General features: G+C 46.7%; 126 protein-coding genes and 1 tRNA gene (1 of these 127 only partly in view). 68 read left to right on the forward strand and 59 right to left on the reverse strand.

Annotation, left to right across the window (positions count from 1 at the left end; genetic code table 11):
• Nucleotides 1-2,056 (forward strand): PGF-pre-PGF domain-containing protein (locus JW727_02040; GenBank protein MBN2094802.1); only part of this gene is annotated, 2,056 nt, incomplete at its 5' end.
• A gap of 78 nt (nucleotides 2,057-2,134) precedes the next feature.
• Nucleotides 2,135-4,588 (forward strand): chromosome segregation protein SMC, encoded by a 2,454-nt coding sequence (locus tag JW727_02045; GenBank protein ID MBN2094803.1) that lies wholly within the window; start codon nucleotides 2,135-2,137, stop codon nucleotides 4,586-4,588.
• Between the two features lie 9 nt (nucleotides 4,589-4,597).
• Here JW727_02045 and JW727_02050 read toward each other — a convergent pair whose 3' ends face one another.
• Complete coding sequence (locus JW727_02050) at nucleotides 4,598-5,458, reverse strand: TGS domain-containing protein (protein MBN2094804.1); 861 nt, start codon at nucleotides 5,456-5,458, stop codon at nucleotides 4,598-4,600.
• 45 nt (nucleotides 5,459-5,503) lie between these two features.
• Here JW727_02050 and JW727_02055 point away from each other — a divergent pair, with 45 nt between their 5' ends.
• Nucleotides 5,504-5,725, forward strand: coding sequence for a hypothetical protein (locus JW727_02055; GenBank protein MBN2094805.1), 222 nt, complete (start codon nucleotides 5,504-5,506; stop codon nucleotides 5,723-5,725).
• A gap of 113 nt (nucleotides 5,726-5,838) precedes the next feature.
• Here the strand turns inward: JW727_02055 and JW727_02060 are convergent, their stop codons facing one another.
• Nucleotides 5,839-6,579, reverse strand: coding sequence for a hypothetical protein (locus JW727_02060; protein MBN2094806.1), 741 nt, complete (start codon nucleotides 6,577-6,579; stop codon nucleotides 5,839-5,841).
• 26 nt (nucleotides 6,580-6,605) lie between these two features.
• Here JW727_02060 and JW727_02065 point away from each other — a divergent pair, with 26 nt between their 5' ends.
• From JW727_02065 to JW727_02080, 4 genes are all read left to right on the forward strand, one after another.
• Nucleotides 6,606-7,142, forward strand: a complete 537-nt coding sequence (locus tag JW727_02065; protein MBN2094807.1) for a hypothetical protein — start codon at nucleotides 6,606-6,608, stop codon at nucleotides 7,140-7,142.
• A gap of 99 nt (nucleotides 7,143-7,241) precedes the next feature.
• On the forward strand, nucleotides 7,242-10,547 hold the full coding sequence (locus tag JW727_02070; protein ID MBN2094808.1) for a hypothetical protein: 3,306 nt from the start codon (nucleotides 7,242-7,244) through the stop codon (nucleotides 10,545-10,547).
• Between the two features lie 104 nt (nucleotides 10,548-10,651).
• Nucleotides 10,652-11,587, forward strand: a complete 936-nt coding sequence (locus JW727_02075; GenBank protein ID MBN2094809.1) for a manganese-dependent inorganic pyrophosphatase — start codon at nucleotides 10,652-10,654, stop codon at nucleotides 11,585-11,587.
• Nucleotides 11,588-11,618: 31 nt separating this feature from the next.
• Nucleotides 11,619-12,113, forward strand: a complete 495-nt coding sequence (locus JW727_02080; protein MBN2094810.1) for a cysteine hydrolase — start codon at nucleotides 11,619-11,621, stop codon at nucleotides 12,111-12,113.
• A gap of 67 nt (nucleotides 12,114-12,180) precedes the next feature.
• Here the strand turns inward: JW727_02080 and JW727_02085 are convergent, their stop codons facing one another.
• The 4 genes from JW727_02085 to JW727_02100 all read right to left on the reverse strand — a co-directional run bounded on the left by JW727_02085 (nucleotide 12,181) and on the right by JW727_02100 (nucleotide 14,682).
• Nucleotides 12,181-12,774, reverse strand: a complete 594-nt coding sequence (locus JW727_02085; GenBank protein MBN2094811.1) for a DNA-directed RNA polymerase — start codon at nucleotides 12,772-12,774, stop codon at nucleotides 12,181-12,183.
• A gap of 75 nt (nucleotides 12,775-12,849) precedes the next feature.
• Entirely contained in the window at nucleotides 12,850-13,251 is a 402-nt protein-coding gene (locus tag JW727_02090; GenBank protein MBN2094812.1) for a hypothetical protein, read from the reverse strand.
• Nucleotides 13,248-14,063 (reverse strand): 50S ribosomal protein L10, encoded by an 816-nt coding sequence (rplJ, locus tag JW727_02095; GenBank protein ID MBN2094813.1) that lies wholly within the window; start codon nucleotides 14,061-14,063, stop codon nucleotides 13,248-13,250. The genes JW727_02090 and rplJ overlap by 4 nt, the downstream gene beginning before the upstream one ends.
• 1 nt (nucleotide 14,064) lies before the next feature.
• Complete coding sequence (locus JW727_02100) at nucleotides 14,065-14,682, reverse strand: hypothetical protein (GenBank protein ID MBN2094814.1); 618 nt, start codon at nucleotides 14,680-14,682, stop codon at nucleotides 14,065-14,067.
• Between the two features lie 82 nt (nucleotides 14,683-14,764).
• Between JW727_02100 and JW727_02105 the strand changes: the two genes are divergently transcribed.
• From JW727_02105 to JW727_02135, 7 genes are all read left to right on the forward strand, one after another.
• The gene (locus JW727_02105; GenBank protein ID MBN2094815.1) at nucleotides 14,765-15,562 is read left to right on the forward strand and encodes a hypothetical protein; all 798 of its coding nucleotides are present in this window, start codon (nucleotides 14,765-14,767) and stop codon (nucleotides 15,560-15,562) included.
• A gap of 18 nt (nucleotides 15,563-15,580) precedes the next feature.
• Nucleotides 15,581-16,333 (forward strand): hypothetical protein, encoded by a 753-nt coding sequence (locus tag JW727_02110; protein MBN2094816.1) that lies wholly within the window; start codon nucleotides 15,581-15,583, stop codon nucleotides 16,331-16,333.
• 31 nt (nucleotides 16,334-16,364) lie between these two features.
• Complete coding sequence (locus tag JW727_02115; protein MBN2094817.1) at nucleotides 16,365-16,736, forward strand: uL30 family ribosomal protein; 372 nt, start codon at nucleotides 16,365-16,367, stop codon at nucleotides 16,734-16,736.
• Between the two features lie 91 nt (nucleotides 16,737-16,827).
• Nucleotides 16,828-17,307: a hypothetical protein gene (locus JW727_02120; protein MBN2094818.1), complete on the forward strand. Its 480-nt coding sequence runs from the start codon at nucleotides 16,828-16,830 to the stop codon at nucleotides 17,305-17,307.
• A gap of 52 nt (nucleotides 17,308-17,359) precedes the next feature.
• Nucleotides 17,360-17,644: a hypothetical protein gene (locus JW727_02125; protein ID MBN2094819.1), complete on the forward strand. Its 285-nt coding sequence runs from the start codon at nucleotides 17,360-17,362 to the stop codon at nucleotides 17,642-17,644.
• A 61-nt stretch (nucleotides 17,645-17,705) separates the two neighbouring features.
• Nucleotides 17,706-19,961: a beta-propeller domain-containing protein gene (locus tag JW727_02130; protein ID MBN2094820.1), complete on the forward strand. Its 2,256-nt coding sequence runs from the start codon at nucleotides 17,706-17,708 to the stop codon at nucleotides 19,959-19,961.
• 82 nt (nucleotides 19,962-20,043) lie between these two features.
• A complete protein-coding gene (locus JW727_02135) occupies nucleotides 20,044-21,237 on the forward strand; it encodes a hypothetical protein (GenBank protein MBN2094821.1) in 1,194 nt (397 codons plus the stop codon).
• 6 nt (nucleotides 21,238-21,243) lie between these two features.
• On the opposite strand, the gene JW727_02140 is transcribed toward JW727_02135, so the two are convergent.
• Nucleotides 21,244-22,014 (reverse strand): Nif3-like dinuclear metal center hexameric protein, encoded by a 771-nt coding sequence (locus JW727_02140; protein MBN2094822.1) that lies wholly within the window; start codon nucleotides 22,012-22,014, stop codon nucleotides 21,244-21,246.
• A 97-nt stretch (nucleotides 22,015-22,111) separates the two neighbouring features.
• On the opposite strand from JW727_02140, the gene JW727_02145 reads away from it, so the two are divergent.
• Nucleotides 22,112-22,669 carry an AAA family ATPase gene (locus tag JW727_02145; protein MBN2094823.1) on the forward strand — a complete coding sequence of 186 codons (558 nt, stop codon included), beginning with the start codon at nucleotides 22,112-22,114 and terminating at the stop codon, nucleotides 22,667-22,669.
• On the opposite strand, the gene JW727_02150 is transcribed toward JW727_02145, so the two are convergent.
• Complete coding sequence (locus JW727_02150; protein MBN2094824.1) at nucleotides 22,662-23,609, reverse strand: hypothetical protein; 948 nt, start codon at nucleotides 23,607-23,609, stop codon at nucleotides 22,662-22,664. The genes JW727_02145 and JW727_02150 overlap by 8 nt on opposite strands.
• Before the next feature lie 148 nt (nucleotides 23,610-23,757).
• On the opposite strand from JW727_02150, the gene JW727_02155 reads away from it, so the two are divergent.
• Nucleotides 23,758-24,444: an AAA family ATPase gene (locus JW727_02155; protein ID MBN2094825.1), complete on the forward strand. Its 687-nt coding sequence runs from the start codon at nucleotides 23,758-23,760 to the stop codon at nucleotides 24,442-24,444.
• 471 nt (nucleotides 24,445-24,915) lie between these two features.
• On the opposite strand, the gene JW727_02160 is transcribed toward JW727_02155, so the two are convergent.
• The 5 genes from JW727_02160 to JW727_02180 all read right to left on the reverse strand — a co-directional run bounded on the left by JW727_02160 (nucleotide 24,916) and on the right by JW727_02180 (nucleotide 27,334).
• On the reverse strand, nucleotides 24,916-25,086 hold the full coding sequence (locus tag JW727_02160; protein ID MBN2094826.1) for a DNA-directed RNA polymerase subunit K: 171 nt from the start codon (nucleotides 25,084-25,086) through the stop codon (nucleotides 24,916-24,918).
• A 30-nt stretch (nucleotides 25,087-25,116) separates the two neighbouring features.
• Nucleotides 25,117-25,887, reverse strand: a complete 771-nt coding sequence (locus tag JW727_02165) for a PAC2 family protein (GenBank protein ID MBN2094827.1) — start codon at nucleotides 25,885-25,887, stop codon at nucleotides 25,117-25,119.
• Nucleotides 25,888-25,943: 56 nt separating this feature from the next.
• Complete coding sequence (locus JW727_02170) at nucleotides 25,944-26,315, reverse strand: hypothetical protein (GenBank protein MBN2094828.1); 372 nt, start codon at nucleotides 26,313-26,315, stop codon at nucleotides 25,944-25,946.
• A gap of 150 nt (nucleotides 26,316-26,465) precedes the next feature.
• Entirely contained in the window at nucleotides 26,466-27,038 is a 573-nt protein-coding gene (locus tag JW727_02175) for a hypothetical protein (GenBank protein MBN2094829.1), read from the reverse strand.
• A gap of 44 nt (nucleotides 27,039-27,082) precedes the next feature.
• Nucleotides 27,083-27,334 carry a 50S ribosomal protein L31e gene (locus tag JW727_02180; GenBank protein ID MBN2094830.1) on the reverse strand — a complete coding sequence of 84 codons (252 nt, stop codon included), beginning with the start codon at nucleotides 27,332-27,334 and terminating at the stop codon, nucleotides 27,083-27,085.
• A gap of 29 nt (nucleotides 27,335-27,363) precedes the next feature.
• Here JW727_02180 and JW727_02185 point away from each other — a divergent pair, with 29 nt between their 5' ends.
• Nucleotides 27,364-27,933 carry a 30S ribosomal protein S2 gene (locus JW727_02185; GenBank protein MBN2094831.1) on the forward strand — a complete coding sequence of 190 codons (570 nt, stop codon included), beginning with the start codon at nucleotides 27,364-27,366 and terminating at the stop codon, nucleotides 27,931-27,933.
• Nucleotides 27,934-27,960: 27 nt separating this feature from the next.
• Here the strand turns inward: JW727_02185 and JW727_02190 are convergent, their stop codons facing one another.
• On the reverse strand, nucleotides 27,961-28,248 hold the full coding sequence (locus JW727_02190; GenBank protein ID MBN2094832.1) for a hypothetical protein: 288 nt from the start codon (nucleotides 28,246-28,248) through the stop codon (nucleotides 27,961-27,963).
• Nucleotides 28,249-28,427: 179 nt separating this feature from the next.
• Nucleotides 28,428-29,099: a di-trans,poly-cis-decaprenylcistransferase gene (uppS, locus tag JW727_02195; GenBank protein MBN2094833.1), complete on the reverse strand. Its 672-nt coding sequence runs from the start codon at nucleotides 29,097-29,099 to the stop codon at nucleotides 28,428-28,430.
• A gap of 16 nt (nucleotides 29,100-29,115) precedes the next feature.
• On the opposite strand from uppS, the gene JW727_02200 reads away from it, so the two are divergent.
• The 5 genes from JW727_02200 to JW727_02220 all read left to right on the forward strand — a co-directional run bounded on the left by JW727_02200 (nucleotide 29,116) and on the right by JW727_02220 (nucleotide 34,231).
• Nucleotides 29,116-29,901 (forward strand): hypothetical protein, encoded by a 786-nt coding sequence (locus JW727_02200; protein ID MBN2094834.1) that lies wholly within the window; start codon nucleotides 29,116-29,118, stop codon nucleotides 29,899-29,901.
• A gap of 24 nt (nucleotides 29,902-29,925) precedes the next feature.
• A complete protein-coding gene (locus tag JW727_02205) occupies nucleotides 29,926-30,861 on the forward strand; it encodes a hypothetical protein (protein ID MBN2094835.1) in 936 nt (311 codons plus the stop codon).
• An 85-nt stretch (nucleotides 30,862-30,946) separates the two neighbouring features.
• Nucleotides 30,947-32,470 carry a DNA topoisomerase VI subunit B gene (locus JW727_02210; protein MBN2094836.1) on the forward strand — a complete coding sequence of 508 codons (1,524 nt, stop codon included), beginning with the start codon at nucleotides 30,947-30,949 and terminating at the stop codon, nucleotides 32,468-32,470.
• 14 nt (nucleotides 32,471-32,484) lie between these two features.
• On the forward strand, nucleotides 32,485-33,591 hold the full coding sequence (locus JW727_02215; GenBank protein MBN2094837.1) for a DNA topoisomerase IV subunit A: 1,107 nt from the start codon (nucleotides 32,485-32,487) through the stop codon (nucleotides 33,589-33,591).
• A 28-nt stretch (nucleotides 33,592-33,619) separates the two neighbouring features.
• The gene (locus JW727_02220; GenBank protein MBN2094838.1) at nucleotides 33,620-34,231 is read left to right on the forward strand and encodes a hypothetical protein; all 612 of its coding nucleotides are present in this window, start codon (nucleotides 33,620-33,622) and stop codon (nucleotides 34,229-34,231) included.
• Nucleotides 34,232-34,304: 73 nt separating this feature from the next.
• Here the strand turns inward: JW727_02220 and JW727_02225 are convergent, their stop codons facing one another.
• Entirely contained in the window at nucleotides 34,305-34,853 is a 549-nt protein-coding gene (locus JW727_02225; protein ID MBN2094839.1) for a CBS domain-containing protein, read from the reverse strand.
• Nucleotides 34,854-34,899: 46 nt separating this feature from the next.
• Between JW727_02225 and JW727_02230 the strand changes: the two genes are divergently transcribed.
• From JW727_02230 to JW727_02255, 6 genes are all read left to right on the forward strand, one after another.
• A complete protein-coding gene (locus JW727_02230) occupies nucleotides 34,900-35,262 on the forward strand; it encodes a cupin domain-containing protein (GenBank protein MBN2094840.1) in 363 nt (120 codons plus the stop codon).
• Nucleotides 35,263-35,294: 32 nt separating this feature from the next.
• Nucleotides 35,295-38,108, forward strand: a complete 2,814-nt coding sequence (leuS, locus tag JW727_02235; protein ID MBN2094841.1) for a leucine--tRNA ligase — start codon at nucleotides 35,295-35,297, stop codon at nucleotides 38,106-38,108.
• Between the two features lie 13 nt (nucleotides 38,109-38,121).
• Nucleotides 38,122-39,354 carry an MFS transporter gene (locus tag JW727_02240; GenBank protein MBN2094842.1) on the forward strand — a complete coding sequence of 411 codons (1,233 nt, stop codon included), beginning with the start codon at nucleotides 38,122-38,124 and terminating at the stop codon, nucleotides 39,352-39,354.
• Nucleotides 39,355-39,398: 44 nt separating this feature from the next.
• A complete protein-coding gene (locus tag JW727_02245; protein ID MBN2094843.1) occupies nucleotides 39,399-40,622 on the forward strand; it encodes a hypothetical protein in 1,224 nt (407 codons plus the stop codon).
• An 86-nt stretch (nucleotides 40,623-40,708) separates the two neighbouring features.
• Nucleotides 40,709-42,586, forward strand: a complete 1,878-nt coding sequence (locus JW727_02250) for a hypothetical protein (GenBank protein MBN2094844.1) — start codon at nucleotides 40,709-40,711, stop codon at nucleotides 42,584-42,586.
• Between the two features lie 2 nt (nucleotides 42,587-42,588).
• On the forward strand, nucleotides 42,589-43,113 hold the full coding sequence (locus JW727_02255) for a hypothetical protein (GenBank protein ID MBN2094845.1): 525 nt from the start codon (nucleotides 42,589-42,591) through the stop codon (nucleotides 43,111-43,113).
• Here the strand turns inward: JW727_02255 and JW727_02260 are convergent, their stop codons facing one another.
• From JW727_02260 to JW727_02275, 4 genes are all read right to left on the reverse strand, one after another.
• Nucleotides 43,114-43,812: a hypothetical protein gene (locus JW727_02260; protein MBN2094846.1), complete on the reverse strand. Its 699-nt coding sequence runs from the start codon at nucleotides 43,810-43,812 to the stop codon at nucleotides 43,114-43,116. It abuts the gene before it with no gap.
• Between the two features lie 197 nt (nucleotides 43,813-44,009).
• The gene (gene rpl12p / locus JW727_02265; GenBank protein ID MBN2094847.1) at nucleotides 44,010-44,318 is read right to left on the reverse strand and encodes a 50S ribosomal protein P1; all 309 of its coding nucleotides are present in this window, start codon (nucleotides 44,316-44,318) and stop codon (nucleotides 44,010-44,012) included.
• 252 nt (nucleotides 44,319-44,570) lie between these two features.
• Complete coding sequence (locus JW727_02270) at nucleotides 44,571-44,993, reverse strand: 50S ribosomal protein L19e (GenBank protein ID MBN2094848.1); 423 nt, start codon at nucleotides 44,991-44,993, stop codon at nucleotides 44,571-44,573.
• A gap of 170 nt (nucleotides 44,994-45,163) precedes the next feature.
• Entirely contained in the window at nucleotides 45,164-46,309 is a 1,146-nt protein-coding gene (locus JW727_02275; protein ID MBN2094849.1) for a hypothetical protein, read from the reverse strand.
• A gap of 76 nt (nucleotides 46,310-46,385) precedes the next feature.
• On the opposite strand from JW727_02275, the gene JW727_02280 reads away from it, so the two are divergent.
• The 4 genes from JW727_02280 (at nucleotide 46,386) to JW727_02295 (ending at nucleotide 50,192) form a co-directional block, all read left to right on the forward strand.
• Entirely contained in the window at nucleotides 46,386-46,550 is a 165-nt protein-coding gene (locus JW727_02280; GenBank protein MBN2094850.1) for an RNA-binding protein, read from the forward strand.
• A gap of 388 nt (nucleotides 46,551-46,938) precedes the next feature.
• Nucleotides 46,939-47,742 (forward strand): ABC transporter ATP-binding protein, encoded by an 804-nt coding sequence (locus JW727_02285; GenBank protein ID MBN2094851.1) that lies wholly within the window; start codon nucleotides 46,939-46,941, stop codon nucleotides 47,740-47,742.
• A 57-nt stretch (nucleotides 47,743-47,799) separates the two neighbouring features.
• On the forward strand, nucleotides 47,800-48,975 hold the full coding sequence (locus JW727_02290) for a COG1361 S-layer family protein (GenBank protein MBN2094852.1): 1,176 nt from the start codon (nucleotides 47,800-47,802) through the stop codon (nucleotides 48,973-48,975).
• Nucleotides 48,972-50,192 (forward strand): ABC transporter permease, encoded by a 1,221-nt coding sequence (locus JW727_02295; GenBank protein MBN2094853.1) that lies wholly within the window; start codon nucleotides 48,972-48,974, stop codon nucleotides 50,190-50,192. Before JW727_02290 ends, JW727_02295 begins: the two co-directional genes overlap by 4 nt.
• Before the next feature lie 2 nt (nucleotides 50,193-50,194).
• Here the strand turns inward: JW727_02295 and JW727_02300 are convergent, their stop codons facing one another.
• Together JW727_02300 and JW727_02305 are read right to left on the reverse strand one after the other, a co-directional pair.
• Entirely contained in the window at nucleotides 50,195-51,442 is a 1,248-nt protein-coding gene (locus JW727_02300; GenBank protein ID MBN2094854.1) for a hypothetical protein, read from the reverse strand.
• Between the two features lie 350 nt (nucleotides 51,443-51,792).
• A complete protein-coding gene (locus tag JW727_02305) occupies nucleotides 51,793-52,404 on the reverse strand; it encodes a hypothetical protein (protein MBN2094855.1) in 612 nt (203 codons plus the stop codon).
• A gap of 172 nt (nucleotides 52,405-52,576) precedes the next feature.
• On the opposite strand from JW727_02305, the gene JW727_02310 reads away from it, so the two are divergent.
• From JW727_02310 to JW727_02325, 4 genes are all read left to right on the forward strand, one after another.
• Nucleotides 52,577-52,930 (forward strand): hypothetical protein, encoded by a 354-nt coding sequence (locus JW727_02310; GenBank protein MBN2094856.1) that lies wholly within the window; start codon nucleotides 52,577-52,579, stop codon nucleotides 52,928-52,930.
• Between the two features lie 62 nt (nucleotides 52,931-52,992).
• Entirely contained in the window at nucleotides 52,993-54,885 is a 1,893-nt protein-coding gene (locus JW727_02315; GenBank protein MBN2094857.1) for a hypothetical protein, read from the forward strand.
• A gap of 391 nt (nucleotides 54,886-55,276) precedes the next feature.
• On the forward strand, nucleotides 55,277-55,963 hold the full coding sequence (locus JW727_02320) for a hypothetical protein (protein ID MBN2094858.1): 687 nt from the start codon (nucleotides 55,277-55,279) through the stop codon (nucleotides 55,961-55,963).
• Nucleotides 55,960-56,715, forward strand: coding sequence for a nucleotidyl transferase AbiEii/AbiGii toxin family protein (locus JW727_02325; GenBank protein MBN2094859.1), 756 nt, complete (start codon nucleotides 55,960-55,962; stop codon nucleotides 56,713-56,715). The genes JW727_02320 and JW727_02325 overlap by 4 nt, the downstream gene beginning before the upstream one ends.
• Nucleotides 56,716-56,724: 9 nt before the next feature.
• Here JW727_02325 and JW727_02330 read toward each other — a convergent pair whose 3' ends face one another.
• Complete coding sequence (locus JW727_02330) at nucleotides 56,725-56,994, reverse strand: hypothetical protein (GenBank protein MBN2094860.1); 270 nt, start codon at nucleotides 56,992-56,994, stop codon at nucleotides 56,725-56,727.
• Between the two features lie 135 nt (nucleotides 56,995-57,129).
• Between JW727_02330 and JW727_02335 the strand changes: the two genes are divergently transcribed.
• Nucleotides 57,130-57,960 (forward strand): hypothetical protein, encoded by an 831-nt coding sequence (locus JW727_02335; GenBank protein ID MBN2094861.1) that lies wholly within the window; start codon nucleotides 57,130-57,132, stop codon nucleotides 57,958-57,960.
• A gap of 175 nt (nucleotides 57,961-58,135) precedes the next feature.
• Nucleotides 58,136-58,345: a hypothetical protein gene (locus JW727_02340; protein MBN2094862.1), complete on the forward strand. Its 210-nt coding sequence runs from the start codon at nucleotides 58,136-58,138 to the stop codon at nucleotides 58,343-58,345.
• Between the two features lie 45 nt (nucleotides 58,346-58,390).
• Here JW727_02340 and JW727_02345 read toward each other — a convergent pair whose 3' ends face one another.
• Together JW727_02345 and JW727_02350 are read right to left on the reverse strand one after the other, a co-directional pair.
• Nucleotides 58,391-59,650: a glycosyltransferase family 4 protein gene (locus JW727_02345; protein MBN2094863.1), complete on the reverse strand. Its 1,260-nt coding sequence runs from the start codon at nucleotides 59,648-59,650 to the stop codon at nucleotides 58,391-58,393.
• 73 nt (nucleotides 59,651-59,723) lie between these two features.
• Nucleotides 59,724-60,167, reverse strand: a complete 444-nt coding sequence (locus tag JW727_02350; GenBank protein ID MBN2094864.1) for a transcription elongation factor Spt5 — start codon at nucleotides 60,165-60,167, stop codon at nucleotides 59,724-59,726.
• 106 nt (nucleotides 60,168-60,273) lie between these two features.
• Here JW727_02350 and JW727_02355 point away from each other — a divergent pair, with 106 nt between their 5' ends.
• Both JW727_02355 and tsaD read left to right on the forward strand, forming a co-directional pair.
• A complete protein-coding gene (locus JW727_02355; protein ID MBN2094865.1) occupies nucleotides 60,274-61,848 on the forward strand; it encodes a hypothetical protein in 1,575 nt (524 codons plus the stop codon).
• Nucleotides 61,849-61,882: 34 nt separating this feature from the next.
• Nucleotides 61,883-62,848, forward strand: coding sequence for a tRNA (adenosine(37)-N6)-threonylcarbamoyltransferase complex transferase subunit TsaD (tsaD, locus tag JW727_02360; protein MBN2094866.1), 966 nt, complete (start codon nucleotides 61,883-61,885; stop codon nucleotides 62,846-62,848).
• Between the two features lie 6 nt (nucleotides 62,849-62,854).
• On the opposite strand, the gene JW727_02365 is transcribed toward tsaD, so the two are convergent.
• Entirely contained in the window at nucleotides 62,855-63,319 is a 465-nt protein-coding gene (locus JW727_02365; GenBank protein MBN2094867.1) for a nucleoside deaminase, read from the reverse strand.
• Nucleotides 63,320-63,395: 76 nt separating this feature from the next.
• On the opposite strand from JW727_02365, the gene JW727_02370 reads away from it, so the two are divergent.
• The 3 genes from JW727_02370 to JW727_02380 are packed head-to-tail and all read left to right on the forward strand — an operon-like array spanning nucleotide 63,396 to nucleotide 64,648.
• Nucleotides 63,396-63,683: a hypothetical protein gene (locus JW727_02370; protein ID MBN2094868.1), complete on the forward strand. Its 288-nt coding sequence runs from the start codon at nucleotides 63,396-63,398 to the stop codon at nucleotides 63,681-63,683.
• Nucleotides 63,684-63,727: 44 nt separating this feature from the next.
• Complete coding sequence (locus JW727_02375) at nucleotides 63,728-64,096, forward strand: translation initiation factor IF-5A (GenBank protein MBN2094869.1); 369 nt, start codon at nucleotides 63,728-63,730, stop codon at nucleotides 64,094-64,096.
• Nucleotides 64,097-64,102: 6 nt separating this feature from the next.
• Nucleotides 64,103-64,648, forward strand: a complete 546-nt coding sequence (locus JW727_02380) for a 2-oxoacid:acceptor oxidoreductase family protein (GenBank protein ID MBN2094870.1) — start codon at nucleotides 64,103-64,105, stop codon at nucleotides 64,646-64,648.
• Between the two features lie 53 nt (nucleotides 64,649-64,701).
• Here the strand turns inward: JW727_02380 and radB are convergent, their stop codons facing one another.
• On the reverse strand, nucleotides 64,702-65,373 hold the full coding sequence (gene radB / locus JW727_02385; protein MBN2094871.1) for a DNA repair and recombination protein RadB: 672 nt from the start codon (nucleotides 65,371-65,373) through the stop codon (nucleotides 64,702-64,704).
• 101 nt (nucleotides 65,374-65,474) lie between these two features.
• Here radB and JW727_02390 point away from each other — a divergent pair, with 101 nt between their 5' ends.
• Nucleotides 65,475-66,350 carry a hypothetical protein gene (locus tag JW727_02390; protein ID MBN2094872.1) on the forward strand — a complete coding sequence of 292 codons (876 nt, stop codon included), beginning with the start codon at nucleotides 65,475-65,477 and terminating at the stop codon, nucleotides 66,348-66,350.
• Between the two features lie 19 nt (nucleotides 66,351-66,369).
• Here JW727_02390 and JW727_02395 read toward each other — a convergent pair whose 3' ends face one another.
• The 4 genes from JW727_02395 to aspS all read right to left on the reverse strand — a co-directional run bounded on the left by JW727_02395 (nucleotide 66,370) and on the right by aspS (nucleotide 71,004).
• Nucleotides 66,370-67,146: a nucleotidyltransferase family protein gene (locus JW727_02395; protein ID MBN2094873.1), complete on the reverse strand. Its 777-nt coding sequence runs from the start codon at nucleotides 67,144-67,146 to the stop codon at nucleotides 66,370-66,372.
• Between the two features lie 423 nt (nucleotides 67,147-67,569).
• Entirely contained in the window at nucleotides 67,570-68,301 is a 732-nt protein-coding gene (locus JW727_02400) for a class I SAM-dependent methyltransferase (protein MBN2094874.1), read from the reverse strand.
• 23 nt (nucleotides 68,302-68,324) lie between these two features.
• Nucleotides 68,325-69,647, reverse strand: coding sequence for a nucleotidyltransferase domain-containing protein (locus JW727_02405; GenBank protein MBN2094875.1), 1,323 nt, complete (start codon nucleotides 69,645-69,647; stop codon nucleotides 68,325-68,327).
• Nucleotides 69,648-69,723: 76 nt separating this feature from the next.
• Nucleotides 69,724-71,004 (reverse strand): aspartate--tRNA(Asn) ligase, encoded by a 1,281-nt coding sequence (gene aspS / locus JW727_02410; GenBank protein MBN2094876.1) that lies wholly within the window; start codon nucleotides 71,002-71,004, stop codon nucleotides 69,724-69,726.
• A 159-nt stretch (nucleotides 71,005-71,163) separates the two neighbouring features.
• Here aspS and JW727_02415 point away from each other — a divergent pair, with 159 nt between their 5' ends.
• Genes JW727_02415 through JW727_02425 form a run of 3 tightly spaced genes read left to right on the forward strand, consistent with a single transcriptional unit; the run spans nucleotide 71,164 to nucleotide 72,480 of the window.
• Nucleotides 71,164-71,775, forward strand: coding sequence for a hypothetical protein (locus JW727_02415; GenBank protein ID MBN2094877.1), 612 nt, complete (start codon nucleotides 71,164-71,166; stop codon nucleotides 71,773-71,775).
• Nucleotides 71,776-71,819: 44 nt separating this feature from the next.
• Nucleotides 71,820-72,275 (forward strand): 30S ribosomal protein S15, encoded by a 456-nt coding sequence (locus tag JW727_02420; GenBank protein ID MBN2094878.1) that lies wholly within the window; start codon nucleotides 71,820-71,822, stop codon nucleotides 72,273-72,275.
• 13 nt (nucleotides 72,276-72,288) lie between these two features.
• Entirely contained in the window at nucleotides 72,289-72,480 is a 192-nt protein-coding gene (locus tag JW727_02425) for a hypothetical protein (GenBank protein MBN2094879.1), read from the forward strand.
• A gap of 106 nt (nucleotides 72,481-72,586) precedes the next feature.
• On the opposite strand, the gene JW727_02430 is transcribed toward JW727_02425, so the two are convergent.
• A complete protein-coding gene (locus JW727_02430) occupies nucleotides 72,587-73,858 on the reverse strand; it encodes a site-2 protease family protein (protein ID MBN2094880.1) in 1,272 nt (423 codons plus the stop codon).
• Between the two features lie 25 nt (nucleotides 73,859-73,883).
• Between JW727_02430 and JW727_02435 the strand changes: the two genes are divergently transcribed.
• On the forward strand, nucleotides 73,884-74,477 hold the full coding sequence (locus tag JW727_02435; protein ID MBN2094881.1) for a metalloprotease: 594 nt from the start codon (nucleotides 73,884-73,886) through the stop codon (nucleotides 74,475-74,477).
• A 30-nt stretch (nucleotides 74,478-74,507) separates the two neighbouring features.
• On the opposite strand, the gene JW727_02440 is transcribed toward JW727_02435, so the two are convergent.
• From JW727_02440 to JW727_02470, 7 genes are all read right to left on the reverse strand, one after another.
• The gene (locus JW727_02440; protein MBN2094882.1) at nucleotides 74,508-75,479 is read right to left on the reverse strand and encodes a flippase-like domain-containing protein; all 972 of its coding nucleotides are present in this window, start codon (nucleotides 75,477-75,479) and stop codon (nucleotides 74,508-74,510) included.
• Nucleotides 75,480-75,513: 34 nt separating this feature from the next.
• Nucleotides 75,514-76,212 (reverse strand): hypothetical protein, encoded by a 699-nt coding sequence (locus JW727_02445; GenBank protein ID MBN2094883.1) that lies wholly within the window; start codon nucleotides 76,210-76,212, stop codon nucleotides 75,514-75,516.
• 43 nt (nucleotides 76,213-76,255) lie between these two features.
• Nucleotides 76,256-77,011, reverse strand: a complete 756-nt coding sequence (locus JW727_02450) for a glycosyltransferase (GenBank protein MBN2094884.1) — start codon at nucleotides 77,009-77,011, stop codon at nucleotides 76,256-76,258.
• Between the two features lie 25 nt (nucleotides 77,012-77,036).
• On the reverse strand, nucleotides 77,037-78,134 hold the full coding sequence (locus JW727_02455) for a methyltransferase (GenBank protein ID MBN2094885.1): 1,098 nt from the start codon (nucleotides 78,132-78,134) through the stop codon (nucleotides 77,037-77,039).
• 13 nt (nucleotides 78,135-78,147) lie between these two features.
• A complete protein-coding gene (locus JW727_02460; GenBank protein ID MBN2094886.1) occupies nucleotides 78,148-78,360 on the reverse strand; it encodes a helix-turn-helix transcriptional regulator in 213 nt (70 codons plus the stop codon).
• Between the two features lie 5 nt (nucleotides 78,361-78,365).
• Nucleotides 78,366-78,758 (reverse strand): hypothetical protein, encoded by a 393-nt coding sequence (locus JW727_02465; GenBank protein MBN2094887.1) that lies wholly within the window; start codon nucleotides 78,756-78,758, stop codon nucleotides 78,366-78,368.
• A gap of 103 nt (nucleotides 78,759-78,861) precedes the next feature.
• On the reverse strand, nucleotides 78,862-80,457 hold the full coding sequence (locus JW727_02470) for a S8 family peptidase (protein MBN2094888.1): 1,596 nt from the start codon (nucleotides 80,455-80,457) through the stop codon (nucleotides 78,862-78,864).
• 64 nt (nucleotides 80,458-80,521) lie between these two features.
• Here JW727_02470 and JW727_02475 point away from each other — a divergent pair, with 64 nt between their 5' ends.
• Nucleotides 80,522-81,718 carry a tripartite tricarboxylate transporter permease gene (locus JW727_02475; GenBank protein ID MBN2094889.1) on the forward strand — a complete coding sequence of 399 codons (1,197 nt, stop codon included), beginning with the start codon at nucleotides 80,522-80,524 and terminating at the stop codon, nucleotides 81,716-81,718.
• A gap of 2 nt (nucleotides 81,719-81,720) precedes the next feature.
• Here the strand turns inward: JW727_02475 and JW727_02480 are convergent, their stop codons facing one another.
• Nucleotides 81,721-82,866 (reverse strand): hypothetical protein, encoded by a 1,146-nt coding sequence (locus tag JW727_02480; GenBank protein MBN2094890.1) that lies wholly within the window; start codon nucleotides 82,864-82,866, stop codon nucleotides 81,721-81,723.
• Between the two features lie 30 nt (nucleotides 82,867-82,896).
• On the opposite strand from JW727_02480, the gene JW727_02485 reads away from it, so the two are divergent.
• The 9 genes from JW727_02485 to JW727_02525 all read left to right on the forward strand — a co-directional run bounded on the left by JW727_02485 (nucleotide 82,897) and on the right by JW727_02525 (nucleotide 89,411).
• Entirely contained in the window at nucleotides 82,897-83,520 is a 624-nt protein-coding gene (locus tag JW727_02485) for a TIGR00296 family protein (protein MBN2094891.1), read from the forward strand.
• Nucleotides 83,521-83,661: 141 nt separating this feature from the next.
• Nucleotides 83,662-84,324: a cob(I)yrinic acid a,c-diamide adenosyltransferase gene (locus JW727_02490; GenBank protein MBN2094892.1), complete on the forward strand. Its 663-nt coding sequence runs from the start codon at nucleotides 83,662-83,664 to the stop codon at nucleotides 84,322-84,324.
• A 14-nt stretch (nucleotides 84,325-84,338) separates the two neighbouring features.
• Complete coding sequence (locus JW727_02495) at nucleotides 84,339-84,710, forward strand: hypothetical protein (GenBank protein MBN2094893.1); 372 nt, start codon at nucleotides 84,339-84,341, stop codon at nucleotides 84,708-84,710.
• 91 nt (nucleotides 84,711-84,801) lie between these two features.
• Complete coding sequence (locus JW727_02500) at nucleotides 84,802-85,365, forward strand: HD domain-containing protein (protein MBN2094894.1); 564 nt, start codon at nucleotides 84,802-84,804, stop codon at nucleotides 85,363-85,365.
• A 34-nt stretch (nucleotides 85,366-85,399) separates the two neighbouring features.
• Nucleotides 85,400-85,960 carry a LemA family protein gene (locus tag JW727_02505; protein ID MBN2094895.1) on the forward strand — a complete coding sequence of 187 codons (561 nt, stop codon included), beginning with the start codon at nucleotides 85,400-85,402 and terminating at the stop codon, nucleotides 85,958-85,960.
• A gap of 62 nt (nucleotides 85,961-86,022) precedes the next feature.
• Nucleotides 86,023-86,922, forward strand: coding sequence for a M48 family metallopeptidase (locus JW727_02510; GenBank protein ID MBN2094896.1), 900 nt, complete (start codon nucleotides 86,023-86,025; stop codon nucleotides 86,920-86,922).
• Between the two features lie 46 nt (nucleotides 86,923-86,968).
• Nucleotides 86,969-87,766 (forward strand): phosphotransferase, encoded by a 798-nt coding sequence (locus tag JW727_02515; GenBank protein MBN2094897.1) that lies wholly within the window; start codon nucleotides 86,969-86,971, stop codon nucleotides 87,764-87,766.
• Between the two features lie 380 nt (nucleotides 87,767-88,146).
• The gene (locus tag JW727_02520; GenBank protein MBN2094898.1) at nucleotides 88,147-88,458 is read left to right on the forward strand and encodes a hypothetical protein; all 312 of its coding nucleotides are present in this window, start codon (nucleotides 88,147-88,149) and stop codon (nucleotides 88,456-88,458) included.
• A gap of 74 nt (nucleotides 88,459-88,532) precedes the next feature.
• Nucleotides 88,533-89,411 carry a hypothetical protein gene (locus tag JW727_02525; protein ID MBN2094899.1) on the forward strand — a complete coding sequence of 293 codons (879 nt, stop codon included), beginning with the start codon at nucleotides 88,533-88,535 and terminating at the stop codon, nucleotides 89,409-89,411.
• Here JW727_02525 and JW727_02530 read toward each other — a convergent pair whose 3' ends face one another.
• Both JW727_02530 and JW727_02535 read right to left on the reverse strand, forming a co-directional pair.
• On the reverse strand, nucleotides 89,412-90,020 hold the full coding sequence (locus tag JW727_02530; protein MBN2094900.1) for a nucleoside monophosphate kinase: 609 nt from the start codon (nucleotides 90,018-90,020) through the stop codon (nucleotides 89,412-89,414).
• On the reverse strand, nucleotides 90,017-90,337 hold the full coding sequence (locus JW727_02535) for a nascent polypeptide-associated complex protein (protein ID MBN2094901.1): 321 nt from the start codon (nucleotides 90,335-90,337) through the stop codon (nucleotides 90,017-90,019). The genes JW727_02530 and JW727_02535 overlap by 4 nt, the downstream gene beginning before the upstream one ends.
• A gap of 122 nt (nucleotides 90,338-90,459) precedes the next feature.
• Here JW727_02535 and JW727_02540 point away from each other — a divergent pair, with 122 nt between their 5' ends.
• Nucleotides 90,460-90,759 (forward strand): hypothetical protein, encoded by a 300-nt coding sequence (locus tag JW727_02540; protein MBN2094902.1) that lies wholly within the window; start codon nucleotides 90,460-90,462, stop codon nucleotides 90,757-90,759.
• A 54-nt stretch (nucleotides 90,760-90,813) separates the two neighbouring features.
• Here the strand turns inward: JW727_02540 and JW727_02545 are convergent, their stop codons facing one another.
• The 7 genes from JW727_02545 to JW727_02575 form a co-directional block, all read right to left on the reverse strand.
• Nucleotides 90,814-91,512, reverse strand: coding sequence for an exosome complex exonuclease Rrp41 (locus JW727_02545; GenBank protein ID MBN2094903.1), 699 nt, complete (start codon nucleotides 91,510-91,512; stop codon nucleotides 90,814-90,816).
• Entirely contained in the window at nucleotides 91,499-92,176 is a 678-nt protein-coding gene (locus tag JW727_02550) for an RNA-binding protein (GenBank protein MBN2094904.1), read from the reverse strand. Before JW727_02550 ends, JW727_02545 begins: the two co-directional genes overlap by 14 nt.
• Before the next feature lie 73 nt (nucleotides 92,177-92,249).
• Nucleotides 92,250-92,930: a ribosome assembly factor SBDS gene (locus tag JW727_02555; protein ID MBN2094905.1), complete on the reverse strand. Its 681-nt coding sequence runs from the start codon at nucleotides 92,928-92,930 to the stop codon at nucleotides 92,250-92,252.
• A gap of 28 nt (nucleotides 92,931-92,958) precedes the next feature.
• On the reverse strand, nucleotides 92,959-93,627 hold the full coding sequence (locus JW727_02560) for an isochorismatase family protein (GenBank protein MBN2094906.1): 669 nt from the start codon (nucleotides 93,625-93,627) through the stop codon (nucleotides 92,959-92,961).
• Between the two features lie 66 nt (nucleotides 93,628-93,693).
• Entirely contained in the window at nucleotides 93,694-93,876 is a 183-nt protein-coding gene (locus JW727_02565; GenBank protein ID MBN2094907.1) for a DNA-directed RNA polymerase, subunit E'', read from the reverse strand.
• A 31-nt stretch (nucleotides 93,877-93,907) separates the two neighbouring features.
• The gene (locus JW727_02570) at nucleotides 93,908-94,585 is read right to left on the reverse strand and encodes a hypothetical protein (GenBank protein ID MBN2094908.1); all 678 of its coding nucleotides are present in this window, start codon (nucleotides 94,583-94,585) and stop codon (nucleotides 93,908-93,910) included.
• 21 nt (nucleotides 94,586-94,606) lie between these two features.
• Nucleotides 94,607-95,191 (reverse strand): Kae1-associated serine/threonine protein kinase, encoded by a 585-nt coding sequence (locus tag JW727_02575; protein MBN2094909.1) that lies wholly within the window; start codon nucleotides 95,189-95,191, stop codon nucleotides 94,607-94,609.
• A gap of 19 nt (nucleotides 95,192-95,210) precedes the next feature.
• Between JW727_02575 and JW727_02580 the strand changes: the two genes are divergently transcribed.
• Entirely contained in the window at nucleotides 95,211-96,059 is an 849-nt protein-coding gene (locus JW727_02580; protein ID MBN2094910.1) for an ROK family protein, read from the forward strand.
• 25 nt (nucleotides 96,060-96,084) lie between these two features.
• On the opposite strand, the gene JW727_02585 is transcribed toward JW727_02580, so the two are convergent.
• From JW727_02585 to JW727_02615, 7 genes are all read right to left on the reverse strand, one after another.
• Nucleotides 96,085-96,248 (reverse strand) — tRNA-Asp (locus JW727_02585).
• Nucleotides 96,249-96,289: 41 nt separating this feature from the next.
• Nucleotides 96,290-96,583 (reverse strand): translation initiation factor eIF-1A, encoded by a 294-nt coding sequence (locus JW727_02590; GenBank protein ID MBN2094911.1) that lies wholly within the window; start codon nucleotides 96,581-96,583, stop codon nucleotides 96,290-96,292.
• Nucleotides 96,584-96,612: 29 nt separating this feature from the next.
• Nucleotides 96,613-97,902: a hypothetical protein gene (locus JW727_02595; GenBank protein ID MBN2094912.1), complete on the reverse strand. Its 1,290-nt coding sequence runs from the start codon at nucleotides 97,900-97,902 to the stop codon at nucleotides 96,613-96,615.
• A complete protein-coding gene (locus tag JW727_02600; GenBank protein ID MBN2094913.1) occupies nucleotides 97,892-98,404 on the reverse strand; it encodes a hypothetical protein in 513 nt (170 codons plus the stop codon). Before JW727_02600 ends, JW727_02595 begins: the two co-directional genes overlap by 11 nt.
• Before the next feature lie 3 nt (nucleotides 98,405-98,407).
• Nucleotides 98,408-99,385, reverse strand: coding sequence for a type II secretion system F family protein (locus JW727_02605; GenBank protein ID MBN2094914.1), 978 nt, complete (start codon nucleotides 99,383-99,385; stop codon nucleotides 98,408-98,410).
• Nucleotides 99,382-100,239 carry a type II secretion system F family protein gene (locus JW727_02610; protein MBN2094915.1) on the reverse strand — a complete coding sequence of 286 codons (858 nt, stop codon included), beginning with the start codon at nucleotides 100,237-100,239 and terminating at the stop codon, nucleotides 99,382-99,384. Before JW727_02610 ends, JW727_02605 begins: the two co-directional genes overlap by 4 nt.
• Nucleotides 100,240-100,286: 47 nt before the next feature.
• Nucleotides 100,287-100,781 carry a 50S ribosomal protein L5 gene (locus tag JW727_02615; GenBank protein ID MBN2094916.1) on the reverse strand — a complete coding sequence of 165 codons (495 nt, stop codon included), beginning with the start codon at nucleotides 100,779-100,781 and terminating at the stop codon, nucleotides 100,287-100,289.
• Between the two features lie 163 nt (nucleotides 100,782-100,944).
• On the opposite strand from JW727_02615, the gene JW727_02620 reads away from it, so the two are divergent.
• Nucleotides 100,945-101,232 carry a hypothetical protein gene (locus tag JW727_02620; protein ID MBN2094917.1) on the forward strand — a complete coding sequence of 96 codons (288 nt, stop codon included), beginning with the start codon at nucleotides 100,945-100,947 and terminating at the stop codon, nucleotides 101,230-101,232.
• Nucleotides 101,233-101,273: 41 nt separating this feature from the next.
• On the opposite strand, the gene JW727_02625 is transcribed toward JW727_02620, so the two are convergent.
• Nucleotides 101,274-101,864 (reverse strand): hypothetical protein, encoded by a 591-nt coding sequence (locus tag JW727_02625; GenBank protein ID MBN2094918.1) that lies wholly within the window; start codon nucleotides 101,862-101,864, stop codon nucleotides 101,274-101,276.
• A gap of 63 nt (nucleotides 101,865-101,927) precedes the next feature.
• Between JW727_02625 and JW727_02630 the strand changes: the two genes are divergently transcribed.
• From JW727_02630 to JW727_02650, 5 genes are all read left to right on the forward strand, one after another.
• A complete protein-coding gene (locus JW727_02630; GenBank protein ID MBN2094919.1) occupies nucleotides 101,928-102,500 on the forward strand; it encodes a 30S ribosomal protein S7 in 573 nt (190 codons plus the stop codon).
• 100 nt (nucleotides 102,501-102,600) lie between these two features.
• Nucleotides 102,601-102,981: a hypothetical protein gene (locus JW727_02635; protein ID MBN2094920.1), complete on the forward strand. Its 381-nt coding sequence runs from the start codon at nucleotides 102,601-102,603 to the stop codon at nucleotides 102,979-102,981.
• A gap of 65 nt (nucleotides 102,982-103,046) precedes the next feature.
• Nucleotides 103,047-103,382 (forward strand): 50S ribosomal protein L7ae, encoded by a 336-nt coding sequence (locus JW727_02640; protein MBN2094921.1) that lies wholly within the window; start codon nucleotides 103,047-103,049, stop codon nucleotides 103,380-103,382.
• Nucleotides 103,383-103,419: 37 nt separating this feature from the next.
• Entirely contained in the window at nucleotides 103,420-104,241 is an 822-nt protein-coding gene (locus JW727_02645; protein MBN2094922.1) for a geranylgeranylglycerol-phosphate geranylgeranyltransferase, read from the forward strand.
• A gap of 33 nt (nucleotides 104,242-104,274) precedes the next feature.
• On the forward strand, nucleotides 104,275-105,210 hold the full coding sequence (locus tag JW727_02650; protein ID MBN2094923.1) for a hypothetical protein: 936 nt from the start codon (nucleotides 104,275-104,277) through the stop codon (nucleotides 105,208-105,210).
• Nucleotides 105,211-105,266: 56 nt separating this feature from the next.
• Here JW727_02650 and JW727_02655 read toward each other — a convergent pair whose 3' ends face one another.
• Nucleotides 105,267-106,346 carry a M20/M25/M40 family metallo-hydrolase gene (locus tag JW727_02655; GenBank protein MBN2094924.1) on the reverse strand — a complete coding sequence of 360 codons (1,080 nt, stop codon included), beginning with the start codon at nucleotides 106,344-106,346 and terminating at the stop codon, nucleotides 105,267-105,269.
• A gap of 21 nt (nucleotides 106,347-106,367) precedes the next feature.
• On the opposite strand from JW727_02655, the gene JW727_02660 reads away from it, so the two are divergent.
• Nucleotides 106,368-107,162 carry a hypothetical protein gene (locus JW727_02660; GenBank protein ID MBN2094925.1) on the forward strand — a complete coding sequence of 265 codons (795 nt, stop codon included), beginning with the start codon at nucleotides 106,368-106,370 and terminating at the stop codon, nucleotides 107,160-107,162.
• Between the two features lie 40 nt (nucleotides 107,163-107,202).
• Entirely contained in the window at nucleotides 107,203-107,742 is a 540-nt protein-coding gene (locus JW727_02665; GenBank protein MBN2094926.1) for a 50S ribosomal protein L6, read from the forward strand.
• A gap of 126 nt (nucleotides 107,743-107,868) precedes the next feature.
• Here the strand turns inward: JW727_02665 and JW727_02670 are convergent, their stop codons facing one another.
• A protein-coding gene (locus JW727_02670) for a heavy metal-binding domain-containing protein (GenBank protein ID MBN2094927.1) crosses the window boundary here: on the reverse strand, nucleotides 107,869-107,910 show its end. The gene runs 330 nt beyond the window's last position; 42 of the gene's 372 nt are visible here — the last part of the coding sequence; its start codon lies off the right edge, out of view — the gene reads right to left on this strand; its stop codon occupies nucleotides 107,869-107,871.

A 107,910-nucleotide genomic window follows, 5' to 3' on the forward strand; every position in this document is an offset into this window, starting at 1 on the left:
CCTTACGGACATAAACTGCACACTTAACTACACAGACAGCGAAGGGGACACAGGCACAATATACTTCGAGTGGTTCAAGAACGGAATTTCTTTGGCAACTGGCAATGAAACCGCAGTTTCAAATGGGTCTTTGGCTTCAGATGCCCTGAACTCGACCTACTTTGTCAAAGGGGACAATATCACCTGCCAGGTTTATTCCATAGACGGCTACGAACAGGAATCGGCTTTGGAGAATTCCACAGAGAAAGCAATTCTGAACACCGCCCCGGTTATCAACACTACTCCAGTGAATATAACCGTGAACGCCAATGGCAGTTACTGGGAGTATGATTATGATGCAATAGACCCCGACGTTTCAGATGGAATCGATGTGCTTTCCTGGACAGATAACACAACCCTTTTCGACATAAACTCCTCAACCGGAGTAATTTCAGACAACCCTTCAGAGTTTGAGGCGGGGTATTATGCAGTTTTGATTACTGTTTCGGACGGGGAGGACAACAATACGTATATGCTCAATTATACCATAACGGATATCGGTGCGCCTTCAGTAATAATCAATTCCCCTGCGGTTAACCATTATGGTCTATCTAACATAAGCATTTCCTTAAACATCAGCGACGGATTTGGCGTTGATTCTTGTTGGTATTCTCTGGACGACTGGGCTACAAACACAAGCTTTAACTGCAGCGTTATTTCTTTAAACCTTTCTGAGGGCAACTACACCCTATTGGTTGGAGCAAATGATACTTCGGGGGGAATCAATTCCTCGGAAAGCTTATTATTCTGGATTGACCTGGCTTCTCCAAGCATTTCCTTTTCCTGCAATTCTGACAGGGTTTATCTCAAAGAGACCCTTACCTGCACCTGCTTAGCCACGGACAATATTTCGCCTTCGGAGAATATAACCCTGAGCTATGAGCCAAATCCTTCTACCGACACCTTGGGAGATAAGATTGCGTCCTGTACTGCCACTGATCTTGCAGGGAACACAAACAGCTCTACCTATGCTTATCGCGTCCTGTATAAGGTTACTGGTGGTGGAGGCGGAGGCGGGTCAGTTTCCGGAGCGAACAAGCAGATTGTGTGGCAATCGGCTGACTCCCGTATATTTTTGGAAGTAAACCTGAACAAGTCTATTTCCGGTGCATCTATTATCTTTAATGAGTCCCAAGACCCCCCATATACTTCTTCCCCTGGCGTTGTTTATCAATACTTTTCTGTCAAAAAGGTGAAGTTTGAAAATGAGCAGATCGAAAATGCTACCCTGAGGTTCAGGGTTGAAAACCTGTGGCTGCGAAAAAACAATCTTTCCGGGGTTTACCTTGCACACTACTCTCAGGGCCAATGGGTGCCTCTGGAAACGGTAAAGGCCAATTCTTCACTGGAGTTTACTGAGTATCTGGCTTATCTGGACTCTTTTTCGGATTTTGCAATAGTGGGAGAGAAGCTGCCTTTATGCATAGAGTCAGATAAGCGGTGCGTGCCTGAGGGTATTGAAGTATGTAGAAATAGCTATTGGTTTTTTTTGGAAAAATGCGAAAATGGCTGTGATGCCGAGGCCAAGTCCTGCATAGAGCTTTTTGGAGAGGTAGAGGAAGTCTGCTCTGAAGGCCAGGAGAAATGCCTGGAGGGATGGGTTTATTCTTGCCAGCAAAATGGCTGGTTCGAGTCAATGTACTGCCCGCTTGGGTGCGATGAGGCGGGTATTGGATGCCGCCAGCCGGAAGTTGAAGGTGTTGTAGCAGAAAGAGAATTGCACCCATATGCCTATCTGGGCATCTTGGTCATCCTTATCCTGACTGCAGCGCTTTTCCTGAGATCAAAGCTGGTTTCAAAGGGAACCGCTGCTTTAAAGCCCAAGCATCTGGAGTACCGGGGCGGAGTTGATGTCGAAACATTGGTCAAGAATGAAGAGAATCTTTTTGATGAGGTTGAAGGCGAGATAAAATCCGTTGAAGGGGTTATCCAGGACGTGGAAAGCCAGATTTCAAAGCGGAAATCAAATACCAAGAAAAATCCCCGAGAACTGGAAAACAAGACTAGATATTTGTAGATATATTCCAGAGAATAGTTTTCTGCAGGAGACAGGGTTTGCAAGGATTTCCTAAATAAAAATTTGCTTTAATGAGTTATGGTTTCCTTAAGCAAGCTTACTGTCCATGGCTTCAAATCCTTTAAAAATAAGGTTTCACTTGATATTGGCCCGGGCATTACCTGTATAGCTGGCGCAAACGGCTCAGGAAAAAGCAATATTGTGGACGCTTTTTCATTTGTCCTGGGCAGAAGCTCTGCCAAGTTTATGCGGGCTGACAAGATGGAGGACGTAATATTCAAGAGCGACAGGGGCGCGGCAAGTTTTGCCAAGGTAGAGCTTGAATTTGACAATTCAGACCGGGTTATCAAGCTGGACTCCGATGTTGTCACGATTTTCCGCCAGATTAACTCCGATGGGCAGTCAACGTACCGGCTCAACGGGAAAATCGACACCCGGCAGAGGATTTTGGACCTCCTTAGGGAGGCAAGAATCACTCCCGAAGGGCTCAATATTGTTGCCCAGGGCGACGTTACGCGCGTCATAGAGATGACTCCCGGTGAGAGGAGAAAAGTCATAGATGACCTGGCAGGTTTGGCCGAGTTTGACGAGAAGAAAAAGAAAAGCGAGTCAGAACTTGAAAAAGTCAGCAGCATTCTCACCCAGCAAAGCCTGCTTCTGGCCGAAAAAGAGCGGCTTTTCTCGAACATTTCTGAAGAGAAGCGAAAAGTAGAGACCTATGAGGAGCTTAACGGCAAGGTTAAGCGCATGAAGTTTACGATTTCAAAGAAAAAGCTGGACGATGGTGTGGAGAAGAAAGACCAGATTTCCGGGAAGTGCAGCGAAATCGAGTCAAAGCTTTCCGAAGCTCTCAAGGAAGTCCAGGAGTTTGATGCAAAAATGGAGGAGATAGATAGCAACCTGAAAAATATGGCCAAAAACGTGCTTGGCGGAAGCAAAGAAGTGGCGGTAATCGAAAAGCAGGAGAAGGTCAAAAGCCAGCTTATGACTAAAGAGGCCAGGATAAAAAATAACGAGCGGGAAATCACCCGGCTCCGGCAGTTCATAGAGCGTCTGGATGAAGTGGACAAGCCAAAAGCCGTGAAGTTTTTGCTCGGAAAGCCCGGCGTGCTAGGCACTCCCGACCAGGTTATTGGATGCAGTCCTGAGAACCGCGAGGCGATAGATGCTGCACTGGGGGGCGCCAAGAACAATATAATTGTAGATTCAGTTTCTACTGCAGATTCCCTAATCCGCTATCTTAAGGAGAACAAGATAGGGACTGCCAAATTCCTGCCCCTGGACAAAATACGTGGAAATGTTGTATCCCGCCCCAGAGCAGAAGGGGTTGTGGATGTTGCGATAAACCTTGTCAAGTACGAGCCAAAATACAACAGCGTTGCAGAGTTCCTTTTGGGCTCAACCGTTGTAATGGGCAGTCTTGCAAGCGCAAAGGCGCTTATTAACCAGTACCGGCTTGTCACTCAGGACGGCTCTTTAATCGAAAAAAGCGGGGCTATTCTTGGCGGTTATAAGGACTCGCCAATGGATTCTTCAAGGTACCTGAGGGAGATTTCCGCACTTGAGCAGGAGAATAAAACCCTCTCAGAGGAACTAGAACTGCTCCGGGCGGAGCTTGAAAAAACAACGAAATCAAGAGATGAGGTAAAGGGAGAATACAGCGGGCTGAGCCAGAGGATGGAAGAGGGGGAAGCGGCAAGAAAGGAGCTTAGCGAGAAGAGGCGAAAGGTTTACGAGAGAAAACTGCGCCTTGAAAGCGACCTGTCAAGCGAGAGGGTAAAGCTTGCAAGAATTGAAACAGAGCTTAAGCTGTCTCAGGACGAACTTTCAGGGCTTGAACTTTTTGAGGAGCTTGAGAAGGGAAGCGTAAATGAACTAAAGGATAGAATAAGCCAGTACACGAGGGAGATGAGTGAGCTTGGGCCGCTCAACATGAAGTCAGTTGAGGACTTTGATACCTACAGGATGGAATACGAAAACTTAAAGGAGAAGGTGGAGAAGATTGTCGAGGAAAAGTACGCAATTGAAAAGGTAATCCTTGAGATTGAAACTCACAGGAAAGACGCGTTTATGGCTCTTTTCAATGAAGTTGATGTGCATTTCAGGGAGATTTATACGAAGCTTTCCGAAGGAGAGGGCTACCTGTCTCTTGAAGAGGAGGGAAATGTTTATTCCGGGCTTTTGATAAAGGCAAAGCCGAAAGGAAAGCGGCTCCTTGGCATAGACTCGCTTTCCGGCGGAGAGAAAACTGTTACTGCAATCGCGTTTCTTCTTTCAATACAAAGGTGCAAGCCAAGCTGCTTTTGCCTTCTTGATGAAATCGATGCGGCTCTCGACAAGGAGAATACCCGGAAGATTGTTGATTTGATACAGGAGTTTACCAGCGAGCAGCAATACCTCATAGTCACCCACAATGAAGTCACAATATCGAAGAGCAACCAGGTCTATGGGGTGATTTCCGAAGGAGGGGTTTCAACTGTTGTAGGAATAAAGCTTAACAGAAGAGAAGAGAATCTTACTGAGCATATATAACTCCAGATGCTATTTCGTGTGAATCTCTACAATATCGCCTTCCTTTAGCACGTACTTTAATCCGACCTTCCTGCCGCTGAATTTAGTCTTGTCAAAAATCCTTGCGAAAGCAAAGTTGCTGACAAAGTCTTTATGTATTTCCTTTGCAAAATGCTTTACCGTCGAGCCGCGCTTCAGGACCACGGGCACTTCTTCAACCTTGTTGTTTCTTTTTGTGTATGCGCGGATTAAGTTCAGGCTTTCCCAGAGTTCTGCTTTAAGGTCATCCAGCCCATAGCCAAGCTTTACGGAAATTTTCACCCTGCTTGGGGAACTTGAAGTGTCAAGCTTTGTCGCGGCAAAGAGGGTTTTTGTGCGGATGTTTCTTTTTTTTAGGAATTCCTCAAGCTTTTGCTTTTCTTCCCGGCTGGTGTGGAGCGCAAGTATGAGGTCACAGCTATAGAGGATTGAGAGCTGAGTGCTATCAAAGGTCGATGGGATTTCCACAAGCTGTATGTTTGCGCCGCCCAGGTTCATCATTGCAACCTCCGGCTCAATAGTGGTAAACTCCTTGTCGCTTATTGCAACTTCTTTTCCGGTAAGGGCCTTAAGAAGCGAACTCTTGCCTGAGTTTGTGAAGCCGATTATGCAGACCTGCGCGTCCCCGGTTTTTTCAACTCCCCTCGATTTTCCTCCCTTTTTAGACCCTTGCGAGTCCGAGCGGAGTTTGGCGAGCTTTCTTTTTAGCTGCGCGAGGGCATTTTCAGTTCCCTTGTGCTTAGGCATCTCCCTAATCATCTCCTCAAGGCAGGCGATTTTTTCCTCAGGGCTTGTTGCTTTCAGAAACCTCTCTTCGGCGGCATAGTACTTTGGGCCTGCGTTTATTGGCATGTTATCATAATTGAATCAATATTTGGAAAAATAGCCAATAATTTTATGAAAATCATTAACCGAAGCAAAATTAAGCCCCTGGAGAACGCCTGCGAGGTGTTGCAGGAGATGCACCCTTCAGCCAACCTGAGTATGTCTTATGCAACCATTACAAAAGGATCAAAGCCCCATAAGCACCTGCTGATGGAAGAGGTTTATTATATCGTTAAAGGCAAGGCGAAAATGAAAATTGGCTCTAAGATTTTTGAGATAAAGGCGGAGATATAATTCCAATACCGAAAGGGAAATACCACAATATTGAATCTGTTGATTCTGCAATTGAGCTTGTGGTTGTGACTCACCCAAGGTTTGACCCAAAGGATTTGTTTTACTAGAGAGGATTATTTCTTCTCAAAAAATCTCTGGAGGTACGCTTCAGCCAGGCCCCGCCACTTTCCCCAAAGCCTCCAGCTTTCCTCTTCAAAGTCTTTATTAATCCCGTACCTTTGGCGCATGATTTTCTCGGTCAGGCAGTCGATATAGAATGCGGAATAGTTCCTTTTCTGGAATATCTCATAAAGCTGGACCGAGTAGGGCCCGATGCCTCTGATTGCCTGCAGGTCTTTTTTTCCAAAGTCTTTTGCAAGCGTAGCCAAGAACGGAACTTTGTATCCCAGGCCCATTCCTTCAAGATTACTTTCGGTGAATTTTTTGGGGTCGAAGTTTAGCTTGAGGTAAACCTCCAGCATTTTCCTGCGGTAATTCTTATATGAATTGTTCTGAGATATTATTGCGCCGACAAGCGCCTCAAAGTCAGAAAATGCCGAAAAAATCCGGGTGGTTTCTATCCTATCGATATAGTCCTTGAGCACAGGGTCGTCTCGGCATATCTCGTGAAATTCCTTAAGGTTTTCATCAAGCCCCAGGCAGAACCTTATCCTTTCAAGAAGTCCTTTTTCATTGCTTAGGTCTCTGCTGCTCTCAATTTCAAGGCATTTTTCGTTTTCTCTGAAGCTAAGCTCTGCGGTCTTTCTGTCAAAAAGAACTTTTCTTCGGGGAGTTTCTTCATAGAAGAAATAAAAGAGCCCCGATTTGAAGGTCTTCATGAAGTCAATCCTTTTTGCATTCAGCTTAACTATCATTATATTTGTCAGCGGGTAGATATATTATGGCGGCAAAAGGCGTTGAGCTCCCCACCAATGCAATAATTGTATTGTCTTTGGGACTGATTGTCATGGTCCTGTTTGTGTTTTTCTCTGGCAAAAATGTCTCGAATGTGGATGCTATGCAGGCTAAAAATGCCTTTGAGCAGGGCTGCCAGCAGCTAAAAACATTATATCAGTGCGACTCGACCAAGCTGTCTCAGGTCAAGACCAGTTATACTGTGGATGGACAGCAAAAGAACCTTCTGGAGGTGTGCCACATAGCATTCAGTGACCCTTTTATGTCTGGCATAAAATGCAAGAATGCCTGCCTGGCATGCGGCAAGAAAGTTTATGATGGAAGCCCTTGTGAAGACGATTCTGATTGTCAGTCACCAACGACGCAGGGATGGAGTTGTGATGGGGCTAAGAAGTGCATTCCGGCAAGCGTTTCTGGCAGCCGAGTTTCAGTTCCTGACTGCAGACAATCTGTAAATTGCCCTTCTTCCTGCACAAAGGGATGCAAACTCGATGCTGCGAGAACTGGATGTGAATGCAACTAGGCCTGGTTGCTCGTTGTGTCATATCAACCCAGGTAGCTGTTAGCAGGTAATATCCGAAGCAGCACCAAGCTATATTAATAAGTCATCCTACAATACATTATGAGCTTAAGGCATGTTCTTGCAATTGCCCTTGTAGTATTAATGCCTCTCTGTTTTGCTGGCGATTCTGCAGCCACTCAGGATGCGATTCAGTTTGATATAGCAAATGCCTATTCCGAGCCGCTTACGGGAACCATTAAGGTTTTTCTCCAGGGGCCCATTTCCAAGACCACCATTACTTCTGAATGCCTTGCATTCAACGGGCTTTCTTCAGATACTCTGGTAGTTCCAAAAGGGGGCTATAAGATTCTTGTCCCCCTAGCTGAGCTCACCTTTGCTGAATCGGGAACGTACCAGGTATCATTTGAATACTCCTTTGTTGTCGGATCTGGAACTGAAACACGGAAAATTACTGGAGTGGTGCAGGTTGACCCCGAGTATGTTCAGTCAAAGATTTCAACCTGTGCAAGTCTGGGGGGTACTTGTCGGCTTGGTTGTGCCACCGGTGAGACCCCCCATTCTGAAAAACTTGATTGTAGTTCAATAAATAAGTGCTGCATTCCTTCTGGAGAGGATTCTGGCGATGATGACTTTTTGGACCTAGGCACCCATGTGGGTGAGCAGTTGCCTCTTGACGTGACGAACCCCGAAGAACTGGCGCGGCTTTGGGGAATAAAGGTAATTGTTAAAAACGAGGGTGGCGTTCCAATATCGGGCCACTTGGAGTGGTCAGTAAAGCCAAAGGGGCAGGATGCTTTCCAGGACGTGACCTCCAGGTGCTCTGTAACCAAAAGCGAGGGTGTGGTGGATATTGGTGAGTCTACTCTTGAAGACATTTCGGCAGCTGTTGATATTGCAAAAGGCGATTATGTGCAGCTTGGCTGTGGTTATCCGTTTATCCCAACCCCCCCACATACAGGTCCCCACACAGTCCGTGTCAAGTTTGTTGGCGAGCGTGCTGATGGCGTGAAATTGGAGAGCGAGGCAAAAATAATTGATTACGCTATTGACCGTATGGATGTTTCCTACGGCGAGCGAAAAGACTGCTCTGGGGATTTCCAGGGCACTTGCAGGCCATTTTACTTTGGCTGTAATCTGGCAGAGGAGGTTAGAAAAGAAGGGTACTTCTCAGACTGCAACAGAGTTACGGAGTACTGCTGTGTTTCAAAAGAAAGCTACGTCCCGACAGAGGATGCACGAACCGTCGTTCTTGTTGTAGGCCTGAAGTGGGAGATTTGCACGGACGGAATTGATAATGATGATGATGATGACACTGATTGCGCGGACAGCGACTGCTGGGGGCTTAAAGGCCCTGGGGGGGCAACCTGCTGCTCGAAGCTTGTCCACTGCACGTTTGCTGATGACCCTTGCCGGATTGAGAGTTGCGATAGCCCTGAGGACTTGTATGGTGCTGAGCGGTACAATTTGGTTTCTGATGGGGGTGCTTTCCCCCCGGCACCTGAGCCGACCTACACCTGCCAGGTTGGGCGCCTTGAGCCGTGCGACCCGGGTGAATGTGGCGTTTCCCAGATTTGCTATGGTGAGGTTAGGGTTTGCAAGTCCGCTGATGAAGATGAAGGGGTTTGCATGAGTTGCCATGAGTGCAACCCTCACTGGGACCCAATACATTACAATGGCGGGGCTGGGGACGGGTGCTGTGGGGACGATGCCTTCAATATAGATCCGGATGACGGGCTAATGCATCCCGAAAAAGACAACTGGTGCAATATTGGAAACGGCGCTTGCCTTGAAGGCGTCTGGCACGCTGACCACTGCACCGATGGAATAAGGGACTGCGACGAAACCGGCGTCGATTGCGGTGGAACTGGCTGCAACACCTGCCCGGAGGTATGCACGGATGGAATTGACAATGATGGCAACGGCTTGACTGATTGCCTGGATGCAGTTTGCTGTGGGGCAGATGGGCCTGAAGGGGGACGATGCTGCAATGCGGGTTGCCCCTGTACATTTACTACGGAAGCTTCTTCTTCGGACTGCTACGACCTCTCATGCAGCTCTAATAATGAATGCTCCGGCAGCGCATTCGACAAATGCGAGAAGGGAAAATGCACAGGAGAACTCTTCTGCGATGGCTTGGGTGGATTTTGCAGGAGTGCGGATGAAAGCAAAGCGGTTTGCGAGTGCGAAGGCGGCGTTTGGGATGAAAAGACTCAAGAGTGCTGCGGCGATGACGGGGCCGATGACAACTGGTGCCATACCTATGGCGGCTCCTGCATTGAGGGCGTCTGGCATGACGACCACTGCACCGATGGAATCAAGAACTGCGATGAAACATTGGTTGACCTGAGGGGGGCAAAATGCCCGAAGACCCGGTACGGCCTGCCCGAGAAATTGCTAGTGGTCTTTGCTATTGACTCTTCTGGATCCTTTGAAGATGAGCGGAAGTTACGTGTGGACCAGAGTATAATCCTGCCTCTTATAGCATTGCTAGAGGAGAATGGTGTGGTGGTTGACTATGAAACGAAGCTTCTGATAGAGCTTTGCAACAATGATGGGACCTGCATGATCTGCGAAGAGAATTTTTGGGCTTGCATGGATCATTGCAGTTTTTCCAGCGGGTGCTATGGCCCTGCATATGAGAACTGGGGCATCGGAGTATCTTACTGGTCAGAGAACTACCCGAAAAAAGGGGAGGGCAAGAAGATAATTATTTTCCTGTCCGATGAAGGGCCTTATGCAGGAGGCGATGAACCAGCGACATACACAGGATATGTAAACTGCCGCGCAAATGAGGGTGATTCACCGGAATATTGCTCTTTCCTTTACTATGATGATGATGCTGACAAGGCCTCGGTAGCCCAGGCAGCCAGCATGGCGGTTTCAAAGGGCATAACCGTTTATGGCCTTTGGGGTGACGGCGTTGAGGAGGAAAAGCCGGGGCTAACTGATCTGTTCTATGCTGCGACAAGGCCTACCGGGGGCGATGCATATGCATACATAGATTATGCCCAGATTATAGAGAGTCTGAAGAATATGGGGCCTGAGCTTGCAAGGTGCAACCTTGGCGGCTCCTGCGAGGCAAACGAGTTCTGCTACCTGGCTGACAAGGGCGCAACCACCAGGACTGATGAGGAGATAATGCGGCTTGTTTCCGAGGAGCTTTCCACCTCGCGGCTCCAGGCCGCTCTTGAGGGAACCGTCAACTTTGAGTCACAGGACTTTTGGAACTCTGTGAGGAAAGGATGCCTTCCAAATTCCCTGAAGGAAACTTACGAGGGGATGAGGGAGGGTACTCTCACTGATGAAGAGTTGACTCAAAATGCGGAGAGTAAGGGTATTGTGGGAGACTTTGTTGATGCAGTCGTGCATTTTTTCAGGAATATTTTCTCCTGGCTGGGCTTTTAAGGTTAATCCTGGCTGGGCTGCTTGGGGTAGACGCTCTCTTCAGTTCGATTTGACCTGACCGGGCGGTAGTTTCTGAAATCTATAAAAATCTTTTCAGGTATGTTATGGACGCAGGTGATAAACTTTATGTAATTGGGCACAAGAGCCCGGATACGGATTCAGTTGCCTCAGCAATAGCTTATGCCGCCCTTAAAAAAGCATTGGGCGTAAATGCCATTCCTGCCACGGCAGGCGAGATAAACAATGAGACAGAGTTTATTCTGGAGCAGTTTGGCATTTTAGCCCCGGAAGTCCTTAAAAACGCCTGCGGCAAAAGTCTTATTTTGGTTGACCACAATGAAACAGGGCAGGCGGTAGACGGATTAGGGGAGGCAGATCTCGTTGAGGTTGTTGACCACCACAAAATTGGTGGGCTCCAGACAGGAAAGCCCATTTTTTTCCATAACGAGCCCGTTGGGGCAACAGGAACTATAATTGCCTCTCTTTACGAACAAACTGGAGTTGAAATTCCAAAAGAAATAGCCGGTCTTATGATGTCTGCGATTCTTTCAGACACAGTTCTTTTCAAGTCACCGACCTGCACCCAAAAAGACAGGGACACAGTTGAAAAGCTTTCTAAAATCTGCTTGAAGGATCCGATGGCTTTTGGGCTGGAAATGCTCAAGGCAAAAAGTGACCTTGGAAGCAAATCTGCCAAGGACCTCCTCATGAACGACTTCAAGAAGTTTGATTTCAATGGGGTAAAGGCAGGGGTCGGACAGATAGAGGTGATGGATATAAAAGACCTTGAGCCAAAGCGTGAGGCGCTTCTTGCTGAGATGAACGCTTTGCTATCATCTGAAAACCTGGATATGGTCGTTATGATGCTGACCGATGTCATGACGGAAGCAAGCGACCTTTTGTTTGCCGGAAATGAGCGGGCAAGATTGGGCTTTGAAGAGGCGTTTTGCGGAAAAATCGAGAATAACTCGATCTATCGGGAGAAGGTTTTGTCGAGGAAAAAGCAGGTAATTCCTCCACTTGAAGGGGCTTTCAAGTAGTAAGGCAATAAGAAGCCCTCTTTTGGTAATTATGCCTAGTGCGCTTATTGTAATTGACGTGCAGGAGGCATTTATCAATAACGCGTCGAGACAGTTGCCTCCTAAAATAAAAGACCACCTTGCGGCTCAAAGTTATGATTTTGTGGTTTTTTCAAAGTTCATCAACAGGAAGGATTCAAATTTCGTAAAAAAGCTTGGCTGGGCCAAGTGCACTAAACCTCCCGAAACGGATATTGCTTTTGAGTTGAGAGATTTGGCTGAGAGCCATACTGTTTTTGAAAGGTCAACTTATTCGGTTTTTGGGTCTGAGGGCTTTCTGGAATTTCTTAAAGCCAAAAAGATAGACAAACTCCACTTTTGTGGCCTGTATCTGGAGGCGTGTGTTATGGCTTCAGTATTCGATGCTTTTGACCACGGATTTGATTACGAAATTATGTTTGACTTGTCTGAATGTTTCAATAAGGCCCAACTAGATTCCTGTACCAAAAAGCTTTTTTGGTATAACTTTGGAGCCCGTGCTGATTAATTGATGGACCTGGTTAGAAGTTGACTGATTAAATGAATCTATTGGTTAAAAGGTTGAGGCACTATTCCTATTTCCCTTTCTTCGCGGCTTTTGTTTCCTTTCCTTCGGCTTCGCCCTTTTCTGCCTTCTTTTTGGCCTTTTCCTTGCTTAGCCACTTTAGAAGCCCAAGCCCGTCTGCTCGCATAGTGAGGTTTACCCTCATCCTGTCCTTTGAGATGGAGGCGTTTGCAACACATGCAATGGCCATGTCACCGGCCTGGATTACGAGCTTGTTGTCCTTGCTTGCAATCACATCCTGCTGGGGGTTGTAAGTCATCTTCTCGGCGGTTATCTGTGAGATGTGGGCAAGTGCGTCAATAGGGCCTATTCTCACGAACGGGCCGAATTCCGCAACATCAACAACAGTTCCATAGAGGATCTCTCCAGGAACTGGCTGGAAGAATAGTGCTGTATATTCAACATTGAAGTATATCTCCGGCTTTTCGGGGAGAATATCTCCGCTTTCACCAACCTTTTTTATTTCTGTAACCCCCAAAAATATCCCGTTTTCCTCGCGGGTGTGGGTTGCTTCTAAGCTCTCTTCTATGCTTTCTCTGATATTTTCCTTAATTTTCTGGGCTTCGACGCCCACCTTTTCTTTCACATCTATGAGGTAGAACATGGTTTATATGCGTCTAAATGCGCATAAATATAGTTAGGGAAATAATATATTTTCGATTTTTTTGCCCTTTTTGGTTTACCTTACATAAACTTCGTCGCCGGTATTGCAGTCCCCGGAAATCTTCATCCTGCTTCCTACGGGAGGCGCCACGCTAAGAACCACGAGAATCCGGTCTCCGGGCTTGAGGGTGCCTTCCGGAACTATGGCCTCCAGGGGGGCATTATCGAGATAAACTGATATATGGGAGGCGTTTAGGTTGGTAGAGCCAAGGTTTTTGAGGGTAAGGTTCCTTTCGGAAATTTCCTCAATTACAAGGTTTGAGTTCCTTATGCATGCCAGGTCATCTCCCTGCTCCTCGGCGTTTTCCATTGCCTGCTTTGATGAAGAGTCATAGAATACATAGAACATTGACATCAGGCCGACGCTTATCGTTACCAGCATTATTTCTGCCAGTATGACGGATATTCCCTTATTCATTTTTCAAGCTTTTTAGCTCCAAGGTGGGCAGCTCTTACGAGGTCTTCCATGAGTTCCTTTGAAGGAATTCCAGCCCTTATCCCGATCTGCCTCGCCCCTCTCCAGCCCTTTACGAGAAGAAGCTCGGCATTCTGCTTTGTCGGGTAGCCGATTTTGTAAGTGACTTTTGTAATGTTGCCTGAAGCAGCCAGGACCTGGTTTCTGACAAACTCCGGGTCGATGTCGAATACCTCCCTAGTGTAGAACATGTTTTCGCTGTAGCCCACTTGAGGGGCGATAGACATCTCGATGGGGGTGACTCCAAGCATATTCAGAAGAGAAACAAGCTCAAAGGGGACTTTGTCCCCTTTCTTGCAGACGGTTTTGGGGTCCTTAATTGAGATTTTTCCGTCTTTAATCATAGTCTGTATCTGGAACGTCTTGAAGATGCTTATTGCAGGCCCTGCCTGTGCCGGAGTTGGCCCTGCAGGAAGAGTAATGTCTGCAGGCACTTCTTCGCCGGCCTTTGCTTTTCTGTTGGTTTTAACCTCCTTAAGCGCCTTTGTAACCTCGAAAATCCCTTTGTTTGAATACACAATTGCCGGCTGCTTTGCTTCATCAAGATTCAGGCTTATTCTGGCCTCTTCAATGGCCCTTTGAAGGACTCTCTTTTTGCCCACGACCGTGTAAATCTCCTTTGCCTTGAGAGCATTTCTCAGCTTGTGGAGCTGGCCTGAAGGAAGGTTTGCCAGGTCGAAAAGAATCACGGATTTGTGGCTCTTAAGGAGCTTTGCAATGTTTTCCCTGGACTTTATCTTCTTTGTGGCCACCATACTACATCACCTTCATGGGCTTTCCCATTGTAGTCTTGAGGTAAGCCGACTTGATCTGCCCTTTTTTCGATTCAAGCCGGGATTTTATCTTTTCAATAACGTAATTGTAATTTTCAAGGATTTGCTCTTCCTTGAGGTCAAGCTTTCCTATGGCAAGCTGTGCTGTGGGGCTTTTTGTGATATTGAGCTGGACTGTGTGGTTTAGGCCGTCAATGAAGCCCTTAAGGTCCTTGAGCCCTGGAGGAAGCGGCATCATCTGCTTGTTTCTTGGACCCAAGTATCGCCCAAGCGCTTTTGCTGCAGGAGCCATAAGTGGGGCTTCTATTGCGAAAATATCATGGTCCCGGGCAAGCTTTTTGGCTTCCCTGGGCTTAAGCTCAAACTCATTCTTGGAAAGGACAGTGTGCTTGGTTTTCTTTGCCTCACCATAGAGGGCTTCTACAATAAAGCAGATTTTCATGTCCTTTACCTTGTTAGGGAGCTTTATCGCTTCTCTTATCCTGTTTTCCGGCTTTTTGATATCAAGCCCAACGACACTTACTGCAAGGTCTACCGTTTCAGTAAACCCTCTCTTGCCTTCCTTTAATTTTTTTACGTCCTGCACTGTCAATTCCGCCATTATTTAATTGATTAAAATTTAAGAAACCCTTATTGCCCATTGCTACTATAGATATATAGTTTATAAGGAATTAGGATAAATTATGGCTAAGAAGAGGTCTGGAAAGGCGGCAAAACGGTCAAAAAAGCAGGCAAAGAGGGAAACAAGCGCGAGCAAGAAGCAGTTTAAGGAAATGTTTCCTGCTGAAGCCAAGCAGAAAAAAGCACCCGCAAAGCAGAAAGAAGAAAAGGCGGCTGAAGAGCCCGTAAAAGACGAAGAGGAGCAGAAACCTGAGGAAAAGCCCTGCACATCCTGCAATTATGGGCTGTACCTTGCCCTTGGCGCGGTTGCTGTAGTGGTAATTCTTGCAATTTATTCAACGATTAATGGCGGAATCGGTGGCAAGGGCTATGTCTTCCCGCAGCTTTCAGAGAATGTCCGAGTCTGCGAGGATAATTATCTGTGCTTTATGGATAACGGGACCTGGTACCGGCCGCAGTATAATGCGGGGACAAACCTCTCTTACGCAGTTAACTTTCCCACCTCAAATGGCACTGAAATCGCACGGTTCTTTGAAAATGACAGGATAAACCTTGTCTTTGGGGCCTCTGAAGAGACAGGGCCTGAAAATTCCGAGCTTATACTTTCAGTAACACCGTTTTCATATTACTTAAGCCACTATTACGCGGCTTATGAGGGCAAGAATAAGGGCTTTGACCCGTATTTCCTGAAGGACTACACGCTTGACGAACCGGCAATAATAATACTTGGCCCTGGAATGGGGGCAAACGAGACATCCCTAAGCTATGACGGCAAGAATGTTGTCGTGCAGGGGGAAACCTTTGAGGACCTGCGGCTTGTCCTCGGAAAGCTTTTGATAATCGCAATTAGAGGGGAGTAGTTTTGGGGTATCTTTAAAATGAAGTTAGACCAGCATTTTTTGGTTGATGAAGACGTTCTTATAAGGTCGCTTGAGCTTGCAGACCTTAAGGGTACTGAAACCGTGCTTGAAATTGGGGCCGGACAGGGAAACCTGACAGAAATGCTTGCAAAAAGCGCCAAAAAAGTCATCTCGATCGAATTGGACGAGTCTATGAGAAAGCCCTTAGGCATCATTTCAAGGGAAAACCCGAACCTGAAGGTTATTTTCGGCAATGCTCTCTCCCTGGAATGGCCTGAATTCGACAAAATGGTCTCAAACCTGCCCTATTCCATCTCTGAGCCGCTTTTGCAAAAGCTGGTCTTCTGCCGCTTCGAGAGGGCAGTTCTTCTGGTTTCCGGGCACTTTTCAAACCTTCTCCTTGGGGGAGAGAAGACAAAGCTTGGGCTTATTGCAGGCACATTTTTCCGGCTGGAGCCGGATATTGAGGTTTACCCCGACAGCTTTGACCCCCCTCCCCGGGTGAGCTCACGGCTTCTGGTACTCTGCCCAAAGGAGCCAAAAGCCGTAGCAGAGCGCATCTTCTGGGAGTTTTTGCGCCAGAAGGACAAAATCGCCAAAAACGCCCTGAGAGAGGCAATCGTAAGGGGCTTTGAAGTGGAAGGAAAAATTGTTTCCAAGAGGGAAGCAAGGGCAGATATCGGGGGGCTGGACCTTGAAAAGAGGGTTTCATGCCTTGGTTTGGATGAGCTTCTTAAGGTAAGGCAATCTATTCAAAAGCTCACCCATTAGCCCGACTATTAAAATTTTCCTAGTGTCATTTATGGCGAAAATAGCGGCACTCCGGATAAAGGGGCGGTTCACGCTTAGAGAGGATGTTCGGGATACCCTGAATATGCTGGGGCTTTCCAGGAAGAACCGGTGCGTGATTATAGAAGGAACCCCAAACAACCTGGGTATGATAAAGAAGGTAAAGGACTTTGTAACCTATGGAGAGGTAAGCGACAAGGTTGTTTCCGAGCTTAAGAAGAAAAAGCAGCCGGTTTCAGAGTCTAAGGCAAAAGTTGTTTTTGCCCTGCCTAACCCAAAAGATGGATTTAACGCCATAAAGAGGGGATTTAACGAAGGCGGTGACTTGGGCTACCGGGGAGAGAAGATTAACGAGCTTTTGGAAAGAGTAATACAGAATATTTAGTATTTCCTGGCACTGCAGGGTTTAACTGCTTCATTTGGGCTTTCGGTATGTATGGGAGAGGCACACCCGTCATTTTGAATCGCGTGTTATTATGAGGTATCTTGAAGGGGAAGAGAGAAAAGAGGCAGAAAGAATGCTTCATGAGGCCGAAAAGCTTGCTCTTCTGTCGACTTGCCTTCGCTCGAGGTGCGGCTCAGTTATTGTCCGGGACGGAAAAATAATCGGCTCTGGCTACAATTCTCCGCCGCTTGACAGAAAGCTGGAGTTTTGCATCAAGGACAAACTTCCAAAAGACTTCAAGTCAGACAAGACCTGCTGCATTCATGCTGAGCAGAGGGCGATAATGGATGCTCTCAGGAGGAACTCCGAAAAGCTTTCCGGCTCCCGGCTGTATTTTATCCGGCTGGACGAAAAAGGCAAAGGGGCGTTTGCGGGAAAGCCATATTGCACAATCTGCAGCAAGATGGCGCTTGATGCGGGAATTTCAGAGTTCGTCCTGTGGCACAAGGAGGGGATTTGCGTTTACGAAACAGAGGAATATAATAAGCTGTCATTTGAGTACAGGGAGTAAGGCAGATTGCGGAAGATTATGTAGTTTATTATATATTTTAGCAGATTCCATTATGGAAAAGAAGCACTTTAATGAAAAAGAGGCAAAGGCGATTGGAGAGCAGCTTGGAATAACCTGGGACAAGTTCGATGTAGACCAGTTCAGGCGCGGAATGGATGTTGAGCTTGAGCATGGCACGCGTGACCCTCACACGAATGTAACCGGTGACGACGCGCTTTTGACTGGAAAAATTGCCCTCGCGCACCTTAATGAATTCCCGGACTACTACGACCGGCTCGATAAAATGGAAAAAGAGGCCGAGGAATACTGGGAAAAAGAGGGCGAAGACGAGGAATAGTTTTTTGTTTTTCAAGATACTTTACTGGAAACCAGGTTATTAGCTATAGTATGCTATAATTATGGCATATAGCAGAAACAGACCATTGGACACAGACGCAAGCAAGATAATACTCGTGGCAATAGCGATAATTTCGGTGCTAATCCTTTCATACTTCCTGCTGACAGACCAGTTCCAGGACGAACTTCCTGGCCAGGACACAAACGGCGAGAAAACCGGCATTACTGCCGAAGGAAATGCTTCGCAGGAGCTGATGAAGTTTGAAAGCGTTCAGGAACTCAGGGAATTCTTGTCTCAGAGGGTTTCAGAAAGCAATGGCTACCGCTCGTACTCTACAGCGGAAATTCAGGATATGGCAGAGTCTGACTCTGCCATGAAGTCAACCTCTTCCCCCAGTGCAGGCGCAGCGGCTGCAAATGGCGCATCAGATTATTCCCAAACCAACGTTCAGGTGGAAGGTGTTGACGAGGCGGACTTCGTGAAAAACGATAACCGATACATCTACCTGATTGCCGACAACCAGCTCGTTATAGTGGACGCTTATGATGCAGAAAATGCAGAGATTGTCTCAAAGACGCGGCTGGAGGGCGCCCAGAGTAAGGAATCATACTATGACTACCCAAGAGCGCAGGAAATGTTTGTCCTTGGCGACCGGCTCGCACTGTTTGTCACAAAATACGAGAAGGCATACTACTTTGAAAGGTACGATGTGATGCCTCGCGAGACATACAAGCAGAGAACACAGGTCTACATCTATGACATTTCGGACAGGTCTAAGCCAAAAGTCATCAACACCTACAGCGTTTCAGGAAGCTATTACCAGTCCAGAATGAATGGTGGGGTAGTTTACCTTGTTACTCTCGACCCGGCAAATTACCAGTACCTGGATACGCCTATTGTCAGGGACCTCAAGGGCACGACCGTGACTCCCGAAGTCTACTACTTTGACAACCCGGATGAAAACTACCAGTTCAACACAATAACTTCCATAGACCTTCAGGCAGATGAGGTTGTTGACAGCAAGTCATTCCTTTTGGGGTACACAAACACGATGATGGTTTCCGAAAACAATATCTACATCGCCTACCAGAGGCACGCCAACTGGTGCTGGGGGTGGTGGAGGTGCTACGGCAGCCAGGGAAGGTACGACAGCGAAAGGTTTTACAAGGTGGTAGTCCCTCTTCTTGAGGGTGACCTGAAGACAGACATAAACAAGATAATCAGCGAGGACATAAGCGAGGAGGAAAAGTGGACAAAGATTTCACAGGCACTATCCGATTTCTTCGTGGCTGCCCAGAAAGACGAAAAGCTCCAGGACAAGTACGAGGACATGTTTTTAGATATACAGAAGGCACTGGCGGAGTATGACACGAAAAAAGCGCTTGAAGAGTCAAGAACAGTCATCCACAAGATTGGAATCGATAACGGGAAAATAGAGTACCTAAGCGAAGGCGAAGTTGACGGAAGTTTGCTAAACCAGTTCTCGCTTGATGAATTCGAGGGAAACCTTCGCGTTGCAACAACCGTGACGGTATGGCTTGACAAGAGAATACAGTACAATAATGTCTATGTTCTCGACGAGGGCATGAATACGATAGGAAAGCTTGAGGAGCTCGCGGAGGACGAGAGAATTTATTCTACAAGGTTCCTTGGAGACAAGCTGTATATGGTGACCTTCAGGCAGGTAGACCCTTTCTTTGTAATCGACCTGTCAGACCCAAAAAGGCCGGAAATGCTTGGTTACCTCAAGATTCCGGGCTACAGCGACTACCTTCACCCGTATGACGAAACGCACATAATCGGCGTAGGAAAGGAGACTAAGGAGAACGAATATGGAGGCGTTTCCCTGCAGGGCATAAAGATTGCCTTGTTTGACGTTTCCGACTTTGAGAACCCTAAGGAGGTGGACAGGGTTGTGATTGGCGAATCAGGCTCTGACAGCGCCGCCCTTCACGACCACAAGGCATTCCTTTTCAGCAAGACAAAGAACCTTCTTGTCCTTCCTGTAACCGAAGTGGTGTCAAGAGACAAGACCGGAATGTACGAGTACAACTACCGCATCTGGAACGGGGCATACGTGTTCAGCGTGAGCGAAGACGGCTTTGAAGAGGTAGGAAAAGTCAGGCATTCTTCGTCAGACTCGAGGTACTTTAACTGGTGGAATCAGGCAACTGTCCAGAGAGGAATTTACATGGACGACAACCTCTACACCATTTCAAGCAGGTACATAAAGATAAATGACCTTGCCGGAGACCTTGACGAGCTTAACACGATAGACCTTCCTTACACGGACGACCGAAGCATCTACTACGAGTAATTGTTTTTCATTTGTTTTTAAAATTAAGCTTTGCTTGTGTAGATTATCTATTCTTTTTTGGCCTATTTGGTAATGTTAATGTATGGCCAGCCAATGCCTTCTCTGCAAGGGGTCGAGGAAGCTCTGCGGGAGAGAAACCTGTCCTGTCTTAAAGAAACTTTATTTTCGCTCTGAGGTTCCTAAGGTGGGTGATTCTCTTTTTGGCCCATCTCCATCTTCCATATTTGTGGGCCACGAGGGATACCCAAGTGTTTTTGTCGGGCCCATGGTTTCGGTAACAAGGGAGAACCTAGGCGCTTCTGACACGCCCGAAAAAATGTACGGGCTTAGCGCGCCTGAAATAATCCGCCTGCGGTATTCGCTTGTCAGGACAAAGCTTCACAAAGACATCCTCTCAAGAGACCGGTATGTCCGGGACCTTCAGGATTTGACTTTGTCAAAAAAACCGACAGACCTTGAGGTGAATTTCATGAAGCGCCCGCGCTTTTCCTCTGAGTTTTCGCCGCTGCTCCAGCCGATGGGGCTTGCCGGAGAGATTAAAGCGGTGCGGCTTACAGAGAACCCCTCTATTGGAAGGCCGATATACTCTCTTGTCGAGGGCGGGCTTAAGGCAACTGACGCTGCGATTGGGCTTTACAATCAGAATCTGGACATGTCACAGATTTCGAAGATATTGAGCTCAGGTGTCTTGGGGCTTGAGAAAAACAAGAAACTTGTTCCCACGAGGTGGAGCATAACCGCAGTGGATGACCTTCTTGGAAAGCACATTATCTCCGAAATATCGGGCTTTATGCAGGTGAATTTTTTTGAACTTTATGAGAACACTTACCTTGACAATCACTTTCACATTCTTCTGATGCCTGGATTCTGGGAGTTTGAGCAGATAGAGTCCTGGTTTCCGCAGACCGTCTGGAACAATCGCGAAGGGGCTTTGCCCGAAGTTTCAGTCGAGGGCGAAAAATCCTGGGGAAGAAAAACCTATGCGGCGACACAAAGCGGGGGCTACTATGCTGCAAGGTTTGCGGTTGCTGAGGGCTTGAGGAATATGGGCCGACAGGCAAGAGCTTTGGTGATAAGGGAAGTTCATGAGGGGTACGATGTGCCTGTCGGCGTCTGGGAGGTCAGGGAGAATGTGAGAAACGCGCTTAGAAACCCGCCCCAGAGGTTTTCAAGCTTTCAGGAAATGATGAAAAACGTGAAGACACGCATGGATGTGGCGTTCTACCGCCAGAAAAGCAATCTCCTGAGGCAGAATCGGCTTACTGATTTTTTGTAACTTGGATTAGAGGTCTTCCAGCATAGGATTATCTTCGACAAATTCACAAGCAAGCCTCTGTTTTTTGAAATATTCTTTGAGTGCGATACACGCAAACTTTTCTGTAGAGTAGTGAGTTCCTCCCAAAAGACTTATCTTTTTTTGCTGAGCAAATTCATGAGCCGCCCTTGAAATTTCATTCTTAACAGTTATGCCAGTTAGCATAGTATTTACGTTTTCACTCAATAATTCTTCAAGAACCTCCACCATATTTCCGCCACCTGCAACAACAGCAACTTTTTTGTTTTTGATTTCTTCATCTCCATATTTGTAGAGGCTGACCTTATGCCCAACAGCTTTTTCGAATTTTTCTCTGAGGCCCTGAATCGAGGATTCCTCTGCCTTTCCAAACACCCCGCACAAAGCCCCGAAATATTTTCCAAAAGGCTTTTCTGGCTTTATTCCAAGAGCATTTGCAAAAGCCACGCTTGTGGAAAATTCCCCATAATTGTCCAGCGGCACATGCAGATTATAAATAGAGATATTCTGGTCCTTGAATTTCTGCAGCAGGGTTTTATCCATTTGGTAGAATGCCCCGGGTTTTGTTATGTCCCAGGCAGATGGATGGTGGACAAAAAGCATGGAATTTTGCGATTTTTTGCTCAAAACTTTTTGCATCACTTCTTTTGTTGGGAAAACTGCAGTGTAAACTTTATCGATTTTTTCGGTGAAATCGCAGACCAGCCCCATAGACCGCGTCTTGAATTCATCAGTTAAAAATTCTTCAATAGACACCATATGCCGCGCCCAGTCATCGCTTAGCCCTGGCTTTATGAAATCCTTTTCGAGTTTTTTTGTATAATAAGTCTGCTCTCATAATTTTCTAAGGTTATTTATGATAATAGGTCTCACCGGCACAAAAGCTTCTGGAAAAGGAATGGTTGCAAAGTATCTTGTTTCAATGGGATTTAACTATATTTCACTTTCAGACATTGTAAGGGAAGAGGCAAGGAAAAATTATGAAGAAGAGCCGGATGCCGAAGCCCTTTCAAAAACCGGAGACTGCTTGAGGGAAAAAGAGGGCTGGGGGGTCCTGGCAAAAATGGCTTCAGAAAGGATTGGGAGAGGGGACTATGCGGTGGATGGCATAAGACACCCTGCCGAAGTTGAAGCATTGAGGAAGCTTCCGGGTTTTTTTCTCATCTCAATTGATGCTGACAGGAAACTCAGATATGATAGGATAGCCAAGAGGGGAAGGCCGGACGACCCGAAAACATTTGAGGACTTCCTTGCTCTTGACGAGGAGGACAAGGGCGTAAACGAGCCGCCTGGAGGTCACAAGGTGCTTGACACGATGGCTCTTTCGGATTTTAAGATCGACAACAATTTTGGGCTTGACAAGCTTCATAAGCGGATCGATGAGATTCTTTCAAAAGTGAGCTCTGCTAAATAATTCTGAATTTTTCCATGTCCGTGCGTTCGGGCTTTTCGACAGAGATCTTGTTTTCGTAATTTTTTCCATATTTCACAGCAGCGCTTTCTTCGTCCGAATACATCAAAGTAAGCTTTGCGGCCATTTCTATTGCTTCCTTCGTTTTTGGCCCGCTGAGAATCGAGATGGGGCTTATGCCTTCGGCTTCGAAGAGAAAGTCTTCGGGGGCCTTCATTTTTTCAAGCTCGTGGTTTTCCTGTTCGTTTCGCCCGACGATAATTTTGTTTTTCCCAAACTGGAAGTGGCGCCCTTTTTTCAGGAGCTTCAGTTCTCCTACGCTTAGATTCTCCTTGTGCTCAAGGAGGTCTTTAAGCTTGTGCGAATACTCTTTTTCCGTGAGGAGGCACCCTCCAGCGGGAGTAAGATACTCAACAGCAAATTTTCTTGCGAGCCGGAACTGAATGTTTCTCTGCCTGCCGCTTATTCCATAAAGCCGGCTCCGGTCTACAATGCCCTCCTTTTCGGCTTCAGTTTCCGGGAGGAGCTTTGCCGAGAGGGGGCGAAGGATTTTTCCTTCCAGGCCAAGCTCCTTTTCGATAAGCTCGAAGTCCCCTGATTTTTGCGAGATTGGCCTTTGGCCAAGAACTTCCCCGGTGACTATAAAGCCGCCTTTAGCCATCTTGCTTAGCTCCTGCAGCATAATGATGTGGCAGTCTAGGCAAGGGTTCATGCATGAGCCATAGCCGTGTTTAGGAGACCTCAGCATTCTTATGTACTCCTCTCCCAGGTCGCGAACTTCCAGCTCGAACCCCTCCTCAAAGGCAACTTTTTTGCAAAACTCAGACCTGTCGAAGAAAGGGGTTGTGAAATGGACGGCCTTTAAAGGAATCTTTTGCTGCTGCATCAGCTTTATTGCAAGAATGGAGTCAAGCCCCCCGGAATAAAGAACATACGCCTTCATAAACCCTCTTTTAATTAAAAGTATTTCCCCCAACCGCAAAATGTTTCAGGCTCGCTGCAGAAGCAGCATCCTGTGCAGTGTCGATGAGGGGTACGCCTTTTTCAGCCATTTTTGCGTTTCGGTTATTAATCGCTTTTGCTACTTTATTATGGACTCTTCCGAGAAAGCAGCCCTGGAACACTTCCTGGAGATACTTGGAGTTGATTTAAAGAAGCTTACTGTTGGTGGCGGAAAGCTTATGCTTATCTCCGGCGGCTCATGTTCGGGCAAGTCCTCAATGGCGAGGCGCCTTGCAGATTATGCTCCCCAATTCAGGATGCTGAACACCGGGGATTTTTTCAGGGAGGAGGCAGGCAAAATGGGGCTTAGCGTCGGCGAGCTTACGAAAATCAAGAGCAAAGATTTGATGAATCTTGACATTGCCGTTGACAGGAGGGTGATAAAGCACCTTATTGAAACCGAAGAGTGCCTGGTTTTGACTTCTCGGTTTGTCTCTATCTGGCATCTAATGCTCGACGGAGTGGGTAAGCCAAACCTCAGCATAGCGCTTAGAGTCGAGCCGGAGGAAAAGATGAGGCGAATGGCCTTTAGGGAATTTGAAAAGCCCGTTTCAGACCTTTCAAGGGAAGAGCTTCTGAAGCTTAACGAGGAGTTGAGAAGAGACGACCGGGATACTGAGAGATATCTTGGGCTCTATGGGCTTGACCCAAGGTCATTTAGCAAGTACTCCAATACAATAGATACCACAAACATTGGTGAAGAGGAAGTGTGGGGCATGGTAAAGCGCCTTGCAGATAAATTCCTTTACGAAGGAATGAAATACGGCCCTGCTTGAAAGTCCAAAACTCTAAGCCAATTCTTTTTTAGAATAAAACCTTAAAGCGGCCTTACCTGCTCTTTCTCTTGACCCAGGAACCTTCCGACTTTTCGCTAGGCGGAGCGCCATACACCCTTCTAAGAAGTTCCTTAATATCTGGCTCGGGTTTTCTTTCGCCCATTAATAACTTCTATAAATTAATAAGATTTGATGGGTTCGCCGAGATTTTCAATCCCTTCGGAATATGCTTCCTTGGGGGTTATCAGGCCTTTCTTTTCAGGAAAGGTATGATTTTGAACTCGGGTCTGAGGCTATTTCTGACGCCCTCGCCGCAAGCGGCGATAAGCTAACACCCACTAGGCTAGGCTACGCACCCGTTAGGCAATCACCCTAAGCCCCGATGCTAGACCATTGTAGACCTTTTTCCGCATTTCTTGTGGTAAGAGGTTAGCTACACCACGAACCCATAATTTGATAATAAATTTTAAACTAGTTTGCCTGCTTTCTGAAAACCACTATTGGCAGAACTCCCTTGTCAAGCTCTGCTTCAGCCATTTCCATTGGGCTTGCCTTGGATTTTACAAGTGCAGGGGCGCCATATGAGAGCTGGAGAGCTCTTGCACCTATTATTCTTGCCCTTTCGAATCTTGTGAGTTCCATAATTAGGATTGGTAAAGCTTTTAACCTCCTTTAGCCAATGTAATCGGCATATTCCCTGGCGGTTTTCTGTGGGTGGCCTGTCAGGTGCTTTGTCTTGTCCTCAAGCTCCTTAAGGAAGCCCTCGAGCTGCTTTACGCTTTTGTCCATCGCCTTGAGGTCAACTTTTACCTTCAATAGGCTCATAAGGACCTTTACGACCTCTTCAGCCGCTTTAGGGTCGGTAAGTATAGGGTAGCCGATTGTTTCGCCCAAAAGCGCGCACCCTTCTATTCCTTCGTTTTTGGAAATGCCAAGCAAAAGGCCGGAAATTCCATATATTGAGCCGATTTTGCTCTTTTCCTCAAAAATAATGCCGTGCGGCTCGTACTTTTTGACAAGCTTCTTGTCTGTAACTGCCCCAAGGACACGCGGCTTTTCCATTTCTATCCCTGTGCCAAATCCGCCAACGGTGATGATTTCCTTTACCTTGTACTCCTTGCACATTTCAAGAATCTTCTCGCAAATCTGGAAATACCCATTGTTTTCAACTGGCTGGGAGTCGCCGTAGACGAAAATTATGTCCCTGCCGGCGGCTTTGTAGTAGAAGAATTCAAGCTTTAATGGGGTTATTTCGTGATCCTGGCTTATGAGGACAAGCGGGAAGAAATAGGAAGAGGTTATCTCGGCGAATTTCTTTGCCTTCAGCTTTTCGACAATGTAGCATAGAGCAATTCTTCCGACTCCGCCAACGCCGGGCAGGCCTTCGACAAGAACGGGATTTTTAAGTTTTGGCTTTTCTAAGAAGGTTAGCTTAACATCCATAATTGACTTAGATAAGTTTAAATTATACAAACAAAATTTTCAAATAAAATGCCCTTTTAGACCCGTTTAAGCTCACTTTGGAGCCGCTCGACATCTGCCTTTATCGCCTCTAAGTGCGCGTCAAGGCGCTTTTTTTCCTCTTCGATTATGTCCACAGCGTCAAATCTTCTTGTTATTCTCCAGATATCTTCAGCTGCCACATAGGCCCGGTCCGATTTTGCGATTTCTTCAGCAACCTTTTCGGCCATTTTGCCAAGCCATAGGTTGAGCTCTATTGCCGCCCTTTTCTTGATAAATACTCCTTCCTTTTGCTTGCTTTTAAGCAAGTCCTTTACCCTTGAATGGGGAAAAGGAAGCCCTGCTAATTCTGAATCTACCTGCTCTGCTGCTGGCTCATTTTGCTCGTTTTTTTGGTTTTCTTCGTCCATAACTATAGTAACTGAGATATAATTAAGGTTTTAGGGGCTGTTTTTGCCCTTTAGGGCCATTTTTGGCAATTACCCTCTGATTTTGCCGCCGGGAAGCTCTGAAATGTTTGCAAGTGCGGATCTCAATGGGCCATGATCTAAAAAGATCCCTTAAACATACCGGTCTCGTTTAGGCGGAATATTCAGTTTGAAAATTTGCTCTCTAACTTCGCTTAAATCCTTTATAGCCCCACCCACATATCCTTTTAGGTCCATTCCCTTTGGAGGAACGCCTCCAGGAGTTAAAGGCAACTCTAGGAAGATCATTGGGGTTTTTTCGTCAATCCTGATCGCATTTCTTTTTGCCCCATTATGCCGGGTGATTATGCCATCAAACAGGTCTCTTTCCTTTTTTCGGCTTTGCCCTGGCTGGGAAAGAGTCCAGGCTCTAAGCTGGTCCCTGTAATCTGGATTATAATCGGGGAGCCAGGGATATTGAGATCCGGTAGGCCTTTCAGCTGGAGTTGGAACCGAAGGATATTGCTCTCTTGGATAGGTAAGCCCAATTATTATTGAGCTTTCGCCTTGGGAAACGGTAAGTTTACTTCCGTATTTCTTTAGCAAGTAATCTGCTTTTTTTCCTATTAATTCGTCTAATTTTCTGGACTCTGACCCTGTGCCATATACCGGGTCATACCTATGGATTTTTGACTTGTCACTCGGGGGAGTTGGTTTTCGGCTCATAATTGTATGAAAATTATTTAAAAGTAATGATTATTTGCTTAAATCTAGGCAAGTTCTGCCCTTACAATCCCGTCTTTCCGGGTGGCTTTCACCTTGACCCTGGAAGGAATTGTGTGGATTCCCCTCTCCCAGACGGACTCGTTTATGTTGTTTTCAATCTTTACCTCTGTTGCCTTCATGTGCCTCATCAGGTATTCTCTGATTATCCGTACTGCTGCGTTGGCCCTCTTTATTCTGGGCTTTATCTTTGCCCTCCTAAGGGGTATTGTGTACACCCGTGTTAACTCTTCTGCCATAGTAGAATTTATCTTTTAAGTTTTAAATTATGGAGTTGCTCATACCAAGCGAGGATTACAAGAAGTTCAGGATGAACAAGGGAGAGTTATCGCGAAACAAGAAGCTTGACCGCTTTATGTCCTGGGAGACCCCTTCAGGCAGGAATATGTTCAGCATTCCTTCCATTGATGAGAGAATAAGGGTTGCGGCAAAGTTCCTTGCCCCAAAAAGGGAAATCGCTATTGTCTGCTCTGACCTGGACTATGAATCAGCAAAGGAATTTGCGGAGGCAACAGGCGCCAAACTGGTAGATAATTACAGGCAAAGCCTGTTTTCAAACCCAAAGAACGCAAGGTTTACGGAACCGGAAGTCGTCCTGGTCACAAATGCGGACGAAAGAAGGAACGTTGTCGCAGAGGCAAACCTTAACAGCATTCCTCTTGTCGCTTTCTGCAACACAAACTCTGACACGAGCGGAATAGACCTGATAGTTCCCCTAAATGTCACTAACAGGAAGTCCCTGGGGGTTGCCTTGTGGCTTTTGGCAAATGAAATCAGGAAGCTTAGAGGAGAAACCGAAATCCCTCTGGACAAGTTCAGCAGCGGGGACGAGGAATAAATTGAGTTTATGGGTTGTTTTGAATGCTTAAGGAATTATATCGTTAATCACTAGTTTCCCTCCATAAAACTCCTTGTAAGGGTACCTTAATCGCCGATTAATAAAATCAAGGTTGGTTTCTAGGGTAGGGTCTGAAGGGATAAGAGTCGCCTTTTGGTTTCTTAGGCACATTCTGTCGATAGTAGAGGGAAGAGCAGGCATACCACAGGGCTCAAAGTCCGAGCAGCCAATACGCCCCTCCATCACGTCTTTTTGTCCAGTTTCGGCGGATACCTCTATTTTTCTGGGCAGACCATCTTCAGTTCTATGATGCATGCAATAGAAGTTTGTTGGAGAACTACCTCGAGGAAATCCCAACTCACTACAATATCCACATATTTCATAACCATCCCAGAAAGATCTTCTGATAAGCATACTTTATCTGGAAGTTTTGGTTTTTATAGCAACAGTATCTGCAATCACAATTGTCTTTTTTTCGTGCGGTTTTCAATTACCTATTTCCCAAATCGCCTCTGCCTTTTGTTGTAGTCCTTTATTGCCGCCAGAAAATCTTTTTTTCCAAAGTCAGGAAAGTGCTTTTTGGAGAAGTGGAGTTCTGAATAAACCGATTGGAATGGCAGAAGGCCGCTTGTCCTCTGCTCACCTGAGGTCCTGATAATGAGGTCCGGCTCGTTGTCAAGCCACAGGTATTTTTTGAAGTCCTCTGCGGTGACGCTTTTTTTCTTTTCGGAAAGAAGTTTATTTACTGCCGTTATGATTTCTTCCCTTCCCCCGTAATTTATCAGTAGATTCAGCTTCAGGGCTTTATTCTTTTTTGTCTTTTCCTCGATTTGCCTCGAAAACTTCTGAAACCGTGCGGGGAACTTGGAAAGGTTTCCGGCGATATGCACCTGGACGCCTTCCTTTTCGAGAAGCTTTTCCTTAAGCGCCTGCTCCATTTTTCCATCAAAAAGCTCCTGAAGCGTGCCAATCTCGGCTTCGGACCTCTTCCAGTTTTCGCTTGAAAATCCCCAGATTGTCAGGATTTCAATTTTTTGCTCCTTGCACCAGGATACTAATTCCGGAAGCTTGTCGATGGATTTTTGGTAGGAGTCCTTCAGGGAAATTTTTTTCTTCTCGGCGTAGCGGCGGTTTCCGTCGGGGATAATCGCGACGTGCTTTAACATAATTATTCTTTACATTATGCTACTTACTTTCGTTTTTGCCCTTATACTCGCTGTTTTTGCGGGGCTTTACGACCTCAAGACATCAAATGTCCATGAGGAGGTTCCGGCGGTTCTTATTTCGGGCGGGCTTTTCTACTGGCTGGTTTACTCACTTGTGAATTCTGACCTGTCTTTTGCTGTCAGTTCCCTTCTGACGGGCATTGTTTTTCTCCTGTCCGGACTTTTGCTTTACCGGGCAAGGGTCTGGGGGGATGGAGACGCCTGGATTCTTGGCGGGCTTGGATTTTGCCTTCCGGCCATTTCAGCGGGATTTCTTTCACCTTTCACTGAAGTCCTGCCATATGCAGCTTATTTCATGTTCACCCTGTTTCTGGTGGGCGGGGTTTACTCGGTCTTTTACATCGTGCTTTACGGGATTTTGAACCGAAGCATTCTTTCCCGATACTGGGTTGAGCTTGGGCGGCGCAGGGCGATATATATCGGGGCCCTTTTTGCGGGAATCGCCACCTCCGTTTTTGTGCCTTACTTTTTTGTGATGGGCCTTTTGCCCTGGCTTTACACTTACGCAAAGGTTGTCGAGGCGGGGATGAAGAGGAAAATTCCCGTAAGCCAGCTCAAGGAAGATGATGTGCTGGCTGGAGGTGACATACGGGGGCTTAAAAGAGAGGAATTCGAGGAGTTAAGGCGCACAAGAAGCTTCGTGGATATACAGGAAGGGGTCAGGTTTACGATGGTATTTTCCCTGACTCTTGTTTTCCTTTATTTTGGGGGAGTTATGGGGCTTGCAGGAGTGATTTTTTAGTACTTTTAGATACCAATTTATATTATGTTTGGAGCAGATTCAGAAGTCAGAAAGCAGGAACTAGAAAAGCAGTTACCCGAACTTGTTCAGAGCGAGTATTTTGGACGACTGGCTAAATCGGGGTTATTTCCCGCCGAGCCAAGGCCTGAAATTGGATTTATCGTGGAAAGCCCTCTGCCAAGCTCAAAAGGGAGCTCTGAAGAGCCCTATGGGTTTTTCAGGGATGTTAGCCCCCGGAGAGGCCGGGCTAAAAATACTCCTGAAATTGAGGTGGTTATGGTTCCCCCAGAAGGCAGAAAAAATGGCCGCTGGAGGAATTTCCCGGTAGATTCCATTCTTGTTTGCGGCACTTCACCCCTTGATGAAGGAGAAGGGAAGATACCTTATCTAAAAGAATTTTACCTTCAGCAGCTTAAGGGCAGCAATCTTGGTCTTTGGAGGGGCAGTTATGATGATTTTGAAGGCACTACTTCATTGGGGCATGACTTCCCTTGCAGGAGTCTGAAGATTTCTGACTACAATAGAGGGGGTTCCGGGTACTGGCCATCTGATTTTTTGCTGGACTCCGCGAAAGCAGTCGCCGATGTCGCTTCTTTTGGAAGAAGTTTGGCTCGGGTTCAGGAATTTGGCAAAATTGACCTGGAACTTTTAAAATTCAATGACCCGCTATACCTGGAGGTTGAAGCTGAGCGGGATTATCACAAGGGTGCCATTCGTGGCCTGTTGGATAGAGGGCATCGGGCGGTTGATGATGCGGTTTCTGCTAGGATTACTGGAGGTTCAAATGAGGCGCTTAGAGCGCTCAGGAACTATCGGCCTGTAGGATTGGAGGAGGGAGTTTTTGCAGATAGTGCCTACCACCAGGAAATTTTAAAGGCGCTGGAGGGGCAATTGAAGCGCTTGGAGCAGCCGCTCGCCTTCAGGGCCTACGAAAACCTGTTTAATCATCCCGTCCGGTAGAAAAATTTGCTTATTTTGCCACCATTTGCCGATTTAAGCCAAAATAGGCCAAAACCCCTTTTAAAAGTTTAATCCAAGACTCTTTATGGCTGAGTATAAGGAAATTGCCATTTCCGAGTTTTTCGAGAAAAACAAGCACCTGCTGGGCTTTGACAATCCCACAAAAGCGCTTGTAACAATGATTAAGGAGGCAGTAGACAACAGTCTCGATGCCTGTGAGGAGGCAGGAATACACCCGGACATATTTGTTTCAATCGAGAACGTCGATGGCTCCAATTTCCGGGTTTCCGTCGAGGATAACGGGCCGGGAATTGCCCCAGAGCATGCCCCAAGAGTTCTTGGAAAGCTTCTTTGCGGCTCGAAATTCAAGTCGCTTGGCGAAGCCGGAATCCAGTCGAGGGGACAGCAGGGGATCGGTATTTCCGCCTGCGTGCTTTACGCCCAGCTTACGACTGGAAAGCCGACACACATAGAGACAAAGACCGAGGACAGCCGGATGTACTCTTTTGACATGGGGCTTGACACCTCCAGGAATACCCCGATCATCACAAACGAGAAGAATTCCGATGTGCCAAAGCCGCATGGGCTAAAAGTGGTTTTGGAGATGAAGGGAGTTTACCGTAAAGTCAAGGGTGTTGAGGATTTCCTGAAATACACTTCGATTGCAAACCCGCACGCAAGGATTGTGTTTGTTGACCCGGAAGGGACAAAGAAGATTTTTGAGAAGGTAACAAAAGAGCTTCCGAAAAAGCCCAAGCCAGTCCAGGCGCACCCTTATGGAGTCGAGCTTGGAACGCTTATGAAGATGCTTGCAAGAACCAACTCGAGGACGCTTTTTTCCTTCCTCATGAATGATTTTTCGAAAGTAGGCGGTCAGTCCGCAAAAGAAATTTGCCAGAAGGCAGGAATTGACGTTCAGGTGAGGCCGAATGCCATAAGCCGGGACCAGGCGGAAAAGCTCCTCGCTGCAATGCAGGCAGTAAAGCTGCAGAGGCCTTCCATTGACTGTTTATCCCCGATTGGGGAGGAGGAGCTTATGCGTGGGCTTAAAAGCGAGTACCCGGCAGAGTTTGTTGCGGCATGCACAAGGCCGGTTGCGGTTTACAGGGCCATTCCATTTCAGGTTGAAGTGGGTCTTGCATATCTAAAGGATGCTCCCCAGGATACCTCCTCAGAGCTTATAAGGTTTACCAATAAGGTCCCTCTTTTTTATCAGCAGTCCGAGTGCGCAATATTCAAGGCAGTCGTAAAGACCCCCTGGAAGAGGTATGGCGTCCCGCAGCCGAGCGGAAGCCTTCCAAGCGCACCACTTGTAATTGTTGTTCACATGGCCTCTGTCTGGGTTCCTTTTATTTCAGAAGGAAAGCAGGCGATTGCGTCTTACCCCGAAATCATAAAGGAAATAAAGCTTGCAGTAGGAGAGGTCGGGCGAAAGCTCCAGAGGCACATCTCTGCCGAGAAGAGAAAGTATGCGAGGGAAACACGCCTCAAAGTGTTTTCAAAATACGGCGAAGAAGTTGCAATTGCCCTGTCAAACCTCACTGACCGGAACCGTGAGGAAATTCTTGCGCTCATCAACAAGGAAATAGAAAAGAGAAGGGAACCCTAATTATGGAAAAGAAAATGAATAGGTCGGAGGAAGAAGCCCAGCTCGTAATCGAGAGGATAAGGCAGAAATTTGGAGAGGATGTGCTAAAGATGCTTCAGGAGGGAAAAGACCCCGCAATAGAAATTGCAGTAAGGACGCTTAGCAACGTGTTTTTCGATGAGGAGAAAAACATGGTTCTTTTGGGAGACAAGACACAGAAGAGGACATTTTTTGACCTTAAGGACGCAAGGAAATTCATGCAGACTCTCATTGTCGCAAATGCCTGCAAGGACCTTATCAAGTCAGGCAAGACCACGTCCATCAGGGACCTTTATTACAATACGAAACACACTATCGGCGGCACTAAGGAGAACACTTTCGATGATCAGATTGAGTCTGATCCGATTATTGAGGATATCGAGGTCAGCGCAAACGCGCTTCGTGAAGAGCTTCACCTGAGAGCACAGAGCAAGGGCAACATGGTCGGAAACCTTACGCTTGAGGACTTTGGAGACACGATAGACCTTCGAAAAATGGGCTCCGGCGGCTGGGGCGTTCCTTCTATCGTCGAGCCGGACATAATAAAATTCAGGCAGTGCGAGGCAAAGTATGTTTTGTTCATAGAAAAGGAGGCAGTCTGGTCCAGGTTCAACGAGGACAAGTTCTGGAAAAAGCACAACTGCATAATTCTTCATGGAGGAGGTCAGCCGCCAAGGGGTGTAAGGCGGCTTTTGAGGCGGCTTCACGACGAGCTTAAGCTTCCGGTTTTTGTCCTTGTGGACAACGACCCCTGGGGATTTTACATTTACTCTGTCGTCAGGCAGGGCTCTATAAACCTTGCGTACGAGTCCGTCAGGATGGCTGTTCCGCAGGCAAGGTTTCTGGGGCTTAGCTCTTTTGACCACGAAAAGTACAAGATTCCCGATGGGGTTGCAATTAAGCTTGACGATGGCGACAAGAAGAGAATCAGGGAAGTGATGAATTACCAGTGGTTCCAGAAGAAGGAGTGGAGGTCTGAGATGGAGCATATGCTAAAGAAAGGCCTCAAGTTCGAGCTTGAAGCCCTTAGCGCCAAGAAGTTTACCTTCATAACTGAGGATTATCTCCCAAGCAAGATGGAGAACAAGGACTGGCTGAGCTGATACTAATCCATTTTTAGCGAAGTCTATTATGCCAGAGGAAACCGTGGTTGGGAGAACAAAAGAGAAATATGGCCTTGGGGCATCGGTTATCCGGGCAGGAGAAAGATACCTGAGCAACCTTGCAGACCATGTAAAATACCACAGCAAGGCAGCAAGTGACAGCGTGCTCGATAATGAAACTCTTTCTGTTGGAGTCAACCAGACTTTTGCCAATGGAATTGGGTACGGGGCGGCTTTTGCAGTTGGCTCCGCGGCGGCTCTTGCCGCTTACATTGCAAGCGGAGGCGAGCTTGGAAGCTTTACCGATGACCTTAGCAGCTTTTTCAGTCTTGGCACGGTTGATATGGTAAGGGAAGGGGTTTTCGGCGAGGCGGAAAAGAAAATTTCGCATTCCATAATTGCAGGCGCAGTTGCAGGGTCGATTGCAAATGTTTACGCAAATGGAAAGGCGTCTCTTGCACTTGCCAAGATGGGCGTCGGATACAAAAAGCTCAAGGAGGCAGGAATTTACGAGAAGATTGCCCAGGAAAGTCCCTTGCGCGTCTCGAAGGAAGTTTACGAGAGCATTGCTTCTGTGAGCGAGGACGACAAAAAGAGAATCGACGAGATGATCCTGCGGGGGGTAATCAAGGTAAAATAGATTTCGCGACTTGCCCAATAATATGGGCTTCTCTGGATACAGCAAAAAATAACTTTCTAAAAATCAAATGGTCTTATTCGCACTCCGCACAAACCCACATTCCGTTCGAGAACTTCAGGTCTTTTGTGAATTTGCCGCAGACTTCGCAGATTCCCTTTACTTTCTTTGACTTTTTCTCGCTTCCAGGCCTTATCCTAAGCCACTCGATTTTGTCAAGAAGGAAGTTTGGCATTGCCCTCATTATGTCCTTTACGGTTATAATTCCGACAAGCTCCTTTCGTTTCATGTCCATTACAGGGAATCTTTTGATGTTGTCCATGAGCATCTTATCTACAACATGAAGCACCTGCTCCTCTTCTGAGACGAACTTTACGGGGGCGGTCATTATCTCCTTTACCTTTGTTTTAGGGGCCTTGCCTTCGGCCAAGCCCTTCTTGATTATATCTGTTGAAGTGATTATTCCCTTAAGGACTCCATTCTCGACTACGAGAAGGTTGTCTATCCTGTTTTCGCTCATCCTTTTTCCTGCTTCGATAAGGGTATCGTTTGGCTCTACAGTTATGATCCCTGTGGACATTACATCTCTTACCAGCAAACGCTTTTTGAAGAACGTTCCTATCATAACTTAAAACCTTTGTTTTTATATGCTTTACGGGCCTTATTTTATAATGCCTTTGGATTGCCCCGTAAAGGCGTTTCCAAAAGCCCCGACTTTTTCTCAAAAAGGTCTTGAGGGGTTCAGGTTTGGCCTTCAGGATAGGGAGCTTGAGATATATGTTGTGGACTCTAAAACAGGGCATGATAATTTTGTCTTAAACCGGAGAAGCGCCCACTTTTATTTTGTCCTTGAGGGAAGTGGCAAGTTCATAGTGGGCTTTAGAGATTATCTTGTCTCGAAAGGCGATTTGGTCGAGATACCACCCGGTACAGAATTTTCATATTCTGGCCGGATGAAGCTTTTGATGCTAATGAAGCCACCCTTTTCTGCAGAGGACGAGGAGGCAATACGCAAGAATCCCGAAGTTTCCTGAAAAAAAGCCTATTTTTTAGTTTTTCTTAAGTTATGGATTTAAAGGAAATTGAGGTCAAGTGGCAGAAGAAGTGGCAGGAGGCAGGTATTTTTGAGCCAAAGCCGGATGGCAGGGAAAAATTCATGGTCTGCTGCCCATACCCTTACGTCAATGGGATTGGACACATGGGCCATATGCTCACTTCCATGAGGGTTGAGGCGACGGCGCGCTTCAGGCGGATGCAGGGCTTTAATGTGCTTTACGCACAGGGATTTCACGCGACGGGCCAGCCGATAGTGGCTGCTGCAAAGCGGGTTGCTGAAGGGGAAAAGAAGCAGATTGAGATTTTAAAGAGCATGGGCGTTTCGGATGTTGGGCCTTTTTCCGACCCTGAGCACTGGATTGCTTTTTTCCCGGAGTTGTGGAAAGATGACTTTCAAAAGTTAGGTTACTCCATAGACTGGAGGAGAAGCTTTATCACGACCTCCCTGAACAAGCCCTACGACTCTTTTGTACGCTGGCAATTTCTGAAGCTCAAGGAAAAGGGGCTTGTCGAGAAGGGAACTCACCCCGTAATATTTTGCCCGAAGTGCGGCTTTCCGATAGGAGACCATGACAGGGCCGAAGGCGAAGGTGTAAACCCCGAAGAGGTCGTGCTTTTGAAGTTCGAGCTTGACGGCGCAAAGCTTCCTGCGATGACTTACCGGCCTGAAACGATGTATGGCGTTACAAACCTCTGGATAAACCCCGCCGGAAAATATGCCCGCGCCATGGTGAATGGGGAGCAGTGGATAGTTTCGGAAGAGATGGTTTCTGACCTGGAAGGCCAGGGCTTTGGCGTGCAGGTCGAGAAGAACTTGAGCGGAAAAGAGCTTATAGGAAAGTTTGTGGTGAATCCCTCAAACGGTGCAAGGGCAATAATTCTCCCTGCCGAATTTGTCGACACTTCCGTTGGAAGCGGCATTGTCATGAGCGTTCCGGCGCATGCTCCTTTCGACTATATTGCGGTAAGGGACCTGAGGCAAAACAAGGGCGTCTTGAAGGAGTATGGAATCAGGGAAGATGAAGTGGAGTTTGATTTTGTTTCAGTCATAAAGCTAGAGGGTTACGGGGAATTTCCTGCCGCAGAGATTGTTGAGCGCGAGAAAATCAGGTCGCAAAAGGATACCGAAAAGCTTGACAAGGCAACGGACGAGATTTACAAAAAAGAGTTCCATTCCGGAGTCCTGAAGATTTCAGGGCATGAGGGAAAGAAAGTTTTCGAGGCAAAGGAGGAGATTATTTCTTTTTTTGAAGGAAAAGGGATTGCATTAAGGTACTATATAATTCCGCAAAAAGTTGTCTGCCGGTGCCTTACAACCGCCACGATAAAACTCGTAAAGGACCAGTGGTTTTTGAGGTACAAGGACAAAACTTGGAAGAAGATTGCGCACGAGTGCGTGGACGAAATGAAGGCGTACCCTGATGACCTGAAGAAAAATTTCCATTACACGATTGACTGGCTTAACGACTGGGCATGCACTCGGGACAGGAGGACGTCACTAGGCACCACTCTTCCGTTTGACGAAACGCAGGTAATAGAGAGCCTGTCCGACAGCACGATTTACATGGCCTACTACACGATTTCACATATCCTGCAGGAAGGAAAGCTTCGCGCCGATAAGCCGTACACAGAAAGCTTCTTTGACCATGTTTTCTACGGCAGGGGGGATGCAGAAAAAATTGCTGCTGAAAACAAAGTTGACCCAAAGCTGGTTGAGGGCCTTAGAAAAGAGTTTTCCTACTGGTACAAAAACGGTTTCCAGCTTCGAAGCTCAGGAAAAGACCTTGTGCAAAATCACCTGACTTTTTGCATATTTAACCACACGGCAGTTTTCCCGAAAAGCAACTGGCCTGAAGGAATCGCAGTCAATGGATATGTAATGCTTAATGGCGAGAAAATGAGCAAGAGCAAGGGCAACACCGTTTACATGAAAGACGCAGTCAGGGATTACCCGGCAGACGTCCTGCGGTTTTTGGCTTCATACGCCGGTGACACGGGAATGGAAGACGCAAACATAGAACTTCGGGAAGCAAAGGCAATAGAGCTTAAGCTTTGGGGGTGGTATAACTTTGCCATTGAAAATTACGGAAAAGGCAATTCAAAAAGGTCGGCCATTGATGACTGGTTTGAAATGGAGATAGACAACTGTGCCCGGCTTGCTGAAAAGCATTATTCTGCCGGGAACACCAAGTCTGCTCTTCAGGCGGGGTTTTTTAATTTAGGAAACCTGTTCAAGTGGTACCGGAAACGTTCGGTTGAACTTAACAAGGAGGCAGTTGACAGGTACATAGAAACTCAGACAAAACTTCTTGCGCCTATCACCCCCCACATATGCGAGGAGATATGGTCTCTTATAGGCAAGCCGGGCTTTGTAACAAACGCTTCCTGGCCGGCAGCAAAGATTTCTTACAGCACAGAGCTTGAAAAATCCGAGAAGATTCTTTCCGGGCTTTTGGACGACATAAGGGCAGTGCTTGAGCTTAGCAGGCTCGAAAAGCCACAGAAGATTAAGATAGTTGTTCCTGAGGGCTGGAAGTACGGGCTTTCGGAAATGGTTTCGGAAAAATTGAAAGAGACAAGAAACCTTGGCGACCTTATAAAGGCCTCCATGGAAATCGAGGAGTCAAAAAGAAACGCAAAGTCTGTCCAGAAATACCTTCAGAGGGTTTTCAAGTCCGGCATGAACGATTTCCTTTTGGGCGAGAAAGAATATGTCCGGGAGTCAGGCCCGTTCCTTGAAAAGGAATTCGGCTGCCCTGTGGAGTTTACAGACGAGCAGATAAAGGACTCCTGGCCCGGAAAGTTTGGGATTGTTGTTGAGTGAGGCATTGTGATTAATGAAAAGAGGCCTGTCGATTGGGTCGGAGTTTAAGATGCTCTGGTTTTTCTATATTTTCGAGTTTCTTATCGGAATGTCCTGCTTTGTGGCGCCCTACTGGACGCTTTACTTTCTTGACGTTGGCATCAGCTATTCGCAGATTGGCCTGATAATTTCCCTGTCTGCTTTGGCAGGTCTTCTTTTTGAGGTTCCGACCGGAGCGATAGCGGATATTTTTGGAAGGAAGATTTCCGTGTTTCTTGCTTTTTTGATTGGCGCAATAACCGTTTTTCTTGTCCCGTTTAGCGATAACTGGGTTTGGATTGGGGCTTTGTTTTTTGCAATGTCCGCTGGCGCGACTTTTGCGTCCGGCGCTTACGAGGCCTGGCTTGTGGACTTTCTTAAGAAAAGTGGAAAGCAAAAATATGTGCATTCCGCCCTCTCAAGGACAACCAGCATCAACTACGCGGGGCAGGTTTTTGCTTATCTTGTTTCGGGTATAATTGTTGCTAAGCTTTCTATGGCTTGGCTGTGGTATCTTCAGGGGTGCTTGATGTTTCTTGGCGCGATTTTTATTGCATTTTTTGGCAGAGACCACTTTCCAAAAAAGCGGTTTAGTGGTTTTGGAAGAGCGCTTTCCGATACGCGTAAAATTTCTATGCGGTCTATGCGGGTTGTCTGGAGAAATTCCACCCTGAGGATTTTGATTCTGGCCGCGTTTTTGACTTCACTTGCGAGCATGACGGCAGTTGTCCTTCAGCCGTTTATGCTTGACATAGGCATTTCCCTTTATATGATTGGGCTGGTATTTGCAATCATCGGTGTTCTTGGTGCGGTCTTTTCGAATTTTAGCACGAACTTTCTTTCCTGCTTTGAAAACGAAAGGCGGGCGCTTGTGCTTTCAGAAATTCTTGTCTTCCTCCTGGTTTCCCTTATTGCATTTGTCGAATCTCCCGCCTTGTTTTTGGTCTTATGGATGGCTTTTTACACAGTGATGTTTTTGCGCTTTCCCATAAGAAGCGCGCTTTTTCAGAAAAGGGTTTCTTCAGGAGTTCGGGCTACGGCTGGCTCAGTAAAAGAAATGGTGGCCTCTATCGGGACGCTTATTGCTCCGTTGGCCGCAGGCCTGATTGCGGATGCTTATGGGGTGCGTGCAGTGCTGATTGCTTCTGCGCTTGTTTCACTTCCGATAATTTTTCTCTACAATTCCCTTGAAGATAAAGGCAAGCCCGGGAAAAAGGATGCGCCTTAGCTTTTGGAATATATATAGCGTGGCTGCTAATTAGATTATAGGGAATGGCCGGGGAAGAGGACTTTGGGAGAAAGGAAGATGTTTTTGGCAGGAAAGAAGAGGATATTTTTGGCGGAAAGTCTGCCTATAAAGACGATTTCGTAAAGCTGATAGTCGATGAGGGACAGCCAAAGCTTCTGTACCAAAACGGGGACTTTGCTGAGGGTGTTTTATACCAGGAAGGGCAAGACATAAAGCTGAGGCAGCTTTCCGAGGAAGGAAAGATTGTAACTTACCAGCTTAAGCCGGTTGGAATGGGAGACTACAAGCTAATAGAGGAAGCGCGAAATACTCCCGAGGAGCTTGGCATGACGTACCAGACAATGGAGCCTGCCCAGCAATACGGGAGTCTTCCACCTCAGGCAAAACGGCAGGATACTGCCCCTGAGGGTTTTTCTCAAGCCCCTTCCGAAAGGGCGAGGAGGCCCGCTCCGGAGGTTGAGGCGGAAATGGCGGCCCGAAGGTCTGCCGAAGCAGCACCCGAAAACCTAAGGATAGACATCACCAGCCAGAATGAAACCAAATCCGGGGATGTCGTGACTTATGAAGTAAAAACCTCAAGAGGGACTTTCGTAAAGAAGGAAAAAGTGAAAGAGGGCGCTGACGGAAAATTATATGCAAATCTCGAAGGGCCTCAATACGTTCGGCTCAGCAAGGATGATGACGGAAGCTACCAGCCGGAGGATATGGTGGTGGTCCCAGACGAGAAGTTTTTTTCAAAGCCAAAAGAAAAGAAGCCGGAAGTTTATGCTTCTGCCCCCGCCGCCCCAGTAGCTCCGCCTGAGCCAGCAGTGGAATGGAAGCCGCCGGAAAAGCCGGCGGAAAAGGAAAAGGCAGAGAAGCGGCCCGACATAACCCATGTTCGGATTTATCTGGAAAGGAGCGGGCCTTATGCCAAGTTCCAGGAGGTGGAAAAGAAAGGCAAAAATACAAAATATGTTACCCGCCCGGTTGAAGTGACCTATGACGGCGAAATTTTCGTGAAAAACGAAACCGACCCGCTGGACTCTACATACACCGAGCTTAAGGCAAGGCGTTGCCCTGACGGCCGGCTCAAGTTTTTTGCAGGAAAAAGGGACGTTGAAATAGATGACCCGTTTGGAGTGTTTTTCTCGCCCGAAGAAGCAAACAAAATCATAAAGGGCGGAAGCCCCAGCAAGGTTGTAGAAAGGGTTGGGAAAGACTACCGGAGGCGCGGAGGCAAAAGCCGCGTGATGTGGTCGTCCTGATTTTAATTTGTTGCCTTAATTAGCTTATCCAAGCCATCCAGCCCAATATATATAAAGCGCGGCTAATTTAATTATTGTGAGGACTTATGGCTGAGGAAGAGAAGAAGGCCGATCCGTGGAGGCAAGCATACTTGCTTTTTAGTGGTGGCGACCAATTTAGAGAATTGACTCCTACCAGAGATGGTTATGCTCTTGGAGACACCTATAGGGTAGATAGAGAGATTGCTCAAAAGTATAGCGATGCTTCTCCTATGAAGGATAAGGCCCGGTACGGATATGTAGTTAAAGATTCGGTTAATCCTAATTATCAGGAGGTTTATGAGATTGTCCAGGATCCAGTAAACGATTCCGTGTTTAGTATGAGGCGTGTAGGTATAGAGGAGAAGGGGGAATCTTCGGAATCTTCTGAAGGTCCACCTGGTGGCGCACCCGGGGCAGTGCCTCTAGGAGGAAGTATAGTAGAGAATACTTATAGTACTATGGGTGGCGGTGTTAGCTATGGCTCCCGGGGAACCGTTTCCGGGTCGGCAGGCAATTATACTGTAACCAAGGGTGAAGGAGGAAGAGTGGTTGTCGAGGACCCCAATAATCTATTTGAGTCGGAGGTGGTCAGGGGCAAGGATGGAAATAATTATGTCCGGGTGCAGGACAGGAATGGAAGGGAAACTGACACTTATCTTCGCGTAGAAAAGCATGGCGACTTATATGATGTCAAGGGCATGAAGAATGTCAAGAATCCTTCTTTCTTCACAGGAACCGGCACGGGCCGCAGAGGCGGCGGTAGTGGCGGCGGATGGGTTGGAGAATCAGCAAACGAATACAAAAATATCAAGGTTTCCGAGGATGGCACTCAGGTTACCTACGACTTTATATCCGGCGGTGGACGGAGAAAAAGAGGCACCAGCCAGCTTCTTCAGGATGCAGATGGCGAAAAGTATATCCAGCTTGACGGGGATGTTCACCTTCAGTTAAATGAGCGCGAAAACAAAGATGGAGACAAGATTTATTCTGCAAAGTCTCTGGTGGAGCTTATGTCCGGCTCGTTTGACCCTGTTTCTCCCGAGGATTCCGGCGGCTCGAAAAAAGGAAAGGTCGGCTATGACCTGAAAAAAGATATTCAGGAAATTGCTGCTTTTACAAATGGGTCAGCCCGCTATGTGGTGAGGGACAAGAAGGGGGTGGAAAATATTATCGATGGTGAGATACGCACAATGAATGGCGGCAAGGATTTTTATCTTCAGCTTTCTGATAAAGACGGCGAGCCAATAGAAGGAACTTATGCAAAGCTTAATTTTAACAAAGATAAGAGAAGATTTGAAGTCAAGGGCGAAACCAGAATCAGCGATGAAGGTATGTTTGATTCCTATAAAACCACCTCCAAGGAACTTCGCTCGCTCAATTCAAAAAGCTATAGCTCTTGGATGGGCTCAATCGTTTCTAAGGCGGCCGGGCGCGACAAAGTGGAGGAAGTTACAGGCGGCAATTATGGAGGTGAAGGCCCCGGAGGTGGCGGTGGTGGTAGAGTGGGAGCCAAAGTAGGAGAGACCACCATCTACCTTGGCGGTCCCAAGGCCGAAAAGCTCATGGGTTATGTTAAGAAAGCAGCTCCTGCTGCGGCAGTAGTTGGGGCTGGAGCATTGGCATTGGGTACAGTGGGAGTAGGAGCAGGAATTGCCAGTTTTACCCTCACTCCAGCAGCATCTGCCGCGGCACATACTTTGGCGAGTTACGCAGCAGGTCATTCGACGGCAGTTGCCGGTCTTGGCGGTTTGGCGGCACTTAAGATGATGGGCGGAGCCATAAAAAGTGCTTATCGGGGTACGGAGAGAAGGGTTTCTGGTTTTACCGGTAGACATATAATGGAAGAAGCTCCTCAGCAGGTTGGCGGCGCAGGAGGCGAATCTCCGGGCGCTGGCTCTGATCGAGATGCCTGGCTTCGTCAGGAATTTGGCGGTGGACAATAAATATGAAAAAAGCAAAAAAAGTTTCGGCAAAAGCGGTTAAAAAATCTGTGAAGAGGCAAGCAAAGACAGTTAAAACCTTCAGGGCAAAAGCTAAGCCAATTCAAAAGCCAAAAGCTCCCGCAAAAGGTAAAAACCTGAAGGTCAAAAAAATCTCAAAAGTGTCAGTAAAGACGCTCCGGCTCAAAAAGGGCGCACAGCAGGGTCCGACCTTTCTGGACTACTTCACGGAAGTCCAGACAAAATACAATGAAGAGGTAAAAGTCCTTTTGAGGGGAATCGACAAGGCAGAAGCTGAAGGAAACCTGCAGATGCTTGCAACCGCAAAGGTCGCTTCCGACGGCTATGGGAAGTTTTTCTTTGACCTTAAAGCTGACCTGAAAAAGGAAAAGCCGGCAGACCCGAAGGGAGCAAAGGTAGTAAATGAATACCTCGACGAGCAGATTGCGTTTTTTGCTTCCCTTTCAAGGGAAATCGAAAACCGGCTAAAGCAAAACCGCCTCTCAGACCTCAGAAAGGCCCTTGAGTAATCATTCCTTTTTTTCTTTAGAGTTTTCTGTGTCCTTTAGCTCCACAATCTCAATCGACTCTTCTTTTCCCTCGCAGGGCTTGTCCCATTCCTCGCCAGGAATATACGCCTTGCTGGGCGTTTCCTCGGCTTTTACTGCCTTTCCTTCTGGAGCGGCGGTTTCCTGTTTTGCAGGGGCCGCGCAGACCCTTGGAGGAGGGCATTCCTTAGGAACTTCAATAATCTCAACTATCTCCTGCGGCTTTTCGGCTTCTTTTTTTTCCATCTCCTTTGGCTTGCCGTTTGAGCCGTTTTCAAAGAAATTCTCCTTTATGTCTTTCCACAGGCTCTTTTCAGATACTTGTGGCCTTACAACCGGCGCAGGTTTTACTATCTGCCCGGCAGTTTCCGACTTTATGCCCAAGGTTTGCCGGATTTCGGACAGAATCTTCAGCTTTTCCTCGTTGTTTTTGGAATTGACGTACATATTCCAGAGCTCCTGCTTCATAAGCTCTGCTTCCTGGCGCACTTCCCGGACAACCTGGGCTTCCGACTTGAGGTTCTCTTCAAGTGCGGCGATTCCCATGCTTCGAAGGTCCTTTCGGACGTTTTTGGCAGGCAGGGCAAGCTTCTCCGATATTTTTTCGGGCACGTTTCCCATGAGGTAGAGCGCAACCACACTTCTTTTTCTTTCAAGCGCATCTTCTTTTCCGTTTGGCATATTTATCACCTAAATATAATTACTATTTATCTATAAATATCTTTATCTGCCTTTAAAGAGGGCAGTTTTTGCTTTTTTTAGAGAATTAACCCCCAAAAGGCCAAAATTACGAAAAACTAAAACCAGACTTCTTTTCGTTGCCTGCTTTGCTGGAATTGAATCTAGATAAACTTCTGAATTTTTATTTAGAGAAGTATTTATCCGAAAAGGCTGCTGAGACCTGCTGCTGCTTCTTCTTTCTTCTTTTCCTCGTCTTCTGGTTTCTTCTCTTCCTTGGTTTCTGCTCCAGCTGCCCCTGCGGTAGGTGCTGCCGCCACTGCTACAGGCGCTGCCATTGCAGTGTTCAGTACTTCTTCAATGTTTATGTCCTTGAGGTTTTCGACCGTTGCTTTTACCATCGCCTCATTTGCTTCAATTCCTGCCGCCTTGACAATTCCGGAAATTTCTTTCTCAGAGATTTCTTTCTTTGCCTCGTGCAACAATAATGCCGCGTAAATGTATTCCAGTCCCATATCTATCTATGCACGAAAACTTTAAAATAGTACTTAGGCAGGGGTTATTATTTGAGAGGCGGGCTCTTTGGGGCATAAGGGGGTTGTTTGCAAAGCCCTCTCCTGCGGTCTGGTCTTGCCTTTGAGGCACACACTGAATGGCTTTTCTAAAAACCGCCCCGAAGTGCTTCTAGGTTGAAGTATAGGCCCCAAGCCAATGGATTGGGCTATAGGAGTTAATAGAATTCACTCTTTTGGCCTAATTGCCTAATTTGCAGCGCTTTTCAAAAGCTCCTGCCTTTCAAGGTAGTTCTTGAGGTGGCTCTTGTCCCTGAAAAAGCCGCCCTTTGCCTTCCTGTAAAGGTCGTTATAAACCAGCTTTTCGATGAGACCTTCCTCCTTAAGGTACTTGAGCTCTGCCCGAAGGCCCCTTATCTTAATAATCCATTTCCTTTTTGAGGTTATCCTGGAGTGCTTTGCCCCTTTTCTCCTTCCCTGCTCTTTACGCTTGTTTTTGTTGATGGAGATGGTCTTTTTCTCTGGAAGCTTCTTGACAACGCCTTTTCGGACCAGCATCCTGATGTCCTGGGCGGTAATTGCTTCAGAAACCTCTTTTTTGTTTTCCGGGTTAAGCCACACTCTTGATTTCCCGATTTTGAGTATCCTCGAGGCAAGTCTTTTCTTGTCCATTAAATCAAATCTTTTAAAAAAATAAACGCTTGATGCTCCAATGGGGTTTTTTAGGTTTGGCCCGGAGATATATTTTGGAATATATTCTTTTTAGGCGGGCATGGATTAGAGGTATGCCTAACGAGCCAAAAAATAAAAACCTTAAAATCCAAACAAAACAAAAGCTGTTTCTAGCAGCTGCCGGTGCTTCCTGCTCCGTCGTAACCGTCTGAGTACATCGTGGCTGCCCTTGTCTTTGCAAGCTCAGTTGAGCAGAAAGCGGGCTTCGTGTTGAATCCGCAGCACAGAAGGTTCTTTGCTGCCTCAGCGCTTCTTCCGTCAGCTCCGTCTACAGCGAAATCAAACTCGCTTACCCTTTCCTGGTTCATTATCAGGGTTGGAGAGCCGGTAACCTGGTACTTGTCTGAAAGCTCGAAATCTTCCTTTGCATACTCTACGCCTTTGCTTGCGTCGCTCATGCACTCTTCAAGCTTGGCCTTGTCAACCTTTGCGCTTGTCAGGCAGTCCTCGCTCTTTCCTTCCTGCATGTAGCAGCCAACGTAGCCCCAGTATTTGTCACTCTGCTCTTCTCTGATGCATATCTGCCTGAGGTTTTCCTGGGCTTCGGCGTCTCCGTGCATGGAGGTAACCTTGCCGTTTGAAACTTCACCCATGTACCTGACTGTCAGGTATTGGGCAGCTTCAGGAGTGTTCTGGACGATTGCGTACATTATCCTCTGCATCTGAAGGCCGAATGGGCAGTTTGAGACCACGTATGCTTCCAAGACTGGCTTTTCGGCCTTTGCAAGCTGCGCGCAGACCTCTTCAGGGTCTTTTTGCTCTTCCTGCTGCTGCTCTTGCTCCTGTTCCTGCATCATTGCTTCGAATTCTGCGGTCAGGATTCCGGAAGGGCACAAAAGCTCCACATCCTTGGTTGCATATGAGTCGATTATCTGCGAGTACGGCCCGCTGGTGTAGTTCACCTTCACCTGGTAAATGCCCGTGTTTTCCACAGGGCTTACGTTAAGAAGGACTATGGTGTCTCCTTCACTTATAAGGTTTGCGGTGATGAAGTCAACTGCCTTGCTTCCAACAGCGTTTAGCTGAGCGGGGTCTGCTGTCGTGTTGGCCTCCTTTGAGCCCATTGCCGAGAACATAAGCCCTCCAATCGCCAAACCCACGATAAGCCCTGCTATAAACAGGGCTACGGTGTCAAAGGATTTTCCACATCCCTGCTTTGGTTCCGGGCTGCTTCTTTCCTCGTGCTTCTTTGATTCTTCACTGTGCTTTACTGGTGTTTCTTCTCTTTTAACAATGTTTTTGACTTTTTTTGCCATAATCTGATACGAAAATAAGCTTTTCTTTTTAATTTGCAGCCCTTTGGGGTGTCTTAATTTAAATTTTTCATATCTTATGGCAAAGGTCAAGTGCAGCGGATGCAATATCGGTCTTGTTGGAGAGAGTTTCGTCACTTTCGAGTGCCCCAACTGCTCAAAAACCCAGATTGTCCGGTGTGACACCTGCAGGAAAAATGGCAGAGCGTACACCTGCCCTGAATGCGGTTTTGTCGGGCCTTAATCCTGTATTAAGGGCTTGTTCTGGCTTTCTGTTTTGTGGCCTTAGGGCTTCTTGCGGTATTTTTGCGCTTTTTTTGCATTCGTTAACCCGCGTTTTTCCGGCTGGATGTATGGGTTTTTGATGGGCAAGGGTGGGTGTGATCTTTCAAAAAAACGGATACACGGGCTATTCACATATCGGGATTTGTAGTGACCCCCTTGTTTCACGTGGAAACCCAAATATATGCTTTATTCACGCGCCACAAAAGAGGTTTCCTGCCAATTATGGCTTATTTTGGGCTGTTCACGGCGGTTATCTGGGGAGGGTTGTTCATGCATCTTCAAATGTGAACCTTTCGTGAACGTGCGCGTGAATCAAATGTTTTTTCTATTGGAAAAGAAGTAATTATATGGGAGCTATAGTTGATTTGAAAAACGTTTCCAAGATTTATGACGTGGGCGACAGCAAGGTCTATGCTCTCGACGACGTTTCCCTGAAGATAGATGAAGGGGATTTCCTGATGATACTAGGCACAAGCGGCTCCGGCAAGTCCACGATGATGCACATGGTCGGCTGCCTTGACCTTCCGACAAAGGGAAAAATCCTGCTCGAGGGAAAGGATATCTCAGGAATGTCTGAAAGCCGGCTTGCAAACATCCGGGGAAAAAGCATCGGATTTGTATTCCAGACATTTAACCTCATCCAGACGATGACTGTTCTTGAAAATATACAATTGCCTCTTCTTTTCCAGGGAGTGCCACCGGAGGAGCGCGAGAAGAGGGCGCGTGAAATAGCAGAGGTTGTCGGGCTTAGCCACCGGCTGAACCACCGCCCGAACTCAATCAGCGGGGGTGAAAGGCAGAGGGTGGCTGTTGCAAGGGCCCTTGTTTCAGACCCTAAAATTATTATTGCGGATGAGCCAACGGGAAACCTTGACACCAAGACGGGCCGCAAAATCATGGATAAGCTCAGGGAGATAAACCAGCTTGGAAAAACCGTCATTGTGGTTACGCACGACGTTGACCTTACCTGCTACGCGACAAGGGTCATTTTCCTCCGGGATGGGAAAATCGTAAGCGAAGGCGGGCCCTGCTCGAACCCGCTTCTCACCGAGAAAAACTACCTGAAGGCGGCAAAATCTCCGGCCAGGGCTGAGAAAAAGCCAGTTAGTAAGCTGAAGGCCACAAGTTCGGGAAGGGCGAAGCGCAGATAGGGTATATTTATCCTGCGTAAGTAATTTATGAGGGTTAAAGGAATATTCTGGCTATTTATGGCAGTGTTTCTGGCCGGGGCTGTGTGCCCTGCTTTTGCATATGAGCCAGACTTTCCTGCAATTTCCATGACAGTTCTCCGGTACGAGCCGTTTCCGGCCCAGCCGGGCTCTTATGTGAAGCTTTGGATAAGGATTGAGAATTTTGGAATGAAGCCCGCCGAAAACTTTATGGTTGTTCTTGACCCGGAATACCCATTTTACCTCGACCCGAGCGAAAACGACACGAGGCATATAAGGTACCTGGAGGGCTTTGAGAACATACTGATAGACTACAAGCTCAGGGTTGCTCCCGATGCAGTACAGGGGGATAACGAGCTTAAGATAAGGTACTCTACGGGCGACAGGGACATCTGGGTCCAGAAGACTCTCAAGGTAAATGTGCAAACGCTGGACAAGAACATTGATATTGTCTCTGTCAGCAGCAGGAATGTAGCCCCCGGCGGCACTGTTCCCCTTGAGGTAATGCTCCTTAATAACGGGGACGCTTCCCTTCGGGACATTTCCCTAAAACTTGACTTATCAAGCCTTCCATTTTACCCAATAAACTCCACTTCGGAGAAGAAGATTTACCTGATGGAAAAAGGCAAGAGCACTTCAGTCAGCTTCGAGCTTATGGCTTCCCCGACAGCGGACTGCCAGCCATACAAGGTTCCGGTAACTCTTTCCTACAAGTCTCTTGACGGCACACAATATTCGAGAAGCGATTACCTGACCATTGTCGTCTGCTCGATGCCTGACCTTGTAATGGGGCTTGAATCGTCAGAGATACTTTATTCGGGCACGAGCGGTACGGTGACGGTAAACATTGTAAACAAGGGGCTTTCTGACGTGAAGCTTCTTACCCTGGAGCTTCTTGGCGGCGATTACGAGATTATCTCCCCAGCAAGCGTCTATGTCGGAAACCTGGAGTCAGATGATTTTGACACGGTGGATTATGACCTTTACATTAACGAAAGCGGGGAAATCCCTCTTCAGTTTCTTGCCGCCTACAGGGACGCAAACAATGGAGAGCACAAGGCAGAGTTTACCGTGCCTCTGAAAATTTACACTAAAGAGGAGCTTAGCAGGTACCAGCTGGTTCCTGCACAGGACAACACAGGACTGTTCATCCTGCTGCTTTTGGCTGCAGTTGTCGCTTACTGGTATTACAGGAGAAAAAAGAAGAAAAAATGATTGTTGACTTGTTCCGGCTTGCCGTGACTAATCTGGTTCACCGCTCACTCAGGAGCGGCCTTACGATAATAGGGATTTTCATAGGAATTGCCGCCGTGGTTTCGCTTATTTCGGTTGGGCAGGGCCTGCAGGACTCCATAAGCGAGCAGTTTGAGTCACTCGGCGCAAATGTCCTGACCATTTCTCCCGGGGCGGGGCTTTTATCAGGCCCGCCAGGAAGCTCCCTTTCCGCAGCAAAGCTTACCGACGATGATGTGCGTGTTATCGAGTCTGTCCGGGGAGTTGAAACTGCAGCCGGCTTTCAGTTCAAGCTTGGAAAAGTCAGGTTCCGGGACGAGCTGAAATACACCTATGTCCTTGGAATGCCTTCTGGAAAAGTTGCCGAGGACCTGATGGAGTCTCAGGGAATAGAGCTCCTCGAAGGCAGGGAGCTTAAGGAAGGCGACAGGTATTCAGCGGTTGTCGGCTACTCTTTTGGGCGTGACAATTTTTTCGAGAAAAACCTGAAAATAAGGGATCGGCTTGAAATCGAGGGGCAGGAGTTCAAGATAATAGGGGTTTATGATTCAGTAGGAAATCCTTCGGATGATTCTCAGGTTTACATTCCTCTTGACACCTTCAGGGAGGTCTTTAACGAGTCGGACAGCTTTGCGCTTGTCTATGTTCAGGTTCAGGAGGGCTTTGACCCCGAGGACGTTGCCGAAGACGTAAAGAAGGCGCTGAGAAAGTCAAGAGGCGTCAAGGAAGGGGAGGAGGACTTTACGATATCAACACCCCAGCAGCTTGCCGAGGTGTTTGCAAGCGTTTTCGGGGTAGTTCAGGGGTTTTTAATTGGAATTGCCGCGATATCACTTCTTGTCGGGGGCGTCGGGATAATGAACTCGATGTACACGTCAGTTCTTGAGAGGACAAAAGATATCGGAATAATGAAGGCGATAGGTGCAAGAAACGAGCACATACTGATTTTGTTTCTTTTTGAGTCCGGCCTTCTTGGGGTGGTCGGAGGGCTGTTTGGAATTGCCTTTGGCGTGATTCTTGCCAAGGCCGTTGAGTTTTTTGCGGCGTCTGCGGGGTACGGATTTTTGACCGCTTCCGTAACGCCGGAATTGATATTTGGCGCGCTCATGTTTTCCTTTGTGGTCGGCGCTATTTCAGGCGCGCTTCCCGCAAGGAGGGCTTCTCAGATGAACCCTGTTGACGCGCTAAGGCACGAGTAGAATTAAATCTGCTTTCTTGCTTTTTCTTCAGTTTCTTCCAGAAAACTGCCGTTTTGGGCAATCTGCGCCAGGAGCAGGTTTTCCAGATTTATGTTTGCCTGCCCGCTTTTCCCGTTTATCTTGAATGCTTTCGTGTAGAGGCCTTCTGAGTAGAGCGTTTCGATTACTGTAAGCCAGCCCTTGTTGTAAGGGAGGTAGGCGTCAAACCTCATGGCGTTGCCCCTCACCTTCCTGGAGATAACCCTGTAGCTGAGGCCGAACATGTCCATAAGCTCGAAAAGAAGCTTAGTGATCTGCTCCACTCTTGGGGCGTAGCCGGCGGGAGTCTCGAAAAAGGTGAGCAGGATTTTGCGGTTTTTTTCCGCGTAGAGGTAGTGCGGGCTTATGACTTTTCGCTTTTCAAGGGCCTTGTACAGGTTGAATGGAATTTCGTCGAAGACTACTCCCTTCTGGGTGGCTGAGAGGGACTTTACGTACCCGGTTATGAAGTACGCCTCGAAGAATTTCGGGTCGTCCTCGGTTTCGCAGAAAGTGTTGTTGAACGATTCCGGCGGCACAAGCTCGATTAATTCGGGGTTTTCAAGGAGGCCGAAAGAAGCGTGGCTTATGGGGTAAAACTCTTCCAGCCGGAAGCTTTCGGAGAGCTTGTTTAGGACTTTATGCTTTATCTCGGTGATTTTTTCGGCGCCTTTGGGGAGGTAAAAGTATTCCCCTTTTGCAAGCCCCCGTCTGGCAAGGTTATGCGTTTCCAGAATCTCGAAAGGGTTTTGTTTTGATGTGGTTGTAACGTCCTTTTTGCTGACAACTTTCCAGGCCTTTTCGGTTGCCTTGTCCTTAATCAGGTCTATGATTTTTTGCACGCCCCCGCTTCTTAAAAGGTCCTTTTCAAGGTCTTTGAAGACGACCTTGCACGTTTTGCCGTTGCATATGACAGTCTCCGTGAAGGGGATTTTGAGCTTTCCGACGTGCTCCAGGCCGAAGCTTATCTCATAGTAAGGAACGTAATAATCCCGGACGCCAATCCTGTACTCCTTTCCCCATTCGGAGATTCTCTTTACAAGCGAGAGCATGAAGCGCGTGAGCTCCTCGGTTCCCTCCAGGGAGAGGAAAAGCCGGTTTGTGTTGCAGATTCCCCTCGTGTAGCGCTCTTTCGAGTACCTCTTTATCTTCTCCAGAAACCTCTTAGAAGCCACCTGTCCCAATTCCTCTGACAGCGCAACCGTAAGCTCCGCCTGCGAACTAAGGGGCATAAAAGGGTTTGGGCTAATTTCTAATATAATTAATTACTTGGGCTCTATGATTATGCGCTGGTCGTCTAGATGACCTGTATTTGCAAAAATACAGTTCTCAGGACATTGGCTATGATACCGGCTTGCCAAGCCGGCGACCCGGGTCAGACTTTCTTTCTTTCGCAAAAGAAAGAACTTCCGACACCCCAAAGAAAGAAAACGCGGTTAAAGCGGCTAGCTTACGACTGCGTTTATCTCCGGGGTGAAAGGGTTTTCGAATCCCGGCCAGCGCAAATTTTCGTATTTTCTGTGCACCCTCCTTTTGAACTATCCTGAGGGATTAGTTCAGAGAGGAATATGGCTATTGACCTTCATAACATTTTTCTAAGGAAATCAGTAGCAGTTAGCAAAATGATTGACCCCAGCATTATTGAAAACACTACAAGCAAAGAGTTAACGCTCAGTCCGTAGAATAGGGATGCATTGCAGAATTTATTTTCGGTGAGAATTATTCCTAAGACAGAAATTAGTATGAGACCCACTATCCAAACAAATAGTTTTTGGACGGTATCTTTCAGTTCACTTTCCGTAGTCTTTAGATAAGAATGTAGGTCTATCCAGCCTTTGAGAAATCTCTTTATTTCGGGATCATTTTTCTGCTTTGACATTTTAGCCAGAATCTTCAATAGATCTACTTTTTTGTTTTGCGGTCTGTAAGATTGGGTGATTTTGACTACATCAACCCACCAGGATTTCTGACGTTCTTTTATTTCTGAGATCTTGAATATGAAAAACGTGCCAAATAAAGCTAAAAACGTGATAAATCCCTCTATAAATGATCCGTATAGCCAATAGGCTGCTTCAGGCCCTATAGTTAAAATTTCTGAGGATATAAGGTAAGTAAAAGTAAGAGCAAGCAAGACTGATAGGAACACCTCTGGAGACCCTAGTTTTTTCGTTAAGTTTTTTGTGAATTTTATCATAACTATACTGAGCCATATCTACTCTTTAAAGAGTTTGGCTTGAGAGTGTATGGTAAGGGTTTTGTAGTACATATGCCCCGCTAGTGCTGAAAAACTCCTTTTTTAACAGTTATGTTTATGGACCAAGAAGTCATGCTCGAAGAGATTTGGATAGGCAACAGGGTGTTTAGTTATGAATGATGTAGAGAAGTTCGTATCAGAAACTATAAATCAAATCAAGGCCGCTCTGCCAGAAGGATATATCCTAAATGGCAACTTAGATTTTGAGGTATCGGTTGCAACTACACAGGGAAAAGGCGGTAAAATTGACTTGAAGTTGGTTGGATTAGGTGATAGTTCAGATACCCAAAAAGTTCAAAAGATTAAGTTTTCTATAGTTGATGAAAGGGCTCAAAAGAAAAACCTGGCTCAGGTTTCTCTATTTATGAAAAGGATCATGGAGGATCTCGCCAAGGTAGATTCTTTGCAGAATACACCCTCATTGGATTACAAGGAGAAGGCCAAACCTGCCAATAGGAAGGGCTGACTAGCTAACTTCTACAGCGTCTTAAGTGAGTGTCTAGCTATATTCTGTAAATTCATAATACTATGAAGGATGACATAACCTCAAAGTATGAGCATAAAGCAGATGATCTTTTTGGGACATTAGAGATACTTAGAATAATTTTGGATTTAGATAAATTCCAGGCCTGGTTTAGCAAATCATACCAGAAGGATACTAGCGTATTGCTTGAAGGGTACAAATTATTCCTGGAAACCGCACTTCGGACTTTCTTTTACGAAATAGACTCTGACTGGTCTTTGGGATTGAAGGAAGACGCTATATTCTATCGAGCAGGTCATAGGGGAATTAATCTGGACAAAATCCCCAACACTTGTGAAAAAGTAATTCTGATTAAAAATCTGGATAGTATGCGTAGAGATATTAGAAACTCAAGAAATTTTGATGAACTCTATCCATTAACCCAGAAGGTTAGGACTGAGTTGTTAGCCAGGTTTGTGCCAATCTATGATATGTTTGTTGAGGATAATCTGGGTTTCGGAAAGGATAATGCACTCAGGTATGCTGCGATGTTTCAAGCGCTAATCTTCTTCTCGGATACTTCTAAGAAGATACCCAAGGGTTATTATTTATTCTCACAAGTTGAGAGTCTTACGCGAAAGCAGTACAATGCTAGCTTTGAGGGATACAAATACACCCTTCAATTCTTGTGGGAATCATTATTAGAGAAAGAATCCAAGCCTGAGTTCATTTCCGAAATGATAACTGCAAAAGATTGGTCTATAGATTTAGACGTAGATTTCGAGAAGTTAGACGAATCTTTAGAAGCGCTAAAGGAGTCTCCTGGAGAAAGAGAAGACCTCGATAGTTATTTTGGGAGAATAAATGAAGGCCTCATTAAACCCTTGGAGAAAAGATTAAAATTTAAGTTCATTTCTCAGACGTTACTTTCCATTAAAACGAAGCCCCCCAAAGAGATATTTGGCTCTTTGCTAAATGTGCCTAAAATGGTGGAGCTAAGTGAGCAAGAGAAACTGAACTGCTTTCTTCTTTGGTATCCTATAGATTATCGTGATTCCTCTAAAGGGGGAGTCTTTAATGGTTCTTTAATGCTTATGTCCTTGATTGCAGGCTTTTCTGAAATAAAGGTCATGGACAACGTAGACTCTAAGGTTCAGGTCTGTAAATTCATACATCCCGTTGGATGGGCAAAGGATAAAAATGATTATAGCTATGGCATTTTGATTGAATCTTATGGCACATTTGGTTCAGATTTTTCTGGGTGGATTATGTTCTATGATTGCTGTGGAGATTATTCTGGATTTTCTGGAACCGAACATATGCAAATAGAAGCTATAATCGATTCCTATAAAAAACAAGGCTTAGTAGAGCTTAGGCAGATGACTATCGGCAAGAGTAGGCTTAGGAAGTATATTGCTAAATCAGTTGTAGGTGAGATATCTACTAAGATAGAGAACGAACTTGAGAAAACTTCTACGAAGAATAAAGAGCTATCGATAGTAAAGGATGCAAGAGGTTTGGTTAATGAATTATTCTCTTATTATATCCTCTCAAAACGCGATGGCTATGATGTGGATTGGAATGTTCATGCATCAGGCAAGCAGATAGATATTCGTTTAGAAAACGATGCTGAGGTTCTTTTGATTGAGTGCAAGGTTGACCCAAATAACCTGGACTTGGGTGATGAGCTACAACATCTTAAAGAGAGATTATCTCGGACTGATACTGAGAAGAAGAAACGAGGTATCTTTTGGTTTTGGGCTAAGCCTAGCGATATAACTATTGATCGGATTGAAAAAGAAGGGTTTACCTGTGAGATTATTAAGAATCTCATTCAGAAAGATAGGCATATTAGTAAAAAGAAGCTGGATACTTTAAGATATGTTCTCAATTACAAGGGAACTGCTGATAGGGAGGATTCCTTTGATAGTGATATGGGGATTCCTAGATCGATGTAGCTTTCTCTATTGATAGCTATGCTAATTGCCCCCGTTATTGGCTAATCACCACCGTTGCCCATCAATTGAAAAAGCGGTTACAACCTCACTACATTTTGCTTGCTATCGTTTCCAAAACTCTGCTAATTCTTTGTAGGGTGGGTCTTCTCCCACTTAGATTTGTTGCTTTGTCTTATCACAGCTCCCCCTTAAAACCACTTTCCTTTTCTTTCCTCCTCACCGTCTCACTCCCTTAAACAATCCTTCGGGTGCATGAGGAAATCAAAGCTTTGGATCTCAAGGGATTTGCAGCAGACCTTGGGGATTTTCCGGGGCAAATGGCTGGCTTTTCTTAAAATCGTACACCAAAATTATCAAAAATGATAATTTTAAATACCTGAAATAAGATATTATGGATACCGTGACAATTTTGAGAAAGCTGGAGTCCAGGCCGGTTTTCAGGGTTCAGGACATAGAGCGGCTCTGCAACTGCGACAGATTATATGCAAGGCAGGTTCTCCACCGGCTTAAGGAGAAGGGGCATATAAGAAGGGTGACCGAGAACGCCTATACGACAAGCGATGACATTTACGCGATAGCAAGCAACATAGTAAGCCCAAGCTACATCTCTTTTTTCTCGGCTTCCTATTACCTTGGATATACCGAGCAGATAGTCATTTCAGTGCAGGTTGCAACGACCGTGAGGAAAAAGGAAATCCGCTTTGAGCATTACAAAATAGAGTTTGTGCCGATGAAGCACTTTTTTGGCTACAGGAAGGTCAGCACGCCGAAAGGAGATACCTTCGTAGCAGAGGACGAAAAGCTTCTTATCGACTTGTTCTTGAAGCCGCAAAAGGCGGGAAACTTCGATGAAATAGAAAAGGTTTTCGAGGAGTCAAAAATCGATCCCGCAAAGCTCACTCAATACCTCAAGAGGGTTGGCAGCCAGTCGGTTACAAAGAGGGTGGGCTGCCTGCTGGAAAAGCTTAAAGGAATCGACCTGTCTAAGGAATTTTCCCTTGACAACAACTATGTATTCCTCAACCCATATTCAAAAAAAGGAAAAACCCCCATAAGCAAGTGGAGGGTAAAAGTATGATATCGAGAGAGGATTTGAGGGACTACGCAAGGATAAAAGGGCTTAACCTTGGGCAGGCGGAAAAAGACTATTTTCAAAACATTATACTTTTCATACTCTTTCAGGAGTATGGCAAAACACTTGTTTTTAAGGGAGGAACTGCCCTAAGCAAGTGCTACGGCTCTTCAAGGTTTTCGGAAGACCTTGATTTTACCTGTGGGGAAGATTTCAGGCAGGATATTCTGGAAAGGGGGCTTAGGAGATTTGGGCTGGAATATTCAGTGAAGTTGAGAGCTTATGCGGTTGGGAAAAAGCTGACCTTGAGGATAAAGGGCCCTTTGTATATAGGCACTCTTCCAAGCCAGTGCACGCTTATTCTGGACATAAGCTTCAGGGAAAATATTGTACTTACCCCGGAGATAATTCCCCTTGGCAGTCTCTTGAAAGAGATCCCCGGGTTTAGCGTTTATGTGATGGACGAAAATGAAATCTTTGCCGAAAAAGTGAGGGTGATAATGACAAGAGACAAAGCTCGGGACGTCTATGACCTTTGGTTTCTGCTGGGCAAGGGCATCAAGTTCGACTTTGGGCTAATAGAGAAGAAGCTCGAATACTACAAAGACTCTTGGAGCAAGGGAAAATTCATAAAGGCGGTGCAGGACAAGGAAAAAATCTGGAAAACCGAAATGAAGCCGCTTATCGAGAATGTCCCCGAGTTTAAGGAAGTTAAATCCCTTATAGCAAAATCTCTTGAAAATGGGCCTGCCGGGTAGAATTTGAATTTAATCGCATAGCTTCCCCTCAAAACCACTTTCCTTTTCTTTCCTCCTCACCGGCTCAATCTCATGCATGTAAACCATGCTTCGGGGATTGAAGGCGTCCCAGTTTCTTAGCTTCATTTCATAGTCGAGGACGACCGGGGCGGACAGGGCGAGGACAGCTATAACAATTGTCGAAAACAAAAAGGCCATGAAGAAGCTGTTGAGCATAGATGGCGCAAAGTACGGTGCGCCTTCAGTCAGGCCCCACAGGAGAAACAGGTAACTTCCCATAAAGAAAATTCCCGCCGGAAGAGCAACCCAAAGCCGCATTAATAGATGGAAGAAGCGATTAATAAACGCCGCGTGGGTTTGGCTATATAAGCTTATGGCTTTTGGGAGGTACTATCCTGTGCGGCCTCATATATTATGCCGCCCAAAGCCACCGCGCGCCTTTCAGGATTTTCTTGGCCTGAATATGCGCTTTTTCTTCTGCTTGTCCCCGCAGTGCTAGCCCTGGTTTACCTCCTGCCGGATGCAGCCAGGAGCTTTTTCATCCTTGACCTTCAAAGCCCCACACTTTCGACGATTTTTCTTTCAAGTTACACGCACTCCTCCTTAAGCCACCTTCTCGGAAACCTTTCCTGGTACCTGGCAATCATTTTTCTTGCCATGCGCCTCGAGCCGGACAGGAGGCGGTTTCTTCGCTTTTCGCTTCTTGCGTTTTTTGCCCTCCCCTTCATAAGCCACTATCTGGTTTCCATTATCCTGCCCTCGCTAAAGGGAACGTCCCAGGGCTTTTCCGCAATAGTTTCGGCGTACCTTGGATACCTCCTGTACGTGATTTACGATTACCTCAAAATAAACTATTTTCCAAAAATGCAGTTTTCGTTTCTGTACTTTCTCCTGTCCATAAATTTTGTAATCTGGTCGGCGGTTTACGGTATGTGGACCATTTTTTTCCTGATGGTGTTTTTTTCGCTTGCGCTCGCCTATGTAAACATTGAGGCAATATTGGAAGTATCGCGTAAGCTCCTCAGACAAAACGCAAAACTTGAAAGGACAAACATACGCAAGCGGCTTTTTGCTTCATTTGCAGCAGTCCTGCCGTTTTGCTTTTTCATGCTCGCGCCGCTCGACATAGTAAGCGGGGGAGTTTTGATAAACATTCTTGCGCACTACCTGGGGTACGTTTTCGGCGTCGCGTCAGGCGCAGCTTTAAGCTGGTTTTGCCCGGCCAATCGAAAAGCGCACTCTTGAAATTTTTCGCTTCGCCAGAATAGACACCGCACAGGATACATCTCATTGTAAATTTTTCCCGATACAGGGTTTCGTTTTTGTGCTGACTTGAAAGTATTGAACGAAAATAATATGCAGTATTACTTTTTGATTTTGTTTAAATACCGCCCAAAACTATTCTAAATGTGCTGAAAAAATGGTAGGTGAAGAAATACTCAGGTCAAGCTGCACTTCGGTAATCCTCGAGTGCAGGGAAAACAGCAGAATCGGGCTTGGCGACCTAAAGGCGGGCGCTCTCAAAAGCTTTGAGCAGATAGAGTCCATTGGCGCAGGCATTTCGGAAAAGCTTTCAAAGCTTAAGGTTGGAGACAGGGTTATTTTGACTTTCCTTACCGCTCCAGAGTAGTGGCTGCTGAAAATATTTTTTCTTTTTTGGAATTTTAATAGGGTGCTAAAACTCCGCAGATACCCGGCTTTTGCTTTCGACCGCTTTTCTGTAGAGGTAAAGCGTGTCTGAGGAAACCTTGTCTATATTGAAGATGTCTTCGGCGCGCTTTCGCCCAAACTCGCCCATAAGGGCGGCTTTCCGGTTGTCTTTTAAAATTTCATTTATCCCCCAGGCGATGTCTGAAGGGTTCCTCCCGTCGATGTGGATTCCTGTCTGCTCGTCGCCGTAATTTACGACCTGCTCCCTGAAGCCGGAGATTCCTGAGGCCCCTACTACGAGGGGCCGGGCAAGGCACATGGCTTCAAGAGACACTATGCCGAACGGCTCTGAAGTGCTAGGAAAAACACATAGGTCAGCCATAGCATAGTGGGCAATCCTTTCGTCTTCAGGCACGAACTCTGACCTTATCTTTACACGGTCCTCGATTCTCATCTTCTTTACAAGCCCGACAAGCTCTTCGTACTGCTCGCCCTTCCCAAGTATAACCAGCTTTGCTTTCGGGTGCTCCTTTAAGACTTCAGGAAAGCCAAGGACAAGGTTTCTTACGCCTTTTACTTCCGTGAGCCGCCCGACAAAGAGCACGACTTTTTCGTCTTCCTCTATGAAGTACCTTTCCTTTAGCGCTTTTACCAGCCCCCAGTTCACGTTGTCCGTGCTGTAATAGTCGGGGTTGCAGCCGTTCCAGACCACATTTATTTTCTTTTCCGGGTAGCCAAGGGAGATAAGGTGGTCTTTCATAGAATATGAAACCGTAATTATCATGTCGGATTTTTCAGCCATGTCGCGCTCGATGTTTTTTATTGTCTGGCTTCCATTTCCCACTCTTTGCTGCTCGGTCGAGTGCACGTGGAACACCACCGGGATGTCTGTTGTCTGCTTAATCATGATGCCTGCGGGGGCTGAGAGCCAGTCGTTTATGACGACAAGGTCATACACGCGCTTTTTTAGCATTTCGTTTACCAATTTTGTCGCGGAGAGGTAATTGTATGCAAAAATTTTGTTGAAAAACGTCAGGTGCTCGCCCCAGGCCTTTAAGTCCTCGTTCAAGACAAGCTTGAGGAAGTTTGTGCCTTCGAGAATCAGGGGCCTGTGGATGCCAATGTCGCTTACGCGCTCGTTTGTCCTGAGCGTTCCGTCATTGAGCGTGAAAACATCAATCTCATTTCCGGCGGCCTCAAGCTTTGGCACCATTTCCGCAGCATAAGTGCCAAGCCCGCCTACAAGCAGGGGAGGATATTCCCATACGAAGTAAGCAATCCTCATAACATTACTACCGAATATATAAAAGGGTGTAATCCGGAATCTATATTTAACTAAAGCTTAGTACTCCTCTTTGCTATGCCTTCTTGGATTTTTCGATTACCCTTACGATGCTTGTCGAGATGGTAAGGGGAATAGGCACAACTGCTTCCAGAAGCTCGATTGTAAGCTCCTTTTTGGCTTCGTTAAGCCGGACAATCCTTCCCTTTTCGCCCTTGAACGGGCCGCTGAGGATTTCGATTATGTCGCCAGCGTCAAGCTCTATGGATGGCTTTTCCTTTTCAAGGTATTTCTTGATGTCTGCAATCGTAACCGGCTTTTTAATTATGCCTTTGACGTGGGGGGCTCCGTAAATTGCCCGGTTTATGTCTTCCTGGTCTCCATCCAGGAACAAGTACCCTTTAAGCTCGTCAAGAAATATTATTGCGCTTATGTCGAGGTTTCGGATTCTTATCTCATCCTCGATATATTTAAGGGCAATTCTCTCCCTTCCAATGACTACTCTAATAGGTACTATCATAATAGTTTTCTGAATTTTATAAATAGGTGGTCTGGGGTGCTTTTGCCGGGCATTCTGGCGTTTTTTGGTCAGTGCGCCAAGGTTTACTTTAAAAAGGGCTATTTTTATGGACTACAAAAGCTACGTGCTAGCGTGCTTTTTGGTGGCGTTTTCTATGACGATTCTGGCAGTGGCAGAAGCTGCTGTATGCGATAGCGAGGGATGTACAGCGCAACCGTACTCACTAGCTGCTTCCAAATGCGAGCAAAATGGAGAGGCCTGCTGTTCTGCAAATGGGTGCCTGACGGCAAAGCTTGAATGCGCTTCCGGGAAAGTGCCTGTTTTCAGGGGCTGCAGCTCCAACTGCTACCCTGTGTGGGCATGTGTCCCATCTGACAGGAACTGCACTTCGGACAGGAACTGCACGGCCTTTGCTTCAACAACCGAGTGGGCTTTCTGCCAATTCCCTGAAGGAACTTGCGGCGGCGAAGGGGTATGCGTGACTGTAAGTAAGCAGTCGGGTTGCTCTCAGGATTACGAGCCGGTGTGCGGGTGCAATGGCAAGAGCTACTCGAACAACTGCACACTGATGCAGGCAAGAGTTTCACTGAACTACACTGGCGTCTGCAACAATTCACGGCTTTGCGCCAAGGAAGGCCAGCTTACAAGCGGCACAGTAAACAGCAACTATTTTTACGGATGCTGCGCCTCGCTTGAAGGCTTTGACATAAACGCGTCAGTAGGAAAACTGCTCTGCTACAATAAGAGCCTGGGCACTCCAGAGTGCAGGAATAACGGAACCCGCTCAGAGGGCTGGTACTACAGCACTGCGGGAACCCTTTTGAGGTACGACAACTGCGCGAAAGTGCAGGTGCCGCACTGCAAATCCGATTCCGACTGCAAAAATAATCCAGGGGATCACCCGAATTGCAATGGAGAGTGGGCCTGCATTGCGGGCCAGTGCATCTGGAGGTGCAAGTACAACCCAAAAAACTGCACCTCCTGCCTTGACGGAACCGCCTGCGGCCAGAACAACTCGAAGGGTCTGCAGTGCGTGTGCAAAGACGCAAACAGCGACGGCTCTAATGAGCAGTGCTCTCTCCAGTTCCCAAAAAGGACCTGCTCTGCCTGCTCTGACGGAACTGCCTGCGGAAGCAAAAACAGCAAGAACCGAACATGTATCTGCAGGGACACTGACAAGGATGGCCTGAATGAAATATGCGTCCTTGAGGCGCAAAAGTATACCTGCTCTGCCTGCTCTGACGGAACTGCCTGCGGCCAGACTAATTCAAAGGGCCTGCAGTGCACTTGCAGGGACGTCGACAATGACGGCTCAAGCGAGTTTTGCGCGCTTTTCAGGGTTCCAACCCCTTGCGAAAACTGCTCTGACGGGACAAAGTGCGGTGAAACAAACAGCAAGGGCCAGGTTTGCAGATGCTCAGAAAAGAAAAATGACGCCTACTACTCCTGCCGGCTTGTATACAGCCCCGGAAAGGCGCAGGATAGGCACTGCACTGCCTGCTCTGACGGGACCGCCTGCGGCCAGAAAAATAGCGCCGGCAATACCTGCATATGCGTAGATATCAACAGGGATAAAGGAAATGAGCTTTGCCGCACGGTTAAGGGCGATGTAGGCACTGCGAAGTCCTCATACACTCTGACTGAATTCCTGGACCTTTTGATGTCTTTGATTGGCAGGTAATTTTATTTTTGAATCTTTTTTTATCTTTATAGGTATGAGGGCACTAGGCATAGAGTCAACTGCGCACACGTTTGGAATCGGGGTTGCAGATGGTGAAACAAAGGAAATATTGGCCGATGAAAGAGTTTCTTACAGGCCTGAGTCGGGGATAATACCTGCCGAGTGCGCGAGATTTCTTAAGGAAAATTCTTCAGCGGTTCTTGAGAATCTTGAGAAAAGAGCGAACCTTTCTGAAATTGATATTGTGGCGGTTTCCGTTGGGCCGGGCCTGCCACCCAGCCTGTCTTTTGGGCTTGATTTTGCAAGGGGCTTGGCAAAAACTTTGGGTAAACCCCTCTACGGCGTAAACCACTGCCGTGCCCACATAGATGTGGGGGTATTTCTTACTGGCTGCACCGACCCGGTTGTCCTTTATGTTTCCGGAGGGAACACACAGGTAATCTATTACAATGATGGCTACCGGGTTTTGGGGGAGACCCAGGACATTGGAATAGGAAACGCAATTGACAAGCTTGGAAGAATCATGGGGCTTAAGTTTCCGGCAGGGCCTAAAATTGAGCAAATGGCAAAGAGCGGAAAATTCATTCAGCTTCCCTATTCTGTAAAGGGCATGGACCTCAACTTTTCGGGCATACTGTCGGACTGTGTTAGGAGACTTGGCTCACTGGATAAGGATTCTCTTGAGCAGGGATATGCTGACCTCAGCTACTCCTTTCAGGAGGTGTGCTTTTCCATGCTTACCGAGGTGACCGAAAGGGCGATGGCGGCGATGAACAAGCGCGAGCTTCTTCTGGTCGGTGGGGTTGCCCAGAACAGGCGGCTCCAGGAGATGCTTGAGCTGATGTGCGCTGAGAGGGGCGCCCGGCTGTTTGCAGTGCCAAAGGAGTATGCAGGCGACAATGGGCCCATGATTGCGGTTTCAGCTCTTTTAAGCCATAGGAAAAAGGAGTACGAAAACCCGGCTGACATAAGGCCCAACTGGCGGCTTGACCGGCCTTAAGGGCAGTTACTTGGGCTTAGAGGATTTTTCAAGGAATTGTTTTAGCAGTTTTGAAGACTTTTCTTTCTGGACGCCAGATAAAATCTCCAGGTCTTTTCCAATTCCATTTTTCCTGAGGATATCGAAGGTTTTCCTAGTCCCGTATTCTTTATGTTCTGTGCCGTATACTACCTTTTTGGCTCCCGAATATACAATTGCTTTAGCGCACATGAGGCAGGGCTCGATATTTGAGTAGATGGTGCAGCTTTCAAGAAATCTGGATTTCAATTTTCTGCAGGATTTGCTGATTGCAATAAGCTCTGCATGTGCAGTTGAATCATTTTTTGTTATCCCAAGGCTTCCCGATTTGGCAATGACTCTTCCCTGCTTTACCACAACGCACCCTGCGGGATAATCCCCCCTGGATAGGGCTTTTTGCCCCTCAAGATTTGCAAGGTTCATGAAGTAAAAGTCATCTTTCCGATCTTCCATAATATTCTTGAGGCAGCTTAGTTTTGCTTGGCATAAGCTTTCTTAAGTAAATATAACTCAAACAAGCCATTAAGTTATGGAAACGACAGTCAAGCGGATTGACACTGCAAGCTTTGCGTTTTCAATGGCAGTACTTCACGCAGTGCTTGGGCTTTTCCTTGGAATCCTGCTGGCGGCCTTTATGGCTGTGTATCTTCCAAGGGGCGCAGTATTTTACGTATTTCTGGTATTGCTCTACCCAATCCTGGGCTTCATTGGCGGATTTATAAACGGCGCAATATTTTCCTGGATATACAATTTCCTCTCAGCCAGGTATGAAGGGGTGAGGTTTCGAATAGAAGCGCCCAGGCGCCGCTTAGAGTGATTTTGCTTCTTTTTCTTATAAATTCTTAAAAAACAGTCTAGATTATGCCAGAAATGAGGGACCTTAAGGAGGGAGGATATGTATTGGTCGATGGAGAACCCTGCAAAGTGCTTAGCTTGGTAAAGTCAAAGCCGGGAAAGCACGGAGAAGCAAAGGCGAGAATTGAGGTTATCGGGATTTTTGACGGCAAGAAAAGAAGTGTTGTCAAGCCGGTTACAGGCAGCATTCAGATTCCCATGATTCTTAAGAAAAAGGCGCAGGTTGTAAGCGTACAGGGCGATTCTGTGCAGCTTATGGACCTTGAGACCTATGAGATGTTTGATTTGTCCATACCGTCAGGAAGGTCATTTAATGATGGAGACGAGGTCGTTTATATTGAAGTCGAAGGGAGGCGTGGCTTTCCTGACAAGTAGCTTATAATGAAGCAGGTTTCACCCGGCCTAGTTGAAGTTGTAATTTATGGCAGGGGCGGCCAAGGCGCCAAGACTGCGGGAGAAGTTTTGGCGGAAGCTGCAATTCTTGAGGGAAAATTCGCCCAGGCGTTTCCCGAATATGGCCCCGAAAGAAGGGGCGCGCCTACAAGGGCTTTTGTGAGAATCTCAGGAAAAGAAATCAGGACGCACGAGCCGATTCTAAAGCCCAATTATGTTCTTGTCCTTGACAGGACACTTCTTGGTCTTATCGAAACAAAGGACGCGGTTGGCATAATAAATTCCCCGGCAGCGGAAAACCACTTCAGGGAAAACTACACGATAGATGCCTCTAAGATTTCATGCCTTGCAATCGGAAAGGATGTGCCAAATACAGTCCTTGCCGGGGCATTTGCAAAGGTCAGCGGGGCGATAGGGCTTGATGCGCTTTTAAAAGTCACGGAAAAGGTTTTCGGAAAGAAGTTTGACCACACGATAATTGAGAAGAATCTCGGGCTTGTGAAAAGCGGATTTGAAAAAGTGGAGAAGGTTTAGTTTGCCTGCCGATACATTCAACAAGTTCCCTGGAGCCACGATTTCTTAAAAACCTAAAATATTTTGAACTTTGCTTTTTCTATTCCCGAAGATGTTATTTCGAACTCCGCTTTTTTCCCTTCAGGCATGCTCCGGTGCTTTCTGATTATTGCGACCCTGCGGTTTTCGTCGGACTTCTTGATTTCCACAAGGCACTTGCTCCAGTATTTTACAACGTCCCTTCCGGAAAGCTCAATTTCGTTTGAGCCGATGCTGTAGACTTGGTTTGTTATTATCACCGGAATGTTCTTTTCCCTTGCAATGTTTGACAGGTGCGCCATCTGCCCTGCAAGTTCGCGGTTGACCGTTGTCACATTTTCTTCGTTTAACACAAGCCGGTAGAGTGAAACAAATGAGTCCACTATGAGAAGGGAAATTTCCGCCTTTTTTAGTTTTTCGATAGCCCTTTTTTGATCGTCGAAACTTGCAGGATTTTCGTAAATTATCTTCTTTAGGTCATCGGGGGTTCCGCCCATCTGGAAAATCCGCTCCGTTGAAAATCCGCTCTCGGTATCTACATAGGCGACACTTCCTCTTTTAATGGCAGAAAGCGCAAAAAGGAGGCACAGGTTTGTTTTTCCAGAGCCGGCAGGCCCGTAGAAGTTGGTTATCACCCCGCTTTCAATTCCGCCTCCCAGAAGGTCGTCTATAACTTTTGACCCGGAAGACATCCTCTCAACATGCATAAAGATTGTTCGATTTTATGAATAAGCTGCCTTATGCGCTGGACCTGCCCTCAAGCTGCCCGTAACCCTTCTTTTTTGCCATATATAGGGCTAAGGTAATTATGGTGGAGATTGTTGAAAGCTTTCTGATGTCCAGGAAAGGGATGTTTGACGGAGGCGAGGACCGGCTAATAACCGGCCCAAACTTTTTTGGAGTTTGTGATGGCGTTCCCGACAAGACGGGGCTTAGCTGGGGAGAAAAGCCCTCTTCAAATGGAGGTGGTGGATTTGCCCTTTCAGACCTCGTAAAGGGGTTTTTCGAGTCGGAGGAGTCTCATGGGATAGCTCCTGAAAAAGCAGTTGACCTGCTCAGCAAAAAGGTGCGTGATGCGGCGGCTAAGTCCGGTGTTGACCTGTCCGTGCCGCACGACCGTGCGGCAGTCGGCTTTATGGCATATAATGCGCAGAAAAGAGAAATCTGGCATGTGGGTGGGGTTTCGTACGGCACGCTGGACTCAAAAGGAGCTTTCAGGCAGCACAGGTTTGATGCGCCTGTCGACCGGCTCATGGGAAAAGTCAGGGCAGCGGTCTCGGATTGGTACATAAAAGAGGGGGGAGACCCTTTTGAAGGCGGCCGGGACCGTGGACGGGAATTCATAGAGCCATTTTTGCGCCGCCAGGTGGAGCTTCAGAATTTGGAGGTAAAATCCGATGAGGTGTGGCTTCCCGGGATTCCGAAAAGAATGGTTTCCTTCCGGGTGATTAACGGCTTTCCGACAAAGATATCTGTTTTTTCTGTTCCGCTCGACATATTGGAGCTCACCTTTGCGACAGACGGGCTTGGGGCAATCCGACCCTCATGGGACCTTACGAGAAAGGCCTGGCTTAAGCACCTGAGGGTAGACCCGCACCACATACACCTTATTAAGGCAACAAAAGGGCTAATGCCAGGAAACAAAAGCTTTGATGATATTGCCTATATCAGAATCCGGCTTTAAGGTGGAAACTGCCAGTTTGTTATTTTTTTCCGGAAAGTATCTTTTCCGCCTCTTCGTGCTCCTTGAATGTGTTTACGGAGTGCCAGACCTGCGAAGGTATCACCATTCCGAAAACCTTGTTTTCGGAGGCAAGCTGAGGCAGTATCCCGTGCTCAAGCTCGGGGCTTTCGGCTGAATTGAGGTCTATGTCCTTTTCGATTCTGCTGAGGACTTCCGGTTCGATTATGTACTGTCCGGTGTTGGTGTACTGCTGGATGAATGGCTTTTCTATGAAGTTTGTAACCCGCATATCTGAGTCAAGCTCTCCGACTCCAAAAGGGTAGTGCGTGCCTGAAGTGAATAATATCGTAACCAGCGCATTTCTTGCCTCGACTATGTGGAGGTGCTGGAGGAGAAGCTTAATTGGAAGCTGCCTGTCCGTGAATATGTCATCGGGGTAATAGATGAGCGCCCTTTTGTTTTTGTCAATCTTTCCGGTTTCAAGCGCGTACTTTATTGCCTTTGCCCTTCCCTTTACAGTCTCCGGCTCCACTGAGTAAGTCGCCTTGATCCCATACTTCGAGCCGTCGCCGATGTGGCTTTCGATGTCCTCGTGGCGGTATCCCAGGAGAAACCTGAAGTCCTTGAAGCCGCATCCCGTAAGAATATCTATCGTGTGGTCAAGGAGCGTTGTGCCGTTTACCTGCAAAAGGGCCTTGGGCTTGTCAATATTTCCCATTCTTTTGGCTTTTCCGCCTGCAAGAATAATTACCTGAGTATTTTGAATTTCCTTTGAAAGCTTATCAAGCTCGTTCATAATTAGTCTAGATATGCATAATAAATAGTCTTTTCGTTTTGGGGTTGCGGAGGTATTCTTTTTGTCTGACAATTCCATTACGCGCTTTGCCAAAGAGATATGAAAAGCGATTAATCTTATTTTGAGTATGTACCTTATGGGCCCGTGGTGTAATGGCAACACGCCGCCTTCGCATCAAGACTTTTCTTGCGAAGAAAAGTCCTGAACGTCAAAAGAAGCAGATTCGTCTGATTCTCAGACGTATAAACGGAATTGGCGGAGACTCTGGGTAAAGACTTTCTTTTAGAAAAAGAAAGTCCTTAACGTCAAAGAAAACTAGACTTCCAGAATCAACTCCCAGCGGGTCCACAACTCTTTTTCGCCTTTGGTAGCATTCATATGATTTACAAAGCATTTCCATTTACTTTAGCTCAGATCGTGGGTCTACAGCTTTCTTGCCTCCAGTATATTGAATTGCCCGGTCGTATCACTCCAGACAAGGGGTCTATATCCCGCATTCTCCCCAAGTTTTCTCAGCTCTTCTTGTGTTCTTGCAGTCAAGTCACATCTTTTGGTGCTGTTGACCGCGTGCCCCAGTTGCCTCATGCGTTGAGCGGCACGCCCCAGAATGGAAGGATTTAGATTGCTTGAGAGGAGTAACCCTCCACTGCAAAGGTGGTCTTTGGCGTCAGACAATAATCTGCCTGTGGATTTGTCATCCATATACTCAATGAGACCCATTATTACGATTGCATCATAGGTTTCAGATTCCTTTAGCTTGGCGAATGCATCTCCCTGGATGAAATTGATTCTTGAGCTCACCCCGTACTCTTCTGCGAGCTTCTTTCCATATTCTATGGCTTTTGGGTCCAGGTCTATGCAGTCCGCACGGACATTGGGATTTCTTATCATCACTTCCATCATGTCTCTTGCAGGTCCCGACGCAATGCTCAGTACATGGTATTCCCTGGAATTTTTTGGCAGGAGGCATTCCTGATTGAGAAGGGCAATGGTAGTGTGGTATCTATTCATGACCCCCTTCCCAAGCGGTATGCGGGATATCACTTTGGGCTGAAGTCCTTGATTTTGGTATATTCTGTCAAGGTGCTCCCAGCCGTTAGGATTTTTAAGTGCCTGATAGATAGGGCTGTCTTCGATAATTCCGCGTATTTCCATAATTATACTCTAGAGGGACACTATTATTTCCGTTTCTTTTTGCTGCTTTTGGCAACTGGCTCTGCTGGAGGGCACTCGCACTCATTCATAATCCTGTCCAGGATGTCTACGAACTTTTTGACATAGCTTCTTGTGAGCTCAACGTCCCGCTCGGTTATCTTTGAAAGGTCCTCTTCAGCGGCTTTCTTCATGCCGACAACCCTGTTGAATGTGTCAAGGTAGCTTTTTGGAAGGTAGTTCTTGTTGACCAGGTGGGTTTTTATTGCGCCGGGCAGGTCTTTAGGGTCCTGAGGAAGCTTGTCCATTTTCTTGAGGGCAAATATTGTCGACTTGATGAGCACTTCATAGTTTCTGTCTATAACCCCTTGCTTCTTTTGGTTTTGAAGGTTGAGGTAGATTTTCTCCATTTCCTTTACATAATTTTCGGCTTTTTTTATCCACCTGTCAACTTCGGCGCCGGTTATGTCTTTTATGTGCTTGTGCTCGACATCTTTTCTGAACTTTATGACGCTTTCAAGCATCTCGAAGTAGGACTTTGGAAGTATCTTCGTGTCCACAAGGTATTCTTTTATTGCTTTTGGAGTATTCTTTGGGTCTGGTACGGGCTTGCCCAGGTACATCAGGATGGCCTGGCTTGAGTTAAGCATTGCCCCATAACAGTCTTCGGTAACCTGGTAAAGTTTTACTCCTTTGGCCCGGTCTATCTTCTGTGGGGCTGAAGCCATCAAAAGCTCTACTGCCTCAAGGGTTGCCGGGATTTTGCCCCTCTCAAGGAGCTTTTTGATTGGTATGAAAAATCCCTCGTCGTAAAGCGCCCAGCCGTCTCTGAGGACGGTGTGGAGGAGCGGGTGAGAAAGCCGAACCATTTCCCAGAACTCTGTAACTGTCCAGGCGGGCTGCACGTGAAGCCGCTCGTCAGTTTTCTTTGCAATATCAAATGCCTCGCGGGTCACCCTATCCTTGAACTCGGGGGTTATCATGACTTTTGTGTCGTCAAGTAGAATCAGAATGTCGAGGTCGCTTTCCTTAGTGAAGTCGTTACGAAGGTAGGAGCCAAACATAAATATGGTTTTTACAAGGTCTTTGTGTTTTCTTAGAAGCTGCTTCTTGAAGCTTTCGGCCTTTTTGAAAACATCTTTTTTTATACTATCCATCTCTTCAGGTGTCAGTGGTTTTGGGGGAACTAGAGATTTCATCTCTTCCGCTTTACTTTCTTTAATACCCGCTTCTTTAAGGAAGGCTTTTTCGTCAGTTTTGCCTTTACCTTTTCTTTCAGGGTTTTCTTTCTTTTTGGAAGAAGGCCCAGCAGCCATTCTTTTAGCCCCTTTTTCTTTTTTTTCTGCCATAACATATAATATATTTCACATTTTATATATTAATAAAAAGTCACTCCTTTGTGGCTACAAATAGCACAGGGGCTGCTTAAGGTGTGAGCCGCTCGGTGTCTCTTGGGAACAGCACCGCTTCCCTTATGTTTTCAAGCCCAAGTAGCTGCATGACCAGCCGCTCGATTCCAAGCCCGAACCCACCGTGGGGCGGCATGCCGTATCTGAAAGACTCTATGTAAGAGCTTAGGGATTCGACAGAAATGTTTTTCTCCTTTGCCTGAGCCAAAAGAACCTCCAGCCGATGCTCTCTCTGCCCTCCGGAGATTATCTCAAGCCCCCTGAAGACAAGGTCGAATGAGTCTGTAAGCGCAGGGTCATTAGCGTTTTTCATCGTGTAAAAAGGCCTTGCAGAGAAGGGGTAATTTTTGATAAAGACAAAGTCTGAGCCGAGCTTTTCAAGGACTTTCGAGCCGATAAGCTTTTCCTCTTCGGCAGTCGGGTCTTCGACAGACCTCCCAATAAGCTCAAAGCACTCCTGAAGTGTAAGGCGCGGGAACGGCTCCTTGTAATTTGGCATGGTGACGCCAAAGGATTCGATTATATCCTTATGATCTTCCTCGAGCTTTTCGAGGGTGTATTTGATTACCGCTTCTGCAGTGTCCATTACCTCCTCGAAGCTTTTGATAAATGACATTTCACAGTCAAGCCCCCAGTACTCTGATATGTGCCTGATTGTGTGGCTCTTTTCGGCCCTGTAAACAGGCCCGATTTCAAAGACTTTTTCAAAGCCGGCTGCCTGCATCATCTGCTTGTAGAGCTGCGGCGACTGGGCAAGGTAGCCCTCCTGGTTATAATAGAGTATTGGGAACATCTCGCTTCCCCCCTCGGCTCCAAGCTTTACGATTTTTGGGGTGTGTATCTCTACAAAGCCCTTTTTATGCAGGAACTTCCGAAAGCGGTTTGTAATTTCTGACTTTATTAGAAAAATTTCCTTGGTTTGGGGGTTTCTAAGGTCAATGTAGCGGTAGTCAAGCCGTTTGCTCATGTTCGTGTCTATTTTGCCTGAAAACTCGATTGGAAGGGGCTCTGCCTTGCTTATGGTTTTTACCTCGCTAAGCTCGATTTCAGAGCCTCCGGGAGCGCTTTTGCTTTCCTTTACAAGCCCCCTTGCCTCGATGACATATTCCCTTGAGAGGTCCTTTATCTGGTCGAAGGCGGGAGTGTCTTTTCGGGCAATTGTCTGGACTTTGCCGCTCCTGTCCCTGATGACCACAAATGTGATCTTTCCAAGAGCCCTTATCGCGTCAACCCAGCCATATACTGTGACCTCTTTTCCCGCGTTTTCTTTGACCTCTCCAGCATATACCCTGTCCATAATTAGAGATGATTAAGCTTTTTAGGAAAGAAGGATTCGCCTTTGCAGGAAGGCGTTTTTTCCATACCTTGGGAATTGGAACGCTTCTTATAAGCTGTTTGAAGGGGCATAATAACTAAACATTTATATCTAGGCAATTTTTTGGAGGCAATTAGTCTTATGTACGACTACCTCATAGATACTCACCTCCATACTCCTGCCTCAGATGGGCATTCGGATTATGCTGAGATACTTCGGGTGGCTTCTTCCAGGGGCTTAAGTGCGTTAGCAGTCACTGACCATGGCACAATGGCTGGCGTTGGGCCTATGCAGGCATTGGCAGGGGACTTTGAAGTGGAGATAGTTCCCGGGATCGAAATAAATTCCGGCCAGATGCATGTAGTCGGTTTAGGGGTGTGCGAACCAGTGCCTAACGGGCTTGGAATTGAGAAAACCTTTCATGAGATTGATGCTCAGGATGGGCTGATAATCATTGCGCACCCTACGAATGGTCGTCAAATATACCTTTCTGAAGTGGCTGGCCTTTTAGACAGTTACTTTGTGGGGGTTGAATGCATGGGGATTCATGGAGGTTACGGAGTGCCCTACAAATTTGGCAATGCATTCAAATTTTGCAAGCAGTATGGTCTTCCAAGAATTGGCTGTACAGATGCCCATAGGGCAAATCACGTAGGGCTTATAGCCACGGTTTGTGGTGGAGAAAGCTTTTCTGATTTTAGGAGGGCTTTTGAGTCGGCGAAAACCGATATTTGGGTAAGCAGATACTCGTGACGGCGGCTAGAGTTCCTTCTTATATTTTTAACATACACTCTTTTATGGCTCGAATGTACGCTAGAAAGAAGGGCAAAAGCGGCTCAAAGAAGCTTTACCGGAACAAAGCCCCCGAATGGCAACCTCTGAGTGAAAAAGAGGTGACCGAAAAGGCGGCTAACCTTAAAAAAGAGGGCAAGAAGCTTGCTGAAATAGGGCTGCTTCTTAGGGACACAGAAGGGATAGCATCTATTCGCCTTGCTACGGGCTTTCGGCTAAAGAAGCTTTTGGAGAAAAACGAGCTTAAGGATGCCTATCCTGAAGACCTTATGAACCTTATGAAAAAGGCGGTAAAGCTCAGAAAGCACCTGTCCACTAACAAGATGGACTACCACAACAAGAGGGCTTTGCAGCTTACAGAATCCAAGGTAAGGCGCCTTGGAAAGTACTACATAAAGAAAAAGCAGCTTCCTGTTGGCTGGAGGTATAAGCCAGAGCAGGCAGAGCTTCTGGTCAGGTAATTGTAATTCCAATATGGATAAACTAAGCAGTATTCTTTGTGGTGTTTCAGGAGAATATTTTGTTGCTGCTGAACTGTCCCGGAGAGGGCATATTGCTTCAATCACCTTGAGAAACACAAAGGGTGTAGATATTCTTTGCTCTAATGCTGAAGCCACCAAGACTGTAGGGATTCAGGTCAAAACCAGCATCATGCCAATTGGCTGAAAAAAACCGATAGGAAGGGAAAAGGCACAATGACAGCCCGATGAGAAAATTCGTTGACCTGGAAGGAAATTATTTAGATCGCTGGGATTTGTTTGGTCTTTAAAGTTTATGCAAAAATTGCTGCCCCGAAGTTTATCAGCAGCAGCCCCAGCACCAGGAGGGTGCTTGCCTTTGCGATGCTGCTGTTTGTAATGGCTTCAAGCACAAGGCCGCCGTCAAGCGGCTTCATCGGAAGCATGTTGAATATGGCGACCCCTATGCATACTGCGATTATGAAGTTTGTCAGGGACAAAAGAAAGTCCAAGACTGGTTTTGCGACCTCGCTTTTCGCCTCGTATGGCCTTACATTCTGAGGGGCTATCAGGGCGACCATCGTGTTTGGCTTGTTGAACTGGATTCCGAGGTATGCAGTTCCGTTTCGGTCGGCAAGAGTGGGAGTGTAAGTCCCGCTGGAAGTTACAATCTCAACAGTTTCTCCCGGGCTGAAGGTTGATAGCGCCTGCCGCACCTCTTCAGGGTTGTTTGTCTCAAAGCCGCCTATACTCTTTATGACGCCCGAAAGGTTGTTTCTTGCTGCGGGGAGGTCTTCGTATGCCGCAATAAGGGTTTCATTTTCCTGCGCGCTCAGCAGGGCGGGAGTCAGAAGGTAAATTTCGTTTTGTGTCCTAAGCTCAACAAGCCCGTTTTCCAGGGTTTGGTTTGAAACAACCTCACTTGTGTTCAGCATGGTCCAGGGCAGGCTGTAAGTTATTCCGGCAGGTGCGTAAAATCCGGCGAGAAGCATGTGCGTGAATAGAACTAGCACCAATCCCACAACGAGGTTTGAAAAGCTTCCTGCGCAGTAGACCTGGAGCTTTTCTTTCTTGCCCGCTTTCTTAAGCTCCTCCTCGTCCGGCTCTACGAATGCGCCGGGTATTATGAGAAGGGATATCAGCCCAAGGGATTTTATTTTCAGCTTGTTTGCTGCCAAGGCAAGGCCGTGAGAAAGCTCGTGGGGTATAAGAAGAAACGGTATTGCAAGCACCCAAAGCCAGGCGGGTACTTTTAGAAGGCCAGACTCATAGGATATCTCTGAGGTGGGGTATGGGATTACCAGCCCGAAAGCGGGAGTGGATTTTCCTGATATAAGGTCAATGGTGGTTCCCGATATATAGGCAAGGCCGAGTATCATAATCAGCACTCCTACGAGTATTCCCAGGCTGAAATACGCTTTCCAGAAGGTTTTGTGGTCTTTGCCAATCTTGTAGATGCTGCTTCTTAGCTTTGTGGTCTTGTAGAGGGCGAGCACGCCCTGGAACTCTATCTCCTTTCTTTTCAGGTAGAGCACGGCCAACATGAAAGCGATAAATATCACGAAACTTGCAGTACCTACATCCATATTTAATGAACGTTTTAAGTTACTTATGAAGCATAAGGAGATTAAGGATATACTCATTTCCTGGGTGGCGCTTAGCATTGCATTTATGCTTCTTTTCAATGGAATCACCCTGTTTACTCTTGGAAACCTGGCCGGTATTTCGTTAAATGTCCTCTTAACCTTTCTTTTTCTGGTGGCAGTATCTTTTCTCTCGCATGAGTTTGGGCATCGCCAGGTCGCAAGGAGATATGGCTTTCAGGCAAATTATGAAATGTGGCCCGTGGGGGTAATTTTGGCCGTATTTTCGTCGCTCTTTGGCTTTCTCATTGCCGCGCCCGGGGCGGTGGTTATCCGGCACGGAGGCGCTTTTCTTGCAAGCAGGAAGAAGCTTAACGACATCTCGCTTAAGATATCTATCTCGGGGATAGCCGTTAACCTTGCCCTGGGAATTCTTTTCGCTGTTGCAAGCTTTTTTGCATTTCCGGACATGTTCCGGCTGGCGGCAAGCATCAATTTCTGGCTTGCTTTCTTCAACCTTCTGCCTATAGCCCCCCTTGATGGGTCAAAGGTACTTTACTATAGCAAAAAGGTCTGGGCAATCTTCTTTGCCCTTTCAATCATACTTTTCTTTTTGGTGTAGTCTCCGGGCTTTTGGAAATGGGGAAGGAGACTAGAGCTCGCAGCGCACGCCATGCCTTTTAAGCCGTGACATTACTGCCCCTCCGATGAACAGCGGAATCCAGTAACTTACCACTCGGCTCAGGAGAATTATTGAAGCTGCAAGCGCGGCAGGCATCTGCAGGACGGCAAGGACTGAAATGGAGCCAATTTCTACAAGCCCGACGCTGCCGGGAAGCCAGGGCAGTCCGGAAAGGAAGGCCTCCAGGATCCATAGAGTAAGGACTATTCCAAGCCCAACGTTCAGCCCAAGCGCAAGAAATATCAAGCTCAGCCGCGCAAACTCAAGCAAACGGCAAAAGAAGGATATTGCAAGCGTTCCATAGAACAGAGGGACATTGCTAAAGAAGGTGTTTATGCTGCAGTTGAGCTGCTTTGAGGCAAGCTTTGCATTAATGGTAGTAAACCTAAGGATTACGCTTTTTATGAACCTCTCAAGACGCTTTTGGGACATTAATACCTTGAAGGAGCCAAGGAAAAAGAGGACGAACAGGCCGAACATCAGTATCCCCAGATAAGTGTAGTTGGGTGGCAGGTGGTTTGTTATGGTGAGGTAAGCAAGTATCAGGATGAATGTCGAATAGAAAGAGAAGGTTTCTGTGGCTATTTCACCAATTACCGAGGCGCAGGACATCATGGAAGGAAGGTTCGCCCTTGAGAGATAATGTACCTTGAGGGGGATTCCGCCGACCTTTACGACAGGGGTCATGAGGTTTGCGGTATTGCTTGCAACATGGATTTTTGTGGCATTCCAAAGACCGAGCTGGTATTTCTGGGCATCCAGAATCATCTTCAGACGTATCGAGTGGAGAAGCATTATGGTTAGGGTAAGATAGATTGCCCAGGAGAGGTAATTCAGGTTCATCTGGGCCAGGGTATTGAGAACTGTTTCTGTGCCTATGAAGTATATGGAGAGGAGCACCAGAACAATGCCGCTAATAAGCCCGGCGATTGGCTTCATCATAACTATTAAGCCCTCTTCACTTTAGGTATCTTGTTCAGGCCAGCTTTTTCTGCTCGCTTGCCGCTTTTGCCTTATGTTTTTCCCCGCTTTTGGCTTTCTTTTCTTCTTCTGCCAGGGCTGTGACAGGGGCAGGCGCATCAAGCGCCTCTGCGGCTGGCTCAGAATCCACCACAATATCTTCTTTTGGCTCTTCTGCACCCAGAACTTCCTCATTTTCCGGCTCTTCTGAAGCAGGTAATCTTGACTCTGCTTTGGCGGGGGTTTTTTCTATTGTGGCTTCAGATGTAGTCTGTTCGGCTGTAGATATCGTTGGCTGCGCGCTTTCTGGGGAGGCAGGGTGTCGCCTGAGCTTTCTAAGCTCAAGCTTTCTAAGGACTTCAAAATTTGGGTCTTCCACCTTTGCAACTATCTCCGGCTGAAGGTACCTTTCCCCATTGTACTCCCTTATCTTTGCAATCACATCTACGGTGTCTCCCTTTTCAATCGCTTCTATCACTCTCAGATCCTGGAATGCCTTTAGCCTTATGGTGTCGACTCCGTCATCCAGTGTGAGCGTGCCGTAATTTCCATCCTCGGAGAGAAACTTGTCAATAACTGTTGCCATTACTCGCACTCTTGAGAGCCGCTCGCCGTCCACTTCGATATAATTCGGGTTGAACCCTTCCTGTATCGTATATTGTCCACTATACAAGGTCTTTATGTCCGACTTTCTGGCAACAAGTCTTTCCTGCATAATTCATCTATCTTCTATCTTTTAGAATGATTTTGGAAGGTTTTTACTTGGCTTTTTTTGTTTTTGGGGTGCTTTTTGGCTTTTCGTCTGACCGGCAGTACTTTTTATACTTGAGGTGCTTGTACTTTTCTGGGTCTTTTATATTCTTTTTCTGTACGATGAGCAGTTCAATGTAGTAGCGAAGCGCGCCGAAAAGCCCGAAATTCTCGAGCCGCCTCGGGGAGGTTACGACTTTTCTTTTCGCAAGAAATATGGTTTTTCCGTATTTTTTGAGGTCTTCACCCATTTTTATGTCCTCAAGCTCTATGTCCTTAAAGCCGCCGACTTTGTCGAACAGCTTTTTTGGCATCCCTATATTGAAGCCCATCAGGTAGGAGTGCCCCCAGAGGTTTTTTAGCACATAATAGCCGTTTGCAACCGGGCAGGCAAGGTGTATTTTCGGGCTGGTCTCGGAGAACCTAAATCCGGTAGACACCCCCACAAAGCCCTTTTCGAGATGCTTGTAGACGAGTGAGAGGTAGTCCTTGTCGATGACAGTGTCTGCGTCGATGAAAATGAGGTATTTTCCTTTGGCAAACCTTGCGCCAAGATTTCTGCCGTACCAGATCCCTTTTTTGTTTGTCACGACGACTCTGTCTGCGTACCTGCGCGCTATTTCGGTTGTCCGGTCAGTGCTTTTCCAGTCGGAAACAATTATCTCGTACTTTTCCCTTGGAAATGTCTGGTCGGAAATTGATTCCAGGCAAGCCCTTACCTGTGTTTCCTCGTTTGAAGTAGGGACTATGACCGAGATTTCCATAATTTATGTGCAATTAATAATAGATTTAGCGCAGGGCATTTACGAGGTCGCCAAAGCTCTTTTTGGTCTTTATGCCTGTTCCCAGGAAGTGCGTTCTTACGCCGCCAAGCTTTTTTAGGAGCTCTTCGGTTGGAGGAATCTGCCGCCCGTTAAGCTCCGCAATCCTGTGGACGTCGCAGTATGGAGGAAAGCCCTGCTCGCTTTTGACTGTTCCTATAAACTGCTTGTGTTTTTCATTTATTTTGGGAGAAGGTGTTTTTTCAGTTTTGTCCTGGGCTTTTTGCGATTCCAGAACTTGCTCGCAAAAGCTCTTTGACGAAAAGTCCCCGATGTAGACGGGCTCGACAATGGCCATTTTGCTGCTGCACCTCCTGCAGTTTTCCTGTATTCCGTAATCTCTGTAGCCGCATTTACGGCAGTAGGACAAATGGCTGAAGCTTTCGAGAAGCTTGTCTGCTTTTTGGGCGCCACGAGCCACCTGCCCGAAAATTCTAAAGTAATGGCGGCGCGAGTAGGAGAAAATGGGATGGTAAGCAAGCTCTTCTTTTGAAAAATACCTCATCGCCGCTGAAATCAGGATTCGAAGCCCCAGCTCCTTTGAAAAGTCGCACCTCATGCTTTTGACCCCGTATTTCCTCAAGGACGCATTTGGAGACGTTCCACAGAGGGCGGCTGTGTCGGTTGCAGTTATTGCGACCACTCCGTTGTTTCTTATGGACTTAGAGGCGGCGTCAAGAAAGTAAATGGGGGAGCCGAAGGGGTCAATGTCGATGAAGTCGAAAAATTCTGAGTGCAGGATTTTAAGCAGCCCCGTGTTTTCGGTTCTTACAGAAAGAACGTTTTCCTTTGCGTTCTTTTCCGCCAGTTTTACTGCCGTTGGGTTTAGGTCATTTAGGACAACTTCGGAATCAGGGAGAATTGACTTGTACCGGAGGCCCCGCACGCCGCTTGCGCACATAGTGTCAATTACCTTCTTTGGCTTCAGAACAGAAATTATTGCTTCAGACAAGTCCCTGTCAAACTTCATCTCCGGGTTATAGAATGTGCTCATCTTTTTGGTAAGCTCCTCGCCTTCCGGGACGAGTAGTTTTATGTTTCCTTCAGTTATTTTTTGGGTTTTCATAAAAGTTAGACTCCTATTTTGATAAATCCGATTTCTCAAAAACAAAAACCTCCTCAATGCTTTCTGCCTCCAGCGCCTTTGCAACTTTCTTGGCTAAAAGGAGGGAGGGGTTGTATTTGCCCTTCTCCAAAAACAAAATGGTCTCTCTCCTGACACCGACTTTCTCCGCCAGCTCTTCCTGAGTTATACTAAGTCGCGCCCGAAGCTCCTTGATTTTTGTCTTCATCTTACTTATTGCACATCTCCTTTCCTTGAGAGTATCCAGCCGATGATTATCTGGGTTATGGCAATAGTGAATAGCAGGATTCCAAGGACTGCGCCGACTGTGAGGTCAGCAAGCTTCAGGTAGTCCACCCAGAAAAGGATTGCTATGGCGATGTAGGTCAGCCACCAGGAGTATGCCGCAGAATATGCCCAGATTTTTCTTGTCCTCTCGTCTCCCTTGTATGCATCACCATATTTCATTTTTCGGATGCCCACCACTATGAATATCGCGCCCATTGCGGTTATTATGGACACTAATATATTTGGGATTCCCTGCCAGAATAGCCCCAGGGCAATTCCGCCAAGAAGGAGTATTGGCCCGAGGATTAGCCGCCAGTTGTATCTGCTTTTCGCTTCCATATATTAGTATGTTAAGTATTTATAACTTAATGTTAGAATTAGATAACCTTTATTTGCCAAAGGCATAAACCTGTTCGAAAATTTTGAAAAATCAAAAATTAGCTTATTTGCAGTCCCAAGGGCAGGTGGCTATGGTTTCTTTCTTGTTGCAGGATCCATCGCAGTTACAGAATGCTCCTCGAGGTACGCATACGCTTGCTGTGCAATCGGAGTCTGTTTCTGAAGAGCATCCTGCAGGGCAACATCCGTCACCGCTTATGCACTGTGTAATTGAAGTATAGGTGCAGGTCGCACCGCATGTGAATGGGTTTGAGCAGGCGTCAACTGTGCAGGCATTGTTATCGTTGCAGTTGATATCTTCCGAACACTCCTGTGCCGTGCAGATTCCTGAGCAGCAAAGCCCGATTGAGCAGGTTGTTCCCTCTTCAACTGGCGGGAATTCACATTTTCCAGTTAGGATGTTGCAAGTGTTGGTAGTGCATTCGTTTCCGTCATTGCACTCACTGTCGAGAGTGCATGGGGTATTTGAAGGTATTGCGTTTACTGCTCCAAGGGCGTCAACTCTGCCCCATCCGTAGTATTTGTCCCAGCCAGTTGAGCCAAGGTCTACTGCTGTGGTGTAGAGCGCGTCCTTTATCTCTGAATCTGTTGCTTCAGTGTTTTTCTGCTTCATCATTGCGACTACTGCCGCTACATGAGGTGTTGCCATAGAGGTTCCGGAGGCAATAGCGTAGCCGCCATCCAGGTAAGTCGAGTAGATGCTGACTCCAGGAGCCATTATGTCCAGGGCAAGCCCTCTTCCTGAAAAGGAGGCCCTTATGTCATTTTTGTCAACTGCTCCAACTGCAATCGCGCCGCTTGCGCATCCAGGGATTGAAACATATCTGGCGTTATTCCCTGCAGCAACAACGACCGTTACGCCGTTTTCTGCTGCCCAGTTTACTTTTTGCGCCAAGTAGTCATAGTCGCAGTTTTCGGAAGTTGTTCCTCCTCCACCAAGACTCATGCTAATTATGTCTGCTTTTCCTCCGTCAACAACATCTTGGATTGCCAGAGCAATGTCTGAGGTGTATCCAGAGCCGCTTGCGTCAAGGACTTTTCCTGCCCAGATTTTAGTGTCTGGCGCTGCTCCGGTTGCTTCAGGCCTTTCTCCTGTTGCGGTGATTATTCCTGAGCAGTGGGTTCCATGGCCATTGTCGTCAAGTGGGTCCTCGTCTTCGTTTACGTAATCATATCCGCCAACATAGTGGTTTGAAAGTTCCACGTGATTGTAATCGATTCCGGTATCCAAAACCGCTACGGTGACTTCTGATCCCGTGTATCCCAATGCCCAGACGTCATCTGCGTTTATCTGCAGGCCGGCGATAATATCCATTGCGTATACTTTTTTGTCTTCAATCGCGCCGGTTATAGATGTTCCTTTGGGGCATTCTATTGCAAGGGCATCGCTAAGCTCGTGCACAATCGTGCAGCCAGCTGCCTTTATCTTTGCCTTGTCAGTTGAATATCCTTCCGGGACAATCAACCTTTCTTCGATAGCTGGTGACTTGTCTATTGCATTCTGAGGCACTTCTATTTCAGTTCCTGAAGGAATTACTTCTGCAGGAATCCTGTCCATAGAAGCCGCGATTGCAAGTCCGCTGATCATCACTAGTGCCACTAGGGCTGCTGCTAAACCAAATGAATTTTTTGCTTTCATTAATTGACTTACTTTCCTATACTTTAAGCATCACTTTTTGAGTAAAATATGCATATTAATATATATGTTCCTTGAGTTGCTACTTTATCTGCTTCTAGGGGCTTTTCTTGGAACTCTTGCCGGCCTTGTGCCGGGCCTGCACCCAAATACCATTTCTTTCCTGATTCTTGCAGCTTCCCCTTTCCTTGGGCTTGACATCTTCTTTCTGGTGGCGCTTGTTGTGGGCTGCGAGATGACAAATGCTTTTGTCAATTTCATACCTGCAATCCTCTTTTCCGCTCCTGAGGAAAGCACTGCGATGGCGACAATGCCCGGGCAAAAGCTTCTCCTGGCGGGCAGGGCGTATGAAGCAATTCTTTTGTCCGTTTATGGGGGGATTTTCGCAGCCATGTTCATACTCATCCTTTTTCCATGCTTTGTAATTTTCATACCGAGGGCTTACTATGTCCTTAAGCCCGCCATAGTGTTTCTTCTTCTCGTGACCATTATCCACCTTTTCTGGACAAGCCGCAGGAAACTTCTTCCCTCTGTCCTTGTATTTGGCTTTTCTGGCATTTATGGGCTTCTCATATTCCAGCTCCCGATTTCGTCAAGCCAGGTTCTCTTTCCGACATTTTGCGGGCTTTTTGGCCTTTCTGCTCTTGCGCTCTCATCTGCTTCGGGAGGCATACCAAGCCAGGAGATGGATGCCGATTTTTCTGACTCTTCCAGGCGGAAGAGCTCGCTCATGTCTGTTTTGTGTGGGCTCCTTGCAGGAAACCTCCCTGGGGTGGGGACAAGCGAAGTGACTGTAATGTCACAGGAAGTTTCCGGGACAAGCAGCCCAAAAGATTTTATGATAACTGTCGGGGGAATTGCCTCAGCCAGCTCGATTTTTTCGATAATTGCCCTCTGGACTCTTGGAAACCCCAGAAGCGGCTCTAGTGTTGCCATTCAGGCGCTTCAGTTTGAGTACACGGTTTGGACAATGCTCCTTGTGCTGTTTATGATTGTGCTTAGCGCAGGGCTTGGGGCGCTACTTACTTTGATTATGTCGAGAATTTTCATAAGGAACTCGAGCCGCATAAATTTCTCCAAGCTGTCAAAGATTATCTTTGTGTTTTTGCTGGCCCTTGTTGTTATGACTACGGGCTTACTCGGAATACTTGTCGCTGCGACCGGATTTTCGATAGGTGTTTATTGCATAACCGCTGATGCAAGGCGGAGCCTGATGATGGTAGTTTTGATAGTGCCCACGCTTTTGTTCTTTTTGGGGATTTAACATTAAATCAGCGGCGACAAAGTTGTCCAGAAAGCCCACATGGAAAAGGCAAGGAAAACAAGCATCATCATCCCTGTCAGGTAGCTTGGAATCCTGAGCTCGTACTCGGGCTTTCTGTCCCCCCCAAGCTGCCTTGCTTTGTAGAACGTGTAGATTACGATGAGGTAATATGGTCCGGTGAAAAGGACGCCGGTGTACGCGATTAGGGTTGCAAAGTCAAGAGAGGGCAGGATAATGTTCGAAGCAAACAGGGCTATAAGAGGGACAAAGCAGGCAAGAGCCCAGGAGAGTTTCCTGTTTATTTTGAGGTCTTTTGAATATGTTTCGGCAACTGCGTTTGAAAATGAGATAAAGCCCGTGGACATGGCAAGAAGCGCAAAAATTCCCCCCAGTAGGTAAAATGCCCGTCCGTACTCTGCAAGCCCCATTGTCGCGACTTCTCCTACATTTGTTCCAAGCGCCCCGATGGAGGCAAAGCAGAAGAGCGCGTAGAGGAGAATGGGAATGGAGATTCCAATAATTATGCTTTTTTTGAGGCCCTTTTTTTCTCTTGACAAAATTTCGTTCATCTGAGGGATTGCAGGAAGCCCCTCGAGCGCGAATACAAGGACCCCTATGGGTAAGAGAATGTTGGCAATGCTTCCTGTAGTTACGTTCGAGGGGTTGTAGAAGAAAAGCGCGCCTGCTGACATGGCCAGAAGGCAGAGCACCAGAAGCCCTGTAAGAAACCCCTCAGATTCCTCGACGCCTTTTATGCCGTAGTAGGTTACAAAAGTAACTGGCACGAAAAATATGAGCTTTGCAAGGAATGGGCTAAGCCCGAAAAACTGGTTTATGACCAGGGCTGAGCCGTGAATATATGCAATAAGCCCGCCGTATATTCCAAGTATCGAAAAAATGACTGCCATCTGGCTTGCCCTTTTCCCTGCGTATTTTCTGGCAAGCCCTGGTAGCTGGTGGACCCCTCTTGTCCTGAGAACAACCTCCCCGAACATGAGGGCTGCGAGGGCTATTAATGCCCCCACTCCAAATATGATTGCAGTTCCGTAAATGAGCCCTGTTTCTGCTATGACGGAAGGAAGCGCAAGCACTCCGGCTCCGATAATAGTACCTGCAAAAAGAAACGCCGCCTTAAGCACTTGACCCATAAAAGATATACTAATTCGGGTTATCTACTTATGGCTATTTCCGTTAAGGGCGGAGAATTTCTCGTAAAGCTTTCAAGGGACTCGATAAAATACTATCTTCAAAATCTTGTCCCTATGCCTCCTCCAAAAATGTTTCCCATAGAGCTTAAGGCAAAACAGGGCGCTTTTTGCACACTTCTAACTTACCCTTCGGAGAAACTCCGGGGATGCATCGGAGTGATTGTCCCCGAAAAAAACCTTGTCGAGACTATTACAGGGGTGAGCTGCTCTGCAACGCAGGACCCAAGGTTTTTTCCTATGCAGGAGTTTGAGCTTGACGAGACTATAATTGAAGTTACCGTTTTGAGCCCCATGGAAAAGATAACTGTCTTCGAGCCGAGGGACTACCTTAAGGAGGTCAGCATTGGAAAGGACGGGCTTTTTATCCGATCGGGCTTTCATTCGGGGGTTTTCCTGCCGCAGGTTCCTGTCGAGCAGGGCTGGGACGTAAAGACTTACCTTTGTGAGCTTTGCCACAAGGCAGGCCTTGACAGGGATGCCTGGATTGTAAGCCCCGTCCAGATTTACCGGTTTCAGGCGCAGATTTTTGCCGAAACCGATCCAGAGGGCAGCGTTTACGAAAAGAAGCTGGAAACAATGGGTGAAGACGAGTAGGAGGCATTTGTGGGGGCGCATATTTGGTTTTTGGAAGCACTGGCGGCAAATGGGATGCTATTTTGACTAAAATTATCTATGGGGACATAGTTACTTTGGTCAAACAAAGCGGCTATTATATCTTATCTCTATCTTGATTTTATGTCCGGGAAAGTTTTGGTCTATACCGGTGACGGTGAAGGCAAGACTACTGCTGCCTTGGGCCACGCTATAAGGTTTGCTGGCTATGGAAACAAGGTTGCGATAATTCATTTCATGAAGGGTAGAAAGACAGGGGAATACCGCTTTCTGGAGCCAAGCTCTTTGGTGGACGTATTTCTTTACGGGCCGCCTTATTTTCTTTCGACAACCCAGTCAGTCCTGAGCGGCTGGATTGAGGGAAACCCTGATGTGCAGTTTGTGACTTCCGCAAACATTGCCCCGAGCGCGGGCGCAAAGAAGGGGGGGCGGAAAAACGGCAAAAAGGTTGCAGCAGACAAGCTTGCCTCTGACCTCAAGTCCTGCTCGTTTGATGCCCACCTCAAGAAGGCAAAAAAAGGCCTGGAGTTTGCGCTCAAAGTCATGGAAGAGAAAAAGTACAAGCTCGTGGTTCTCGATGAGATTCTTTATGCAATAAAGTTCAAGCTTCTAAAAGAAAGCGATGTCGTTTCGCTCCTGTCAAAGAGAAACGGCACTAATGTGATACTTACCGGGAGGGGAGCTTCGGAGAGAATAATTCAGCTGGCCGACCTTGTCACAAACCTGGGCGAGGAGAAGCATTATTTCAGCACTGAGAAAAAGGCGCTTATTGGCCTGGATTTCTGATAGGTTATCTTAAAATGCAAAAAGCAAAATCTGCCAAAAAAATAAATTCAGCGAAATTCAAGACAGACTTTTCAAAGTACCTCGAGCACACGGAGAAAAAATACAATGAGCAGGTCACAGTTCTTCTCAGGGCGATAGACAAGGCGGAAAAGGAAGGCGACACGGAGAAGCTGAAGGTCTCTAAAGGCATTTCTGAATCCTGGATTGCGTACTTTGATGTAGTGAAGGGTGTCCTGAAAAAGAGCGCAAAGAAGGACAAGGCGGGTCTTAAGATAGCCGCAAAGTTTCTTGATGACCAGATAAAGTTCTTCAAGCTGCTTTCAAAGGAACTCGACAAAAAAATCAAGGAAGGAAAAGCAAATAAAATCCGAAAGTCGCTTGAGTAAACAGCTAAATTTCATTTTTTGTTTTGAAATTCGTTTTTGTTGTCCTGGCTTGCCGAATCTGTCTGTTTCAGTATTTTTTCAAACCCTTATTATGGCTGAAGATGCGCATATTCTGGACCTGATGTTTGAGTTGGGCCAGCTAAAGAGAATAAGTCGGAGCGGATGGCGGCTTGCAGGGATAGATTGTCCGGAAAGCGTTGCTGACCATAATTCGAGGACCATACAAATAGGATACCTTCTTGCGCTGATGGAGGGCTATGAAGACCCGGGAGAAGTTTGCGCAATTCTTGCTTTTCACGAGATTGCGGAGTGCAGGATTTGCGATATAGACAAGGTCGCAAACCGCTATGTGGATTACGATGAGGAGGAGATTCTGGAGGACCAGGTAAGGCCACTTGGGGACATGGGAAAGGAGATTGTTGCGCTTACAAGAAAAATTCTTCGAAAGGATTGCAGGGCGGGAATAATTGCAAAGGATGCGGACTTTTTGGAAACTGCGCTTACCGCAAAGGAATATCTTGAAAAGGGCTATGATACAAAGCCCTGGATAAAGAACTCGCTTGGCCGGCTTCAGACCCGCTCGGCCATTCGGCTCGGGCAGGCGCTGCCGGAAGTTTCATCGACCGACTGGTGGCAGGGCTTAAAGAAGCTTTGAAACTCCATCGCTTCCCTAGTAATCTATATAAGCTATGATTATGGACGCGATAATCTTGATACCACTGGCGATTCTTGGGCTTGTGCTGCTGATTGGCATCTATTATTTCAACCGGATAATCGGGCTTGAAAACACAATTGACAACGCATGGGCACAGATTGACGTGCAGCTTAAGAGGCGGGCTGAGCTTATTCCAAACCTCATGGAAACGGTCAAGGGCTACATGAAGCACGAGCGGGAGGTCCTTGAGAATGTGACAAAGGCAAGGTCTGCGCTTATGACTGCAAAAACTCCAAAGGCCCAGATGGAGGCAGACGGGATGCTTACTGGCGCTCTGAAATCGCTTTTTGCGGTTGCAGAAAACTACCCTAAACTTCAGGCCAGCCAGAACTTCCTTCAGCTTCAGGACGAGCTTACCAGCACCGAGAACAAGATTGCCTTTTCCAGGCAGCACTTCAATGATACGGTCCTTGTCTTCAACAACATGGTCGAGACAATCCCCGGCAACATTTTTGCCGCCCTGATGAAAAAGAAGGAAAAGGAGATGCTGAAGATTGAGGAAGCTGAAAGAAAGGCGCCAAAAGTCAAATTTTAGTGTTTTTGTTTGTTTCTGTTTTTTGATTTACAAGCCCCTCCTATTTTGTAAATAGTTAGATTATGGCTCAGAAGGTTTTGCTTGAGGACCAGATTTCAAGAAACAAGCAGAAGACCGTTTTGATTTGCCTGTTTATGCTGGGGCTTATGTTTGCGCTTGTCTTTTCCATTGCCTGGGTCTGGGGAGTCCCGACTGAGCTTGCGGCATTAATTGCATTTCCGGTCGCCCTTTTTTACGTGCTCATGTCCTACAGCTTCTCAGTCCAGTCAGTAATAGCCGCGACAAAGGCAAGGCCGGCAGACCCGAAAGTCAGGGCTGAAAAGCTGCTCATATATAAGGTTGAAGAGATTGCAATAGCTTCAGGAATGCCAAAGCCGAAAGTTTACATTCAGGACTCAAAAGACATCAATGCTTTTGCCACGGGGAAAAATCCGGATGAAAGCGTAATCTGCGTTACGACAGGCGCCCTTGAGCAGCTTAAAGGAGAAGAGCTGGAGGGCGTTATCGCGCACGAGATGTCGCATATAATGAATAGGGATATTCTGCTTGCTACCGTTACTATTGGAGTTGTCGGGGCAATTGCGCTTATCTCGGAGATTCTTTTAAGGTCATTTATCTGGGGCGGAGGAAATTCGGACAGGAACAAGGGAAGCGGGGCTTTGATATTGGTAGGGATTCTCTTTGCAATTCTTGCCCCGATTTTTGCTAAGCTCACGTACCTTGCCATTTCCAGAAACAGGGAATACCTGGCAGACGCAAGCGGAGCGCGCCTTTCGAGAAACCCGGAGGGATTGGCAAAAGCACTTGAAAAGATAAAGGCAGACCTGCCGGACCACCCCGTGGGGTCAAAAACCGCCGCGTCTCTATACATTGCAAACCCGTTTTTGGGGAGAAATGTCTCCAGCATATGGGCGACCCACCCGCCTATCGATGAGCGGATTAAGCGGCTACGGGAGATGTAAATTGTAACTAAAAAGTAGTATAAATACTACCGAAGAGTATAGATTTATGGCAGGTATCTTCAAATCGCCTTTTGGGGCGAAAGGGGCAAAGGAGTGGTTTTTTGATATAATAACCCACCAGAATGACTTTAAAATCGGGCCGGATTCGGTTATAAAGCATTACGGCTCGGCGCGCACCCGGGCTGGGCATAGGATGGTTACTTTAGTTCCCCTTATGACCTATGAGCATAGCTCTCCCTATGAGAGGTGCTCTAATGAAGAATATGTTCTGAGGTATCTTAGCGGTATGGGCGTTCCGGTTCCAAGGGTTATCGGCTGCGGCCCGGATTATTTGGAGATGAATAAAATAGAGGGATTACCTTTGTCAAAGGTTTATCCAAACCCAAATGTCAGCCGTGAAGATAAGCTCCAGATTACCAGTAATGCTGGTGAATTAGTCAGAAAAATGCACGACGCAGGCATAGTTCACGGAGACCTATTTGCAAGGCAGATTATGGTTGAATGCCCGGAACTTGAAGATGGGAAACTTCCGGAGAATTTGGGCGAAAGCAAGCTGCACCTTATTGATTTTGAGCTTGTGCCTAAAAAGTTTGGCCCAGAGGGGCGCGCTATCGACAACATATTCTACACGCTTACCGCTTCATGCTATTCAGGGATTCCATTTAGGGAGGTAAGAAGTAAATATGAGGAGGGCTATGGTTCTGGGGTTGATTCGAGCTTTTTTGACCAGGCTCTCCAGGCAAATACCTGTTTTATGGCACTAGGCATATCTCCAAGGTCGATGTCAGGCAATTACTGGGCCATGAGGGGTGATTTCCTTTCAGAAAGGGCGGCAGGCATTTAGAGAGGTAACTTTTATTGATTAACCATTTAATTTATGGACCAGTAGCTCAGCTTGGAAGCCGACTTTAGGTACTCCCTTCGCGGCTGAGAAGTTAGAGCGCTACGCTGATAACGTAGAGGTCGCAAGTGAAGCTTTCCTTCAGCGAAAGAACCCTCATTCCGAAAGGAATGGGGCCTCATTTGCTTTGCAAATGAAGGAAGCTCCAGGACCAAAAGAAAGCGAAACTGCCTGCTTTGCAGGCAGAAGTAACCTTCCAAGGCCCGCATCTGCGAATTCAAATCTTGTCTGGTCCATTATATTTTAATATTGGCTGAAAGCCATCTTGATCTAACCGGGATATTGCGGGGTCCACTATTTCTTTTTAAAAAACTTGTGTTGTTATGGCAGAATTTGGAAAAATCCAGAAGATTATAGACGAAAAGAAGATTGGCCCAGGCGAAAGCGATTACCATACTCAGAGGGGGCTTGAAAATGGAGGCAAGATAAGGGTTCTTTTGCTAAAAGGCGAAAAGGAAGCCCATGTCGAGTATATCTGTCCCTATTGCGGCTTTTATGAGTACACAAAAAAGCCCTTCAAAAGGCCATTTTCGGTAAAGTGCGCTGGCTGCGATCGGCAGGTTAGGGTCCAGCGGCTCAAGTACCTGGCCGACAAGGCAAGAAAAGCTGCTGAAGGGCAGATTGAGGAAGAATAGCGTCCAGGAAAGGTTATTTCGGCAAAGGACGGATTTTTTATTGAAGGATAATATCTTTTTGTTTTGGAGTAATTATGTCTATACTTTCCAAGCCAGTTGAAGTGACCATATATCCTCAGGATATACTGAGACTCCCTCAGGTTGCTGATTTTATTGGGGGTCAGGAGGAAGAGCTTCTAAGGATTGCCAAGTCTTTGGGGAGGGACGCTCTAGCAATAAGGACAGATGTAGCCCTTTTGTCGGGATTGCTTGTGCTTGAAACCCGTTCCCGTGAGGAATCAGAGCCGGTTCTGTCGGCAGATATATTTTCCGGTGCACCCAACCAGGATCTTTATGTTGTAAGAGCATCTATTTCGGGAATTTTGGACCCTGGAGGCCAGATTTATAAATGGGGCGAAAAGTCCCCGGAATATTGCAGCGTTTATCTTTATCCTTTGCTAAGGGGAGAGGGTGTTGAGGTAAAGAGCTTGCCCGTTGATAATTTTGGGCTGTTCGAGCCCCCATTTTATGCGGGCTGCAATTTTTCACGGGGCAATCTTTTGGCAGACTGCATTGTGGGTAATGCTGAAGCATTGGAGTCTGGATTGCCTGGCTATAGGCAGTATGTTGAGAAAAATCGCAGGGATTTTTTGGGTTCAGAACTTCCTGCCTGTGGCTCTATTTTCAAGGGCAAGTGCCGGTACCTTGTGGGGCTCTCTCGTCTATTGGGACCGGATTCTGGAGATGAGGTATATGTTCTTCAAGACCAGGGTGACCTTATCGGCCTTGCAAAGTCAGTTGAGATTGCGCGTCTTGCCAAGACTTATCCCGGAAAGAGTTACGAACTTGAGGAACTTGCGAAAAAAAGGGCAGATGTTTTTCTTTCTGGGTTCAGGAAGGTTCAGAAATCGGCTCTAAGAGAGGTAAGAGATGCTTGGAGGAAAAGCACGGACGAAATGCTTATTTACGGCTGACTATCGGTTTATTCCGGCCCTTACTTCCTCCATTATGCCTTCTATCTCCTTTTCACCATTGATGGTAAGCAGCTGGTCATTGTAGTGGTCTAGAACGGGCTTTGTCTGCCGGTTGAAGGTGTCAATTCGCCCAAGGATTATCGCTTCCTTGTCATCCTCTCTCTGAAATAGCTCTCCTCCGCACTCGCATTTGCCTGGCTTAGGCGGCGGGAGAGTTACCAGGTTGTAGATTTTGCCGCATTTTGAGCAGACCCTCCGGTTTGTCATTCTCTGGATTATCTTGTCGTTTCCGGTTTCAAGATATATGACCTGCCCGACCTCTTTTCCATCGTTTTTCAGGAACTGGTCAAGAAGCTTTGCCTGCGCGAGGTTTCTGGGGTAGCCGTCAAGAATATAATTGTCTTTGCCTTTTATCGCCCGCTCGACGACTCTGGCTACCAGTTCATCAGGCAAGAGCCGTCCGGAAACAAGGTATTTTCTAATCTCCTCGTCGTTTAGCTCCCTGAAAAGGTCTCCGCTGGAGATGTGCTCAAGCTGAAACTCCGCCTTCATCCTGCTTGCGGTAGTGCCTTTGCCTGATGCGGGAGGACCGATGATGAGGTAAATCATTCTTTAGCCCTCTTTATTGCCAAAAGCAGGTCTCCTGTTTCAGTAAGGAGTTCTTCGGCCTTTTCCTTGCTTATCCCAGTCTTTTGCACAAGAATCTCGATGTCTTCTGCCTTGACTTTGTCCTCCCTTGTGACTTCTCCCATCACCTGGAAGGTTTCTGTTGAGCCCATGCAGACCTTCGTGACCTGCGGGCTCTTTATTATCCAGTCTCCATCCGGCGACTTGATTATTACTTCGGTCGCATCAATGTTTTGGACCTGCATGCCCATCTGGCGGGCCATTTTCTCGAGCTGCTTGGGGTTAATGTTTGGTATCATAAAACTATATTCCGGCTTTTTTTATAATAGCCGCCCCCTCTTTTTAAATTTCTGTTTCAATTTATGCTGAGTGGTCAGAAAAGTATTTAAGCTTTTTTTACTACTTAGTTTAGGTGAACAATATGAAACGATTTCCTCAGATACTTCCTGGTGGAGCAGACCTTGGCGTAAACCGGAACAATAGACCGCCTTATGATCTAGTCAGGGACGATCTAAACAGGTATGCGGGGTGTGAAATAGTCAATGCTCTTTCGACGGACAGCACTCAGTGGCCAACCCGGTCCTTTGTTGAATCAGCGTCTAAATGGCAGAGTAGAATCAGCCAAAAAGAGGCGGAACCTTGCGGGTTAACAACCACATATACTGGAAGCCCAATGACCCCCTCGATGAGGGTGTACTTTGACAGCACCAGCCAGCGATAACGCTTACTTTTTTAATTTTTATCAAAATTCATTCAAGAAAATAAAATATCTCAATCAGTCTTCCCTATATTCCATCAGGGCGTTCTTCTGGAAGTCGTGTATCTGCTTGCACGCCTCAATTGATTTTGAGGTCATTTCACTGAATTCTCCCCTGTTGATTATGCCGTCCATCTGGAGAAGCAGGACTTCCTCAGTCAAAGGCAGATATGCGATTGGCAGGTCTACCTCCCCTTCGGTGTCCTCCTTTCCTGCAACGTCTATGACAACCTGGTCTTCCACCTTTCCTGCGGCGCAGCTTGCAACTAGGTCCTTCATGGGAATCCCGGCTGTTGCCAGTGCAAGGGAGGCGGCGTTTATCGCAGCGCACCTGGTCGATGCATCTGCGCACAGGATGTCGATGTTGACGATTATCTTGGTTCTTGGCATGTCCTCGAGGAATATGGCGCTTTCAAAGACCCTCTTAATAAGGGACGATATCTCAACGCTTCTTCTTGAAAAGCCCGGCCTCATGCGGTCGTCGGTTGAAAATGGAAGCATCTGGTAGTTTACCTCAAGAATGGCCCTGTCGGCCTTCTCGAGAAATGCAGGGTAAACCTCCATCGGGCCGTGCACGCTTGCTATTGCAATCGTGTCGCCCATCTTGAACATCGCTGAGCCGTCTGCGTTTTCCACCACTTTGAGCTTTGCGCTTAGGGGCCTAAGCTCTTCTAGCTTTCGGCCGTCCCACCTTATTCCGTCCTTAATCAATGTCATTTTCCTTCACCTCTTTACTTAGCATGTCCGTTATCCTGTCGGTAAGCCCTGGTATGTGCGCCTCTTTTTCTATTTTCTGTATGGCCCTTATCGTGAGGTCACATTTTCCGCCTTCAATCCAGACTAGGCCGTTTTGCCCTGTTTTTATGTGGCAGTCGGTCTTTTCCTGGAGTAGGTGAATCATGCTGCCCTTTTTGCCAATGACTCTTGGTATCTTTGACGGGGAAATGGTTGCGAATCGTCCGCCTTTCAGGATTTTTGCTTCCCTGTTTTTCATTGAAAGCTTTACCCTGTCGGTTATCTCTGAAACTTCCGCGAATATCCAGGTTCCCGGCTTGAAGACATTCATAAGCTGGTCCTGCCTTCCCTCCCTTATGTTTATGTCCTTGACAAACAGGAAGCTTGGGCTGGGGGCGAATATATCCACAATCCAGAAAGGATGCTTGAAGTCCCTGATTTGGCCGATTACCATGTCGCCTACCTGCGGCGCGTACTTCTGGTTGAATGGGACAACACTTGTCTTGTATTCTGTCTTCTTGACGATTCCAAAATATTTTGAAAAGGTCTTTCCGTTCATTATGAACGTCCCTTCACCCATTTTTTCGCTTGTTGCAAGAAGCGTCCCGGGCGTTACTACTATATATCCTTCTCCTTCGTTTTCCATAAACAATTTATCTCTGAAATTATTAATCGGGCGTTGCTGACAGTTATGTTCTTTGGAATATATGTCAGATAATCTACTTTGACTCAGTTATGACTGCTTCTCCGTGCGTTAGCCCCCCTAATTTGTCGTAAACATCGTTTTTCTGCCCTGCAGGGACTTCCAGGACGCAGCTTAAGCTTCCGTCCGGGTTCCAGGACTCCCTCATAATCTTCCCAATGGCCTTTATCTTGCCGTAGGCCATCCTGCCGTACGCCATGGGGACTTTTATCTCGAGCCGGACATTTTCAATCGAAATCGGTATTTCCACGCGTATTTTCTCTACAATCCTCTGGACCTGGTCTTCGGCGCTGTGGTATGGGTCGACGTTTACGCCAAGCTTGTCCATAACTCCCAGAATCCTTTCCGGGGGGTGCGGCGCCTTCGTTTGTGGGTTTACGCCCATTTTGGAGATGATGGCGGCAATCTGCCTTTTTTTCTTGTCAAGCATCTCATCTCTCATGGCTTTGGGGAGTTGCACTTCGCCTTCTTTTATGATGGTTTTGGCGATTTCCTGCTTGTTGTCTGTTTTAAAGGCCTTTTTGAGGTCATTGTCGGGGGCTTTTTTGCCCTTCTGGACATCCAGGAATATCTCGTCGCTTACCAGAACATTAGTCAGTTCTCCAATTCCTTTCTTGAACTCGACGGCCTCTTTAGGGTATACCAGAATCTCGAAAGTGTCCCTTCCACGCCGAAATCTTGCAACTACGGGCTCCATAATATACTCTGGCAGGGCTTTTATGCTTTTATTGCCTCAATGAGCTTGCTGTAGGTCGGGTGGCACTGCCCGTGTTTTTGTTTTGCGCCATGCATTGAACTATCATCTCGGGCATAGTTTCTTCGTAAATGCCGCTGGTTTTGTACCATGCCCTAGAGCAGTCAAGTTTCCAGTCCGGAGGGTCGGCAATCAGGTCGCCTGAAGTTGCTATCTTAAAGCCCTCCCTGATTGCGCCTTCCCCGGTACTCTTGAGGCAGGAAGAGGCCTTAATTCCCGCAAGAATTACCGTCTGGGTTTCGCGCTCTTGCAACATGCGCGCCAGTTCAGTGTCACAGAAGGCGTTATCCCACTTCTTTTCCACCCGCCCGTAGCTGGGCGTGAGTTTTGCAAGTGATGCAAGCGGCTCTATAGTCGGACCTCGCATTGCTGAGCCCCGGCTTCGGTATTCCAAAACTATGGTCGGGATCTGAAGGGGTATGCAGAGCTCCAGAAGGTCTCCTTGGGCAGATATTAGTCTGTTTCTATTTTCCCCCCCAATTGCTTCCAGGTCTGGAGACTGCATGTCGGTAATAAGGACAGCAAGCCCTCTGGCGTATTGGGGAGGTGTTTCAAGCAAATGGGCGTACTGGGAGGGCAACTCTCTGTAAGCAGCACTCGGTAATCTTGAAAGAGTCGTGAGTTCTCCTGAGTAGGCCATATATAACTACCTAGCAATAAACCACTCATTAGAGTTAGAGCATATTGTCGGCAAAAATTCTCCTAATTAGACTTTCACTGCATACCTGCCAGGCGCCTCGAAACCAAGTTCTCTGGCGACTTCTGACTTTTCAGGGTTGAAGATAATAATTATCCCCTGCCAGTTTTCCGTAAGGTCCTTGGTTTTGCAGGCAGGGCACTCCTTGTCTTCAGTTACCCTATGGCAAATCTTGCAAGCTTTCTCTGTCATAAAAGAGGTTAGAGAAATAAATTAAAGGGCTTCAGGCGACTTTTTCGGGATTTATTCCGTTTATGCGCTTTGGGATGTAAATGGCTGAACTATCTATAGTATTCCCTTGGTTAAGCCCTTTTACGCCAATTATGCCTCCGGCATAAAGTTGAGATACCATTTTATTGGCATCTATTTTTTGTTTTGACCTGACATTTTCAAAATGAGCACCTATGGCCGATTTAGCTATAGGGGCAATACTTTCATCGAGGAAGAAGTAACCTCTCCCAAAAAAGTTTTTTTCTTCTGCACCTTTGCAGTGGCTCTCCAAGATATCGTATGCGTCTTTGATATAACCGCCAAATGGTCGGTAAAAACCGATCTTATGGAAGTCTGATGTAGCCAAACCTAATTCCGTTTGCAGTGCTTTTGCGGTTTTGTAGATATTTTCTGGATGAATCCCTCTGGATTGAATCTCCAGGTTTCCCTTCTTTTTTAATTCGGGGTCATTAATCAGGTGGGGGTAGGTGGCTCCTTTTGAGGTTACGCCGAGCAAAGACTCCCCCCGGGAGGGATAGGTGCTGCTTACCTCAGCTTTAAGCATGAAATTCAGGGTTGAAGAATTAAGCTTGCCTTCAATAACGTAAGCTCTTATCTCCTTTATGGCCTCGTAGAGGTTGGAGTTGCTATCCAAATAGCCGTCTCTAAACTCCTTCTTTAGGTCTAACATAATGTTACTATAATTTAAAAGTCAATCTATTTGAATGTATCTTCGCCTTTTCAGCATCTTCTCAAAGGTCTGGAGCACTTTTTCCTGGTTTCTGTAGCCCTCAAGAAAGTGTTTCCAGCACTCGACGTCTGGATGAACCGACTGGAAGTTCTGGAAGAGCGTAAGGAGGTCAGCGGCTTTCTGTTCGAGGGATTTTGTCTCTATTGAGAGGCCAAAGTCGATAAAGTAGATTTCCTCTTCCTTTACCAGTATGTTTGAGGTCGTAAGGTCGCCGTGGACGAGGCTTCCATCGTGCATCTTCGAAACGGCAAGTCCGATTTTCCTGCAGAATTTGCCTGAGTTGTCATTTGTGAGGATGTCCTTAAGCTTCTTCCCCTCTATAAGCTCCATCTCTATCGTGAAGTCGGTTGTGTCGAAAATAACGGGTGCGTTAAGGCCGAGCCGCTTTGCGTCAGAGATAATTTTTGCCTCCTTTTTTGTCCGGGTCTTTCGAAGAAAACTGTCAAGCTCGGTGATGCGGTAGCTTTTTTTGACTCTTTCTTTCAGGATTTTATTTTCGTCTGTGAGGTACACCTTTGCTTCCGCTCCCTGGGCGATGAGTTTCATAATCTAAATATAGATAATTATGCCCTACAGGATAGGCATAGACATCGGCGGGACAAAAGTCCTTGGCGTCATTTTGAATAATGGAAAGATTTTGAGAAAAAAGAAAATCCAGATTTCCAGGAAAAATCCTTCTGACTTCATGGATTCTGTAGACAAGCTAATAGATTATCTGCTTGATGGAAAGCCCTCGATGGGCTCGGCAATTGGCCTTGCTTTTCCAGGTGATATCGAGAAGGGAAAACTCCTTAAGGCACCAAATCTGCATTATCTGGAGGGCTTTGACTTTTCCGGGTTCCTGCGCGGCCAGAAGTTCAAAAAAATTTCTTTTGCAAATGACGATGCCTGCTTTGCGCTTGGAGAAGCGATACGGCTGAACAGAAAGAACCTTGTTGGAATTACCATCGGCACCGGTTTTGGTTCAGGTGTCGTGGTTGGCGGAAAAATTTACTGCGGCCAGTCGAATTCAGTTGAGCTTGGCCATACGATAGTCCGACCGGGCGGCCGGCTTTGCCACTGCAAGAACAGGGGGTGCCTGGAAGAGTACATCTCCACGAGGGCGCTTCTTCGTGAAACAAAGAAGGTTTTTGGAAAGGAAGTGGATGCCTACGAACTGAATGTTCTCTCCAGGAAGGGAAACAAAAAGGCCACCGAAGTCTGCAAAACTTTGGGGTTCTACCTTGGCATAGGCCTAGGCAACATTTCAAACATCCTGAACCCGGAAGTGATTTCTGTTGGCGGGGGCCTGGCAAAAAACAGGCTGATTGTAAAGTACGGAATTGAAGAAATGAGAAAAATACTATACTCCCACGAGCCAAAAGTCGTGTTTGGAAAGTACGAGAGTAACGCTATTGGCGCGGCGAGCTTATGAATTGGAGTTGTAGAAATTTAAAATGCGCCCTGGCCGGGATTTGAATACCCTTACCAACTTCAAGGTATTATTCCGCGAAGCGGTAAAACCCTTTCTTTTGGTCCTGGAGCTTTTCTTTGGAAAGAAAAGCTTCACCCGGGTCGAGGGATTGACAGTCCCTTATCCTAGACCGAGCTAGACTACCAGGGCATAACAGTACTTCTGAATAAATTTATTCTCGATTAATGCCTCTAGAAGTTTATCAACTTCCTTTTCCTGAGCTCATCTGCTTCAGGGCCCTTGTATTTGGCGATTATGTCTCCCCTGTCATCTGGCTGCGCTTCCCAGGGCCTTACCAGCACAATCATGTCCAGGTCAATCCAGAGGCTTCTTTTCATGGCGCCGGGAATCCTGCAGAGCCGGATTTTGTCGTCAGTGCAAAGGACCTTGAAATGCGCCCCTCCGCACTTTTCCTCGACAATTCCCAGAATCTCGCCTTTTTTAGGGTATCTGACCCGTACCTCCTGAGGGATTTCTTCAGCCATAAAATTAGATTCTTTTAATAAGTTTGCCCTCAGTAGCCCCAGGTATAAAGCTTTACTGTGAAGGGTATCTGGCTTTCCCTGAGGCCCGTGTAGAAATGCATCGCAATGTTTCTCTTGCTTGGTATGGGCTTGTTGAAGACAAAGTAATGCTCCCCTGAAGACCAGATTATCCCTGTTTTAAGAAGAAGATTTAGGTCGTCTTTTTTGCGGTCATAGCCATAAATCCAGAACATTCTTGGCTCGGTTTCGTAAAAAAGGGAATATTCTCCGACCACCGCGTTTGCAAAGCTGTTGTCCTGCCAGGACAGCACTGTGCTTTCAGTTTTTTCGACTGCCAAGGGCACAAGGTCTTCAAAGGAGTAGTCTCTCTGGTTGTCCTTGTAAGACCTGATGTAAATGTCCATCCACTTCTGCTCAAGGGGGTCTATCTGGAACAGTGTGAGGTTGACAATAGGGGTTATCTGGCAACTTTCGCCTTCGTGAAGGCAGTCGGGGCAGGAGGAAATCGTGACACACTCGGCTGCGACGTTCTGTTCAAGGTCAAATTCTGTGTCCTGGATATAAAGCTTTCCTGTGAGGTTTGTCCCTTCGGTCTGAACGCGCACAATGTTGTTAACATATCTTTTTGAGATTCCGGAGGTTATCTCCTTTGAGAGGTTTTCGAATTTCATGCTTCTTGTGCCGGAACTTCCCCCCGTGTAAGAAATACCGAACATTTCTTCGGTCATGCTGTCGGGGCTTGATGTGAAGTTTGCTATCAGCACGAAGCCCTTGCCTTTTGAAAGCATCTCTGTTATGTTTCCCCGGTATGATTCAAGGCCCTGATTGCCAAATATTACGAAGGTGTCAAAGGATTCAGACAAATTTGCAAGGGCAATTCTTTTTATAGCGAATTCAAAGGTCGGGTACGATGGGGTCAATATCTTGCTTTTGAGCCAATCTTCTTCTTCTTCGCTGCATATGCACCCGATTGAAACCCTGGGCGGGGCGACGTTTTTAACCTCATACTCGAAGTCATATATTACCGGGAAGATTGAAAGAGTGGTGTTTTCGAGAAGCTCAATGTCGGCATCGTGCTCTGCGAGTATGCTGTGTCCATCAGTAATGGGGTCTGTGATAAGCACGTCATCGAGGAGTTTGTTTTTTTCAAAGGCAAACAGGAGGTCCTGGCTGAGGATTACGTTTTTTGCCGCTGTCCAGTCGTTTACGTCTTCGTACTTGAAAAAGCTTGGCAGAAGTATGGCGAAAAGAAGAAAGCTGAACAGCACCATCTCGAATACGCGTATTATTCCCTTCTTATTAAGCAGCTTACCCGACATAGATACTGACCTCTACAATTTCATTTTCAAAAGTGGAAATCCTGCTTACAAGCGCGCTCCTTCGCTTTATGGATTCCGGGTTTACTTCATTTCCCGGAGCGCTGCACTGCAGGAGGTAAGTGCCGTTGAGATACGCTATGCTGATCAGCACATCCTCATTGTAAAGCCCCACTGAATTCAGGAGGCGCTCTACGTGCTCAGGGTCCGACCTGGAGCAAAGAGAATTAAGTGCCGCCAGCTTTGTTGCGTTAATCTCGTAGGGTACTGATGAAATGCCAAGCCGGGTCACGCTGTCCTCGCCCCAGTCTTCAGGATAACCTTCATCCTTTACCAGAAATTCTGATATCGAGTATGCCTTTCCGTAAAGCGAGTTTATGCGTATGCTTTCCGCTTTTGATGGGTAAAAGCTCACCATGATAAAGACAAGGTATATAGAAAGCGAAATGAAGACTGCAACGCTTACAAGAAAATAGACATTCACCTGCCCTTTTTCTCTTGGCATAATTTAGAAGAACCCCAGGGCATTTGCCGCTACGATTATGACCATCCCTGCAAACATCATAATGAACCCGTGCTTTAGCCCTTCAAGCCAGCTCTTGCCAGATATCTGCCCTGCAATTATGCCGCTGAAAAAACCCTGGGTTACCGTCATAAGGAAGAATAGTGACTTGTAGTATACATGGAGGGGGTTGGTGCCAAAGCCAAACATTCCAGCAACAACCTGAAACATCTTGCACAGTATCCCGCAAAAAGGGTTGGAGCACCCATCACAAGGAGAAGCGACAGTCATAAGCTGAAGGCCTCCAAGGTTGCTGTCTGTGGAGCCTGCACCCATCTGGTCGAGCATAGGTATGAGAAAATGCCCAAGCATTATGATGAGTACAATGTACATAAGGAAAACTCCGTACATCATCATGACATGCTGCTGCATTATTGCCTTACGATAGTCTTCACTTTCCATGATCTTTAGGAGCGAGCCCCTCAGCGTTTCAAGAATATTTTCGACGTTTCCGCCAGAGCGGTAGGTCTCAAGAAGAACAGTTATGCTTCTTGAAAGTATTCTGCTGTCATCAAGGTTTTTTTTCATCTGCTTTAGGGCATCATCTATGCTAATTTCCCAGCTTATGTCCTGCTGGAGCTTTCTTACGTGCTGGTTTAGGGCGCCATATTCTCCACGGCAGTTCATTATTGCCTGAGGAAAAGAAACCCCGCTGTTTTTTGCTTCCTTCAGGTCGTCAAGGAAATTGGGAAAGTATGTTTCGCATTCCCGGACATCCCTGAAATGCAGGTATTTTAAGAGAAAGACAGGAAAGATGAGGATGAATATAGAGATTAGCAGGAAGTTGTACAGGAAGTTCGAATTTTTATAGACTACAGAAATGATAAGCCCAAGTATGCTAAAACCAAGGGCGCCTATCGCAGAGTATATCAGCCACACCTGTGTTTTTGAAAGGTGACTCTTGAACTTTTTTTTTGAAGTCATGGTGAAACCATCTTGATATAATACGCAAGTGCGATTGAGATTACTGGAAGTATTACAAAGGATATGAAGAACTGCATGACCAGTATATTTTGCGCGCCGCCCATCATGGACATAACCGTTGAAAGAATGGTAAAGAATATGGAGCCGACAATAACTACAGTAATGTAGATTTCAACAATCATGGAGAGGAGGTTTGAGTAGTCCTTTATTTTTCGCTGGTAATTGGTAAAGAGCGTGTTTGCCCTGTTGCTTAAGAAAAGAGATAGGTCTCCGCCGCTTCTTAGCGTCGAGTCAATTCCGATAAGTAGTTCCTTGTACTGCCTTGAAGGCGTTCTTTTTGCTTCCCTCTTCAGGGCACCGCTGAGGTCAAGCCCAAGGCCTTCTACATCCCTTATCACATTCATCGCCTGCTCTTTTAGCTCAGGATACTCGTCAAGTTTTGACACTGCCTTGAATATCTCTATGGGCGGGGCATCCGAGGAAGCGGTTGCAGTCATGTAGCTTACCGAGAACGGAAGGCCTCTTTCAATCTCCACAGCAATAGAATCATACTGCGTTTTGGGGTAAGTCGTAAAAAGAAAGAAAACCATCATAGTAAGCGATGCTGAGATGGCTATTGCCATCAGGAGCGCCCAGACAACATGTGTGAAAAATGAAAATATGAAAGTTATCACTGGAATTTCTATGCAGAAGAGAATGAGGGATATGAAGAGAGCCATTGAAAGGTATTCTTCGGCAGTGTACCTTAGGCCGCTTTTCTTGAGGTCTTCTTTTAGGTATCCGAAATTCGGCGAAAGCTTTTGGGCAACTTCACCGTAAAAAGAATATGCTCTCTTGAAGTAAGATTCAAGCATAATATTCTTGGTTTTTATTTAGCAAACCCCTCTTCTAGAAAAGGCGCCTATAGGAACTTGACTCCAAAATTCTTTGAAACAAAATCTCTTGCTTCATCAGAGCTTATCTGATGGCTCTTTCCGACCTTTTTTCCTTTTTTGATTCCAGCTCTTCGAAGCGTTACGCAGATGTCCATTCCCATGATACCTATTTTGGGGTCGTATTCCATCTTAGGAATGTCTAAGTACTCAGGTATTCCGAACGAAAAGGTCCTTCCCGAAAACGACTTGCTCTTAAGTTTGCCTTCCTTTGCTTTGATAAGCCGGGCAAGCATTTCCTTTGTAGTGTCTCCTCTCAGGGTTACGACCACTCCGATGTTCCTTCCTTTCGCTACGCCAAAAGTGGTTCTTTTCATGGTTTTGCGAAAGCAGGGGTTTTTTCCGGTGAGCCGCTCAAGGATTGTTTTTGCACTCTCTAGGCGCTCTCCCGGCTCTCCAATGCCGGAGTTTATGGTCACCTTCTCTATTTTTATTTCCTTCATAGGGTTTGTTTTTTCTGCCATAAACCCTTTTCGAGAAATAAATTAAAAGGGCACTTGTAATGTTCCATATATAGTTTAGAGTTGCAGTAGGGGGAGAAAATTTCTTTGCAGATATTGCCATATTTGGCAATTAGGGTGGCTAAAAGCCATTTCAGCCCTATAAATACGCAATTTAAATAATCTTATGAGCAACTCTTCAGAAAGCGGAGACTGCGGAGAGGATGACGGCGGCGAGCCGCCTCCAGATGGAGTGAGCGCATATTCAGGAGATCCCCGGAATTATAGGTTGGCTATTTATGATGGCTATGGGGCTTTTGGGGCAGGTAATGGCGGATATGGGGTAATAGAGGCCCAAGCTGCCTTGAATTCTGACTACCTCATGACTCTGGATGACCTTGGACCTGACGGATGTTCTATCTTCTGGTCTGCAATGCCTCCCGTCTATATAAAGATGGACTTGCCAAAGGAGTAGTTCTTTGGCCTTTGCTTTTTCTTTTTGTTTGAAATCTGTATTTATAGTAGTGTCAGCGCAAGCATGACCGCCGTGAGCGCAATGGGTATGGCAAGATTATCGTCAACAGGCGAGAAAAATTCCACCAATGCGCCGATAAAGCCGAAAAACAGGGAATATGCGGGGTTATGGATAAAAACCCAGGCGGCTGGAACCGAAAAAACAATGAATCCAAGTGCTCCCTCAATGCTCTTTTTGCCTCCAAATAGCTTTCTTTTTCCAAAGAATTTTCCGATAAGGGTGGCGGCGGCGTCCCCGACAGACAGGATTGCTATTACCGCGCAGGCGGAAAGCGTGTCAAGGAAGAGGATTGGGATGGAGACTCCAAGGCCGTAGAAAATCACTCCTTTGTAGAGAGTCCGGGCTTTTTTATCCCGTTCGAAGTTACCGACAAGAAACCTGTTTATCGGGTTTTCCCTGAAGGCCTGGAGAATGTAGAATACCAGGACACCTGCAAGGATGGGCAGGGCGACGAGCTTTCCAAAGGCGGCCCCGAGGAAATAAACGTAAAGAGTTATGCAGATTCCAGCTATCAGGTGAAAAGACTTTCTTTTCAGCTCAAGAGGCAGAGCGCCTTTTTCAAGCTTATTCATAAATAATCCAGGGTTTATTATTTTACCCCCCCATCAAGCTTAATTTAAATTTTAGTAAGTTTTATGGACGCAAAGCTGTTTGGTAAGTGGCCTTATGACGTGCAGGTGAGTGACTTGGGGCTTAAGCCCTATATGAACCTGAAGCCGACAGTTATCCCAAAAACCTGCGGCAGGGTGAGAAACAAGCCGCTTGTAGAGCTTTTGATTGCCCACATGATGGTTCCAGGCCACAAGGGAAAAAAGCACAAGATTACCTCCGGGCTTTGCACGGGAAAATATACTACCGTTTACGGCATAGTTGAAGATGCATTTAACCTTATGGAGCAGAGGACAAAAAAGAACCCTCTTGAGGTCCTCGTAAAAGCCATAGAGAACTCAGCTCCTTATGAGCTTACGATTTCGCAGCAGATTGGAGGCATTGTCGCAAGAAAGCCGGCAATATGCGCTCCCAAGAAGCGCCTTGACCTCGTAATGAGGCGCCTTGTTCAGGGAAGCTACTCAAAAGCATTTAACTCCAAAAAAGGCATGACTGAAGCATTGGCTTCAGAGCTTGTCGCCGCTTACAAGAACTCGACTGAAAGCTTTGCGGTAGCAGAGAGGCAAAGAAACGAAAAGGAGGCCGAAGGCGCAAGATAATTCGCGGAACTTTTTGCAGGCAGAAGGTAGATATTTGCGGTTTAAGCTTATTATGCTTATGTCTGTTGTCCTTATCTAATAGTCTGGCTTTAAGGTAAATATGAGAGAAAGAGGGTCCTGGTTTGGATTAGGCCCCGGTTCAGGAAGGGATTTTGGCAGAGTGCTTAAAACGCTTCTGGAGGTGGCGGAAAAGAAGTATGACTACGAAGTTACGGTTCTTCTGCAGGCAATAGGCGAAGCAGAGAGCATAGATGACCTATCCCGCCTTGAGTCATGCTATGGCTTGTCCATTACCTGGGCCAACTATTTCAGGTCCCTAAAGTTGCTCATCCGGTCTGATTGCGACCCTCTGGAGGAGGACACAGAGGCGGTCGTGGGCTTTATAAACGACCAGGTGAGGTTTCTTGAGGATATTGCCTGGCGGCTCGAGAGGCGAATTTGTGACATTAAGTCGGGAAATCCCGGCTTTTCAGGCATCTAATGGAAATGCCAGGGATATATGTATTTGCTTCCCCCTGAGTATTAAATATTTTCGCATATTAGGTTATGGCAGTAGAAAACAAGGTTGATGTTAAGGCACTTTGCGGACTTATAGAGAAAGTGGCAGCAAGCGGAAACGGAAAGGTTATCAAGGGAATTAATGAGGTTACAAAAGCAGCTGAAAAGGGCCTTGCAAAACTGGTTGTCGTTGCCCAGGATGTTGACCCCAAAGAGCTTATTTTGCACATTCCGGTAATCTGCAAGGAGAAAGGAATTACGTATTTTGAGCTTCCTTCAAAGTCAGAGCTTGGCAAAGTCGCAAAGCTTCCAGTTTCCTGCTCATCCATTGCTGTTGTAGAATTTGGAGAGTTTTCAGACGAAGCCAAAAAGCTTTTGAAATAGTCTAATTTTGGCCGGCTTATAAGGTTTATTCCGTACTATGCTTATGCCTTCCCGATTAGATATTGTCCGTCCGGGGGTGTGCCTTCTTTCTGTGATGGGGCTGGTTGTGGGAATGATTTTGCTGGATATCTCCGTAAATGCCTGGTATCTTCCCATGCTTTCCGTGGCACTGCTTTGCGCATCGGGAAATACTATAAATGACTTTTTTGACAGGAAAATCGATGCAATAAACCGCCCTAACCGGCCCATTCCTTCCGGAAGGATGACTCCTGGAGAAGGTTTTCTCATTTATCTGTTTTTGACATTTACAGGGCTTTTGCTGTCTTTTTTTGTTTCGTGGAACTTCTTTATTTTCGCAGCGTTTAACTCGATTGTGATTTATCTCTACTCTATGAAGTTTAAGCGGACTGTCCTTGGTAACCTTGTTGATACCTACCTGGCGGTTTCGGTTTTTATCGCCCCGGTATTGATTGGAGGGGGCATTTTTGACTTTCCTAAGAGCCCCTTGATTTTTATTGCGTCGATCTCATTTTTTGTTAACTACGGGCGTGAGATTTTAAAGAGCGTTGAAGATGTCAGGGGGGACAAAAGCGCGGGGGCAAGGACTCTTCCGATTGTAATTGGGGAAAAGAATGCTGTTTTGTTTGGAAAAATCATGGTTCTTGTCGGCTCGTTATTCCTGTTTTTGCCTTACTACTTTGGGCTTTTCGGGGAGGCCTACTTTATCTTCTCACTTGCCCTGTTTTTGGGTGTTGTTTTCATACTTGGCCTGAAAAATGCTTCAAAGGTTCAGCGGCTTATAAAGATTGTGATGTTTTTGGCCTTGCTGGCTTTTTTGGCCTTTTCAGCAAGTCTTTGAGGTCCGGGTATATATACCGGGGATATATAGATTATGGTTGTTCCTGCAGCAGTTTCTGCGCTTACCGCAAGTGCGAAGGCCTTGGAATGGTATAATCATAAAGAAGGTGCTGTTTCTGGCAAGGGTTATTCCGGGGCAGCAGCTAATGCTCCTGCGGCTGGCTACAGCACGGGTGGAAATAAATCTGCCATGAGCTATGCAAGTGGCCTTACAAGCAAGGTGGGCAATACGGTTCTCAAGCGCCCTGTTCAGGTTGCAGCTCTTGTAGGCGGCAGCCTGGCGGCACTTTACCTCTCTAAAGCGGTTTTAGGGCTTGACGCTTCAGATTATCTTCAAAAGCTTCCGGTTCCCTTCCTTGGCGGTGAGGATGGTCTGCTTGACAAAACTTTGGATGGTTTTTACGCAAAGGGCGATGAGCTTGTTGAAGCGGGCGATAAAGCGATTCAGAAGCTTGGCGGCTATGAAGAGCTTAATCCACTTGAGGCAGCGAAATCTGATCCAGCATCTACAGTTTTGACGAGGGATGATGTCTTAAATGATGCCATTCTTGGCGTTCAGGAAAATGGGTTTTCTGATAATATGAAAAGCTTTCTGGAGAGTCAGGGATATACTCCTGAGCAGATTGACGCCATGGCTGCTGATGGAATTGATACTATTGAGGCAACTCGTGCAGTTCAGAGCATGGATAGCTCGGTTTATGCAAGTGTCAAAAGCGCCATGGAAACTGCCCGTGCTGCAGGTGATAATGTAAACGCGGCAGGCACAGCGGCATTGGAGGGGGCGTCTTATGATCCCTTTGTTTTGGAGGCGCATCCTGACCTGCAGCACCTGGACCCACAAAATATTGATGCCTGGCGGACAAAAGGTGAGGTTATTGCGGGAGCTGTTGGAGCCGCAGGCTTTGGGGGGTATGCCGTGCTGAAAAAGAAGGGTCAGGAGCAAGCGCAAAAACCGCTCGGGTTTGCATAGAAGTTTTACTTAGAGAAGTATTTTTGAAACAGAACCGCTTATTGATATGTGCTAGGCTACTTCCAATTATTTGCAACTAACTCAACAAACTTCAGTGTTTCCTCGACGTCCCGGGTATCGAAAATCTCGTAAGGTGTATGGAGGTTTCTTGTTGGGATGCCAATGGAACATGCGAGAATCCCCCTTTTTACAATCTGTACTATTGCCGCTTCAGTCAGGCCGCCTTCAGAGATTTCGAGCTGGTGCTTTATCTTGTTTTTCTTTGCAGTTTCGAGGAGGAACTTTCTCAGTGTGTCCGGAAGAACTGTTCCCTGCCCGTCAGCTTCAAGGAGGACTATTGTCGGGCCTTTTCCAAGGGATATTTCTGATTCTTTCTTGCTAATCATCGGAAGGTCGCCGCTGGGGGTCGTGTCGAGTATAATGGCAAGGTCTGGCTCTATCTCATAAGTTGCGGTGCGCGAGCCCTTGAGACCGACCTCTTCCTGGGTTGAGAAAACAAAGTACAGGTCATCTTTGTGGTTTTTTAGTTTCTTGAGAAGCTCTATAAGGCAGTAGACTCCAAGCCGGTTGTCAAATGATTTCCCGCAGTATGTCGTGTCAGTCATTTTAGTGAACTTGCTCGCAAAGCTTATGGGGGTTCCCTTTTCTATCTTGATTTTTGGGCTTTCCTCTCCGTTTTCTTCTTCCTCGCCCTCTTTTTTCTTTTTCTTCTTTTCGTGCACGAGCCCTAGGTCGATGCACATGTCATCATATTTTATCTGCTTGTCGCGGTCTTCCTTTTTCTGGAAAAATATGGGCTTTGAGACGATAATTCCATCGTAATCCTTTTCGGCCTTTATTATGACTTTTCGGGATGCAAGAATCCTGTCATCAATGCCTCCGACTTTTAGGAACTCGACAAACCCGCCGCTCATTCTTTTCGCGATAAATCCTATTTCATCCATATGCGAGACAAATGCAATCTTTTTTGGTTTCTCCCCATTGCCTTTACGAAAGGCAATAAGGTTTCCCATGTTGTCGGTTTTCACCCAATCGGCTTCTTTTTCAACTTCTTTTTTTATGACTTCCCGGACTTCTTCTTCGAATCTGGAAACCCCGCGGGCTTCGCTTAGTCGCCTTATTAAATCGATGTCCATTATATAAGCTGTTTTTAATTTATGAGGGCACCACCTTTTGGCATTCTGATGTTTTCGATGGTGGCTTTGGTTTTTCTTTCGGGGTGCACGGCTGATCCCGGCAACAATACTGACCCATATAGAGGGGTGATGAATGCTTATCTTTTGTCCGAGCTTGAGCGTGTGAGGGGAGGGGATTATACTGTGCTTGACCTGGTTGTGGAAAACCCGAGCAGTTATGACCTTTATACTGAGGACCGTTATGACGTTACTGCCAAAATTTCGAGTCTGGGCCTTTTTGACACTTCTTCAGAAACAAAGGAGCAGACTGCGGATATGCGGGGCGTCAGGAAAAAGACCTTTTCATGGAAGCTTGTGGCGCCAGACGACCTTGCTGCTCAGGCAGACACTACGGTTAGAGTCCGGCTCCAGGTTGAGAGGACAGCGACCTTTACGATGCCGCCCATAATATTTGCCGACCAGGAGTATGCCACTTCAAGAGAGGTGGCGGGAAACCCCATACCAAAGGGCTCGACTCAGGTTGTCTTTTCGGATAATTTTGTGGATGTTTATGTGGACCTAAACCAGGCGCCGCCCATAACTACCGACTCCGTGCATGGAAACGTCAAGTTTGTCCCCAAGGGAAACGGGCTTATCGATATAGGGAGCATTTCCATGCCCAAGGGCACGTGCAGGGACATAGACAAAGTTGCAAAAACCGCATCATGCGAGTTTAAGGCAAACCCGGACACAATGGTAGAGGAAACGTTTCAGATGAAGATAAGCTACACTTACAAGCTGGACTTGGAGAAATCCCTGGCAATATACCCATATTAAACTCTTTTGCTTGACTTTTAAATTTATTCCAACTAAGATAATGGAGAAAATAAAGATTCCGGAAGGGACAAGCGCTGAAGTCAGCGGCTTTAAGGTAAAAATCAGCGGAAAGCTTGGTACCTTGGAGAGGGACTTCTACAATAGGGGAACCGCTTCCATCGTAAAGCTTGAGAAAACCCCCGAAGGGATAAATGTGGTGGGTAAGGACGAAACCCGCAAATCAAAGGCCCTTGTAGGGACGATTGCCTCGCACCTCAAGAACATGGTTGCTGGCGTAAATAAGGGCTATAAGTACTCCCTGAAGGTGCATTATGTCCACTTCCCCATGTCTCTTGAGCAGAAAGGCCAGGAAGTAACCGTCAAGAATTATATGGGCGAGAAGGGCAATAGGAAGCTTAGGGTGCCTGACGGGGTAAAAATCCAGATAAACAAGCAGGACATTACGCTTACCGGCATAGACCTTGAAAAAGTGGGCCAGGGGGCGGCAAACTTCGAAATTGCCACAAGGCATACCAAAAACGACCGCAGGAGGTTCCAGGACGGCATTTTCATTGTGGAGAAGGCAGCTCCAATGGAATAGTTTTTCCAGCTCTTATCTTTTTAGGTGGATTTGGGGCTATTGGCAGATATTTTTGAAAATCACAGAACTTAGAGAGAATTGCCTCTAGGGTGGCTAATGGCTTAAAAATAAACAAAATTACTTGCCTTATGCAGTGGCTTGTGCTTTGGATGCTGTGCGGCCCTTGTA

The organism is Candidatus Aenigmatarchaeota archaeon (assembly GCA_016932615.1).
Lineage (GTDB): Archaea > Aenigmatarchaeota > Aenigmatarchaeia > QMZS01 > QMZS01 > JAFGCN01.

Excerpts from the sequence above, each read along its gene's own strand:
- JW727_02115 (MBN2094817.1), top strand. The coding sequence starts at position 16,365 with ATGGCGAAAATAGCGGCACTCCGGATAAAGGGGCGGTTCACGCTTAGA.
- JW727_02345 (MBN2094863.1), bottom strand. The coding sequence starts at position 59,650 with ATGAGGATTGCTTACTTCGTATGGGAATATCCTCCCCTGCTTGTAGGC.
- JW727_02175 (MBN2094829.1), bottom strand. The coding sequence starts at position 27,038 with ATGAGCCGAAAACCAACTCCCCCGAGTGACAAGTCAAAAATCCATAGG.
- JW727_02525 (MBN2094899.1), top strand. The coding sequence starts at position 88,533 with ATGTCTATACTTTCCAAGCCAGTTGAAGTGACCATATATCCTCAGGAT.
- JW727_02190 (MBN2094832.1), bottom strand. The coding sequence starts at position 28,248 with ATGCATCATAGAACTGAAGATGGTCTGCCCAGAAAAATAGAGGTATCC.
- JW727_02230 (MBN2094840.1), top strand. The coding sequence starts at position 34,900 with ATGCCTTTGGATTGCCCCGTAAAGGCGTTTCCAAAAGCCCCGACTTTT.
- JW727_02365 (MBN2094867.1), bottom strand. The coding sequence starts at position 63,319 with ATGGAAGATCGGAAAGATGACTTTTACTTCATGAACCTTGCAAATCTT.
- tsaD (MBN2094866.1), top strand. The coding sequence starts at position 61,883 with ATGAGGGCACTAGGCATAGAGTCAACTGCGCACACGTTTGGAATCGGG.
- JW727_02520 (MBN2094898.1), top strand. The coding sequence starts at position 88,147 with ATGGCAGAATTTGGAAAAATCCAGAAGATTATAGACGAAAAGAAGATT.
- JW727_02080 (MBN2094810.1), top strand. The coding sequence starts at position 11,619 with ATGCCTAGTGCGCTTATTGTAATTGACGTGCAGGAGGCATTTATCAAT.
- JW727_02640 (MBN2094921.1), top strand. The coding sequence starts at position 103,047 with ATGGCAGTAGAAAACAAGGTTGATGTTAAGGCACTTTGCGGACTTATA.
- JW727_02145 (MBN2094823.1), top strand. The coding sequence starts at position 22,112 with ATGATAATAGGTCTCACCGGCACAAAAGCTTCTGGAAAAGGAATGGTT.
- JW727_02060 (MBN2094806.1), bottom strand. The coding sequence starts at position 6,579 with ATGATAGTTAAGCTGAATGCAAAAAGGATTGACTTCATGAAGACCTTC.
- JW727_02330 (MBN2094860.1), bottom strand. The coding sequence starts at position 56,994 with ATGGGAAGTTACCTGTTTCTCCTGTGGGGCCTGACTGAAGGCGCACCG.
- JW727_02505 (MBN2094895.1), top strand. The coding sequence starts at position 85,400 with ATGATTATGGACGCGATAATCTTGATACCACTGGCGATTCTTGGGCTT.
- JW727_02250 (MBN2094844.1), top strand. The coding sequence starts at position 40,709 with ATGGCTGAGGAAGAGAAGAAGGCCGATCCGTGGAGGCAAGCATACTTG.
- JW727_02185 (MBN2094831.1), top strand. The coding sequence starts at position 27,364 with ATGGAGTTGCTCATACCAAGCGAGGATTACAAGAAGTTCAGGATGAAC.
- JW727_02405 (MBN2094875.1), bottom strand. The coding sequence starts at position 69,647 with ATGGCAGAAAAAAAAGAAAAAGGGGCTAAAAGAATGGCTGCTGGGCCT.
- JW727_02245 (MBN2094843.1), top strand. The coding sequence starts at position 39,399 with ATGGCCGGGGAAGAGGACTTTGGGAGAAAGGAAGATGTTTTTGGCAGG.
- JW727_02560 (MBN2094906.1), bottom strand. The coding sequence starts at position 93,627 with ATGGCCTACTCAGGAGAACTCACGACTCTTTCAAGATTACCGAGTGCT.
- JW727_02465 (MBN2094887.1), bottom strand. The coding sequence starts at position 78,758 with ATGGAAGCGAAAAGCAGATACAACTGGCGGCTAATCCTCGGGCCAATA.
- JW727_02470 (MBN2094888.1), bottom strand. The coding sequence starts at position 80,457 with ATGAAAGCAAAAAATTCATTTGGTTTAGCAGCAGCCCTAGTGGCACTA.
- JW727_02580 (MBN2094910.1), top strand. The coding sequence starts at position 95,211 with ATGCCCTACAGGATAGGCATAGACATCGGCGGGACAAAAGTCCTTGGC.
- radB (MBN2094871.1), bottom strand. The coding sequence starts at position 65,373 with ATGCATGTTGAGAGGATGTCTTCCGGGTCAAAAGTTATAGACGACCTT.
- JW727_02530 (MBN2094900.1), bottom strand. The coding sequence starts at position 90,020 with ATGATTTACCTCATCATCGGTCCTCCCGCATCAGGCAAAGGCACTACC.
- JW727_02400 (MBN2094874.1), bottom strand. The coding sequence starts at position 68,301 with ATGGAAATACGCGGAATTATCGAAGACAGCCCTATCTATCAGGCACTT.
- JW727_02255 (MBN2094845.1), top strand. The coding sequence starts at position 42,589 with ATGAAAAAAGCAAAAAAAGTTTCGGCAAAAGCGGTTAAAAAATCTGTG.
- JW727_02225 (MBN2094839.1), bottom strand. The coding sequence starts at position 34,853 with ATGATAGGAACGTTCTTCAAAAAGCGTTTGCTGGTAAGAGATGTAATG.
- JW727_02380 (MBN2094870.1), top strand. The coding sequence starts at position 64,103 with ATGAAGCAGGTTTCACCCGGCCTAGTTGAAGTTGTAATTTATGGCAGG.
- JW727_02340 (MBN2094862.1), top strand. The coding sequence starts at position 58,136 with ATGGTAGGTGAAGAAATACTCAGGTCAAGCTGCACTTCGGTAATCCTC.
- JW727_02110 (MBN2094816.1), top strand. The coding sequence starts at position 15,581 with ATGAAGTTAGACCAGCATTTTTTGGTTGATGAAGACGTTCTTATAAGG.
- JW727_02570 (MBN2094908.1), bottom strand. The coding sequence starts at position 94,585 with ATGTTAGACCTAAAGAAGGAGTTTAGAGACGGCTATTTGGATAGCAAC.
- JW727_02270 (MBN2094848.1), bottom strand. The coding sequence starts at position 44,993 with ATGGACAAGAAAAGACTTGCCTCGAGGATACTCAAAATCGGGAAATCA.
- rplJ (MBN2094813.1), bottom strand. The coding sequence starts at position 14,063 with ATGGTGGCCACAAAGAAGATAAAGTCCAGGGAAAACATTGCAAAGCTC.
- JW727_02155 (MBN2094825.1), top strand. The coding sequence starts at position 23,758 with ATGGACTCTTCCGAGAAAGCAGCCCTGGAACACTTCCTGGAGATACTT.
- JW727_02180 (MBN2094830.1), bottom strand. The coding sequence starts at position 27,334 with ATGGCAGAAGAGTTAACACGGGTGTACACAATACCCCTTAGGAGGGCA.
- JW727_02495 (MBN2094893.1), top strand. The coding sequence starts at position 84,339 with ATGCAAAAAGCAAAATCTGCCAAAAAAATAAATTCAGCGAAATTCAAG.
- JW727_02085 (MBN2094811.1), bottom strand. The coding sequence starts at position 12,774 with ATGTTCTACCTCATAGATGTGAAAGAAAAGGTGGGCGTCGAAGCCCAG.
- JW727_02275 (MBN2094849.1), bottom strand. The coding sequence starts at position 46,309 with ATGGCAAAAAAAGTCAAAAACATTGTTAAAAGAGAAGAAACACCAGTA.
- JW727_02215 (MBN2094837.1), top strand. The coding sequence starts at position 32,485 with ATGAATAGGTCGGAGGAAGAAGCCCAGCTCGTAATCGAGAGGATAAGG.
- JW727_02055 (MBN2094805.1), top strand. The coding sequence starts at position 5,504 with ATGAAAATCATTAACCGAAGCAAAATTAAGCCCCTGGAGAACGCCTGC.
- JW727_02395 (MBN2094873.1), bottom strand. The coding sequence starts at position 67,146 with ATGAACGAGCTTGATAAGCTTTCAAAGGAAATTCAAAATACTCAGGTA.
- leuS (MBN2094841.1), top strand. The coding sequence starts at position 35,295 with ATGGATTTAAAGGAAATTGAGGTCAAGTGGCAGAAGAAGTGGCAGGAG.
- JW727_02165 (MBN2094827.1), bottom strand. The coding sequence starts at position 25,887 with ATGGATGTTAAGCTAACCTTCTTAGAAAAGCCAAAACTTAAAAATCCC.
- JW727_02475 (MBN2094889.1), top strand. The coding sequence starts at position 80,522 with ATGTTCCTTGAGTTGCTACTTTATCTGCTTCTAGGGGCTTTTCTTGGA.
- JW727_02535 (MBN2094901.1), bottom strand. The coding sequence starts at position 90,337 with ATGATACCAAACATTAACCCCAAGCAGCTCGAGAAAATGGCCCGCCAG.
- JW727_02200 (MBN2094834.1), top strand. The coding sequence starts at position 29,116 with ATGCTACTTACTTTCGTTTTTGCCCTTATACTCGCTGTTTTTGCGGGG.
- JW727_02595 (MBN2094912.1), bottom strand. The coding sequence starts at position 97,902 with ATGTCGGGTAAGCTGCTTAATAAGAAGGGAATAATACGCGTATTCGAG.
- JW727_02630 (MBN2094919.1), top strand. The coding sequence starts at position 101,928 with ATGGACGCAAAGCTGTTTGGTAAGTGGCCTTATGACGTGCAGGTGAGT.
- JW727_02325 (MBN2094859.1), top strand. The coding sequence starts at position 55,960 with ATGATATCGAGAGAGGATTTGAGGGACTACGCAAGGATAAAAGGGCTT.
- JW727_02460 (MBN2094886.1), bottom strand. The coding sequence starts at position 78,360 with ATGAAGACAAAAATCAAGGAGCTTCGGGCGCGACTTAGTATAACTCAG.
- aspS (MBN2094876.1), bottom strand. The coding sequence starts at position 71,004 with ATGGACAGGGTATATGCTGGAGAGGTCAAAGAAAACGCGGGAAAAGAG.
- JW727_02515 (MBN2094897.1), top strand. The coding sequence starts at position 86,969 with ATGGCAGGTATCTTCAAATCGCCTTTTGGGGCGAAAGGGGCAAAGGAG.
- uppS (MBN2094833.1), bottom strand. The coding sequence starts at position 29,099 with ATGTTAAAGCACGTCGCGATTATCCCCGACGGAAACCGCCGCTACGCC.
- JW727_02610 (MBN2094915.1), bottom strand. The coding sequence starts at position 100,239 with ATGCTTGAATCTTACTTCAAGAGAGCATATTCTTTTTACGGTGAAGTT.
- JW727_02220 (MBN2094838.1), top strand. The coding sequence starts at position 33,620 with ATGCCAGAGGAAACCGTGGTTGGGAGAACAAAAGAGAAATATGGCCTT.
- JW727_02160 (MBN2094826.1), bottom strand. The coding sequence starts at position 25,086 with ATGGAACTCACAAGATTCGAAAGGGCAAGAATAATAGGTGCAAGAGCT.
- JW727_02620 (MBN2094917.1), top strand. The coding sequence starts at position 100,945 with ATGAGCAACTCTTCAGAAAGCGGAGACTGCGGAGAGGATGACGGCGGC.
- JW727_02480 (MBN2094890.1), bottom strand. The coding sequence starts at position 82,866 with ATGGGTCAAGTGCTTAAGGCGGCGTTTCTTTTTGCAGGTACTATTATC.
- JW727_02310 (MBN2094856.1), top strand. The coding sequence starts at position 52,577 with ATGAATGATGTAGAGAAGTTCGTATCAGAAACTATAAATCAAATCAAG.
- JW727_02100 (MBN2094814.1), bottom strand. The coding sequence starts at position 14,682 with ATGGCGGAATTGACAGTGCAGGACGTAAAAAAATTAAAGGAAGGCAAG.
- JW727_02240 (MBN2094842.1), top strand. The coding sequence starts at position 38,122 with ATGAAAAGAGGCCTGTCGATTGGGTCGGAGTTTAAGATGCTCTGGTTT.
- JW727_02320 (MBN2094858.1), top strand. The coding sequence starts at position 55,277 with ATGGATACCGTGACAATTTTGAGAAAGCTGGAGTCCAGGCCGGTTTTC.
- JW727_02450 (MBN2094884.1), bottom strand. The coding sequence starts at position 77,011 with ATGGAAATCTCGGTCATAGTCCCTACTTCAAACGAGGAAACACAGGTA.
- JW727_02375 (MBN2094869.1), top strand. The coding sequence starts at position 63,728 with ATGCCAGAAATGAGGGACCTTAAGGAGGGAGGATATGTATTGGTCGAT.
- JW727_02565 (MBN2094907.1), bottom strand. The coding sequence starts at position 93,876 with ATGACAGAGAAAGCTTGCAAGATTTGCCATAGGGTAACTGAAGACAAG.
- JW727_02070 (MBN2094808.1), top strand. The coding sequence starts at position 7,242 with ATGAGCTTAAGGCATGTTCTTGCAATTGCCCTTGTAGTATTAATGCCT.
- JW727_02625 (MBN2094918.1), bottom strand. The coding sequence starts at position 101,864 with ATGAATAAGCTTGAAAAAGGCGCTCTGCCTCTTGAGCTGAAAAGAAAG.
- JW727_02305 (MBN2094855.1), bottom strand. The coding sequence starts at position 52,404 with ATGATAAAATTCACAAAAAACTTAACGAAAAAACTAGGGTCTCCAGAG.
- JW727_02425 (MBN2094879.1), top strand. The coding sequence starts at position 72,289 with ATGGATAAACTAAGCAGTATTCTTTGTGGTGTTTCAGGAGAATATTTT.
- JW727_02575 (MBN2094909.1), bottom strand. The coding sequence starts at position 95,191 with ATGAAACTCATCGCCCAGGGAGCGGAAGCAAAGGTGTACCTCACAGAC.
- JW727_02555 (MBN2094905.1), bottom strand. The coding sequence starts at position 92,930 with ATGGAGCCCGTAGTTGCAAGATTTCGGCGTGGAAGGGACACTTTCGAG.
- JW727_02440 (MBN2094882.1), bottom strand. The coding sequence starts at position 75,479 with ATGATGAAGCCAATCGCCGGGCTTATTAGCGGCATTGTTCTGGTGCTC.
- JW727_02285 (MBN2094851.1), top strand. The coding sequence starts at position 46,939 with ATGGGAGCTATAGTTGATTTGAAAAACGTTTCCAAGATTTATGACGTG.
- JW727_02350 (MBN2094864.1), bottom strand. The coding sequence starts at position 60,167 with ATGATAGTACCTATTAGAGTAGTCATTGGAAGGGAGAGAATTGCCCTT.
- JW727_02130 (MBN2094820.1), top strand. The coding sequence starts at position 17,706 with ATGGCATATAGCAGAAACAGACCATTGGACACAGACGCAAGCAAGATA.
- JW727_02125 (MBN2094819.1), top strand. The coding sequence starts at position 17,360 with ATGGAAAAGAAGCACTTTAATGAAAAAGAGGCAAAGGCGATTGGAGAG.
- JW727_02650 (MBN2094923.1), top strand. The coding sequence starts at position 104,275 with ATGGTTGTTCCTGCAGCAGTTTCTGCGCTTACCGCAAGTGCGAAGGCC.
- JW727_02420 (MBN2094878.1), top strand. The coding sequence starts at position 71,820 with ATGGCTCGAATGTACGCTAGAAAGAAGGGCAAAAGCGGCTCAAAGAAG.
- JW727_02065 (MBN2094807.1), top strand. The coding sequence starts at position 6,606 with ATGGCGGCAAAAGGCGTTGAGCTCCCCACCAATGCAATAATTGTATTG.
- JW727_02135 (MBN2094821.1), top strand. The coding sequence starts at position 20,044 with ATGGCCAGCCAATGCCTTCTCTGCAAGGGGTCGAGGAAGCTCTGCGGG.
- JW727_02075 (MBN2094809.1), top strand. The coding sequence starts at position 10,652 with ATGGACGCAGGTGATAAACTTTATGTAATTGGGCACAAGAGCCCGGAT.
- JW727_02605 (MBN2094914.1), bottom strand. The coding sequence starts at position 99,385 with ATGACTTCAAAAAAAAAGTTCAAGAGTCACCTTTCAAAAACACAGGTG.
- JW727_02590 (MBN2094911.1), bottom strand. The coding sequence starts at position 96,583 with ATGGCTGAAGAAATCCCTCAGGAGGTACGGGTCAGATACCCTAAAAAA.
- JW727_02370 (MBN2094868.1), top strand. The coding sequence starts at position 63,396 with ATGGAAACGACAGTCAAGCGGATTGACACTGCAAGCTTTGCGTTTTCA.
- JW727_02435 (MBN2094881.1), top strand. The coding sequence starts at position 73,884 with ATGAAGCATAAGGAGATTAAGGATATACTCATTTCCTGGGTGGCGCTT.
- JW727_02290 (MBN2094852.1), top strand. The coding sequence starts at position 47,800 with ATGGCAGTGTTTCTGGCCGGGGCTGTGTGCCCTGCTTTTGCATATGAG.
- JW727_02280 (MBN2094850.1), top strand. The coding sequence starts at position 46,386 with ATGGCAAAGGTCAAGTGCAGCGGATGCAATATCGGTCTTGTTGGAGAG.
- JW727_02550 (MBN2094904.1), bottom strand. The coding sequence starts at position 92,176 with ATGGAAAACGAAGGAGAAGGATATATAGTAGTAACGCCCGGGACGCTT.
- JW727_02390 (MBN2094872.1), top strand. The coding sequence starts at position 65,475 with ATGGTGGAGATTGTTGAAAGCTTTCTGATGTCCAGGAAAGGGATGTTT.
- JW727_02510 (MBN2094896.1), top strand. The coding sequence starts at position 86,023 with ATGGCTCAGAAGGTTTTGCTTGAGGACCAGATTTCAAGAAACAAGCAG.
- JW727_02210 (MBN2094836.1), top strand. The coding sequence starts at position 30,947 with ATGGCTGAGTATAAGGAAATTGCCATTTCCGAGTTTTTCGAGAAAAAC.
- JW727_02490 (MBN2094892.1), top strand. The coding sequence starts at position 83,662 with ATGTCCGGGAAAGTTTTGGTCTATACCGGTGACGGTGAAGGCAAGACT.
- JW727_02120 (MBN2094818.1), top strand. The coding sequence starts at position 16,828 with ATGAGGTATCTTGAAGGGGAAGAGAGAAAAGAGGCAGAAAGAATGCTT.
- JW727_02045 (MBN2094803.1), top strand. The coding sequence starts at position 2,135 with ATGGTTTCCTTAAGCAAGCTTACTGTCCATGGCTTCAAATCCTTTAAA.
- JW727_02315 (MBN2094857.1), top strand. The coding sequence starts at position 52,993 with ATGAAGGATGACATAACCTCAAAGTATGAGCATAAAGCAGATGATCTT.
- JW727_02260 (MBN2094846.1), bottom strand. The coding sequence starts at position 43,812 with ATGCCAAACGGAAAAGAAGATGCGCTTGAAAGAAAAAGAAGTGTGGTT.
- JW727_02295 (MBN2094853.1), top strand. The coding sequence starts at position 48,972 with ATGATTGTTGACTTGTTCCGGCTTGCCGTGACTAATCTGGTTCACCGC.
- JW727_02050 (MBN2094804.1), bottom strand. The coding sequence starts at position 5,458 with ATGCCAATAAACGCAGGCCCAAAGTACTATGCCGCCGAAGAGAGGTTT.
- JW727_02170 (MBN2094828.1), bottom strand. The coding sequence starts at position 26,315 with ATGGACGAAGAAAACCAAAAAAACGAGCAAAATGAGCCAGCAGCAGAG.
- JW727_02645 (MBN2094922.1), top strand. The coding sequence starts at position 103,420 with ATGCTTATGCCTTCCCGATTAGATATTGTCCGTCCGGGGGTGTGCCTT.
- JW727_02105 (MBN2094815.1), top strand. The coding sequence starts at position 14,765 with ATGGCTAAGAAGAGGTCTGGAAAGGCGGCAAAACGGTCAAAAAAGCAG.
- JW727_02090 (MBN2094812.1), bottom strand. The coding sequence starts at position 13,251 with ATGAATAAGGGAATATCCGTCATACTGGCAGAAATAATGCTGGTAACG.
- JW727_02500 (MBN2094894.1), top strand. The coding sequence starts at position 84,802 with ATGGCTGAAGATGCGCATATTCTGGACCTGATGTTTGAGTTGGGCCAG.
- JW727_02660 (MBN2094925.1), top strand. The coding sequence starts at position 106,368 with ATGAGGGCACCACCTTTTGGCATTCTGATGTTTTCGATGGTGGCTTTG.
- JW727_02300 (MBN2094854.1), bottom strand. The coding sequence starts at position 51,442 with ATGCCCCTTAGTTCGCAGGCGGAGCTTACGGTTGCGCTGTCAGAGGAA.
- JW727_02335 (MBN2094861.1), top strand. The coding sequence starts at position 57,130 with ATGCCGCCCAAAGCCACCGCGCGCCTTTCAGGATTTTCTTGGCCTGAA.
- JW727_02635 (MBN2094920.1), top strand. The coding sequence starts at position 102,601 with ATGAGAGAAAGAGGGTCCTGGTTTGGATTAGGCCCCGGTTCAGGAAGG.
- JW727_02665 (MBN2094926.1), top strand. The coding sequence starts at position 107,203 with ATGGAGAAAATAAAGATTCCGGAAGGGACAAGCGCTGAAGTCAGCGGC.
- JW727_02140 (MBN2094822.1), bottom strand. The coding sequence starts at position 22,014 with ATGGTGTCTATTGAAGAATTTTTAACTGATGAATTCAAGACGCGGTCT.
- JW727_02545 (MBN2094903.1), bottom strand. The coding sequence starts at position 91,512 with ATGACATTGATTAAGGACGGAATAAGGTGGGACGGCCGAAAGCTAGAA.
- JW727_02430 (MBN2094880.1), bottom strand. The coding sequence starts at position 73,858 with ATGGATGTAGGTACTGCAAGTTTCGTGATATTTATCGCTTTCATGTTG.
- JW727_02150 (MBN2094824.1), bottom strand. The coding sequence starts at position 23,609 with ATGAAGGCGTATGTTCTTTATTCCGGGGGGCTTGACTCCATTCTTGCA.
- JW727_02415 (MBN2094877.1), top strand. The coding sequence starts at position 71,164 with ATGTACGACTACCTCATAGATACTCACCTCCATACTCCTGCCTCAGAT.
- JW727_02485 (MBN2094891.1), top strand. The coding sequence starts at position 82,897 with ATGGCTATTTCCGTTAAGGGCGGAGAATTTCTCGTAAAGCTTTCAAGG.
- JW727_02355 (MBN2094865.1), top strand. The coding sequence starts at position 60,274 with ATGGACTACAAAAGCTACGTGCTAGCGTGCTTTTTGGTGGCGTTTTCT.
- JW727_02600 (MBN2094913.1), bottom strand. The coding sequence starts at position 98,404 with ATGCCAAGAGAAAAAGGGCAGGTGAATGTCTATTTTCTTGTAAGCGTT.
- JW727_02540 (MBN2094902.1), top strand. The coding sequence starts at position 90,460 with ATGAAACGATTTCCTCAGATACTTCCTGGTGGAGCAGACCTTGGCGTA.
- JW727_02615 (MBN2094916.1), bottom strand. The coding sequence starts at position 100,781 with ATGGCAGAAAAAACAAACCCTATGAAGGAAATAAAAATAGAGAAGGTG.
- JW727_02205 (MBN2094835.1), top strand. The coding sequence starts at position 29,926 with ATGTTTGGAGCAGATTCAGAAGTCAGAAAGCAGGAACTAGAAAAGCAG.
- JW727_02655 (MBN2094924.1), bottom strand. The coding sequence starts at position 106,346 with ATGGACATCGATTTAATAAGGCGACTAAGCGAAGCCCGCGGGGTTTCC.
- JW727_02455 (MBN2094885.1), bottom strand. The coding sequence starts at position 78,134 with ATGAAAACCCAAAAAATAACTGAAGGAAACATAAAACTACTCGTCCCG.
- JW727_02445 (MBN2094883.1), bottom strand. The coding sequence starts at position 76,212 with ATGCAGGAAAGACTTGTTGCCAGAAAGTCGGACATAAAGACCTTGTAT.